The sequence below is a fragment of the Kitasatospora sp. NPDC015121 genome (genome assembly GCF_055562955.1).
The window spans coordinates 1-113,027 of record NZ_JBVHEH010000002.1 but is presented as its reverse complement, the minus strand read 5'-3'; the positions used below and the strand labels follow the sequence as shown (position 1 = coordinate 113,027).

Here is a 113,027-nt window from a genome sequence, read left to right as displayed (position 1 = left end):
GGGGCCATCGACCCGTTGCTGCTCGCCGAGGCGCCGCCGAAGGACGGGGCACCGGACGAACCGCCGAAGGAGGAACCGCCGAAGGACTGGTTCCCGCCGAAGGACGGGGTGGAGCCGAAGGACGGCGCCGGGGAGGACATCGCACTGGCACCGGCGGGGGCCATCGACGACGCGGCCGGCGGCAGCGACGCGGTGGCGGGGATCCGCGGCGGGGCGAGCGAGTCGTCCGCCTGCGACTCCAGCTGGCGCAGCTGGGTCTCCAGGTAGGACTTCAGCCGCGTGCGGTACTCGCGCTCGAAGGCGCGCAGGTCCTCGACCTTACGCTCCAGGGTGGCGCGGGCGGACTCCAGCGAGCCCATCGCGACGCGGTGCTTCTCCTGGGCGTCCCGCTCCAGGGCGTCGGCCTTGGCGCGGGCGTCCCGCTCCAGGCCCTCGGCGCGGCTGCGGGCCTCGCCGACGATCTTGTTGGCCTCGGAGCGGGCCTCGGAGATGGCCTGGTCCGCGGTCTGCTGGGCGAGCGCCAGGACACGGGCGGCGCTGTCGCCACCGGGGCCCTGCTGCTGCTGCATCGGGTTGCCCATCGGGCCGCCCATCGGCTGGAGCTGGCCGCCCATCGGCTGCAGCTGCTGGCCGCCCATGCCCTGGCCCATCTGCTGCTGCATCGGGTTGCCCATCGGCTGCAGCATCTGGCCGCCCATCGGCTGGACCAGCTGCTGCTGGCCGCCCATGGTCTGGCCCATCTGCTGCTGCATCGGGTTGCCCATCGGACCGCCCATGCCCTGCTGGTTGCCCATGCCCTGCTGGTTGCCCATGCCCTGCTGCGGGCCGGCGGGCAGCTGCGGGGCACCGGACGGCAGACCGAGCGGCTGGTTGCCCATCTGCTGGTTGCCCATGCCCTGCTGGTTGCCCATGCCCTGCTGCGGGCCGCCCAGCTGCTGCGGGCCGGGGCCCTGCTGGCCGGGGACCGGCGGGCCGGATATGGCGGCGGGAACGGGGGCGCCGGGGCGGCCGCCGTCCTGCGGGGCCTGCTCCTTGCGCATGTTGGCCTGGTTCTGCGCGGCGGCACGGGTGGCGGCGGCCAGCTTGGCCCGCAGGTCCTCGTTCTCGCGCAGCAGGCGGGTCAGCTCGGCTTCGACCTCGTCGAGGAAGGCATCGACCTCGTCCTCGTCATAGCCTTCGCGCAGCCGGACGGTCGTGAACTGCTTGTTCCGAACGTCCTCGGGGGTCAATGGCATCTCTTCACCTCAACGTGATCGTCGGACCGGCATCCTGTCGCATCGTTCAGAACGACAGGCGCTGCACGAGCGAGATCAGGACATACACAATGATCATCAGTACGAAGAAGGACAGGTCGAGCGCCACGCCCCCGAGACGCAACGGCGGGATGAAACGCCGAAGAAGCTTGAGTGGCGGATCCGTGACAGTGTACGTGGCCTCCAGCACCACGACCATGGTCTTCCCCGGACGCCATGAGCGGGCGAATTGGAAAACCCAGTCCATGACGAGCCGGAAGAGCAGGATCAGCAGGAACACGGTCAGCACCCAGTAGAGCACCGAACCGAAGATCCCCATCGCGTCTCCCTCTCCCTGTCCGACGTTCCGTCAGTGACGCTCTGTCAACAGACCCACACGTGTGGTCGTGGGTTCGGGTCAGCTCTGGTTGAAGAACCCACCCTCGGCGATCCGAGCCTTGTCCTCCGCCGTTACATCGACGTTAGCAGGCGACAGCAGGAACACCTTCTGTGTCACGCGCTCGATACTGCCGTGCAGACCGAAGACCAGTCCAGCGGCGAAGTCTACGAGCCGCTTGGCGTCCGTGTCGTCCATCTCGGTCAAATTCATGATCACGGGAGTGCCGCCGCGGAACTGTTCGCCGATCGTGCGGGCCTCGTTGTAGGTGCGGGGGTGCAGCGTGGTGATGCGGTAGGGCTCTCGTTCGTTGACGACCTTGGGCATGATCACCGGGGTGCTCTTCTCCAGGTTGCGGTGACGCTCGGATGTGATGGACGACACGGGGGCCATCCGCGGCTGCTCCTGCCGGATCGGGACCGCGGCGGGCACCGGCTGGGGCGCGATGTGGGCCACGGGCGCCGGCTGCGGGGCGGGTGCGGCGGGAGCGGGGGCGGCGGCCGCGGACCGGAGGTCCTCGGTCCGGCCGGTGCGGATCGGCTCCGGGTCCGCGTCGTAGTCGTCGTCGGGGTCGTACCCCTGGCTGTCGTAGGTCTCGTCCTCGACCAGACCGAGATAGACCGCCATCTTGCGCATCGCGCCGGCCATGCTGCTGTCTCCTCCGCTCATGCGCTCACCGTGTCGCCTGCGGATGCCGTGGTCCTCTTACGACCTGTCAGGCCGACGGTCCGTCAGACCGCGGAGTGTGCGCTCGGATGCGATCCACGGTTTACCAGCAGACTGATCATCTGCTAGGTTCTGTCCTATTTTGTCCTGCAGTCTGATCTACTTACTCGGTGACGTTACCCGAGCGGTGACCGCACTCCGAGTACCGCCGTACCGACGCGTACATGTGTCGCTCCGGCGGCGATGGCCTGCTCCAAGTCCCCGCTCATGCCTGCGGAGACCATGGTGGCAGCCGGATGGGCCGCGCGTACGTCGCTTGCGATTTCCGCCAGCCGCGCGAAGGCCCGCGCCGGATCGCCCGCGAGCGGCCCGGCGAGCGGTGCGACGGTCATCACACCGTCCAGTCGCAGCCCGGGCGTGTCGGCGATCCGCCCGGCCAGCGCGAGCACCTCGGCCGGGGCGACGCCCGCGCGGTGCTCCCCCTCCCCGGCCTCCTTGTCGAGGGCGACCTGCACCAGGCAGCCCAGCGGCGGGCGTTCGGCCGCGCGGACGGCGGCGGCCAGCGCGTCGACCAGCCGGGCCCGGTCCACCGAGTGCACGACGTCGGAGTAGCGGACCACAGAGCGGGCCTTGTTGGTCTGCAGCTGGCCGACGAAGTGCCAGGTCAGCGGGAGTTCGACGCAGCGCTCCGCCTTGGGGGCGGCGTCCTGGTCGCGGTTCTCGGCGACGTCGGTGACGCCGAGCCCGGCGAGCAGCGCGGTGTCCTCGGCCGGATAGGTCTTGGTCACCACGACCAGGGTGACGTCCGCGCGCGGCCGGCCGGCCGCGGCGCAGGCGTCGGCGATCCGGCGCTCGACCACGTCGAGGTTGGCGCCGAGCTGCTCGTAGCGGGCCCGCTGCCCCTCGGTCAGCGCCGCGGAGAACTCGGAACGGCCCGGGAACGGACCGTAGATGTCGTTCGTCATGAGTGTGAGGGCCCCAGCCAGACGTAGCTCGCGAGCCGGCCGGTCCGCTGCTCCCGGCGGTAGGAGTAGTGGTCGGGCGATTCGAGCGTGCAGACGGATGATCGCACCACATCCTGCACGCCCGCCTCGGCGAGCTGTGCGGCGACCCCCGCGGGGACGTCCAGCGCGGGGGTGCCCCAGGAGGTCTCGGCGCGCGCGGCCGGGACGAGTGCGGCGACCTCCGCGCGCAGGGCGGCCGGCACCTCGTAGCAGCGGCCGCAGACCGCGGGGCCGAGCACGGCCCGGATCCGCTCGGGGCGGGCGCCGAGCCCGCGCATCGCGGCGACCGCGGCGGGGACGACCCCGGCGGCCAGGCCCGGACGCCCGGCGTGCGCCGCGCCGACCACCCCGGCGACCGGGTCGGCCAGCAGGACGGGCGTGCAGTCGGCGGTGAGCACGGCGAGGGCCAGCGGGCGGTCGGTGACCACCGCGTCCACGGTCGGGGCGGTGCCGTCGGGCTGGCGCCCGGTCACCACCTCGACCTCGGCGCCGTGCACCTGGTTCATCCAGACCACGTCGGCCGGATCCAGCCCCAGCTCCCGGGCCGCGCGGAAACGGTTCTGCTTGACGGCTTCGGGCGAATCGCCCACCGCACCGCCGAGGTTGAACTCCCCGTACGGCGAGGTGCTCACCCCGCCCCACCGGGTGGTGGAGGCGAAGTGAGCACCGTCGCGGAAGACCCTTCGGATCACTTGAGGAAGTCCGGCACGTCCAGCTCCTCGGCGGGGCTCTCGACGTACGGCTTCAGGACCGGCTGCACCTGCGGCGGCACCGGCGGGGCGGTGGCCGTCACCGGGGCCGGGGCCGGGGCCTCGGCGGGGCGGGCCGGCTCCTCGGAGCGGGTGACCGAGCCGATCGAGCCGTAGGACGGCCGGCCGGCCGGGCGGTCGGCTGCCGGGGCGGCAGCGGCGGAGGACGTGGTGGAGGTGGACTTCACCACCGGCTCGCGGACGATGGCCGGCGGTTGCCCGCCGTCGAACCCGGCGGCGATCACGGTGACCCGGACCTCGTCGCCGAGCGCGTCGTCGATGACCGCGCCGAAGATGATGTTGGCCTCCGGGTGGGCGGCCTCGCTGACCAGCTGGGCGGCCTCGTTGATCTCGAACAGGCCGAGGTCGGAGCCGCCGGAGATGGAGAGCAGCACGCCGCGGGCGCCGTCGATGGACGCCTCCAGCAGCGGCGAGGAGATCGCCATCACGGCGGCGGCCTTGGCGCGGTCCTCGCCGCGGGCCGAGCCGATGCCCATCAGCGCCGAGCCGGCGTCCGACATGACCGACTTGACGTCGGCGAAGTCGAGGTTGATCAGGCCGGGGGTGGTGATCAGGTCGGTGATGCCCTGGACGCCGGAGAGCAGCACCTGGTCGGCGGAGCGGAACGCGTCCAGCACCGAGACCTGGCGGTCGGAGATCGACAGCAGCCGGTCGTTCGGGATGACGATCAGGGTGTCGACCTGCTCGCGCAGGCTGGCGATGCCGTCCTCGGCCTGGTTGGCGCGGCGGCGGCCCTCGAAGGTGAACGGGCGGGTGACCACGCCGATGGTCAGCGCGCCGAGCGAGCGGGCGATGTTGGCCACCACGGGCGCGCCGCCGGTGCCGGTGCCGCCGCCCTCGCCGGCCGTCACGAAGACCATGTCGGCCCCCTTGAGGACCTCCTCGATCTCCTCGCGGTGGTCCTCGGCGGCCTTCCGGCCGACCTCGGGGTTGGCGCCGGCGCCGAGGCCGCGGGTGAGCTCGCGGCCGACGTCGAGCTTCACGTCGGCGTCGCTCATCAGCAGCGCCTGGGCGTCGGTGTTGATCGCGATGAACTCGACGCCCTTGAGCCCGACCTCGATCATCCGGTTGATGGCGTTGACTCCGCCGCCGCCGATGCCGACGACCTTGATGACCGCGAGGTAATTCTGGGGTGCTGCCACGTCGGGGCCTCTCGCCTCGAATTTCCGGGTCGGCTCCCCTGGATTGTGAAGGCCGACGGATGTCGATGGGTGGGAAGCACGTGGTTCCAACCCGAACCCTAAACTTGAGGTTGAGGGTTATGGCTGTGCCGGTGTCACCTCGGTGCCGAGCACAGCTCGTTGACACAGGACAGTAGGTCGCAACCGGCGCGCGTTTCAACGAACACGCCGAGCTTCCCTTTTTCTTTTGAGCCTATGTGATCATCGACCCCGCGGTGAAACCGGGGTGACCACCAAGGGTCGGACCGGAGCCGTGGCCCCGTCAATACCGCCCCCGGACACAGAACTTACCGGATCAACCCGACACCGCCGGGGCATCCGGCGCACTCACGTCGTAATTCGACGCCTTCCGGCCGAGCAGTGCGGTCAGCACCTTCGCCTTCCGATCGGTCTGCTCCGCGCTCCCCCACCGGACGGTCGCGCCCGAGGAGAGCCGCAGCCGGATGTCGTCGTAGGAGTAGACCGTGAGCGAACCGGCCTGCTTCGCCACCTCCGGCGGCAGTCCGGCGGCCACCGTGATCGCCGCCCGGACCAGGGTCGGCCGGTCGATCACCCCCACCGCGTCCTGGGCCGGCTGGCTCAGTTCGAGGCCCACCACCGGCACGCCGGGCGGGGCCTCGGGCTCCGTGGCGAACTCCACACCCCCGGCGTCGACCTGGACGAAGCCGTCCCCGCCGTCGTGCCGGATCGCCGCCACCGGGCGACGCTCGGTGACCTTCACCCGCAGGGTGTGCGGCCAGCCGCGCCAGACCTCGACCGAGGCGACCCGGGGCAGCCCGGCCACCCGGCTCCTGGCCCCGTCCAGGTCGACCCGGGCCAGCGGGCCGGCGGCCGTGCCGCCGAGCGCCCGCTCGACGTCCTGCTGGGTCAGCTTCCCGGAGTCCAGGCCCTGCACCGCCACCCCGCGGACGTCCAGCGCGGCGGAGAAGAACACCGTCCAGCCGAGGCCGCCGACCACCAGCGCGCCCAGCGCGACCAGCACCCCGACGCCCCGGCGGGAGAGTCGGAGCCGGGGCGGACGGGCCGTCTCGCCGTCCTCCCCCAGCTCCTCCTCGTACTCCTCGTCAGCCACGGCGGCGGCCGCCGCGGGCGGCCTCGATCGCCTCGTAGACCATCTGCACCAGCAGGTCGTCGGCGTCCCGGCGGCCGAACTCGGCGGCGGAGCGCGACATCTCCCAGAGCTTGGCCGGATCGGTGAGCACCGGCAGGACGTTCTTCAGCACCCAGTCCGGGGTCAGCTCGGCGTCGTCGACCAGCAGGCCGCCGCCCGCCTTCACCATCGGCTGGGCGTTCAGCCGCTGCTCGCCGTTGCCGATCGGCAGCGGCACGAACGCGGCCGGCAGGCCCACCGCGGCCAGCTCGGCCACCGTCATCGCGCCGGCCCGGCAGAGCATCATGTCGGCGGCCGCGTAGGCCAGGTCCATCCGGTCCAGGTAGGGCAGCACCCGGTAGGGCGGCATGCCCGGGATGTCGTCGATGGTCGGCAGCTCGTTCTTCGGGCCGACCGCGTGCAGGATCTGCACGCCGTACTGCTGGAGCCGGGGCGCGATCGCCTGCACCGTCTCGTTCAGCCGGCGGGCGCCCTGCGAGCCGCCGGAGACCAGCAGGGTGGGCAGCCGCTGGTCGAGGCCGAAGTAGTGCCGGGCCTCCGGGCGGACGGTGCCGCGGTCCAGGGTGGCGATGGTGCGGCGCAGCGGGATGCCGATGTACCGGGAGTCGCGCAGCTTGGAGTCGGGGGTGGAGACCGCCACGAAGTCGCTGTAGCGGGCGCCGATCTTGTTGGCCAGGCCGGGGCGGGCGTTGGCCTCGTGCACCACGATCGGCACCCCGGCCCGCTTGGCCGCCAGGTAGGCGGGCATCGCCACGTAGCCGCCGAAGCCGACCACGGCGTCCGCCTTGACCCGCTCGATGACCTCCTGGGCGGCGCGCACGGTGCCGCGCAGCCGGCCCGGGACGGTGATCAGCTCCGGGGTGGGCTTGCGGGGCAGCGGCACGGCCGGGATCAGCGCCAGCTCGTAGCCGCGCTCCGGGACGAGCCTGGTCTCCAGGCCGCGCTCGGTGCCGAGGGCGGTGATCCCGATCGACGGGTCGTGCCTGCGCAGCGCGTCCGCGAGCGCCATGGCCGGCTCGATGTGACCGGCGGTCCCGCCGCCGGCGAGTACGACATGCACCGAAATTCACCGCTCCCTGCGCGGCGGCCGGGCGGCCTTGCGCGCTGTGGTTTTCCTACCTGGCAGCACCCGGCCCAGGACGGGCCCGAACCGGGAGTTGGCCCCCTTCCGCCACCTGCGGGGCCGGGCAGCCAGCGCTGCCTTCGCCGCCGGGGTGCTGCGTGCGAAGCAGAGCAGCAGCCCGATGGCGCACATGGCCGACAGCATCGCGGAGCCGCCGTACGAGAACAGCGGCAGCGGGACGCCCGCGATGGGCAGGAGTCCCAGCGCCGACCCCAGGTTGACCACGGCCTGAGCCATGATCCACGTGGTGGCGGCGCCCGCCGCGTACCGCACGAACGGGTCCGTGGTGCCGAGGGCCACTCGGATACCCGCGTAGCCTAGTGCCGCGAAGAGCGCGAGCACCGACAGCGTCCCCACCAGTCCGAGTTCCTCGCCGGTCGCGGCGAAGATGAAGTCGGTGTGGGCCTCCGGCAGTTGCCCCCACTTCTCCACCCCCGCGCCCAGTCCGGACCCGAACGGGCCGCCGGCGGCCAGGGCGTACAGGCCGTGCAGGGCCTGGAAGCAGTCCAGGTTGGGGTCGGGCCTGGTGACGCCGACGCAGGCGAGCCGGCCGAGCCGGTGCGGCACCGTGATGATCAGCGCGGTGCAGGCGACCACCGCGATGCCCAGGGTGGCGGCGAACAGCCGCAGCGGGGCGCCGACCATCCAGAGCAGGCCGAACAGCATGGCGATCAGCACCATGGTGGTGCCCATGTCGCCGCCGATCATGATCAGCATCATCAGCACGACGGTGCCGGGCACCAGCGGGATCAGCAGGTGCTTCCACTGGTCGAGGGTGTGGGTGCGCTGCTTGCGGGCCAGCAGGTCGGCGGCCCACAGCAGCAGGGCGAGCTTGGCGAACTCGGAGGGCTGGATCTGGAAGAAGCCCAGGCTGATCCAGTTCCGGTTGCCGTTGATCCGCACGCCGACGCCGGGGATCGCCACCAGCACCAGCGCGCCGACCACGCCGAACAGCAGCGGGTAGGCGGCGGTGCGCAGCGCCCGCACCGGGGCCCGGGTCAGCAGCACGGCGATCGCGCCGCCCAGCAGCAGGGCGACCAGCTGCTTGCGGAAGAAGAACGTCATCGGCAGGCCGTACTCCACCACCACGCTCTGCGAGGCGGAGAACACCATCACCAGGCCGAGCACCACCAGCAGCAGGGCCGCGCCGAGAATCAGGTAGTACGGGGTGAGCGGGCGGGCCATCAGGTAGCCGAACCGCTCGCGGGCGGCCCGGAAGCGGGCGATCGGGCCAGCCGACTTGAAGGTGGTCGTGGTGGCCGAGATCAACTGGAGGCCCTGCGGCGGCTCCTTCTCCCTGGTCGGCACCACGGCTCCTCTCGGTTCGGCTCACGGGCTACGGGCGGCGCCGGGGCCGTCCGACGGCGAGGCCGCGCCCGGCGGTGTGCCGCCGGCGGGCGCGGCCTCGTGGTGCGTGCTTCAGGGCCGCAGGGCCCGGACGGCGGCGGCGAACGCGTCGCCGCGCTCACCGTAGTTGGTGAACATGTCCATCGACGCGCAGGCGGGTGCCAGCAGGACGGTGTCGCCCTTCTCGGCGGCGGCGGCCGCGGCCGCGACGATCGCGGTCATCGCCTCGGCGCCAGTCTGGCCCGGGGCGGGCTCGAAGACCGGGACGTCCGGGGCGTGTCGCTCCAGCGCCTCCCGGATCAGCGCGCGGTCCTGGCCGATCAGCACGGCGGCCCGCAGCCGGGGCGCCGCGTCGGCGACCAGCCCGTCGAAGGTGGCGCCCTTGGCGAGGCCGCCGGCGATCCAGACCACCGGCCGGTACGCGGCCAGCGAGGCGGCGGCGGCGTGGGTGTTGGTGGCCTTGGAGTCGTCGACGTAGGTCACGCCGTCGACCTCGGCGACGTGCGCGATCCGGTGCGCGTCGGGGGTGAAGGCGCGCAGCCCGTCGCGGACGGCCTTGGCGTCGACGCCGTAGGCGCGGGCCAGGGCGGCGGCGGCCAGCGCGTTGGCGACGTTGTGCGGGGCCGGCGGGTTGACGTCGGCGACGGCGCCGAGTTCGGCGGCGGAGTTGGCCCGGTCGGCGACGAAGGCCCGGTCGACCAGCAGTCCGTCGACCACGCCGAGGTTGGAGACGCTGGGCGCGTCCAGGCCGAAGCCGACCGCCCGGCAGCCCTCCTCGACGTCGGCCTCGCGGACCAGCGCCTCGGTGGCCGGGTCGGCCAGGTTGTAGACGCAGGCGACCTGGTTGCCTTCGTAGATCCGGCCCTTGTCGGCGGCGTACGCCTCCATCGAGCCGTGCCAGTCGAGGTGGTCGGGCGCCAGGTTGAGCACCGCGCCGGAGTGCACCCGCAGCGAGGGCGCCCAGTGCAGCTGGTAGCTGGAGAGCTCGACGGCGAGCACGTCGTACGGCTCCTCGGCGAGCACCGCGTCCAGCACGGAGACGCCGACGTTGCCGACGGCGGCGGTGCGCCGGCCGGCGGCGGTGAGGATGGACGCCAGCATCTGGACGGTGGTGGTCTTGCCGTTGGTGCCGGTGACGGCCAGCCAGGGGGCCGGCTCGCCGGTGGCGGGGTGCGGGGCGCGCAGCCGCCAGGCGAGTTCGACGTCGCCCCAGACCGGGACGCCGGCCGCGGCGGCCGCGCCGAACAGCGGGCTGTCGGGGGCCCAGCCGGGCGAGGTGACGACCAGTTCGGTGCCCTCCGGCAGGGTGGCGCCGTCGCCGAGGCGGACGGTGACGCCCTGTTCGGCGAGCGGGGCGGCCTTGGCCGCGAGGCCCGGCCCGTCCCCGCCGTCGACCACGGTGACGCGCGCGCCGAGCCCGTGCAGGACGCGGGCGGCGCTGATCCCGGAGAGGCCGAGTCCCGCCACGACGACCGGCAGCCCGGCCCACTCCGGGTTGTTCACTTGGTCACCCATCCCGCGTAGAAGAGTCCGAGTCCGACGGCCACGCACAGGCCCTGGATGATCCAGAACCGGACCACGATCAGGACTTCGCTCCAGCCCTTGAGCTCGAAGTGGTGCTGGAGCGGTGCCATCTTGAAAACGCGCTTGCCGGTCATCCGGAACGAGCCGACCTGGATGATCACCGAAAGGGTGATGATCACGAACAGGCCGCCGAGGATGGCGAGCAGCAGCTCGGTGCGGGAGACGATGGCGAGGCCGGCCAGCGCGCCGCCGAGGGCGAGCGAGCCGGTGTCGCCCATGAAGATCTTGGCGGGCGAGGTGTTCCACCACAGGAAGCCGAAGCAGGAGCCCATCAGCGCGGCGGCGACCACCGCGAGGTCCAGCGGGTCGCGGACGTCGTAGCAGGACGCGGTGGCCTTGATCGCGTAGGCGCAGTTCTGGCTGTGCTCCCACAGGCCGATGAAGGTGTACGCGCCGAACACCATCACCGAGGCGCCGGTGGCCAGGCCGTCCAGACCGTCCGTCAGGTTCACGCCGTTGGACATCGCGGCGATCAGGAAGTACGCCCAGATGACGAACAGCACCGGGCCGATCGCCCACTTGAAGTCCTGCACGAAGGACAGCTTGTCGGAGGCCGGGGTCAGGCCGCGGCTGTCGCTGAACTGCATGGCCAGGACGGCGAAGGCGAGGGCGACGAAGGACTGGCCGAGCAGCTTCGCCTTGGCCCGCAGGCCCAGCGAGCGGCGCTTGACCACCTTGATGTAGTCGTCCAGGAAACCGACCAGGCCGAGGCCGGTGGTCAGGAACAGCACCAGCAGGCCGGAGGCGGTGGGCGACTCGCCCGTTATCGCCTTGGTCGCGAAGTAGGCGATCAGGGTGGCCAGGATGAAGGCGATGCCGCCCATCGTGGGCGTGCCCTTCTTGCTGTGGTGCGCCTTGGGGCCGTCGTCGCGGATGTACTGGCCGTAGCCGTGCCGGGCGAGCAGCTTGATCAGGGCGGGGGTGCCGAGCAGGGTCAGCACCAGGCCGATCATGCCGGAGAAGAGGATCTGCTTCACTTCGCGGCACCGTCCGCGAGCAGCGCCTCGGCGACCTTCTCCAGACCCACCGAACGGGAGGCCTTCACCAGGACCACGTCCCCCGGCCGCACCTGACTGCGCAGCAGCTCGATCGCCGCGTCCGCGTCGGACACCAGCACCGACTCCTCACCCCACGAACCTTCGTTCCTCGCGCCCAGTTCCATCCGGGCCGCCTCGCGTCCGCCGACCGCCACCAGCTTGGTGATGTCCAGCCGCACCGCGAGCCTTCCGATGGTGTCGTGCTCGTCGAGGCTGTCCTCGCCGAGCTCCCGCATCTCGCCGAGCACCGCCCAGGTGCGGCGGCGCTCCGGGCCGGTGCCCGCCATCGTCGCGAGGGTCCGCAGCGCGGCCCGCATCGATTCCGGGTTCGCGTTGTAGGCGTCGTTGACGACGGTGAGGCCATCGGCCCGGTCGACCACTTCCATGCGCCAGCGGGACAGCGCACCCGCCTCGCTGAGTGCTTCGGCGACGCGGTCGACGGGCATCCCGAGCTCCACCGCCACCGCTGCGGCGGCGAGGGCGTTCGAGACGTGGTGCTCACCGTACAGGCGCAGCTGCACGGGTGCGGAACCGGCCGGGGTGCTGAGCGTGAACCGCGGCCGCCCGGTGGCGTCCAGGCGGACGTCGGTGGCCCGGACGTGGGCGTCCGGCGACTCGCCGAACAGCACGACCTTCGCCCTGGTCCGGGTGCTCATCGCGCGCACCAGCCGGTCGTCGGCGTTGAGGACGGCGACGCCCTCGGGCGAAAGGGCCTCCACCATCTCGCCCTTGGCCTCGGCGATGCCCTCGCGGGAGCCGAACTCGCCGAGGTGGGCGGAGCCGATGTTGAGGACGAGTCCGACGGTGGGCGGAGTGATGCCGGTCAGGTACTCGATGTCGCCCTTGTGCCGGGCGCCCATCTCCATCACCAGGTGACGGGTCGTCGGGGTGATCCGCAGCGCGGTCAGCGGGTGGCCGATCTCGTTGTTGTTCGAACCGGCGGGGAAGACCGTCTCGCCGTGCCCGGACAGCACCTGGGCGATCAGGTCCTTGGTGGAGGTCTTGCCGGAGGAACCGGTCAGGCCGACGATCCGCACGTCGGCGGAGCGGGCCACCACGGCGCGGGCCAGCCGGCCGAGGGCGACCACCACGTCGTCCACCAGGATCGCGGGGACGCCGACCGGCCGGGTGGCGAGCACCGCGACCGCGCCGTCGGCGACCGCCTTCGCGGCGAAGTCGTGGCCGTCGACGCGCTCGCCGAGCACGCAGACGAACAGCCCGCCGGGCTCGATCGCCCGGTTGTCGGTGACCACCGCGCCGGTGATCGACGCCCGGGGGTCCGGCACCGCGTCGAGCGCGCCGCCCACGGCCTGCGCGGCCTCCGCCAGAGTCAGGGCAATCACCGTTCGGCCTCCATCGACTGCTCAATCGCGACCCGCAGCACCTGGCGGTCGTCGAACGGGCGGACCTCGCCCTTCACGTACTGGCCCAGCTCGTGGCCCTTGCCCGCCACCAGCACGGTGTCGCCGCTGTGCGCGCGGGCCACCGCGAGGGCGATCGCCTCGCCGCGGTCGGGGACGGCGAGCACCTCGCCGCGCTCCTCCTCGGGCACCTCGGCGGCGCCGGAGAGCATGGTGGCGAGGATCGCCAGCGCGTCCTCGGAGCGCGGGTTGTCGCTGGTGAGGACGGCGGTGTCGGCGAGCCGGGCGGCGATCGCGCCCATCGGCCCGCGCTTGTACGGGTCGCGGTCGCCGCCGCAGCCGACGACGACGTGCAGCCGGCCCTTGGTGACCTCGCGGAGCGAGGCGAGCACCGAGCTGAGCGCGTCCGGCTTATGCGCGTAGTCGACCACGGCGACGTAGTCCTGCCCCGCGTCGACCTCCTCCAGCCGGCCGGGCACGCCGGGGACGGCGGCCACCCCGGCGACCGCGTCGGCCAGTTCGACGCCGGCGGTGACCAGCGCGGTGATCGCGCCGAGCGCGTTGGAGACGTTGAACAGGCCGGGCAGCGGCACCGAGGCGTCGGCCCGCTCGCCGTTCGGGCCGAGCACCCGGAAGGTCGAGCCGGACGGGCCGGGCTGGACGTCGACGGCGCGCCAGTCGGCGGCCGGGTCGCCGGCCGCCGAGAAGGTGGTCATCGGGATCCGGGCCTCGCCGGCCAGCCGGCGCCCGTAGGAGTCGTCCCGGTTGGCGACGCCCCGGCGGGACTTGCCCTCGTGGAAGAGCCGGGCCTTGGCCCGGTAGTAGTCCTCCATGTCGGGGTGGAAGTCGAGGTGCTCGGGCGTCAGGTTGTTGAACAGCGCGACGTCGTAGACCACGCCGTCGGTGCGGCCGTACACCAGCGCGTGGCTGGAGACCTCCATCACCACCGCGTCCGCGCCGGCCTCGTGCATCACGGCGAGCACGGCGTGCAGTTCGGTGGCCTCGGGGGTGGTGCGCTCGGACTTGATCCGCTCCTCGCCGACCCGCATCTCGACGGTGCCGATCACGCCGGGCCGCCGGCCGGCCCCGCGCAGGCCGCCCTCCACCAGGTAGGAGGTGGTGGTCTTGCCGTTGGTGCCGGTCAGGCCGATCATCAGCATCCGCTCGCTGGGCGCCCCGTAGACGGCGGCGGCCAGCGGGCCCATCGCCTCGCGCGGGCTGTCGACCACCAGCAGCGGGACGCCGGCGTCGGCGGCGAGCTCGGCCCCGGCGGCGTCGGTGAGCACCGCGACCGCGCCCGAGGCGGCGGCCCCGGCGGCGAACGCCGCGCCGTGGTGGTTGGCGCCGGGGAAGGCCACGTACACGTCGCCGGGCCGCACCGCCCGGGAGTCGTGGGTGACGCCGGTGACCTCGGGTCCCTCGACGCCGGCCAGCCCGAGCAGCCGGGCCGCCTCGGCGAGCGGCAGCGCCGCGGTGCGGTCGGGTCGGGGCGGGCTCGCGGAGATTTGATCGGATTTCGGCACGGCCGGAAGGCTATCGGCCCCGCGCCCCCCGGGGCCAAACCGGGCCTGCCGGGCCGTGACCTTGCTCACAGTGCGCTCCGCGCGCCGGGGGGTGTCGCTCATCTCAGGGTTTCCAGTCGACGGGCAGGTTCGGCGCCTCGCTGCCGCTCGGCGGGACCTGGAGGGTCTTGAGGGTGAACTCCATCACCTGCTTGAAGACGGGCCCGCACAGCTGCCCGCCGAAGTGCCCGTTGACCGGGTCCTGGATGACGCAGGAGACCGTCACCCGGGGCTGGTCGGCGGGCGCGAAGCCGATGAAGGAGGCGGTGTACCCGGAGTACTTGCCGGTCTTCGGGTCCACCCGGTTGGCGGTGCCGGTCTTGCCGGCCACCCGGTAGCCGGGGATCTTCGCGGTGGTGCCGGTGCCCTGCTCGTCGGTGACGACGGACTCCAGCATCTCGGTCAGGGTCCTGGCGGTCTGCTCCGACACCACCCGGTTCTGCGCGCCGGCCGGCGCGGGCGTGAACTTCCCGTCCGGCCCGGTGGTCCCGGCCAGCAGGCTGGGGGCGGTCCGCACGCCGCCGTTGGCGATGGTGGAGAACACCGAGGTGGCCTGCAGGGCGTTCACCGACAGGCCCTGGCCGAACGGGATCGTGTACTGCTGCGAGCCGTTCCAGTCCTCGGGCTTGGCCAGGATGCCGCGGGTCTCGCCGGGGAAGCCCAGGCCGCTGGGCTTGCCGATGCCGAACCGGTCCAGGTAGTCGGCGAGCACCTTGTTGGACTCGGCCTGGGTGGCGCCCAGGTGCTCGGCGGCCTCGATGGTGCCGATGTTGGACGACTTGGCGAGCACGCCCGCCAGGGTCAGGTACCAGGTCTCGTGGTCGATGTCGTCGTGGAACACCCGGTCGGCCCGCTGGAGCGTGTTGGGCACCTCCACGTGGGTGTCCCAGTTCGCCTTGCCGGTGTCCAGCACCGCCGCCATGGTCATCAGCTTCGCGGTCGACCCGGGCTCGTACGCGTCCTGCAGGGCGGCGTTGCCGAGCTGCTCGGGGCGGGCCGAGGAGAGGTCGTTCGGGTCGAAGCCGGGCGAGGTCGCCATCGCCAGCACCTGGCCGTTCCGCACGTCCTGGACGATCACGTAGCCCTTCTCCGCCCCGGCGTTGGCGACCTGGTCGGTGATGGCGCGCTGGGCCGCCCACTGGATGTCCGGGTCGACGGTCAGCCGCAGGTCGGTGCCGGGCACCGGGTCCTGCCGGGCACCGCCCGCGGTGGCCACCCGGCGGCCGCCCGACGCGGCGTACGTGGAGTGGCCGTCCTGCCCGGCCAGCAGCTGCTGGTACTGCAGCTCCAGGCCGCCGGTGCCGGTGCCCTCCGCGTTGACGAAGCCGACCAGGTTGGCGCCGAGGCCGCCGGCCGGGTAGCTGCGCCGGGTCGACTGCTCCCAGAACATCCCGGCCAGCGGGTTGACGCAGGCCGGGTCCAGGAACTGCCGGCCGCCCTTGTCGGCGGGCTTCTTGAGCAGCTGGACCTGGGCGCGGCAGGCCGCGGTGTCGGTCTGCTTGGTCAGCGCGGCCTTCAGGTCGGCGATCCGGTTCTTCGTCTCCGGGGTCTGCCGGGCCATCAGCAGCGCGTACTGGCTCTTCGGGTTCTTGCTGTTCGGGTGCAGCTTCTCGGCCAGCTTCTCCTTCGGCTGCCCGAGGATCGGCGCCAGCAGCGCCGCGGCCTGCTCCGGGGCGTCCGGCAGGTGGGCGGACTCCGGGGTGAACATGGTCGGGTCGGCGGTGATGTCGTACGCGTCGACCGAGGTGGCCAGCACGGTGCCGTCGGCGGCGGTGATCGAACCGCGCTCGGCGGGCAGCGCCACCCGGACGTACTTGTTGGCGCCCGCGGCGGCGGCCAGCGCGTCGGAGTCCAGCAGCTGCAGCTGCACCAGCCGGCCCGCGAAGATCGCGAACACCAGCAGCAGGCAGACCGTCACCAGCCGCAGCCGGCGGCGCGGGTCGGCCAGCTTGATGGTCCGCGGGCCGGACGGGGCGGGGCGGCGCGGCGGCGCCGGGCGGCGGGCCGGGCGGGCGCTGGGGCGCGGCGGGGCGACCTCGCGGTGCCCGGCGGAGGCGGCGCGCGGGCGGGCCGGGCGTCCGGCGCCGCCGTCGGCGCGACGCGGTTCGCCGACCCGGCGGCGCGGCGGCTCGCCGGAGCGGCCGCCCGAGCCGGAGCGGCCGCCGGCGGCCGGGCGTCCGGAGCCGGACCGGCCGGAGCCGGCCGGCGGGGTGCGGCGCGGGCGCGGGGCGTCCCCGGGCGGGCGGCTCACCGCTGCGCCCCGGCGGACGGGCTGCCGGACGGGCCGGACGGGGTGCCGACCGGCGGGGCCGGGGCGAGGTCGATGCCGGGATCGGCCGGGCTGCCGCTCGCCCCGGGCGAGGCCGGGCCGGAGGCGGCGGCGGTCGCGGAGGCGGTCGCGGACGGGTCGGCGGCGCTGGGGCGCGGCACCGGCGGCTTGTCCTCGGCGGGCTTGGCCTTGCCGGTGACCGAGCCGTCCGGGTTGAGGAAGGCCGGGTCGTTGCCGGGGACCATGCCGAGCTCGCGGGCCCGCCGCTCCAGCGCGTCGGGCGCGGACTGCTCGGCGATCTGCTGCTGCAGGGTCTGCTGCTGGTCGGTGGCCTCGGTGGTCTGCCTGCGCAGCTTGGTGAGGGTGAACGAGCCCTCGTTCAGGGCGGTGTTGAGCATCAGCAGGCCGAGCAGCCCGGCCGACAGCAGGGCGACCACCAGCACCGCGAAGGGGGTGCGCCCCCGCATCGAGCGCGCTCCGGGGCGGACGGTGATCCGCGCCCCGCCCCCCTGCCCGGGGACGTTCCCCCGGGTCCGCTCGCCGGCCACCGGCACCGCTCCACTCCCCTTCGCTGCGCTGCTCCCGGCGGCTGGCTACCTCCGGGTCCGTCTGATCCTCTCCGCCACGCGCAGCCGTACGGGCGCGGCGCGCCGGTTCTCCTCGATCTCCTCCTCGGTGGCCAGTTCGGCACCGCGGGTGAGCAGTTTCAGCCAGGGCTGGAGCTCCTCGGGGATCACCGGCAGGCCCGGCGGGGCGGCGGAGGTGGCACCGGCCTGAAAGTACTGCTTGACGAGGCGGTCCTCCAACGACTGGTAGGACATCACGACGATCCGACCGCCCACCGCGAGGGCGTCCAGCGCGCCCGGGATGGCCCGGTCGAGCACCTCCAGTTCGCCGTTGACCTCGATCCGCAGCGCCTGGAAGGTCCGCTTGGCCGGGTTGCCGCCGGTGCGCCGGGTGGCCGCCGGGATGGCGTTGCGGACCAACTCGACAAGACGAGCGCTGGTGGTGAACGGTTCCCGCTCGCGCTCGCGGAGCACCGCGGAGGCGATCTTCCCGGCGAACCGCTCCTCGCCGTAGACCTTGAGGATCCGGGCTAGGTCGCCGTGGCTGTAGGTGTTGAGCACCTCGGCCGCGGAGATCCCCCGGGTCTGGTCCATCCGCATGTCCAGCGGGGCGTCCTGGGCGTAGGCGAAGCCGCGGTCGGCCTCGTCCAGCTGCATCGAGGAGACGCCGAGGTCGAAGAGCACGCCGTGCACCTCGGGGACGTCCAACTCGTCCAGCACGCGCGGGATCTCGTCGTACACGGCGTGCACCAGGGTGGCCCGGTCGCCGAAGCGGGCCAGCCGTTCGGCGGAGAGCCGCAGGGCCTGCGGGTCGCGGTCGACGGCGATCAGGCGGACGTCCGGGAAGCGGGTCAGCAGGGCCTCGCTGTGGCCGCCCAGGCCCAGGGTGGCGTCCACCACGACGGCGCCGGGCGCGGAGACCGCCGGGGCGAGGGCGTCCAGGCAGCGCTCCAGCATCACCGGGACGTGCCGGGGGGCGGAGCTGTCGGTACTCATACGGGGGCGGGGCCTTCCTCAGGTGCGGTGTGGCCGGGCCATTCTCGCGCACCGGGCCGGCCGGGACGCACACCGCCCGGGGTCCCCGCCCGCTCGCTCGGGGAAGGTGCGACCGCCCGGCACCGGGGAAGGTGCGCCAGGTGGGCACGGAGCGGGAGGAGGCCGCGGGCTGCGTGCGGGCCGGTCGGCCCGGCGCGGAGGGCGGCCGCGGCCGCCCGGTTGCCGGGTGCCGTCCGCCGTGCTCCACTGCGCCTGCAGCCTATCGCCCGCGCCCCGCCAGTCAACGCTCCGCTCCGGCGCACCACCCGGGCGGCGGTACGGATCGGCGCAGGTCGGACCGGTTCCGGGGGCGCCGCGGGGGCGGGGCGCGGGCCCGGCGGGGTGCGCCGGGCGAAGCGGGGCGAAGCCGTCCGAACGGGCCCGCCGGCCGGGGCGTGGCGGCATTCGGCCCCGCGCCGCGCCCGGGCGGGCTACGGTCGACGCCATGGCTCCCGCCCCCGGCCCCGAGCGGCCCTCCGAGACCGACCGCCTCGTGGTGTCCAACCGCTCCTACGCCGAGACCTTCCGGGACGGCGGGATGGACGCCCGCCCGGTGCGCCGGGTCGCGGTGGTGGCCTGCATGGACGCCCGGCTCGACCTGTTCGCCGCGCTCGGCCTGGAGCAGGGCGACGCGCACATCATCCGCAACGCGGGCGGCGTGGTCACCGACGACGTGATCCGCTCGCTGACGATCAGCCAGCGCGCCCTGGGCACCCGCGCCGTGGTGCTGGTGCACCACACCGGCTGCGGGCTGCTCGGCCTGACCGAGGACTTCCGGCACGAGCTGGAGCGCGAGGTCGGCCAGCGCCCGCAGTGGGCGGTGGAGTCCTTCACCGACCTGGACGCGGACGTCCGGCAGTCCGTCCAGCGGGTGCGCACCTCGCCGTTCCTGCCGCACACCGACGACGTCCGCGGCTTCGTGTTCGACGTGCACACCGGCCTGCTCCGCGAGATCCGCTGAGGCGTCCGCCGCGGCTGCCGCCGGGGGCTCTCCGGGCGTGCGCCCGGCCGCCGGCGAAACCGCCGGGCCCCGCTTCTCGTCCCAAACCGGGACAGCCTTCGCGTGTCGCCCGGGCGGGTGACTTCTGGCCGTGCGACAGGGAAGAATGCGCCAAGTATTCGGGGTGGGCCGGGCTCGAACCAGCCGCCCGGCGACTGTGCAACATGGGAGCTGACGGGTGACGACGATCAACGGACAGGGCGCGGAGCAGCCGGAGCCGGGCCGCTACGACCGGCGGGAGCCGGTCGGTCTGGCGGAGCTGGCGGCGGTGGTCGACCGGGTCCGGGAGTCCGTGGAAAGCGTGATCGAGGGCAAGCCGGAGGCCGTCCGGATCGCCCTGACGGTGCTGCTCGCCGAGGGCCACCTGCTGCTGGAGGACGTGCCGGGCGTCGGCAAGACCATGCTCGCCAAGGCGCTGGCCCGCTCGGTGGACTGCACGGTGCGCCGGATCCAGTTCACCCCGGACCTGCTGCCCTCCGACGTCACCGGCACCAACGTGTTCGACCAGCACCAGCGCGACTTCGAGTTCCGGCCCGGCGCGATCTTCGCGCAGATCGTGGTCGGCGACGAGATCAACCGGGCCTCGCCGAAGACCCAGTCCGCGCTGCTGGAGTCGATGGAGGAGCGCCAGGTCACCATCGACGGCACCACCCACGAGCTGCCCTCGCCGTTCATGGTGATCGCCACCCAGAACCCGGTCGAGATGGAGGGCACCTACGCCCTGCCGGAGGCCCAGCGCGACCGCTTCATGGCCCGGGTCTCGATCGGCTACCCCAGCGCGGACGCCGAGTTCGCGATGCTCGACCTGCACTCCGCGGCCAACCCGCTGGACGACCTGCAGCCGGTCGCGCACGCCGCCGACCTGCTCAAGCTGATCGAGCTGGTGAAGACCGTCTACGTCGCGGACCCGGTCCGCCGCTACGCCGTCGACCTGGTCGCCGCCACCCGCACCACCTCCGAGCTGCGGCTCGGCGCCTCCCCCCGGGCGACCCTGCACCTGGTGCGGGCGGCCCGCGCGCACGCCGCCCTGGACGGCCGCGACTACGTGCTCCCGGACGACATCCAGGCGCTCGCCGTGCCCGTGCTGGCGCACCGCCTGCTGCCGACCTCGGAGACCCAGCTGAGCCGCCGCACGGTCGAGCAGGTCGTGCTCGACCTGGTGGCCCGGCTGCCGATCCCGCGCCCGCAGGGCCGCTGAGGTGGCGCGCCCCGCCCGCGCCTCCGGGGTGCGCACCGCGCTGCGCGGGCTCACCACCCGGGGGCGCTCCTTCCTGGCGGCCGGCGTGACCGCGGCGCTGTGCGCGTTCGTGTTCGGCCAGGCCGCGCTGCTCCAGGTCGGCGTGCTGCTGGCGGCGCTGCCGCTGGCGGCCGCCGGGATGCTGGTGCGCACCCGCTACCGGGTGGCCTCGGGCCGCCGACTCAGCCCGCACCGGGCCGCGGCCGGCCAGGAGGCCCGGGTGCACCTGCGGCTGGACAACGTCTCCCGGGTGCCCACCGGCCTGCTGCTGCTGGAGGACAAGGTCCCGTACGTGCTGGGCCCGCGCCCGCGCTTCGTGCTGGACCGGGTCGAGCCGCGCGGCTTCCGCGAGGTGTCCTACCGGGTCCGCTCCGACCTGCGCGGCCGCTACCCGCTGGGCCCGCTGCAGCTGCGGCTGTCCGACCCGTTCGGGATGTGCGAGCTGACCCGCGCGTTCAGCGCCGCCGACGTGCTGACCGTCGTCCCGCAGGTCCAGGACCTGCCGGCGGTCCGGCTGCCCGGCGAGTCCGGCGGGCAGGGCGACTCCAACACGCACACCCTGGCGCTGGCCGGCGACGACGACGTCATCCCGCGCGAGTACCGGCACGGCGACGACCTGCGCCGGGTGCACTGGAAGTCCACCGCCCGGTACGGCGAGCTGATGGTCCGCCGCGAGGAGCAGCCGCTGCAGGCCCGCGCCACCGTGCTGCTGGACACCCGGGAGACCGCGCATCGCGGCTCGGGGCCGGCCTCCTCGTTCGAGTGGGCGGTGTCCTGCGCCGCCTCGGTCGCGGTCGACCTGGTGCAGCGCGGCTACCGCACCCGGCTGCTCACCGACACCGGCTTCGCGGTGCCCGGGTCGGGCACCGGCGCCGGCGGCACCACCGCGGCCGAGTCGGTCGGCATGCTGCTGGACGCGCTGGCCGTGGTCGAGCACTCCGACGGCGGCACCCTGGCCCGGGCCGAGGAGGTGCTCCGGCTCGGCGGCGAGGGCCTGCTGGTCGCGGTGGTCGGCGAGCTGGACGAGGAGCAGACCGAGCGGCTGTCCCGGCTGCGCCGCCGCACCGGCGGCGCCGTCGTCCTGCTGCTGGACACCGGCAGCTGGGCCGGCCTGCGGCACGTGCTGCCGGACGGCGGCGGCGACGAGCGGGCCGCGGGCCGGGCCGCCCGGCTGCGCGAGTCCGGCTGGACCGTGCTGCCGGTGCGGGCCGGCGACTCGCTGCCCGCGCTGTGGCGGGCCGCGGACCGGACCCAGAACACCACCGTTCCCTACCGAGACGAGGTCGGCGCGTGACCACCCGGGCCAAGTTGACGCTCTGCGCGGCCCTGGCCACCGCCCTGGCGGCGCTGTGCCTGTCCCCGCTGTTCCAGGACTCCTTCGCGCTGGCCCCGCACGGCCTGCTGATGGTCGCCGTCACGGCCGGCGCCGGCGCGGGCCTGCGCGCGCTGCCGCTGCCCCGGGCCCTGGTGCCGCCGCTGCAGCTCCTCGTGGTGCTGTACGCGCTGCTGCTGACCACCGTGCAGTCCGCCCTGAGCTTCGGCCTGCTGCCCGGCCCCGGCGCGCTGGACGCGGTCTCCGCGCTGCTGACCCAGGGCGGCACCGACATCCAGGAGTACGCGATCCCGGCCCCGGCCACCGACGGCCTGCGGCTGATCGTGGTCGGCTCGGTCGCCCTGGTCGCCGTCCTGGTCGACACCCTGGCGGTCACCTACCGCCGGGCCGCCGCCGCGGGCCTGCCGCTGCTGGCCCTGTACTCGGTGGCCGGCGGCCTGATCGACTCGGCCGGCGGCATGTGGCTGTGGTTCCTGTTCGGCTCGGCCGGCTACCTGGCCCTGCTGTACGTCGAGGGCCAGGACCGGCTGACCCGCTGGGGCCGGGTCTTCCACGGCACCGGCCGCTCCGCCGTGGCGCTCTCCAACGGCGGCCGCCGGATCGGCGTGATCGCGCTGGCCGCCGCCGTCCTGCTGCCGGTGTTCGTGCCCGCGGTCGGCCCCGGCCTGTTCGGCGGCGGCGGCCACGGCGGCGGCGGGAGCGGCGACGGGAACGGCACCGCCGACCAGCGCTCGCTCAACCTGGTCGTCGCGCTCACCGCCAACCTGCGCTCCAACGACGACACCCAGCTGCTCTCCTTCTCCACCGACTCGCCCGACCCCGAGCAGCTCTACCTGCGGATCGCCGCGCTCAGCGAGTTCAACGGCCAGGAGTGGCTGCCCGGCCCGCAGGACCCGCAGCCGATGCCCACCACGGTGCCCGCGCCCGAGGGCCTCTCGCCGAACCTGCCGACCGCCTCGGTCCGCACCAACATCACCGTCTCGGACCAGCTGAGCACCGCCTGGCTGCCGATGCCGTACCCGATGTCCTGGGTGCAGCTGCCGAGCAGCTCGGACTGGCGCTTCGACCCGACCGGGCGCACCGTCAGCGGCGTCAACGGCCAGAAGAGCAAGGGCCTGACGTACTCCGTCGGCTCGGTCGCGGTGAACGCCACCGCCACCCAGCTGCGCACCGCGGGACCGGCCCCCGAGGCCCTCGCCAAGCGCTACCTGGGCCTGCCCGCCAACCTGCCGCCCGTGGTCGGCGAGACCGCCCGGGCCGTGACCCGGGGCAGGACCACCCCGTACGAGCAGGCCGTCGCCCTGCAGCAGTACTTCACCGGCGGCGAGTTCACCTACGACACCAAGATCGACGCCCGCACCGGGCCGGACGCCATCGCCAAGTTCCTCCAGGACAAGGAGGGCTTCTGCGTGCACTTCGCCGCCACCATGGCCGCGATGTCCCGCTCGCTGGGCATCCCCGCCCGGGTCGCGATCGGCTTCACCCCGGGCAGCGGCAGCGGCAACAGCCGGGTGGTGCGCAGCTCCAACTACCACGCCTGGCCCGAGCTGTACTTCAACGGCTACGGCTGGATGCGCTTCGAGCCGACCCCGAACCGGGGCAGCACCCCGCTGTACTCCGTCCAGCAGGCCGCGCCCAGCACCGCGCCGAGCACCGCGCCCAGCAGCGCCGCGCCGAGCGAGCAGCCGAGCGCCCAGCCGTCCTCCTCCAGCAGCTGCCCGCCGCAGCAGCACAAGCTGGGCGACTGCGCCGACGAGACCGCGGTGGCCGAGCGGAAGGTCGTCGGGACCCCGTGGTGGCGGTCCTGGACGGTGCTGGTCGGCGTCCTGGGCGGACTGCTGCTGGTGGGGCTGCTGGTCTTCCCGATGCTGTGGCGCACCAGGCTGCGCCGGCGCCGCCTCGGCACCGGCCGCCGCCTGCCCGGCGCGGGCGCCCCGCCGCTCACCGACGAGCAGGTGCTGGCGGCCTGGGCCGAGCTGGTCGACTCCGCGTGGGACCTGGGCATCCCGCCGGACGAGGCCCGCACCCCGCGGCACGCCGCCCGCCGGCTCGCCGAGGACGCCCGCCTGGACGCGGACGCCGCGGCCGCCGCGGGCCGGGTCGCGCTCGCCACCGAGCGGGTCATGTACGCCCGCGAATCGCAGGCGCCCCAGCAGCTGGGCGGCGACGTCCGCGCCACCCGCGAGGCGCTGCTGGTCCGGGCCACCCGTCGGCGCCGGCTGCGCGCCCTGCTGCTGCCGGCCTCCGCGGTCCGGCTGTGGTGGCGGGCCCAGGACCGGGCCGCGGCCCGCCGGGAGCGCACCGCCGAACGGGTGGCGGCGCTCCGCGCGGCGGTCCGCAGGCCGTTCCGGCGCCGGTCCGAGCGGGACAAGCCGGGCGGCTGAGCCGCGCGGGCCGGCCCGGCCGGGCGGCTGGACCGACTGCTCCGGCTGGTCCGGCCCCGGGTGCGGAGGAGAGAAAAAGGATCCGCCCGGCGAGGGGTTCCCTCGCCGGGCGGATCGCGTCTCCGTGGGCGCCGACCCCGTGGGGCGTCGTCCCGGTCGGTGCTACAGGCCGCTCTGCTCGTCGCGGCGGCGCTGCCAGCGCTGTTCCATTCGATCGACGACACCGGCCTTCCGGCGTGGCGCTGCCGCCTGCCGTGGGCCGTGTCCGGCCGGGCCGCGGCGCCACGCGGTGACCGCGAGGACCGCACAGCCAAGCATGACCAGGAACCCCACCACGCTGACCCAGATGACCTGGGCGACCAGGCCCCCCATGAGCAGCGCGATGCCCGCCACGAACCCCGCCCCGGCCAGGTAGACCCGCCGACGGGTGTAGGTGCGCAGGCCGGTTCCCTCGAGCGCTGACGCGAACTTGGGATCTTCGGCGTACAGCGCTCGCTCCATCTGCTCGAGCAGTCGCTGCTCGTGCTCCGAGAGCGGCACGGAGTCCTCCTACTCGTCGGTCGCGGGGCGACCGGTCCGCCACCCCTGGCTCGGGCCTGTGTGGTCCATATGCCCCACCGGTCTGGCCGTCATGCTTACCGGCTTTACCTAGATCATACGGTCCACGGCCGCGGTTCGGCGTGGTCAATCAGGCGTGGCTCGGGCCGCCGCATCGGCGGCCCGCACCCCTGCAACGAGCGGAGGGCCCGCTTGGTGCCCCCACCGGGGGATTCAGCGCACCTCGGCCAGCAGGTGGAGCTGGGTGGCGACGGCGTGGAAGGCGGGCTGCTCGGCGGCCGCGAGCTCCAGCTTGAGCAGGGCGTCGAGGGCACCCGGCTCGGTGTCGACCAGGACGCCGGGGACCAGATCGGCGAAGACCCGGATGCCGTGCACGGAGGTGACCCGCAGCCCGGCGTCGGCGACCAGCGCGTCCAGCTGCTCGCCGGTGAAGCGGCGCGGCATCGGGTCGCCGGAGCCCCAGCGGCCGTCGGGGGCGTCCAGCGCGGTGCGGGCCTCGGTGAACTGGCCGGCCACCGCGCGGGCCAGCACCGCGCCGTTGCGGTTGGCGGCGAGCAGGCTGAGCAGCCCGCCCCCGCCGAGGGTGCCGACCAGGTTGCCGAGCGCCTCGGCCGGGTCGTCGACGACCTCCAGGACGCCGTGGCAGAGCACCGCGTCGACCGATCCGGCCGGGACGAGCTCGGGCAGCGTCTGGGCGTCCCCCTGGACGGCCCGGACCAGCTCGGTGACGCCGGCCTCGGCGGCCCGGCGCTCCAGCGCGAACAGCGCGTCCGGGCTGGGGTCGACCACGGTGACCCGGTGGCCCAGCCTGGCGACGGGCACGGCGAAGTTGCCGGTGCCGCCGCCGGTGTCGACGACCTCCAGCACCGGCCGTCCGAGCTCGGCCGCGCGCCGCTCCAGCGCCGCCCGCACCACCTCCCACACCACGGCGGTACGCAACGCACTGCGGGGACGAGTCGGATACAAGGCGGCACCCCTCTTGGCAGGTCTTCTGACGGGTCTTCCACGGCGGGACGACTCCACCTTATCCGCCGGGGCGGGGGCGGCTGAGGTGCGGCGCAGCGCGGGGCACAGCGACGGGTGCCCGCCGGTGCGGGCCCGCCCGGGGCGCTTGTCGGCGGGACTCAGGGGTGCAGGGCCAGGATCCGCTCCACGATGCGCAGGTACAGGGCGGTGTTGCGGATCAGGTCGTCCGCGTCGCGCTCGCCGGCGGCGCCGGCGATGCCCGCCTCGGCGGCGGCCCGGCGGCGGGCGCCGGCCGCGAAGTAGGCGGCCCACTCGGCGAGTTCGGGAGCGACCTCGGGCAGCAGCTCCCAGGCCGGGCGGATCGCCTGGCGGCGGCGCGGGCTGCGCACCGGGCGGCCGCGGACGGCCAGCACGGCGGCGGTGGCGCGCAGCGCGGCGAGGTGGGCGGTGGCGTACCGCTCCAGTGGGTCCTGCCGGCCGCGGGCGTGCACCAGGGTGCGGTGCGCGTGGCGGAGCAGTTCGAGCGCCGCGGGCGGGGCCGAGCCCCGGCGCAGCACCGGGTGGACGTCGGCGCCTCGGGTGGCCGGCAGGGTGGGTTGATCGACGGCAGGGCGGGCGACAGGCTCAGGACGACTGATGGTCATGGGTCTCCCCCGTTCACTCCGGACCTTGCCCGGACCGGTCGGTCCGCGCATGCATCCATCGTGAACGGGGGGTCTGACAACTCGGGGTCCCCCGCCCCGCGGGCCCCCCGGCCCGGTTCCGTCGTCCCCCGCGGCCGTCCCCGGGTTCCCCCCCCAGGGGGGAGGGGGTCGGGCTCCGCCGCCCCGTGTCGGCGGTGCCCGGCCCCCTCGTCCCGGCCGCTGCTCGCGCTCCGGACGCGGCGTGGTCCGCCGCTCCCCCCCTGGACCGGCGGCCGCCCCGGAGCGCTCCGGGCGGCTCCGCCCTGCGGCGGCCTCCCGGTGCGCCCTACTCTGCCCGCCGGGCGGGGGCGCCGGATATCCGCCCGGGTACTCAACCGGCGGTCTGAGTACGGATACTCAGAGCGCCCGCGGTCCCCGGCGGTCGGTCGGGCCGGGTACGGTGGCCGCGTCCCGTCCGAGGTCCGGGCGGGCGCGCGTCGGGAGGAGGCCGCCGTGGGGGCCGTTCCGCTGATCTTCACCAGCGGCTGGGCGAGCGGCATCAACGCGTACGCCGTGGTCCTGCTGCTGGGCCTGTTCGGCCGCTTCGGCGGTGCCGGGAGCGTGCCGCCGGTGCTGGAGCGCACGGACGTGCTGGTCGCCGCCGGGGTGCTGTTCCTGTGCGAGGCGGTCCTGGACAAGATCCCGTACGTGGACAGCGTCTGGGACGTGGTGCACACCTTCGTCCGCCCGGTCGCCGGCGCGACCGTGGGGGCCCTGCTCGCCGCGCACGACCCCGGCTCGCTCGGCGAGGTCGCGGCCGGCGCGGTCGGCGGCACGACCGCCCTGGTCAGCCACGGCGTCAAGGCGGGCCTGCGGATGGCGGTGAACACCTCCCCCGAACCGGCCTCGAACGTCCTGGTCAGCCTCGCCGAGGACCTCTCGGTCGCGGGCCTGGTCACCCTGGCGCTCTTCCACCCCTGGCTGGCCGCCTCGACGGCGGCGGTCCTGCTGGCCCTGGGCGTCCTGCTGGTGTGGTTCGCGGTCTCCCGGATCCGCCGCTTCTGGCTCCGCCGCCGGGAGCGCCGCGCCCGGCGGCGGGCCGGGACGGCCCCCACCCCGGCCTGACCTGCCGGGCGGGCGGGGAGCGGCGGCGGCATAGGATCTCCTGCCATGGCTCGGATCATCGTCGTCGGCGCAGGCATGGGCGGTCTGGCGGCCGCCTCCCGGTTGGGCACGCTCGGGCACCGGGTGACGGTGCTGGAGGCGACCGGCACGCACGGCGGGCAGCTGGGGGCGTACCGGCGGGAGGGGTTCGGGTTCGACACCGGCCCGGGGCTGCTCGCGCTGCCCGCCGTCTACCGGGACCTGGCGCTGAAGACCGGGCGGGAGCCGCTGGAGGATCTGGTCGGGCTGCGGCCGGTCGATCCGGAGAGCCGGCACCTGTTCCCGGACGGGACGGAGCTGCTGCTGCCGAACGCCTCCCGGGGTGGGGTCGGCCAGGCACTGGACGCCGCGTTCGGGGCGGGCACCGGCGAGCGCTGGGGCGAGCTGCTGAACCGCGGCCGCGCGGTCTGGGAGGCGACCCGGCGGCCGCTGCTGGAGGAGCCGCGTCCGGCGGTCGACCCGGCCGACCCGTACCCGGTGCCGCCGCGCCGGGGCCTGTCCCGGCTGCTGCCGCGCGGGCGGCACACCCTGGGCGACGTGGCCCGCGAGCTGGGCGGCGGGCCCGGCCCGGCGGCGCTGCTCGGCGAGTACGCGCTGCGCTACGGCCTGGACCCGCTGGCCGCGCCCGCCTCGGCGACCGTGCTGCCGTACATGGAGCAGTCGTTCGGCGTCTGGTACGTGGACGGCGGCCTGCGGGCGCTCGCCGACGCGGTGTTCGCGCGCTGCGGCGAACGCGGCGTGGAGTTCCGCTTCGACACCCCCGTGCGGGCCCTGGAGCGGGACGGCGAGCGGGTGGTGGGCGTCCGCACCGACGGGGGCGTGCTGGCGGCGGACGCGGTGCTGTCCGCCGTCCCCGGCCTGGGCGTGGCCGAGACCGCCGCGCCCGCGCCGGGCCGGTTCACCGTGCTGCTCGCCCTGGACGGCGCCCGCCCCGCGGGCACCGCGCACCGCACCGTCGTGCACGCGGCGGACGGCGCGGCCGAGGCCCGCGCGGTCTTCGCCGACGGCGCGCTGCCGGAGCGCCCCACCGTGCAGGTGCTGCGCCCGGACGACCCCGCGCTCGTCCCCGGACCGGACGCGGAGGCCGCCGTGCTGACCGTCACCGTGCCCGGGCGGCTCACCCTCACCACCGCCGAACGGGACGCGTACGCCGAGCGGCTGCTCGCCCACCTGGCCGCCGCCGGCCTCGACCTGCGCCCCCGGCTGCGCTGGCGGGAGACCCGGCTGACCGCCTCCGTCCCGCCGCCCTCGCTGGCCGGCGGCCACCTCGCCCAGGCCAACCGGCCCGGCCCCGAGGGCCTCTACCTGATCGGCGCGCACGCCCACCCGGGCGGCGGACTGGCCCGGGTCGGCATGTCGGCGTCGATCACCGCCGGGCTGCTCGGCCCGGCCTGACGGGACGTCAGTACTGCTGCTGGTAGTACCAGTTCTGGTCCTGCTGCGGCTGCGGCTGCTGCGGGACGTACGGCTGCTGGTACTGCTGCCGGGTGTAGGGGTCCTGGTAGACCGGCTGCCCGTACTGGTCGTAGCCGATCAGCTGCACCTGCGGCTGGGCGTACTGCTGCTGTTGCTGCTGGTAGCCGTGGTCCTGCTGGGCGTAGCCGTAGTGCGGCTGCTGCGGGACCTGGTAGGCGGGCTGCTCCTCGGCGTAGACGCCCGCGTCGAGCTGCTGGAACTCCTCGTACGCGAAGGACTGCTCGTCGAACGGCACCACCGACTCGTCCTCCACCGGCCCGACCTCGCCGACCGGCTCCACCGGCGCCGCCACCACCGCGGCCGCGGCCGCCCCGCCGGTGGCCGCCGCCAGCAGCGGGACCTTCGCCAGCGGCCCGGGCAGCCGTCCGTCCGTCCGGCGCAGCGACCAGCCCACCGGGCGGCCGCGCTTCACCGAACCCGTCACCAGCACCTGACCGAGCCCGAACCCGACGGCGCCCGCCGCTATCACCGGCAGCGAGGACGTCCGCATCCCGACGACGACGCCCAGGAAACCCGCCAGCGCGAGCACCCGCCAGTGCAGCGGCGCCCGGTTCTGCAGCAGCAGCTCGGCGGTCAGCCAGAGTGCGACCAGGGCCAACGCGCCATAGAGGAGCAGGTATCCGATGCCCATCCCGCAACCTCCAGACGCCACCATCACCGCGCGGTTGCGGGCGACTGTACAGCCTCCGGGCGAACACCACCGCATCCCGGACCAGACCTCCCCGAGACCCCCGCACACGCCCGCCCCGACACGCACCGGCAGCCCCCACCGAACACGGAGCACCCCGGACCGAAGCCCGCCGGCCTTCCCCAGACGCGACCCCCGGCCGAAGGCCGCCAGCGGGTGCGGAGGCCCACTCCCACCACCCGGCCGAAGGCCCCCTTGACCCGCCGGGCTTCCCCGGGACGCGAACCCGGGCCGAAGGCCGCCAGCGGCTGTGGGGGCCCACCCCCACCACCCGGCCGAAGGCTCCCTTGGCCCCGCCGGCCTTCCCCGGCGCGGGCCCCGGCCGGAGGCCGTCAGCGGGTGTGGAGGCCCAGGTTCTGGTAGATCTCCAGCGTCGAGGTGGAGTGGTTGAGCGTGATGAAGTGCAGCCCCGGGGCGCCCTCCGCGAGGAGGCGTTCGGCCATCGCGGTGGCGTGCTCCAGGCCGACCGCGCGGACCGCGACCGGGTCGTCGGCGACGGCTTCGAGCCGGCGGCGGAACTCGGGCGGGAAGTCGGAGCCGGAGAGCTCCGGGAAGCGCACCAGTTGGCGGATGTTGGTGACCGGCATGATCTCCGGGATGATCGGCGTCTCGCAGCCGGCCGCGGCGACCCGGTCGCGCAGCCGGAGGTAGTCCTCGACCTCGAAGAACATCTGGGTGATCGCGTAGTCCGCACCGGCCCGGCACTTGGCGACGAAGTGCCGGATGTCCTCGTCCCAGTCGGCCGAGCGCGGGTGCATCTGCGGGAACGCGGCGACGCCGACGCAGAAGTCGCCGATGCCCTTGATCAGTTCGACCAGCTCGGCGGCGTACGTGACGCCTTCGGGGTGGCGCACCCACTCGCCCATCGGGTCGCCGGGCGGGTCGCCGCGCACCGCGAGGACGTTGCGCACGTTCTGGTCGGCGTACTGGCCGATGATGTTGCGCAGCTCGGCGGTCGAGTGGTCGACGGCGGTGAGGTGGGCGACCGGGGTCAGGGTGGTCTCGGTGGCGATCCGGCCGACCAGGTCGACGGTGCGGGCGCGCGAGGAGCCGCCCGCGCCGTACGTCATGCAGACGAAGTTGGGTTCGAGGGACTCGACCCGGCGGATCGCGTCCCAGAGTCTGCGCTCGCCCGTTTCGCCGCGCGGCGGCATGAACTCGAAGGAGAAGGAGCGGTCGCCTGCCGCCAGCAGGTCACGCACGGTCTGCGCGCGGTCGCTTCTGGTGGAGGGAATGCCGAGTGCCATGCAGGCAGGTTAGCCGTCGGCGGCGCGGCCCGGACAAACGACGTCCAGCACCTGAGACGCCACTTGAGATTTCCGGTGCCGCCCGCCCGGGCCGTCCGGCGGGCGGGGGGACGGGGGACCCGACCAGGCGCGTTAATCTGACTGTCAGCCCCCTCGATCCGGAGTCTCAGGTGCCCTCCTCCATCCGCCTTCCCCGCAACCCCGTCGACGCGGAGGACGTGCGCGAGCGCGTGAACCGCACGCTCGGCGAGTTCATGGCCGAGCGGACGGCCCTGCTCTCCGGGATCTCCGACCAGCTCGGTCCGGTCTCCGACGCGCTGCGCGACTTCCTGCTGGACGGCGGCAAGCGGCTGCGCCCGGCGTTCTGCTACTGGGGCTGGCGGGCGGCCGGCGGCGACCCGGACGGGTCCGGCATCGAACGGGCGGCGGCCGCGCTGGAGCTGCTGCAGGCCAGCGCCCTGGTGCACGACGACCTGATGGACCGCAGCGACACCCGCCGCGGCCTGCCCGCCGTCCACCGCCGCTTCGAGAACCTGCACCGGGCGGGCGGCTGGCGCGGCGACCGCGAGCAGTACGGGGCGTCCGCCGCGGTGCTGCTCGGCGACCTGCTGCTGATCTGGTGCGACGAGCTGTTCCAGTGCTCGGGGCTGCCCGTCGGCGCGGTGTCCTCCGCGAAGCCGGTGTTCGACCTGATGCGCACCGAGGTGATGCTCGGCCAGTACCTGGACGTGCTGGAGCCGGTCGCGGGCGACTCCACCGACGCGGACGCGCTCGGCCGGGCCCGGACGGTGCTGCACTACAAGTCGGCGAAGTACACCATCGAGCGGCCGCTGCAGGTCGGCGCGCTGCTCGCGGGCGCCGGACCCGACCTGGTGGACGCGCTCGGCGGCTTCGGCCTGCCGCTCGGCGAGGCGTTCCAGCTCCGCGACGACCTGCTCGGCGTCTTCGGCGACCCGGCGGTCACCGGCAAGCCCGCCGGCGACGACCTCCGCGAGGGCAAGCGCACCCTGCTGGTCGCCCACGCCATGCGCGGCCTCTCCCCCGCCGAAGCCGCCCACCTCGACGCCCGGCTCGGCGCCCCCGGCCTGGACGCCGACGAGATCGCCGGGCTCCGCGACCTGATCACCCTCAGCGGCGCCCCCGCGATCGTCGAGGACCGGATCGAGGCCCTGCTCACCGAGGCCCTCGCCGCCCTCGACGCGGCCCCCGTCGCCGACGGCCCCGCCCGCGAGGTGCTGCGGGCGCTCGCCGACGCCGCGACGGTGCGCAAGTACTGACCGGGCCCGCCTCAGGCCCGCCGCCACCAGCGGCGGGAGGCCAGCGCCGCGAGGGCGGCGCCGCCGGCGTTCAGCAGGACGTCGTCGACCGAGGAGACCCGGTCCAGCCGGAGCACGTACTGGGCGGTCTCCACCAGCACCGAGCCCGCCGCGCCGAGCGCCAGCACCCGCCACACCGAGGCGAGCCCGGCGAACCGCACCGGTGCGAGGAAGCCCAGCGCGGCGAACACCAGCATGTTGCCGCCGATCTGCGCCACGACGGTGGCCGGCGGCCCGGCGGCGACGACCTCGGCGACGTCGTGCAGCGGCACCAGGTTCACCCGGCGGCGCGGGCCGCCCGGGTCGACGCCCGGCAGCAGGATCATCCACACCCACGGGAGCGTCCCGTACACCATCCCGACCTCGGCCAGCGCCGTACGCCGCGCCCGTCCGGCCGCGACCCCGGCCGCCCGGCGGCGGCGGGAGAGCCACCACACCAGCAGGACGGCCACCGGCAGCGCGGCGGCGGCCAGGAACACGATCCCGTTGACCGTCCCCACCCAGCCGTTCCACCCGGCCCGCCGGCCCAGCGGCCGCTGCGCGACGAAACCGACGACGGCCGCGACGAGCAGCGCGGGAACGAGCAGCACGAGCCGGGCGGCCCGGCGGGGCACGAGGGAGGTCATGCCTGCACGGAGTGCGGACCGCACCCCCGCGGTTCCCGGCCCCGCGGTTCCCGGCCCTGCCCCAGGCCCCCGACCGGGGGCGCTAGCGGAGGCGGGCCGCCAGGGCGGCCGCGGCGGCCGCGGGGTCCTCGGCGGCGGTGAGGGCGCGGACGACGACGACGCGGGTGGCGCCGGCGTCGAGGACCTGCTGGAGGTTGTCCTGGTCGATGCCGCCGATGGCGAACCAGGGGCGTTCGGGCCGCCGCGCCGCGGCGTACCGGACCAGGGCGAGGCCGGGGGCGTGGCGGCCGGGCTTGGTGGGGGTGGGCCAGACCGGGCCGGTGCAGAAGTAGTCGACGCCGGGTTCGGCGAGGGCGGTGTCGACCTCGTTCTCGGCGTGGCAGGAGCGGCCGATCAGCACGTCCTCGCCGAGGATGCGGCGGGCGACGGCGACCGGCAGGTCGTCCTGGCCGAGGTGCAGCACGTCGGGGCGGGCCCCGTACGCGACGTCGGCGCGGTCGTTGACGGCGAGCAGCCTGCCGTGGCGGCGGGCGGCGTCGGCGAAGACCTCCAGGTACTCCAGTTCCTGCTTGGCCTCCAGGCCCTTGTCGCGGAGCTGGACGATGTCGACGCCGCCCGCGAGCACCGCGTCCAGGAACTCGGGCAGGTCGCCCTGTTCGCGGCGGGCGTCGGTGCAGAGGTAGAGCCGGGCGTCGGCCAGCCGCTGCCGGGCCGTCACAGGGCCATGGCCTGGGCGCGGCGCTTGACCTCGGTGCCCCGGTTCTCGCGCAGGGCCTGGATCGGGCTGCCGGGCAGGGAGTCGTCCTCGGTGAACATCCACTCGAGGATCTCCTGGTCGGAGAAGCCGCAGTCGCGCAGCACGGTGAGGGTGCCGACCAGGTGCTTGACCGGGCCGTCGTCCTCGATGAAGTCGGCGGGGACCTGCAGGGACTTGTTGGGGCCCCGGCGGACGGCCAGCAGGGTGCGGTTGCGCACCATGTCGCGGACGTCGGTGATCACCACGCCCCACCGCTCCGAGATGTCGGGCAGGTACAGCCAGGCGGGGACCAGGGCGTCAATCTTGGGATCAATCTCGCTCACTCCCCCAGCCTAGGCGCTATCGGGCGGCGGCCTTCAACTGGACGGCCGGGTCGGCGGCCCGGGCCGGGTCGAGCACGGTGCCGCGTTCGATCAGGCGGCGGCCCTGGGCGAGGTCGCGCGGCCGGTCGACGGCGAACAGCGCGGTGAGGGCGCCGTCGCGCAGCCAGAGCACCGTCCAGCCAGGTTCGGACGGGGAGCCCCGCCACAGCAGGTGGTCGGCCCCGGCGTGCCGGCCGGCGTACTGGACCATGCGGTCGAACTGCTCGGACCAGAAGTACGGGACGGGGTCGTAGGGGGTGTCGAGGGTGCCGAGCAGCGAGGCCGCGGCGGCGCCGCCGGAGTGCAGGGCGTGGTCCCAGTGCTGGACGGCGAGCCGGGTGCCGGAGCGGGCGGAGGGGTAGGAGGCGCAGTCGCCGGCGGCGAGGACGCCGGGCAGGGCGGTGCGCAGCCGGTCGTCGACCGGGACCGTGCCGTCGGGGTCGAGGGCGAGCGGGCCGCCGCGCAGCCAGTCGGTGGCGGGGCGGCCGCCGATGCCGACGACGACCTCGTCGGCGGGCAGGTGGGTGCCGTCGGTGAGCAGCACGCCGCCGTCGGCGGCGCCGGCCACGGCGGTGCCGCAGCGCAGTTCGACGCCGGCTTCGGCGTACCAGTCGGCCATCAGGGCGCCGAGTTCGGCGGGCAGGGCGCCGGCCAGCGGGGCGGCGGCGGCTTCCACCACCGTGACGTGGCAGCCGAGCCGGCGGGCGACGGTGGCGGTCTCGGCGCCGATCCAGCCCGCGCCGACCAGCACGATCCGGCGGCCGGGGGTGAGGGCGGCGCGCAGCGCGTGGGCGTCGTCGACGGTGCGCAGGGTGCGGGCGCCGGGCAGGCCGGGGAGGGTGCGCGGGTCGGCGCCGGTGGCGATCACCAGGGCGTCGTACGGGAGTTCGCCGCGGTCGGTGTGCAGGACGCCGTCGGCGAGGCCGGTGGCGCGGCGGCCGGTGAGCAGGTCGACGCCGAGGCCGTGCCAGTCGATCTCGAAGGCGGTGGCGTCGGCCTTGCCGAGCAGCACGTCCTTGGAGAGCGGGGGGCGGTCGTAGGGGAGGTGGAGTTCGGCGCCGACCAGGGCGAGCGGGCCGGTCCAGCCGCCCTGCCGGAGGGTGAGGGCGGTCTGGGCGCCCGCCATGCCCGCGCCGACCACGACCACCCGGTCCGTTTCGCTCAGTTCAGCCACGGCCTCCACCCTACCGAGGCGGTGGCGGGTGTCCACCGTGCGTACGCGCCTTCTGGACGGGGTCGGGGCGGCGTTATGGTGGGAGTGCTCAACAACCTGTGCACTTCATCTGTACTTCATCACGGGAGCCCGGCGCACCGGGCTGAGAGGCGGGCTGTGGCGGCCCGCGACCGTCCGAACCTGATCCGGGTCATGCCGGCGAAGGGAGCATCAGCGGCTGTGGCACCTTTCCACGCGCCCGACGTGCTGGTGGTCGGCGGGGGCGTCATCGGGCTGGGCGTCGCCTGGCGGGCCGCGCAGCGCGGCCTGGCGGTCGCGGTGGCCGACCCGGATCCGGGCGGCGGCGCGGCCCGGGTCGCGGCGGGCATGCTCGCCCCCGTCACCGAACTGCAGTACGGCGAGGAGCCGTTGCTGCGCCTGGGGATGGCGTCGAACGAGCGGTACGCCGCGTTCGCCGCCGAGTTGACCGAACTGACCGGCCTGGACACCGGTTACCGGGCCACCGGCACGCTGGCGGTGGCGCTGGACTCCGACGACCGGGCGGAGCTGCGCGAGCTGCACGCCTTCCACGGCCGGCTGGGCCTGGCGTCCGAGTGGCTGACCGGCCGCGAGTGCCGCCGGCTGGAGCCGATGCTGGCCCCGGGCGTGCGCGGCGGCCTGCACGTCGCCGACGACCACCAGGTGGACGGGCGGCGGCTGGTCGCCGCGCTGGTCGCCGCCTGCGCGCTGGCGGGCGTGGTGTTCCACCGGGCGGAGGCCGCCGAGCTGCTGGTCGAGGACGGCCGGGCGGCGGGCGTCCGGCTGTCGACCGGCGAGCGGGTGGCGGCGGGGCGCACGGTGCTGGCGGCCGGTTCGCGCAGCCACCTGCTGCCGGGCCTGCCGGACGGGGTGCTGCCGGCCGTCCGGCCGGTGAAGGGCCAGGTGCTGCGGCTGCGGATGCCCACCGCGCACGGGCCGTTCCTGTCCCGGAACGTGCGGGCGGTGGTGCGCGGGCAGCACCTGTACCTGGTGCCGCGGGCGGACGGCGAGCTGGTGGTCGGCGCGACCACCGAGGAGCTGGGGCACGACACCACGGTCACCGCGGGCGGCGTCTACGAGCTGCTCCGGGACGCGCACGAACTGGTGCCCGGCATCACCGAGTTGCCGTTGGTGGAGACCTGCGCGGGCCTGCGCCCGGGCTCCCCCGACAACGCGCCGCTGCTCGGCCCGACCGCGCTGGCCGACCTGGCCGCCGCGACCGGGCACTACCGCAACGGCGTGCTGCTCACCCCGGTCACCGCCGACCTGCTCGCCGACTACCTGGCCACCGGCGAACTCCCGGCGCTGGCCGCCGACTTCACCCCTGCCCGCTTCGCTCCCAAGGTCCCCGCATGAACACCATCGCCCTGACCGTCAACGGCGAGCCGCGCACCCTGCCCGCCACCACCACGCTGGACGTGGTGGTGGCCGAGGTGTCGGCCGCCAACTCCGGTGTCGCCGCCGCCGTCAACGAGGCGGTGGTGCCGCGCAGTTCGTGGCCCGCCACGGCCCTCGGCGAGGGCGACCGGGTCGAGATCCTGACCGCCGTCCAGGGAGGCTGAACCATGGCTGACGACGCCCTCGTCATCGCCGGCACCACCTTCGGCTCCCGGCTGATCATGGGCACCGGCGGCGCCCCCAGCCTGGAGGTGCTGGAGCAGGCGCTGAAGGAGTCCGGCACCGAGCTGACCACGGTGGCGATGCGCCGGGTCAACACCGCCACCCAGGGCTCGGTCCTGGAGGTGCTGGCCCGCAACAACATCCGGGTGCTGCCGAACACGGCGGGCTGCTACACGGCGGGCGAGGCGGTGCTGACCGCCCGGCTGGCCCGCGAGGCGCTCGGCACGGACTGGATCAAGGTGGAGGTGATCGCCGACGAGCGGACCCTGCTGCCCGACCCGATCGAGCTGCTGGAAGCCGCCGAGACGCTGGTCGACGACGGCTTCACCGTGCTGCCGTACACCAGCGACGACCCGGTGCTGGCCCGCAAGCTGGAGGACGTCGGCTGCGCGGCGATCATGCCGCTGGGCGCGCCGATCGGCTCCGGCCTGGGCATCCGCAACCCGCACAACTTCCAGCTGATCGTGGAGTCCGCGAACGTGCCGGTGGTGCTGGACGCGGGCGCGGGCACCGCGAGCGACGTCGCGCTGGCGATGGAGCTGGGCTGCTCGGCCGTCATGCTGGCCTCCGCCGTGACCCGCGCCCAGGAACCGCTGCTGATGGCCGGGGCGATGCGCCGGGCGGTCGAGGCCGGCCGCCTCGCCCACCGGGCCGGCCGGATCCCGCGCCGCTACTACGCCGAGGCCTCCTCCCCCACCGCCGGCCTGGCCGACACCCGCGAGCGCCCCGCGTTCTGACCCCGCCGTCCCGACCCCGTCCACCCCGGGCGAACCGGCCGCCGCCGCGGGACGTCCCACCGGGTGCCGGGCGCGCTGCGCCCGACACCCGGCCCCTGCCGGGGCCGGGACCCCTCGCCCCCTACACTCCATCGGGTGGACATGACCCTCGACGATCCCCTGTACGGCGTACTGCTGGACGACCGCTACCGGGTCGAGCAGCGGATCGCGGTCGGCGGCATGGCAACCGTCTACCGGGGCACCGACACCCGGCTGGACCGCACGGTGGCGCTGAAGGTGATGCACCCGTCGCTGGCGGCGGACGACGAGTTCACGGCGCGCTTCATCCGGGAGGCGAAGGCGGTGGCCCGGCTCGCCCACCAGAACGTGGTCAACGTGCTGGACCAGGGCGCCGATCCGCGCGGTGTGTTCATGGCGATGGAGTACGTGCCCGGCCGCACCCTGCGCGACCTGCTGCGCGACCGCGGCGCGCTCTCGGTGCGGGGCGCGCTGGACGTGCTGGAGCCGGTGCTGGCGGCGCTCGGCGCCGCGCACCGGGCCGGGCTGGTGCACCGGGACGTCAAGCCGGAGAACGTGCTGATCACCGACACCGGCCTGGTGAAGGTCGCCGACTTCGGCCTGGTCCGGGTGCTCGCGGGCACCGACCCGACGGCCACCACGGCCACCGGGACCGGCCAACTGCTGGGCACCGTCTCGTACCTGGCGCCGGAGCAGATCCGCCAGGAGGACACCGACCAGCGGGTGGACGTCTACGCGGCGGGCATCCTGCTGTACGAGATGCTGACCGGCGCCAAGCCGCACACCGGGGAGCACGCCGCCCAGGTGATGTACCGGCACCTGCACGAGGACGTCCCGGCGCCGTCCGCCTCCGCGCCCGCGGTGGGCCCGGAGCTGGACGCGATAGTGGCGGCGGCGACCGCGCGCGACCCGCGGGCCCGGCCGTGGGACGCGGTGGAGCTGCTGGCCGCCGTGCAGCGGGCCCGCCGCTCGCTGCCCCCGGACCGGCTGGACGCGGAGCCGCCCGCCTCGTCCCTGCCGACCCCGGTGCACAGCCCGGGCGAGGCCACCGCCGTGATCGAGCGGGTGCCGGCGCTGGACCGCACCAGCGTGCTGGAGGTCCCGCCGGAGCTGCTGCCGCCGGTGCGCCCGGCGGTGGACGACGACCCGCCGCGCGGCCTGGCGGGCCGGGCCCGCCGCTCGGGCTACGGCCGCCGCTCGGGCTACGGCCGCCGCCCGCTGATCTGGTCGGCGGTGCTGGTGGTGGTGCTGCTGGTGGTCGGCGGCATCACGTACACGCTGTCCAACGCGGTGTACGCGACGGTGCCGAGCGTGCTGGGGCAGAGCCGGGAGCAGGCCGCCGCGGCGCTCGACGGGCAGGGCCTGCACGGTGCGTTCAGCGAGCAGTTCAGCGAGTCGGTGCAGGCCGGGCAGGTGATCTCGACCGACCCGGGGGTGGGCGCGAAGGTCCGCAAGAGCGACGCGGTGAAGGTGGTGCTCTCGCGCGGCCCGGAGCGGGTGCGGGTGCCGGACGTGGCCGGCCGCCCGGTGGCGGACGCCCGCAAGGCGCTGGGCGACGCCCGGCTGACCGCGGGCACCAGCGGCGAGGAGTTCAGCGACACCGTGCCGAAGGGCTCGGTGATCTCCACCGCCCCGGCGGCGGGCAGCAGCCTGTCCCCGGACGCGCCGGTGGCGCTGACCGTCTCCAAGGGCATGCACCTCGTCCCGGACGTCGGCGGCAAGAGCAAGGAGGACGCCTCCGCGGCCCTGGAGGCGGCCGGCTTCGTCCCGCAGGTCTCCGGCCTGCTGCCGCTCGGCAAGGTCACCGGCCAGTCCCCCGCGGCCGGCACCCCGGCCCGGCAGGGCAGCACGGTGACGATCGCGGTCAGCCTGTTCTAGGGCCTGCCTTCCGGATCGTGACGGATCGCGTCGGATCGGCGCGCGGCGCCGGGCGCCCGGCACGATCCGAAGGGGAGGGCCCGGGCGTTCCGGGCGGCGGGCTTCAGCGCAGCGGGCCGTCGCCGGGCTGCTCCTGGTACGAGTAGCGCTGCTCCCGCCACGGGTCGGCGAGGTTGTGGTAGCCGCGCTCCTCCCAGAAGCCGCGCCGGTCGGCCCGCATGTACTCGACGGCGCGCACCCACTTCGGGCCCTTCCAGGCGTACAGGTGGGGCACCACCAGCCGGACCGGGAAGCCGTGTTCGAGAGTGAGCGGCCGGCCGTCGTGGTGGGTGGCGAAGACGGTGGCCGGGTCGGCGAAGTCGGCGAGCCGCAGGTTGGCGCTGTAGCCGTACTCGGCCCACACCATCACGTGGGTGACGCCCGGGTCGGGCGGGACGAGGTCGAGGACGGTCTTCGCGGCGACCCCGGCCCACTCGTTGCCGAGCATCGAGAACTTGGTGACGCAGTGGAGGTCGCCGCGGACGGTGGTCTTGGGCAGCGCGTGGAAGGCCGCGAAGTCCCACCTGGCCTTCTCCGCGTCGGCGGTGGCCCCGAACACCTGGAAGTCCCAGCTCTGCGGCTTGAACCGGGGCACCGGCCCGTAGTGCAGGACGGGCCAGCCGCGCTGCTGCCGCTGCCCCGGGGGGAGCCTCGGGTCAGTCGTCGGCCGCTGTTCAGGTTCGTGCTGACCCATGCCCCCATGGTGACAGACGGCGGGCGCCGAATCGCGCGCGCCCCCACCGCACGCCCCGGGGGGAATTCCCGTCCGACGGAGGGGGGCAACACCTGGCGAATCCGCGCGCGCGTTCGAGCGAGATACCACCGAACGGCCTAATCCGTTCCGCGTTCCCGCAGGTCAGCACGGTGCGGGCGGGGCGCGAAAGCCGCCCGGGGGCGCGTCTGTAAGCGTGAACTTACTGGAAGCGCACCCGTTCAGCTGCCACGATGCGGGGCATCCGGAGACCGACCGGAATGCGCACCAGGAAGGCAGGCCATGCAGGGCGACCCCGAGGTCATCGAGTTCCTCAACGAGCAGCTGACCGCCGAACTCACCGCCATCAACCAGTACTTCCTGCACGCCAAGATGCAGGAGAACTTCGGCTGGACCAAGCTCGCCAAGTACACCCGGCACGAGTCCTTCGACGAGATGAAGCACGCCGAGGTGCTGACCGACCGGATCCTCTTCCTGGACGGCCTGCCGAACTACCAGCGGCTGTTCCACGTCCGGATCGGGCAGACCGTCAAGGAGATGTTCGAGGCCGACCGGCAGGTCGAGGTCGAGGCGATCGACCGCCTCAGGCGCGGGATCGTGGTGATGCGCGCCAAGAACGACGTCACCTCGGCGAACATCTTCGAGTCGATCCTGGCGGACGAGGAGCACCACATCGACTACCTGGACACCCAGCTGGAGCTGCTGGACAAGCTCGGCGAGGCGCTCTACATCGCGCAGCTGATCGAGCAGCCGGAGAGCTGAGGGCCGACCGGGGGGCTGCGGCCCTCAGGCGGCCCGCGGGGCGGCCGGGGCGGTGGTGACCGGGTCGGCCGCCAGGCCGAGGCGCTCGGCCAGCCGGGCGGTGGGGCAGGGCCGGGCGCCGTGCTCGCCGAGCAGCGCCTGGATCCGGCGCACGCAGGAGCCGCAGTCGGTCCCGGCCCTGCAGCCCTGGGCTATCTGGCGGGGGGTGCTGGCCCCCTCGTCGATCTTCTGCTTGACCTGGGCCTCGGTGACCGCGTGGCACATGCACACGTACATGTGCGGCCCCTTCCACGATTGGTGCGGTTTGCTGAGGCTTACCTTACCTGGTGCTCCGGGTACGAAAAAGGCCCCTCCGGCTCGGAACGACCGAGAACGGAGGGGCCTTCGTCACACCTACCGGGGGTGCCTCACTGGCCGCGGTACATCTCGGCGACCAGGAACGCCAGGTCCAGCGACTGGCTGCGGTTGAGCCGCGGGTCGCAGGCCGTCTCGTAGCGCTGGTGCAGGTCGTCGACCAGCACCTCGTCGCCGCCGCCGACGCACTCGGTGACGTCGTCACCGGTCAGCTCGACGTGGATGCCGCCCGGGTGGGTGCCGAGCGCGCGGTGCACCTCGAAGAAGCCCCGGACCTCGTCCAGCACGTCGTCGAACTTGCGGGTCTTGTGGCCGCTGGAGGCCTCGAAGGTGTTGCCGTGCATCGGGTCGCTGATCCACACCACCTGGGCGCCGGACGCGGTGACCTTCTCCACCAGGGTGGGCAGGTGGTCGCGGATCTTGCCCGCGCCCATCCGGGTGATGAAGGTGAGCCGCCCGGGCTCGCGCTCCGGGTCGAGGCGGTCGATCAGGGTCAGCGCCTCGTCCACCGTGGTGGTGGGGCCGAGCTTGACGCCGATCGGGTTGCGGATCTTGGACGCGAACTCGATGTGCGCGTGGTCCAGCTGCCGGGTGCGCTCACCGATCCACACCATGTGGCCGGAGACGTCGTACAGGTCGCCGGTGCGCGAGTCGGTGCGGGTCAGCGCCGTCTCGTAGTCCAGGATCAGCGCCTCGTGCGAGGAGAAGAACTCGACCGTCCTGAACTCCTCCGGGGCCACCCCGCAGGCGTTCATGAAGGCCAGCGCCTGGTCGATCTCCCGGGCCAGCTGCTCGTAGCGCTGGCCGGCCGGGGAGTTGCGCACGAAGTCCTGGTTCCAGGCGTGCACCTGGCGCAGGTCGGCGTAGCCGCCGGTGGTGAAGGCGCGCACCAGGTTCAGCGTCGCCGCGGAGGCGTTGTACATCCGCTTCAGGCGCTCCGGGTCCGGGATCCGGGCCTCGGCGGTGAACTCGAAGCCGTTGACCGAGTCCCCGCGGTAGGTCGGCAGGGTCACGCCGTCCCGGGTCTCGGTGCTCTTCGAACGGGGCTTGGAGTACTGGCCGGCGATCCGGCCGACCTTCACCACCGGCACGGAGGCCGCGTAGGTGAGCACCGCCGCCATCTGCAGCAGGGTCTTCAGCTTGTTGCGGATCTGGTCGGCCGACACGGCGTCGAACGCCTCGGCGCAGTCGCCGCCCTGGAGCAGGAACGCCTCACCACGCGCGACGGCCGCGAGCCGGGCGCGCAGCTGGTCGCACTCGCCGGCGAAGACGAGGGGCGGATAGGAGGCGAGCTCCGCAAGGGTCTTGCGCAGAGCCTCTTGGTCCGGCCATTCAGGCTGCTGCGCCGCGGGCAGGGACTGCCAGGAGTGGTTAGTCACGGTCACAGGGCAAGGCTACGGGGTGCGACAACCGATTTGGGGGTGCCGCCCGGTGGGTGAGACGGCGCGTGGACATCCCGGCGTTCCCCCGCCGGGCCGCCCGCCGGTGGGCTAAGGTCTGCTGCGTGACCGCGACGCACACCTTCTCCTGGTGGTGGGCCAGCCCGTTGGGCGGCCCACGGATCGCGCGTCCCTAGCGACGAACGACGGCCGCCCTCCGGGGCGGCCGTCGGCGCGTGTGCGCAGCGTCACGGCCTCCCGGAGGCGGCGGAACCCCCGCGAACCACCTCCCGGAAGGAACACCGCAGTCGTGACCACCACCGCCGCCGAGCTGCTCGCCCGGCTGACCGCCCCCGGCGCCCCGGCCTTCGCCCTGCTGCACCGCCGCGCCCCCAGGCTCGCCCCGGACACCGTCGAGCTGCTGACCGGCACGGTCTCCGACCACGAGGCGCTGGCCGACCTCCCGCTGCCGGACGGCGTCCCGGACGGCGGGCCCCGGCACGACCTGCTGGCCCTCGTCCCGTACGCGCAGATCCGCGAGCGCGGCTTCGCGGCCCGGCAGGACGGCACCCCGCTGCGGGCGCTGTCCGTCACCGGGCAGCACGCGCTGCCGCTGGCCGAGGTGCTGGCGGCGCTGCCCGACGCGCCGGTGGAGCTGCGCGGCGGGGAGTTCGACATCGACGACGAGGAGTACGCGGAGATCGTCCGCCGGGTGATCCGGGACGAGATCGGGCGCGGCGAGGGCGCCAACTTCGTGATCCGGCGCGACTTCCGGGCCGAGCTGGCCGGGTACTCCACCGCCACCGCGCTGACCCTGTTCCGCCGGCTGCTGGAGCACGAGCGCGGCGCGTACTGGACGTTCCTGGTGCACACCGGCGACCGGGTGCTGGTCGGCGCCTCCCCCGAGGTCCACGTCCGGCAGTCCGGCGGGACGGTGGTGATGAACCCGATCTCCGGCACCTACCGCTACCCGGCGGGCGGCCCGACCGCCGGGTCGCTGCTGGAGTTCCTGCGCGACCCCAAGGAGCTGGAGGAGCTCACCATGGTGGTCGACGAGGAGCTGAAGATGATGTGCGCGGTCGGCGACCTCGGCGGGCAGGTGCTCGGCCCGCGGCTGAAGGAGATGTCGCACCTCGCGCACACCGAGTACGAGCTGCGCGGCCGCACCTCGCTGGACGTCCGCGAGGTGCTGCGGGAGACCATGTTCGCGGCCACCGTCACCGGCAGCCCGGTGCAGAACGCCACCCGGGTGATCGACCGGTACGAGCGCGGCGGGCGCGGCTACTACTCCGGCGCGCTGGCGCTGATCGGCCGCTCGGCCAGCGGCGGCCGGCAGCTGGACTCGCCGATCTGCATCCGGGCCGCCGACATCGACCCCGCGGACGGCTCGCTGGTCGTCCGGGTCGGCGCCACCCTGGTCCGGCACTCCGACCCGCGCTCCGAGGTCGCCGAGACGCACGCTAAGGCCGCCGGGGTGCTGACCGCGATCGGCGCCCGCCCGGGCCGCTCCGCCCGGGAGAGCGCCGCCCGGCCCCGGCTCGGCGAGGACCACCGGGTGCAGGCCGCGCTCGACGCCCGCCGGGCCGGACTCGCCCCGTTCTGGCTGCGGATGCAGCAGCCCGCCGAGCCGCTGCCCGGCGCCGACACCCTGGTGGTCGACGGCGAGGACACCTTCACCGCGATGCTCGCCCACCTGCTGCGCTCGCTCGGCCACACCGTCACCGTGCTCCGCTACGACGCCCCCGGCCTGCGCGAGCGGGCCGCCGCGCACCGCGGGCCGCTGCTGCTCGGCCCCGGCCCCGGCGACCCGGCCGACCCCGACGACCCGAAGATGGCGCTGCTGCGGCCGGTCGCCGCCGACGCGCTGGCCGCCGTCCGCTCCGGGGAGCGCACCGCGCCGCTGCTCGCGGTCTGCCTCGGCCACCAGCTGCTGTCCGCCGAGCTCGGGCTCCCGCTGGCCCGCAAGGCGGTGCCGTACCAGGGCGCCCAGGAGCGGATCGACCTGTTCGGCACCCCCCGGACGGTCGGCTTCTACAACACCTTCACCGCTCGCTGCGACGACGCCCTGGCCGCCCGGCTGGCCGGCCAGGGCGTCGAGCTCTCCCGGGACGCCCGCACCGGCGACGTGCACGCGCTGCGCGGGCCCGGTTTCGCCGGGCTGCAGTTCCACCCGGAGTCGGTGCTCACCCGGGACGGCGTGGCCGTCGTCGCCGAGCTGCTGCGCGGCACGGCGGCCGTCCGGAGCTGAGGAGACCGGTGCCGGGCCCGGTGCCGGGGAGGTCTGGCTCCCCTCCCGAAGCGACTGGTATGCATGTGCTGCACAGCCGTCACGAGTGGGGGGACGCATGACGAACACGGCCGCGCCCGGCGCCGGACCGACCGCCCGGCGCGCCGGCCGCCCGGCGGCGTGAGCGCCCCGGGCGGCCACGCCGCCGCCGTCCGGATCACCGACGCCGCCGGCGCCTTCCTCGGCAGCGGCTTCCACCTCGGCGCCGGCCTGCTGGTGAGCTGCGCGCACGTGGTGCACGGCTGCCCCGAGCCGGTCGCCCGGCACGGCGCGGACGCCCACCCGGTGCATGCCGCCCGGCTGTTCCCGCCCGGGCCCGACCCCGACGCGGCCGCCTACCCGCCGCCGGACCTCGCGCTGCTCACCGCGCCCGGCCTGGCCGCCGGGCCGGCCGCGCCGCTCGCCGGGCACGACCCGGCCGACGGCTCGACCCTGCGGGCGTACGGCTTCGCGGCCAACCCGGTGACCGGCGCGGTCGGCCCGGAGTCGGCCCTGCTGACCGTGGCCGGTCCGTCCGGCCTCGGGCTGCGCGTCCAGGGCGGCCAGCTGCCGCGCGGGCTGAGCGGTGCGATGGCGGTCGACGAGCGGGGCCGGGTGGTCGGCGTGGTCAAGGCCAGCGCGAGCTTCAGCGGCCCGGCGGGCGGCTGGCTGACCCCGCTCTCCGCGCTCCTCCCCCTGCTCGGGCCCGTCCCCGCCCCGGCCCCCGCCCCGGCGCCGCGCCGGGAGCCGACGGCGGGCGAGGCCGCCCGGCTGCTCGGCGAACCGTTCCCGTTCCAGGACCCGGCCGTCCGGCTGGGGCTGGTCCGGGCGGTGAGCGACCGCCTCGGCCCCGGGCAGGAGGTCCGCGTCCCCTTCAACGGACTCGCCGCCCTGCACCTGCGCGACGTCGCCGCCGCCTGCCTGGCGCACCCGCGCACCGCCGAGGCCCGCCGGGCGCTGCTCGCCGGGGCCCGCGAACTGTGCGGGCCGCACCGGGCGCTGGACGAGCTGGCCGCACTGCTGGACGTCGGGCCGGAGGGGTGAGCGTGGACCGCCTGGCCCGGGAGACCCGGCACCTGCTGGTGCGGCTGCTCACCGGGTGGGACGGACCCCCGCCGCCGCTGTCGCGCCCGGAGCCGCACCCGGCGCCGGCCGGCGGCCGCCCCGCCCGGTGGCCGGCCGTACCGGAGCGGCCTCCGGTCGAGCGGATCGCGCGGTTCCTGGCCGGGGAGCACCCGGATCCGTCCGCCGCGATCGGCGACCTGCACGGCTGGCTGCGGCACGCCGACGGGCCCGAGTGGCGCGCGCCCGGGGTGGCCCTGCTGGCCCGGGCGCAGGACCCCGCCGGGCTGAGCGTCGAGCAGCGGGCCGACCTGGTGGTGATCGCCGGCGTGCTGTGCTTCCCGCCGGTGGCGCCGGGGCGGCTCGGTGCCCGGCGGCTGGCCGACCTGGTGGAGCGCTCCGGGCCGGCCGGCGGGCCCGAGCCGCTGCTGGCGGAACTCGACCGGTTCGAGCCGAAGTTGGCGCGGATCGCCCGGCAGGCGGTGGCGGTCTCCCGGACCCGGGCACCGGAACCGCCGGACCCCGGACCGGCCGCGCCCGCCCTCGTACTGCCCGCCCCCGCGCCGCCCGCTCCCCCGCCCGTGCGGGGGGCTTCGGCGGGCGAGTGCGCGGACCTGCTCGGCGGGCCGGCCCCGTTGCAGGACCCGGCGGTCCGGGAGGGCCTGATCCGGCTGGTGAACGACCGGCTCGGGGCGGGGCAGGAGATCCGCGTCCCGTTCCAGGCGCTGGCCCACCTGCACCTGCGCGACATCGCCGCCGCCTGCCTGGAGCACCCGCGCACCGCCGAGGCCCGCCGGGCGCTGCTCGCCGAGGCCCGCAAGCTGTGCGGGCCGCACCGGGCGCTGGACGGGCTGGCCGCGCTGCTGGACGTCGACCCGGAGGGGTGAGCCCGGTGCGGGGCGCTACTCGCCCCGGCCCAGTTCCTCGTCCAGGCCCTGCTCGATCGCGTACCGGACGAGTTCGACCCGGTTGTGCAGCTGGAGCTTGCCCAGGGTGTTCTGGACGTGGTTCTGCACGGTGCGGTGCGAGAGCACCAGGCGGTCGGCGATCTGGCGGTAGGACAGGCCCTTGGCGACCAGCCGCAGCACCTCGGTCTCGCGCGGGGTGAGCTGCGGGGCGGCGGGCTCGGCGGGGGTGCCGGGTTCGCTGGCCAGGCGGCGGAACTCGCCGAGGACCAGGCCGGCCAGGCCGGGGGTGAAGACCGGGTCGCCGACGGCGGTGCGGCGCACCGCGTCGAGGAGTTCCTCGCGGCCGGCCGACTTCACCAGGTAGCCGGTGGCGCCGGACTTCACGGCCTCCAGCACGTCGGCGTGCTCACCGCTGGCGGACAGCACCAGCACCCGCACCGCCGGGTCGGCGGCGACCACCTGGCGGCACACCTCGGCGCCGGACAGCGAGGGCAGGTTGAGGTCGAGGACCACCACCTGCGGGGTGCTGGCCCGGGCCCGGCGCACCGCCTCCTCGCCGTCCCCGGCGGTGGCGACCACCGCGAACCCGGCCTCGGCCAGGTCCCGGGCCACCCCGTCGCGCCACATGGGGTGGTCGTCCACCACCATCACGCGCACCGGCTGATCAGTCGTCACGTCCCCTCCTCGGCCACCGCAGTTCCACCTCGACGCCCTCCCCGGGCACCGAGTACAGCTCGGCGCTGCCGCCGAGGTCGAGCATCCGGCCGCGGATCGACTGCGCGACCCCGAGCCGGCCGTCCCGCTGCGCCTCGGCGAGGCGCCCGGCCGGGAAGCCGGGGCCGTCGTCGCGCACCGAGACGGTGACCGCGTCGGGCTCGTCCTCGACCAGGATCCACGCCCTGGCGCCGTCGCCCGCGTGCCGCCGGACGTTGTCGAGCGCGGCGGCGACCGCGGCGGCCAGTTCGGACGCGGCGGCGGCGGGCAGCAGGACGGGCGTGGCGGGCGCGGCGACGGTGATCCGCTCGTCGGCGTGCCCGGAGAGCAGCGGACGCAGGTCCTGTTCGCCGTCCGGCCCGTCCCCGTCCGGCCCGGTGGGCCGTCCGCCGGCCATCAGGGCCCGCAGCGCGCGCTCCTGCTCGCCGGCCAGCCGGCCGAGCTCGGCGGCGTCGCCCTGCTGCCGGTGGACCAGGGCGAGCACCTGCAGCACGCCGTCGTGGATGTCCCGGGAGAGGCGTTCGCGCTCCCGGGTGGCGGCCTCCACCTGGAGCGCCCGGGTGAGCACCGCCTCGCTGGCGCGGGCCAGTTCGATGACGTAGCCGATGGCGCAGCCCGCGAGCAGCAGCAGCACGATGTTGTGCAGGTTGTCGGGGCTGACCCCGCCGTGGCCCAGGATGTTGGCGGTGCCGATCACCGCGCCGGCGAACGCGGCGGCCCGCCAGCCGCCCTTGCCGGCGAAGCCCAGCACGGTGCCGGCCGCCCAGATGGTCGGCAGGGTCGGCGCGCCGGCGTGGATCCGGGCCGGGGTGTCGATCACCCCGCTCATCACGATGCCGGTCACCGCGAACGCCAGGTCGGTGCCGAGCACCGGCCAGGTGCAGCGCGCGGGCCCGGCGAACGCCCGGGTGGAGGCCAGCGTCCACAGGCTCAGCGCGCCCAGGAAGATCCAGCCGGAGACCGGGTGCAGGAACTGGTGGAACGAGGTGAAGTAGCGCAGCACCGCGTAGCCGAGCGCGAGCACCCGGAAGTACCCCATGGCGCGCCACAGCGGCAGCTCCACCGACATCCCGCCGGCGGCCACGGCCGCCGCCACCCCGGCCGGCGCCGCGGGCACCGGCGTGCGGCGCCGCGCGACGGCCGTTGCGTGCTCCTCCACCAGCCCGATCCCCCCTGTGCCGGCCGGGTGCCGGGTCAGGCCCCGGCGTCCTTCCCGTGCGGCGCGTCCGGCGCCTTCTCGTCGGCCGCCTTCTCGTCCGCCGCCTTCGCCGCGTCGGCCTTCTGCTGGGCCTTGCGGTCGGCGTCCGCGGCCTTCTTCTCCTCGGCGAGCTGCCGCTTGGCGGCGGTCGCGTAGATGTCGACGTACTCCTGGCCGGACAGCCGCATGATCTCGTACATCACCTCGTCGGTGACCGAGCGCAGGATGAAGCGGTCGTTCTCCATGCCCTGGTAGCGGGAGAAGTCGAGCGGGCGGCCGATCCGGATGCCGGGCCGGACGCCGAAGTTGGGGACCACCTGGCCGGGCGGCTGCACCTTCTCGGTGTCGATCATCGCGACCGGGATGACCGGGGCGCCGGTGGCCAGCGCGACCCGGGCCAGGCCGCCGACCTTGCCGCGGTACAGCTTGCCGTCGGGCGAGCGGGTGCCCTCCGGGTAGACGCCGAAGATCTCGCCGCGCTCGACCACCGCGATGCCGCTGCGGATCGCCGCCTCGCCGGCGCCCCGGGCGCCCGAGCGGTCCACCGGCAGCTGGCCGACGCCCTTGAAGAACGCGGCGGTGAGCCGGCCTTTGATGCCGGGGGTGGTGAAGTACTCGGCCTTCGCGATGAAGGTCACCCGGCGCTTGAGCAGCGCCGGCAGGAAGAACGAGTCGGAGAACGACAAGTGGTTGCTGGCGAGGATGGCCGGACCCTCGTCCGGAATGTTCTCCTCGCCCTCCATCCACGGCCGGAAGAAGATCCGCAGCAGCGGGGCGACGATCATCTTCATCAGTCGGTAGAACAACCGGGGCCTCCTGTGGTGCGGACCGGACGATCCTAATGCCCCGGCCTCCCGCCCGGTGCACCGGCGAACCGTCCGTCCCCGCACCGGGCCCCTGTACGGGGCATCCCGCCCGTGGGACGATCGGAGGCACCCTCACCCCGCCCGCACCTCCCAGGAGTCCACGCATGCCGCTGTTGCCGGGTGCCGAGCCGTTCCGCCGCGCGGGCGGTCCGGTCGGTGTGCTGCTGGTCCACGGTTTCACCGGTTCCCCGCAGTCCGTGCGCCCCTGGGCCGAGCACCTGGCCGATGCCGGCCTGACGGTCTCCGCCCCGCTGCTGCCGGGCCACGGCACCCGCTGGCAGGACCTCCAGCCGACCCGCTGGGAGGACTGGTACGCGACCGCGGAGGCCGCGTTCGAGGAGCTGGCGGCCGAGTGCGGGCAGGTCTTCGTCTGCGCGCTGTCGATGGGCGGGTCGCTGGCCCTGCGGCTGGCGGCGAAGCACGGCGACCGGGTCTCCGGACTGGTGCTCGTCAACCCCTCGGTGCGTTCCGACAACCCCGCGACGGTGCTTCTTCCGGTGCTGCGCCACCTGGTCCCGTCGCTGTCCGGCGTGGCCGGTGACATCGCCCTGCCGGGCGCGGCCGAGGTCGGCTACGACCGGGTGCCGCTGCACGCCGCCTGGTCGCTGGCCCGGCTGTGGAAGGAGGCCCGGGCGGGAATGCCGTCGGTGACCCAGCCGGTTCTGCTGATGCACAGTCCGCAGGACCACGTCGTCTCGCCGCGCAACTCGGCCATGGTGCTCGCCCGGATATCCTCGACCGATGTGACGGAGCTGCTGCTCGACCGCAGCTTCCACGTGGCCACGCTGGACCACGACGCCGGTCTGATCTTCGAGGCGAGCCTCGACTTCGTCCGGCGACTGGCCCCGGCAGCGGCGGTCGATGCCGGGACCCACCACTCGGGCTGAAAGGCCGAACGTGAACGAGACCAGCAAGGCGAACGACGACGAGGACCTGCCCCGCGAGGACGACGCCCAGGCGGCCCGGGGCGCCGACCCGGTCGAAGCGGCCGCGCCGGCCGCCGCCGAGCCTGCGCCGCGCCGTCCCGCCGCGGGCAGCCAGGCCGAACAGGACGCGATCTTCGCCGCGCTGGTCGCCCAGTTCGACGACCCGGTCGACCTGACCGACCCGGCCTGGCCCGAGGTCGAGAACGTGCGCGCGCAGAACGAGCGCGACGGCCGCGGCGCCGGCCCGGGTGCCGGCTCCGGCGGCGAGCGCGGTCGGCGCGGCCCGACCGCGCCGACCACCACCAACGGCGGCCTGGGCGACTTCACCCCGCGCCCGGTCCCGCGCCCGGGTGACGGCCCGCGCGACTACACGCCCGCCGAGGACCCGGACGAGGACCACTTCGTCCCGCCGGAGCCGCCGCCGCTGCCGTCCGCCGACACCACCACCAAGTTCGCCTGGCTGGCCGTGCTTGGCGGCCCGGCGCTGCTGCTGTTCGACGCCGTGGTCTGGCACGAGGTCTCCGGCTGGCCCGCCTGGGTCGGCCTGCTGTCCTTCCTCGGCGGTTTCGGCACCCTGGTCGCCCGGATGAAGGACCGCGACGAGGACGAGCCGGAGGACCCGACCGGCGGCGCCGTCGTCTGACCGCCCGCACCGCAGCGCGCCGCACCCGGGGCCGACCGCCCCGCCCCGGGCCCGGGGGCGCCGCGGCGCCCGGCCGGTGGCGCTACGGCGCCGGGATCCGCAGCGCGGCCAGCACCGGCAGGTGGTCGGTGGCCGCCCGCAGGTCCGCCTCCGAGACGCCCGGCAGCGGGTACGGCACCCCGCAGCCCAGCACCTCGACGTCCGGGGTGGCGAACACCCCGTCGATCCGCTGGTAGGGCTCCTTCGGCACCGAGGTGTACGTCCCGCCCCAGGGCGCCCGGGCGTGCGCGTCGGTCAGCTCGGCCGCGAGCGAGCGCCAACCCGGCCCGTCCGGCGCCTCGTTGAAGTCACCGGCGATCACCCCCGGCTCGCCCGGCCGCAGTTGGCCCCGCAGCAGGTCGAACTGCCGTAGCCGCTCGGCCGGTTCGAGGCTCAGGTGGCAGCTGGTCACCGAGAACGGGCGGCTCCCGCCGATCCGCAGCAGCGCGCTCGCGAAGCCGCGGGCGTGCAGGCCGCGAGTCTTCGGCAGCAGCACGTCGCGCAGTTCCAGCACGTCCACCCGCAGGTTGCCCAGCAGCAGCGGCCCGGCGGCGACCCGGCCGCCGCCGGCCAGGATCACCAGGCCGGTCCGGTGCGCCAGCCAGGCCGCCGCCTTCTCGGTCTTCCAGTAGCGCGGTGACTCCTGCACGCAGACCACGTCCGGCGCGCAGGCCCGGATCACCCGGGCCAGCGCGGCCCGGTCGTCGCGCAGCGACCGCACGTTGTAGCTCAGCACCCGCACCCGCCGCGCGCCGTCCGGCTCCGCCCCGGACGGCGCCAGCCCGACCTCAGTGTCCGTCATCTGACCGACAGTAACAGGCGCCGGTAGCGGGCGCGCCCGCGCGCGGCGGGCCGGAACGCGGGAAGGCCGCGGTGGGGACGGCGAGTTGCCGTCCCCACCGCGGCCCCGCCGCGGCGCACCGCCGGTGCGTCAGATCCGGGCCAGGTCGGCCGCGCCGGCGATGCCGGCGGCCGAACCCATCGACGCCAGCACCACGTTGGCGCGGGGCCGGGCCGGGCCGCCGGTCAGGTACTTGGCGAAGCCGGCCGCGACCGGGTCGAGCAGCAGGTGGCCGGAGTCGGAGACGCCGCCGCCGAGGACGAAGACGGCCGGGTCGAACAGCGCGGCCAGGTCGGCCATGCCGCGGCCGAGCCAGTCGGCGAGCTCCGCGTAGCAGGACAGCGCCAGCGGGTCGCCCTCCTCGGCGGCCTCGGTGATGTGGATGCCGCGGATGGTCTCGGCGACGCCGTCGTTGAGTTCGAGCATCCGCTTGCCGGCGATCGGGTCGGCGGCGGCCCGCTCGCGGCCGTAGCGGCGCAGCGCCCGGCCGGAGCCGTACTGCTCCCAGCAGCCGTGGCCGCCGCAGCCGCAGTCCAGGCCGTCCGGGACCATGTTCAGGTGGCCGATCTCGCCGGCCACGCCGAAGCGGCCCCGGTGCAGGCGGCCGTCGAGGACGATGCCGCCGCCGATGCCGGTTCCGACGGTGATCAGGACCATGTCCTCGTACGCGGCGGCGGCGCCGAACCGGAACTCGGCCCAGGCGGCGCAGTTGGCGTCGTTCTCGACCACGGTCGGCAGGCCGGTGAGCTCCTCGACGCGCTGCTTGAGGGGCTCGTTCTCCCAGGCGATGTTGGGCGCCATCAGGACGGTGGAGCGGTCCCGGTCGACGAAGCCGGGGGCGCCGACGCCGACGGCGGAGACGTCCGGGTACTGCTCCTTCAACTCCCGTACGCCCTGGGCGATGGCATCGACCGCCCACTGGGGGTCGGCCGGGGTGGGCACCCGGGTCTTGGCCAGAATCTCGCCGGACTCGTCGACGACGCCTGCTGCGATCTTGGTACCGCCGACGTCCACGCCGATGGTCAGAGCCATGTGTCCCTCAGCTATTCACTCGTTCCCGCTCAGCGGAACCGTACCCGCTGAGGGGTACCCACGTATACAGTCCGGCGTACATTATTCGAAGGCAATTCCAGACCAGTTGGTCATGGTGCCTTCAGAAGTCATACCAACGGTGCCGTTCGGTGATCGGTTGTGGGCGCAGCGTGACATGCACGCGCGACCGGATTAACTACTTGTCGGAGGCCTCGGGGGCCTCGTCCAGGTCCACCCGTTCGGCCTCGGCGTGTTGGGGCGCGGACCAGCGCCGCTCGTGCCCGGCGACGGCGGCCCGGTAGGCGGCCAGCAACTCCCCGCCGGCGGCCGCGAGGTGGCCGTACACCTCGGGGTTGGACTCGCGCAGCCGGCCGCCGACCTCCACCGCCTTGCCGCCCAACGCGGCGGCGAACCTGCGGACTTCCTCCACCAGCGGCGCGAACTCCCCCGCGCCGCCGTGCTCCTGGCCCTGCTGTTCCTGCCGGCCCTGCTGTTCCTGCTGTTCGTGCCGGTCCTGCTGTTCCGTGCTCACCGCGCCACTCCTCTCGTCCGGTCCGGTCCCCGCCGGGCTCCCACTAGCCACGCGGCCACAGCGCGGGGTCGGGCGTGAACCGCACCGACAGCACGCCGTCCGCGAGTCCGGCCCCGCTGACCGTGCAACGGCGCAGCGCGGACGGGAGTGCCAGGACCCGCCGGTAACCTCCGACGCCCACCACCAGTTCGTCGCCGCGGCGCAGCAGTTCGAGCTCGCCGCGGTCGGCGCCGGGCAGCGGGAGGTGCCAGACCAGCAGGTCCTCGGCGGCCAGCCGGTCCTCGACCCGGGGGTCGGCGGGCGCGGGCGGGCGCGGGGCGCCCCCGGCGTGGAGCCGGTCGGCGAGTTCCTCCAGGCCGCCGTCCGGCTGCCGGGCGAGCAGCACCGGCACCTCGCCCAGCTGTTCGGCGAGGGCGGCGAGTTGTTCGTCCTGCCGGGCGGCCGCGGCGGCCAGCCAGGGGTCCGGCGAGGCGGCCGCGGCGGCGGGCAGCGCGCCGTGCGCGACGACGGCGTCCAGCGGGAGGCCGTGCAGGGCGAGTCCGGCCCGGATCCGGGCCAGCGCGCGCGGCGCGGGGCGGGCGGCGTCCACCACGAGGCGGACGGTGGTGCCGGGGGCGGTGATCGCGGCGGCGGCCTCGGCGAGCGCGGCGGAGGCGGCGGCCCGGGCCTCGAACAGCCGGTCGGTGGGCATCGGGACGCCGGCCAGGCCCGCCAGCAGCGGGCGCAGCGCGCGGGCGGCCTGGCGCTGCTCGGGCAGCAGCCGGGCGAGGTAGCGCTCCAGCTGGGCGGGGAGCGCGAGGGTGGCGACCAGTTCGGCGGGCGGCGGGGCGGCGACCACCAGCACCTCGGCCTTGGCCCGGGGCAGCGCGCGCAGCAGGGCGAGGGCGCGGGTGCCGGGCAGCGGGGCGAGTTCCTCGGGGTCGAGCGGCTGGGCGCCGAGCAGGTCGAGCGCGGGCGCGAGCCGGTCGCGGTAGCCGTCGAGGGCGGCCCGGAAGGCGGCCCGCTCGTCGATCCGGGCGGCGGTCAGCCGGGGTTCGAGGGCGACGGCCTCGGGGCCGAGCCGGACGCCGAGCAGGTCGTCGACGGCGCGGTGCGGGTCGTCGGCGGCCAGCAGCAGGGTGTCGCTGCCCCGCCGGGCGTGGTGCAGGGCGGTGGCGGCGGCGATCCGGCCGGATTCCGGGCCGCTGACCAGTACGGTGCGGGTGGCCACGAGCCGGGTCAGCCCTCGACGCGCTTCTTCAGGCCGGCCAGGGCCCGGTCGATGATGACCTTCTCGGCCTTGCGCTTGATCATGCCGAGCATCGGGATCTTGACGTCCACGGCCAGCTGGTAGGTGACCTCGGTGCCCTTCCCGGCGGGCGCGAGCGCGTAGGAGCCGTCCAGGGCGCGCAGCATCTGGCTGCTGACCAGGGTCCAGGCGACCTCGCGGTCGCCGTCCCAGGTGTAGGCGAGGGTGTGCTCGTCGCGGATCGCGCCGGCGTCGAGCAGCAGCCGCACCTTGGCGGCGCGGCCGTCGGGGCCGGTCTCCAGGACGTCGATCTCCTTGACCTCGCCGGTCCACTGCGGGTAGGCGGCGAAGTCGGCGATCACCGCCATGACCTCGGCCGGGGTGGCGTCGATGACAATGCTCGACCTGGTGTGCTCCGCCATTGCGGCCTCCGCGATCTCCCTGTGCTGCTGTGCGCCCAGCAGAGGCTATCGCGGGCCGGCCCGCGCGTTTCCCGCGCGGGCACCTACCGGCGGGTCACCTCCGCACTGCCGTAGGGTTCGATTCGGTCCGCCCGCTCTTCCGACCTGCGGTGTGACGATCGGAACACCCGGGCCGACCCCTCTGGTCGAACGTGCCTACCCGGCAGTAACGTCCAGTCGTCCCGCAGCGTCGCAGACGAGGAGCAGTCTTGCTCGACGAGTTCAGCCTTCCGGCCCGCTACCAGGTACCGAGCGACGGCAACCTCGCCGACCTGGTCCACCAGAACGCGGAGCGGCACCCGGGCGTCGCTGTGCTCAGCCGCAAGTCCGCCGGGCAGTGGCAGGACCTCACCGCCGCCCAGTTCCTCGCCGAGGTGCACGCCGTCGCCAAGGGCCTGGTCGCCTCCGGCGTCGGCCCGGGCGACCGGGTCGCCGTGATGTCCCGCACCCGCTACGAGTGGACGCTGCTCGACTTCGCGATCTGGACGGCCGGCGCGATCACCGTCCCGGTGTACGAGACCTCCTCCGCCGAGCAGGTCCGCTGGATCCTCGGCGACTCCGGCTCGCTCGCCGTGGTCACCGAGACCGACGGGCACGCCGCCGTGGTCGAGGAGGTGCGCGCCGGACTGCCGGGGCTGAAGCACGCCTGGCAGATCGAGCGGGGCGGCGTCGCCGCCCTCACCGAGGCCGGCACCGGCGTCGACGACGCGGTGATCGCCGAGCGGCGGCGGCTGGCCGGGCCCGACTCGGTCGCCACCATCGTCTACACCTCCGGCACCACCGGCCGCCCCAAGGGCTGTCGGCTCACCCACGGCAACTTCCTCGCCGAGCTGGGCAACGTCACCGCCCGGATGCCCGAGCTGTTCCGCACCGGCGAGTCCTCCGTCCTGCTGTTCCTGCCGCTCGCCCACGTGCTCGGCCGGATCGCCGAGATCGCCGCCGCCATCGCCCCGGTCCGGCTCGGCCACGTCTCCGACATCAAGAACGTCACCGAGGAGCTCGGCTCCTTCAAGCCGACCCTGATCCTCGGCGTCCCCCGGGTCTTCGAGAAGGTCTACAACACCGCCCGCGCCAAGGCCCAGGCCGACGGCAAGGGGAAGATCTTCGACCGTGCCGCCGACACCGCCGTCGCCTACAGCCGCGCCCTGGACGCCGGCGGGCCCTCGCTCGGCCTGCGGATCCGGCACGCGGTCTTCGACAGGCTGGTCTACGGCAAGCTCCGGGGCGCCCTCGGCGGCCGCTGCCGCTACGCCATCTCCGGCGGCGCCCCGCTCGGCGAACGGCTCGGCCACTTCTACCGCGGCATCGGCTTCGTCGTCCTGGAGGGCTACGGCCTCACCGAGTCCTGCGCCGCCACCGCGTTCAACCCGCACGACAAGCCGAAGATCGGCACCGTCGGCCAGCCGCTGCCCGGCTCGGCGATCCGGATCGCCGAGGACGGCGAGGTCCTGCTCAAGGGCCCGCAGGTCTTCACCGGCTACTGGAACAACCCCGCCGCCACCGCCGACGCCCTCCAGGACGGCTGGTTCGCCACCGGCGACCTCGGCACCCTTGACGACGAGGGCTACCTCACCATCACCGGCCGCAAGAAGGAGATCATCGTCACCGCCGGCGGCAAGAACGTCGCCCCGGCCGTGATCGAGGACCGCATCCGCGCCCACGCGATCATCGGCGAGGTCATGGTGGTCGGCGACCGCAAGCCCTTCATCGCCTGCCTGGTCACCGTCGACGACGAGTTCCTCCCCCGCTGGAAGGCCCTCCACGGCAAGCCCGCCGACGCCACCCTCGAACAGCTCCGCGACGACCCCGACCTGCTCGCCGCCGTCCAGGCCGCGATCGACGACGGCAACCAGGCCGTCTCGCACGCCGAGGCGGTCAAGAAGTTCCACCTCCTCACCACCACCTTCACCGAGGCCGGCGGCCACCTCACGCCCTCCCTCAAGCTCAAGCGCAACGTCGTCCTCAAGGACTTCGCCGCCGAGATCGAGGGCCTCTACACCAAGTAGGCGCGCGCCCCGACGGGGCGCGCGGAACCGCTCGGACCTACCGCCCTTGCAGCAGCCCCGTCAGCCGCTCCGCGAGCATGTCCCAGCGCCAGGCCTCGTGCACCCACTTCCGGCCGGCCTCGCCCATCTCGCGGCGCAGCCCCTCGTCGCCGAGCAGCCGCACCAGCCGCTCCGCGAGGAGCCGTTCGCCGCCGGTGCCCGGCACCACGTAGCCGGTCTCGCCCTCGCGGACGGCGTCCGGCGCGCCGCCGGAGTCGCCGGCGACGACCGGCAGGCCGGTCGCGGAGGCCTCCAGGTAGACGATGCCGAGGCCCTCGACGTCCAGGCCGCCGCGCCGGGTGCGGCAGGGCATCGCGAAGACGTCGCCGGCGCCGTAGTGGGCGGGGAGTTCGGCCCAGGGGACGGCGCCGGTGAAGACCACCGAGGAGCGGACGCCGACGGTGTCGACGAGCTTCTCCAGTTCGGCCCGGTAGGGGCCGCCGCCGACGATCAGCAGCACCGCGTCGGGGTGGACGGCCAGCACCCGCGGCAGGGCCCGCACCAGGGTGTCCTGCCCCTTGCGCGGCACCAGCCGCGACACGCACACCACCACGGGCCGCTCGCTGAGCCCGAGCCGGGCCCGGACCTCGTCGCCGCCGGAGTCCGGCCGGAAGGTCGACTCGTCGACACCGGGCGGCAGTTGCACCATCCGCCGGGCGGCGTCGGGTCCGACCGCGCGGACGATCCGGGAACGGGTGTACTCGCCCAGGTAGGTGAGGACGTCGGTGCCGGCCCCGATCCGGCGCAGCAGCTGTGCGGAGACCGGCAGTTGGGCCCAGGCGGCCTCGTGGCCGTGGGTCATGCCGAGCAGCCGCTCGGCGCCGGCCCGGCGCAGCGCGGGGGCCATCAGGCCGAGCGGGGCGGCGGCGCCGAACCAGACCGAGGTGCAGCCCTCGGCGCGCAGGATCTCGGCGGCCCGCCGGGTCACCCGGGGCGTGGGGAGCATCATCCTGGTCCGGTCGCGGATCACCCGGAAGGGCTGCGCGGCGTCGAACTCGGCGACCTCGCGGCCGTCCTTCCAGGTGGAGGCGTAGACCACGACGGACCCGGCGGGCTGCCGGACGGCCATGTTGTGGACGAACGCCTGGATGCCGCCGGGCCTGGGCGGGAAGTCGTTGGTGACGATGAGGGTCTTGTGCATGCCGCGGCTCGCTCGGTCGGGGGGTGCTCGGAGTACCTGTGAGTGGTCCGTACGATAGGTCACCGTGCCCGTTCTCCGGGAACGCGGCCCGCACCGCCGACCGGAGCGGGACCGGGGCGGGTCCACCCGTCCGCCGGGGCGGGTGGGACACGGTTCGGTGAAGGTCGGGGCGCCGTCGCAACCGTTCGGGCGGAGCACCGGTCTCTCAACGGGGGCCCCGGTCCGTCCGGTGTTCCGGCGTGCACGCGACGACCCGAAGGAGCGCAGTGGAGTCAGCCCAGGCCGAGAAGGCCGGTGGCGCGGAGCCGTCGGCGCCGTCGCCCCAGGCCGCCGTACCGAGCCGCCGCCCGCTGTGGGCGCTGGCGGGCGGCTGGGTGGCGACCCGGACGCTGATCGTGCTGATGGTCGCGGGCGTGCTGCGGATCGCCGACACCGACGTGACCACCGACATCTCGGTGATCTACCACAGCTGGTACGAGGTGCTGCGCACCGGCACCTTCCCGCTGGACGACGTGACCTGGCAGTACCCGCCGGGCGCGGCGCTGGTGATCCTGCTGCCGGGGCTGCTGCCCTGGTCGTACCTGGTGTCGTTCTACGTGATCTGCGGCGTGGTGGACGCCTTCGCGATGGCGCTGCTGATGCGGGCGGGCGTGCGCCGGGGCCGCAGCTACCTGGGCGGCTGGTTCTGGGTGGCGGGCGTGCCGCTGCTCGGGCCGACGGTGTACTGCCGCTACGACATCATCGTGACGGCGCTGGCGGTCGCGGGCCTGCTGGTGATGCTGCGGCGCCCGGCGGTCAGCGGGGTGCTGCTGGGCCTGGGCGGGCTGGTGAAGGTGTGGCCGCTGCTGGCGCTGATCGGTTCGCCGCGCGGGCGGCGGACCCGGCGGGCCTGGACCTCGGCGGTGGCGTGCGCGGCCGCGCTGGGCTTCCTGCTGACGGCGGGCATGAACGGCGCCTTCGAGTTCCTGAAGTTCCAGTCGGAGCGCGGCATCGAGATCGAGTCGCTGGGCGCGCTGCCGCTGCACTACGCGAAGCTCGCGGGGTCGTGGAACGGCACCGTGACGATGAACTACGGCTCGGTGGAGTTCCTGGGGCCGTGGGTGCCGGTGATCTCGAAGGTGATGGTGGGGCTGTCGGTGGCGGGCTTCGGCTGGCTGCTGGTGTGGCGCCTGCGGGCGGCCCGCTGGACCTCGGCGACCACCTTCGACGCGGCGCTGTGCGCGCTGCTGATCTTCACCACGACCAGCCGGGTGATCTCCCCGCAGTACATGATCTGGGTGGTCGGCCTGACCGCGGTCTGCCTGACGGTGCGCGGCACCAGCCAGCGGCCGGTGGCGGTGCTGGTGCTGGTCACGGCGGTGCTGACCACGCTGGAGTTCCCGGTCATGTTCGGCGCGGTGAACCGCAGCGAGCTGGGCGGCGTGCTGGTGCTGACCGCCCGCAACCTGCTGCTGCTGGTGACCACGGTGCTCTCGGCGTACCGGCTGTGGCGCTCCACCCGGCGCCGGGAGGCGCTGACCACGGTGGTGCTGCCGGCCGAGCAGGTCGTCCCGCAGTACCCGGTGCGTCCGGGCATCGCCTACGAGCAGGACCTGCTGGACGACCTGACCCCGGCCGACCGCGGCTGAACCGACCCGCCCCGGACCCCGTCGCTGCAAGTTTCTGAAAGTCCTTGCAGGGCGGGGTCCGCTGCTGCCACCATCGCGAAATGATCGACTACGACATCCTGATCGCCGGTGGCGTCGGCGTGGACACCATCGTGCGGGTGGACCGGCTGGAGGTCCCGCCGGGCCGCGACTCGCTCGGCGTCCCCCCGGTGCTGGACTACCCGGCGCACACCGGCAACGGCGTGGCGCTGGCCTGCCACGCGCTGGGCCTGCGCACCAAGTTCGCCGACTTCCTCGGCGACGACCCGCAGGGCGCCCTGGTGCTGGCCGAGTACGCCCGCCGCGGCCTGGACTTCAGCCACCTGCCCGCCCCCAACGGCACCCCGCGCAGCGTCAACCTGGTCGACCGGGACGGCCGGCGGTTCTCCTTCTACGACGGCCGGCACCCGGCGGACGCCCGGCTGCCGCGCGAGTTCTGGCTGCCGCTGCTGGAGCGCTCGGCGCACGTCCACCTGTCGATCACCGGCATCAACCGGGACATGTACCCGGACGTCGAACGCCTGGGCCGCACCAGCTCCACCGACCTGCACGCCTGGGACGGCGTCAACGAGCACCACCTGCACTACGCCCTCCGTTCGGACGTGGTCTTCCTCTCCGCCGCCGCCCTGGACAACCGCCCGGAGGCGGCGATGCGCGCGGTGCTGGAGCGGGGCCGGGCCGAACTGGTGGTGGCCACCGCGGGCGCGGACGGCGCCTTCCTGCTGACCCGCGCGGACACCGCGCCCCGGCACTTCCCGACCGTCGACCCGGGCGCGCCGATCGTCGACAGCAACGGCGCGGGCGACGCCTTCGTCTCCGGCTTCCTGCACCGGCGGCTGGCGGGCCGCCCGGTCGAGGAGTGCATGCGGGCGGGCGCGGTCGCGGGGGCGTACACCTGCACCGTCGCGGGCACCCACACCGCGTTCCTGGACGCGCCGGGCCTGGAGCGGGCCCTGGCGGCCTGAGCGGCCCGCCCTACCCGAGCCGGGCCACCTCGGACGTCCAAGCCTTGGTGAACTCCGGCACGCCGACCCCCAGTTGGGCCCGCATCGCCCGGTCGAGGCCGCCCTCGCCGAACGCCCCGACGGTGCGGTAGAGCGCCACCAGCCGGTCCTGCCCGTACGTCCGGGCGATCAGGTCGCAGGCCAGCCAGGCCAGTTCGTAGGCCTGGGCGATGCCCGCCGCCCCGGCCGCGAAGGCCGCGTCGGCGGGCAGCGCGGCCGGCACCCGGCCGGCCCGGACGTCCTTGGCCAGCTCGGGGGCGATCTGCCGGGCGGTGCGCCCGGTGCCGAGGTAGCCGGTGTAGTCGGCGACGCCCTCGGAGAGCCAGAGCGGCGTCCAGGCCCTGGTGTCGGCCCGGGTGGCGACGTGGGTGGCCTCGTGGGTGACCACCACCCGGCGGCCGAGCTCGCTGAGCTGCCGGTACGCGTCGGGGTTGACCACGATCCGGTCGGCGGGGGTGTGCAGGGGGGCGCCGCCGACCGCCAGGGTGACCGCGGCTATGCCCTGGTAGGCCTCCGCGGAGACGTCCATCCGGCGGGCGAACTGCTGCTCGGTGAGCGGCAGTTCGAGCAGCAGCCGGGAGGTGGCCGGGCCCCAGGTCTCCGCCACCGAGGGCACCGCGCGGTCGGCCAGCGCGACCAGCGCGGCCAGCTCGGCCGGGTCGCCGAGGCCGAGCACCAGGCAGTGCCGGCCCTCGGCGACCCGGACGGTGCCCAGGTCCCAGGGCGCGGCCGCGCCGGTCGGCGCCTCGGCGGCCACCCGCCAGCCGGCCGGCTCCCGCACCAGCTCGATCCGCCGCTCCAGCAGCGCCGGGTAGTCGTCCACCCCGGTGAGCCGGTAGGCCAGTTCGGCGCCGACGGTGCACCGGTCCGCGTCGGCGGGCGGCTCGGCGAACACGGTGAGCTTCAGCTCGTAGGCGGCGAAGGCCAGCGCGGCGGTCCGGGTCAGCAGGTCCCGGTCGGTCTCCTCGGCTCCGGCCGCGGAGACCGCCAGCAGCGCCCCGGCGTCCCGTCCGGCCACCGCCCGGGCCCGCTGCCCGAGCAGCCGGACCACCTCCGCGCGCACCCCGGACGGCGCCGGGGCCGGGCCGGCGGCGGCGACGGCGCCCGCGACGGCGGGCCGGCCGGGCGCCGCCCGCGGCGGCGACAGCTGGAGCGCCCCGCCGGCGGCCAGCAGCAGGGCGGCGCGCCGGGACAGCGGAGCACCGGCCCGCCGCGGCCCGGCGGCCGTCGGCAGGTCGGTGACCAGGGGTTCGTCGACGAGGCTCAGACCCGCACCACCGTGTTCACCGGCATCGCGCCCACGCTCTCGTAGCGGACCCGGGCGCCCGGGTAGGGCGCGTGCACGACGACGCCCCCGCCGGCGTACATGCCGACGTGGTGCCTGTCGTTGTAGAAGATCACCAGGTCTCCGGGCCGGGCGTCGGCGAGGCTCACCCGCCGGCCGGCCGAGGCCTGCCCCTGCGAGGTCCGCGGCAGGGTCACTCCGGCCTGCCGCCACGACCAGTACATCAGACCGGAGCAGTCGAACGTACCCGGGCCGGTGGATCCGTAGACGTAGGGCGATCCGATCTTGGAGATCGCGGCGGCCAGCGCGGTGGCGGCCCGGTCGGAGGACGGCGGCTGGTCCCCGAGGTCGATCCGGTCGGTGCCCCGGGTGGCGCGCTGCCGGGCCTCCCGGGCGTCGTCGGCCGCCATCCGGGCCCGCTCGGCGGGGGCCAGCGAGTTCAGCAGCCGCTGCGCCCTGGTCAGCCGCTCGTGGACGTCCTCCTTGGCGGCGGCCAGCCGCTGCCTGGCCTGCTCCAGTTCGGCCAGCTTGCCGCCGGCCTCCCGCCGCCGCTCGTCCAGCCGGCGCTGCCGCTCGGCCAGCTCGCGCAGGCTGTCGCCCTGCCGGGCGGTGGCCTGTTCGAGCGAGCGGGCGCCGGTCAGGTAGCCGGCCGGGTCCTGGTCGAGCATCAGGCGGACGGTCGGGTCGACGCCCTGGGCGCGGTACTGGGCGGCGGCGACGGCGGCCAGGTCGCCGCGCATCCGGTTGAGCTCGTCCTGCCCGGCGGCGACCTGGTCCTGCAGGGTGCCGGCCTCGGCCTGCAGGGCCCTGAGCCGCTCCTGCGCCGCGTTGTACTGCTCCGAAGCCTGCTCGGCCTCCTCGTAGAGCTGGTCGACCCGCTGCTTGACCTCGGTCCGGCTCGGCGGGTCGGCCGGGCTCAGCGGGGCGGCGGCGGCCCCGCCCACGGTCAGGCCGAGCGCGCTGGTGGCGGCGGCGGTGAGCGCCAGGGTCCGGGCGAGGCGCTGGACGCCGGGCAGTGGGGTGCGGCGGGGCACGGACACGCGCGACGGCTCCGTTCTGCGACCGGCCTCCGCCGCCGCCCGCGGTCGGGCGGCCGTCCTCGCGGGGGCCCGGGGGCAGAGGTTAGCGAGTCGGACCGATCCAGTCCAAACCCTGACAGTCCCGAATATTCGGCCGCGAATCGGACATCCGAACGGAGGCGGCCCGGCACCCCGTGGGGGCACCGGGCCGCAGGGCTCCGCGGAGCCGTCAGATCCGGACGATCCTGTTGATCGGCATCGCGGTCGCCGACTCGTAGCGGACCTGCGCGCCGGTGTGCGGGGCGTGGATGATCTGCCCGTTGCCGACGTACATCCCGACGTGGTGCTGGTCGCCGTAGTAGATGATCAGGTCGCCGGGGCGGGCGTTGGCGATGTTGGTGCCCAGGCTGGTGCCGGCCCCCGCCTGCGCCTGCGAGGTGCGCGGGATCGACACGCCGGCCTGCTTGTAGGCCCACTGCATCAGGCCGGAGCAGTCGAAGGTGCTCGGCCCGGCCGCGCCGTACGCGTACCAGCTGCCCAGCTTGGAGGCGGCCGCGCCGACCGCGTTGCCGGAGAAGCTAGAGGGGGCGGGCGCGTCCAGCTCGACCCGGTCGGTGCTCCGGGAGGCGCGCTCCTTCGAGGCGCCGGAGGCGGCGGCCTCGGCCTTCGCCTTGGCGTCCGCGGCGGCCTTGGCCTCGGCGGCGGCGATCTGCTCGCGCTCCTGCTGGGTCAGCGTGTTGAGCAGGTCCTGGGCCTTGGCCAGCTTCGCCTGAACGTCCGCTTTGTCGGCCTGCAGGGCCTTGGTGGTGGTGTCCAGCTCGGCGAGCTTGGTCTCGGCCTCCCTGCGCTGCGCGTCGAGCTTGCTCTGCTCGTCCTTGAAGCTCTTGAGCAGGTCGGCCTGGGTGGAGCCGACCACGTTCAGCGCGCCGGCCTGGCCGAGGAAGGCGTCCGGGGTGGTGGAGAGCATCAGCTGCATGGTCTGCGGCATGTTGCCGGTGCGGTACTGCTCGGCGGCGATCCCGGCCAGGCCCTCCTGGACGGTGGTCACCTGCGCCTGCTGCCGGGCGAGCTGGTCCTGCAGCTGGCCGACCTGCTTCTGCAGGTCATGCTGCTTCTCGACCGAGGCGTTCAGCGCCTCGGTCTTGATCTCCGCCTCTTCGTTGAGCTGGTCGACCTGCTGCTTGACCTGGTCCTTGGTCGGCGCGGGGTCGGCGTGCGCCCCGCCCTGGGCGGAGAGCGCGACGGCGGCGGCGGCGGTGGCAGTGAGAATCGAGACCCGCGCGCGGCCGGCGGGCTTGGGACGGCGATGGGACGCCACGAAGGCGGACTCCTTCTTCCTCGACCGCCTACCGGGTGAGCTGACGGGTTCGGGCCGGAAGAGATTGCCCTACGACGCCTCACCGGCCGCGCGGAGCGGCCGACCCGGCGCCGATTCACCCCGGGGGAACGTGGTTCCCCGGCTCCGTTCGACAGCACCCCCGCAGGGGTATCCCCGTCGGCAGACCCGGTGGTGACGGTCTGCCCGCTGCTTCACGGACTCGGCGGCGACCCCCGCCGTCGCCCCCCTTGGGCGATCGACTCTGCGGTGGTCGAGACATGACCCTAGTAACCGATCCGTGATCCGCTCAAATCCTTGTCGGAAAAAAATCTGATTCTGAATCAAATACCGTGCCGAATATGACGGTTAGTGATCACTTCGTTACACGGAGCGTAGTAATTCTCATGATGTGGTCGAGAAACGCCACACCCGGACGTGTCACGGATCACAGCGGATCCCGACCCGTCCGGGCGTGTCACTATGCGTCAGTTGTCGCCCACTGGGGCGTTTGTCCGATTCGTCGGACCGTCAGGCCGCCCCCGGGCGGACCCGGCCGGGCCCGGTCAGACCCGGCGGATGGTCGAGATCGGCAGGGTGTCGACCTTCATGGTCTTCACCACGTCACCGGTGCGCGGCGCGTGCACCACCAGGCCGTTGCCGATGTACATGCCGACGTGGTGCCGGTCGCCGTAGTAGACGACCAGGTCGCCCGGCTGCGCGTTGTGCCAGTCGGTGCCCACGTTGACGCCGTAGCTGCCCTGCGACTGCGAGGTGCGCGGCAGCGAGACGCCGGCCTGCTTGTAGGCCCACACCATCAGGCCGGAGCAGTCGAAGGTGCTCGACCCGGTGGCGCCCCACACGTACGGCGAACCCTGCTTGCCGAGCGCGGCGCTGACCGCGGTCGCGGCGTAGCCGCTGGCCTGCGGCAGGGTGGACGGGTCGACCCGGGAGGAGCTGCGCGAGGCGGTGCCGCCGTTGTCCCGGAGGATCGCGGCGCGGTCCGCGGCGCTCAGCTTGGCGAGCAGCTTCTGCGCCTCGGCGAGCTTGCCGTTCACCTCGTTCTTGGCGTCGTTGAGCGCCTGGGTCTGGGTGTCCAGCTCGTGCAGGACCTGCGCGGCCTCCTGCTTCTGCTGGTCCAGGCGGCGCTGCTGCTCCTTGAGCGACTTGAGCGTCTCGGCCTGGGTGCTGGCGGCCTGGTCGAAGGAGGCCGCCTGGGTGAGGTACCGGTCCGGGTCGGAGGAGAGCATCAGCTGCATCGACGGGTCGACGCCGCCCTGCCGGTACTGGTCCCCGGCCACCGCCGCGAGGCCGGAGGAGATCTCGGTCAGCTGCTCCTGGCCGCGGGCCACCTGGTCCTGCAGGTCGTCGGCCTGCTTGCGCAGCTGGTCGGCCCGCTCCTTGGCGCCGTTGAACTTCTCGGCGGCCTGCTCCTGCTCCTCCAGCAGCTTGTCGACCTGCGCCTTGACCTCGTCCTTGTTCGGCTGGGCCGGGGCGGCGTGCGCACTGGCCTGGGCCGTCAGGGCGACCGCGGTCGCGGCGGCGGCGGTGAACACGGAGATCCGCGCACGGCTCGGCTGCTTGGGACGCCGGTGGGAGGCCAAGGGGGAGCTCCTTCTTCCTGCTGGACTCACCCCAACGAGTGACAGTCCGGAATATAGGTTTGACGCCAGACCCTAGTGAAGTCCAAGGCCCCGCGTCCACTCCCGGGGGGCTTCCGCTCCCCCCGCCCCGCCCCCCTTCACAAGGCCGTCACACTCCGGCCCCCTCCGGGACCCCTGACCGCCCCTCAGCTGCGGGACAGCCGGTTCAGCAGCAGCACCGAGGCCACCGGCCGCGCCCCGGCCTTGCGCACCCCGTCCGCGACCTCCTTGTCCGCGGAGACCACCACCACCGGCCGGCCCTGCGGCTCGGCCCGCACCAGCCGGCGGATCAGCTCGTCCGCGGTCTCCCCGGTGCGGCTGAACCGCACCCGGACCCCGCGCGGCGGCGCCATGATCACCGGCACGTCCAGGTCCTGGCCGTCGAAGACGCAGGTCACCTCGGCCTGGGTGCGCTGGGCCAGCATCGCCAGGCCGCCCAGCAGCCGCATCCGCTGCTGCTCCAGCGGCAGTTGGGGGTAGCCGGACTTGGTCACGTTGTAGCCGTCCACCACCAGGTGGACCTGCGGGATCGCCAGCAGCTGGTCCAGCAGCGCCGGGTCGTCCTCGGCCAGGCCGCGCCGGGCCACGTCGTGCGGCGAGGCCGAGCCGGGCTCGACCGCCTCCACCAGGTCGGCCGGGCGCAGCGCGGTGACCGGCAGCGCCAGTTCGCGCTGGAGGCCCTGGGCGGACTGCAGCACGGTGTCCAGCAGCAGGCGCAGCCGCATGTCCTCGACGCTGCGGCCCTCCCGGACGGTGCGCCGGCCGCTCTCCACCGCGGCCTCCAGCTCGGCGACCCGGTGCCGCAGCCGCCGGGCCTCGCCCTCGGCCGCGCTGCGCTCGGCGGCCGAGGCGGTCCGGGCGGCCTCCAGCTCCCCGGCCAGCCGGCGGCTCTCGGCCTGCGCCCGGCGGGTGTCGGCCTCCAGCGAGCGGACCTTCTTGCGCAGCGACTCCGCCTCCCTGCGGACGCCCTCGGTCTCGGCCCGCTGCCGGTCCAGCTCGGCCCGGGCGGCCGTCCTGGCCTCGGCCAGCTCCTCCTGGAGCTTCTCGGCCAGCCGGGCGGCCTCGGCGGCGGCGCCCTCGGCGTCGGCCCGCTCGGCCTCCTCGCCGGCCTCCTCGACCAGCCGGGCCCAGCCGGCCGGCCGGACCAGGTAGGCGGCGGCCGCCACGTCCATCGGGTCGGCGGCCGCCGGGACGGTGCCCGACTCCAGCGCCTGCACCAGGTCGGGTTGGCCGAGCCGCAGCCGCTCGGCTATCCGGACCCGGAACGCCGGGTCCGACTCCAGCGCGGCGGCCAGCGCGGTCGCCGCGTACTTGGCCCGCCGGGCCGGGGTGAACTTGGCGTACGGGCGCAGCGAGGCGGGCAGTTCGCCCGGCACGATGCCGCCGAGCGCGTCCGAGGCGATGCCGACCACCCGCCGGCGCACGCCCTCGGGCAGCGGGCGCCCGGCCGTCTCCGCGCCGCCGGCCGACCGCTCGGGGCCGGCCTCGGTGCCGTCCGGCTGCTCGGCGCCGTTCGGCTCCGGGGCCGGGGCGGGCGCGGTCCCGTCCGTGCCCGCGGGCGCGTTCGCTGCCTCCGCCACTGTCCTCGGCTCCGATCCTGGTCCCGGGCGGTTCCCGGCCCGGCGGGTGCCGGGCGGGGCGTTGGTCTCCGCCGCTGCTGCCAATTGTCCCGTCTACCGTGCCGCACCGACAGCACCCCACCGACGAGTCCGCCCCGCGCCCCGTCCGGGCGGACGGGGGCGCGGGGCGGTGGGTGCTGCGTCAGCCCTGCGCGGCGTCGCCCTCCGCGGCCTCCTCGGCACCGGGGCGGGCCACCAGCTCGACCTGGTCGACGGCGTTGCACCAGCGGCAGCGCACCGACTCGATGGTCTCGGACAGCACCTGGGTCTCCTCGACCTTGGACTCACCGGAGAGGTCGAAGTGCAGGAAGTCGGTCACCCGGGACGAACGGGTGACGTCGAAGCGGGTCAGGTTGCCGCACAGGGTGCAGCGCCAGCGGGTCTCGGCGGTCGGCGCGGCAATGCTCATCAGTGGTCCCTCTCGGCTGGTCCCGGTTCCGGGCCTCCAGCCTATTGCCTGCCGGCGGGCCGACGGATCACCGGTCCACAGCCCGGACGCTCACCCGGCCGGAGCAGCGCCCGGTGTCGCGGCCGCGCCCCCGAGGAATGCTGACCGGCATGGTGCTCTCCGCCCCCGCCCGGGCCGGCTCGCCGGCGGCCGAGCGGGCCGTCCGCACCCCGGTCGCCACGTACCTGCTGGTCGCGCTGGCCGCGCTGGTCATGCTGCTCGGCCCGGCCGGCCCGAACCCGGTGCACGGCAGCGGCGACGCCCGGGCCTGCGCGGAGCAGCGCTACGAGCACCGCTGGGGCGCCGTCCCAGCCGAGTTGCTGGGCGGCCGCCCCCTGACGGCCGCCCAGCTGTCGGTGCTCCCCCCGGCGGCACCCGGCTGCGTGCTTCCGGCCACTCCCGGCAAGATCCCCGAACTCTCGGTGCTGACGGCGCTGTTCGTCCACGCGGGCTGGCTGCACCTGATCGGCAACCTGCTGTTCCTGTTCGTCTTCGGCCCGGCCGTGGAGGCCCGGCTCGGCCGGTTCCGCTACCTGGCCGGCTACCTGGCGGTCGGCTGCCTGGCCACCTACGGCTACGCGCTGGCCGAGGCCGGCACCCCCGACGCGGTGCGGGCGCTGGTCGGCGCGTCCGGCGCGATCTCCGGCGTGCTGGGCGCGTTCCTCCGGCTGCACCCGCGGGCCCGGGTGACCACCCTGGTGCCGCTGCTGCTGTTCCTCCCGCTGCGCTTCCCGGCCTGGCTGGTGCTCGGCCTGTGGTTCGCCCTGCAGTTCTGGTCGGTCACCTCCGGCGGGGACGGGGTGGCCTACCTGGTGCACGTGATCGGCTTCGTGGCGGGCTGGCTGCTCGCCTGGGCCGGCCGTCCGGCGGGCGATACCCTGGGCGGACCTTCTCGAACGGGAGTTGCCCAGTGATCACCGCGATCGTCCTCATCAACACCGACGTCGACCGGATCCCCGAGATCGCCGAGGCGATCGCCGCCATCGAGGGCGTCAGCGAGGTCTACTCCGTCACGGGCACCTACGACCTGGTCGCGATGGTCCGGGTGCGGGGCCACGAGGACCTGGCCGAGGTCATCCCCGGCCGCCTCAACAAGGTCCCGGGCGTCACCAACACCGAGACCCACATCGCCTTCCGCACCTACTCCCAGCACGACCTGGAGGCCGCGTTCTCGCTCGGCCTCGACGGCTGAGCTCAGCGCTGCCGGGTGTCGGCGACGCAGCGGCCGCCCTCGCTGCGGTAGGCCCACTTCGCACCGTCGCTGACCAGCTCCCGGACGGCGGTCAGGAACCGGTCCAGGTGCTCGACGGGGGTCCCGGCGCCGAAGCTGACCCGGATCGCGTTCAGGCTGCGCTCGCCGGGCAGCGACGGCTCCGGCGCCCCGCACTCGCTGGGAGCGGCCTCCTCCCCGCCCAGCAGGGTCCGCACCAGCGGGTGCGCGCAGAACAGGCCGTCCCGGACGCCGATGCCGTACTCGGCGGACAGCGCGGCCGAGAAGTGCGAGCTGTTCCAGCCGCGCACCACGAACGACACCACGCCGACCCGGTCCGAGCCCTCGCCGAACAGGTTGAGCACCCGCACCTCGGGGATCCCGGCCAGGCCCTCGGTCAGCTTCGCCACCAGCGCCCGCTCCCGGGCCTCCAGCGCCTCGAAGCCCGCCTCGTCCAGCGCCCGGCAGGCCGAGGCGATCGCGTACGCGCCGATCACGTTCGGCGAACCGGCCTCGTGCCGCGCCGGGCCGGTGTGCCACTCGACCGCGACCGAACCGTCCAGCTCCCGGGCCACCGTCCGGCTCGCCCCGCCGCCGGCCAGGTACGGCTCGGCCGCGTCCAGCCAGTCGGAGCGGCCCGCCAGCACGCCGGCGCCGAACGGCGCGTAGAGCTTGTGGCCGGAGAACGCCACCCAGTCGACGCCCGACTCCCGCACCGAGACCCGGTGGTGGGGCGCCAGCTGGGCCGCGTCCAGCACCACCCGGGCGCCGTACCGGTGCGCGACCTCGGTCAGCTCCTTGACCGGCCACAGCTCGCCGGTGACGTTCGACGCCCCGGTGACGCAGAACAGCTTCGGGCCCTCGGACGCGCCCAGCAGCGCCTCCTCCAGCGCGGCCACCGCCTCGGCGTGCGAACGCGGCGCCCGCAGGTAGCGGACCGTCAGGCCCTCGCGCCGCCACGGCAGCAGCGAGGCATGGTGCTCGGTCTCGAACGCGAACACCTCGGTCCCGGCCGGAACGGCCCCCGCCAGCAGGTTCAGCGAGTCGGTGGTCGCCCGGGTGAACACCACCTGGTCGCCCTCCCGCAGGTCGAGGAAGTCGGCGACGGTCCGCCGGCTCTGCTCGAACAGGTCGGTCGACAGCTGCGAGAGGTAGCCGGCCCCGCGGTGCACCGACCCGTAGTACGGCGCGTACGCCGCCACGTCGTCCCACACCCGCTTCAGCGCCGGGGCGCTCGCCGCGTAGTCCAGCGCCGCGTACCCGACCTTCTCGCCGGAGGCCAGCGGAACCTCGACGTCCGCGCCCAGCACCGCCAGCGGCTCGCAGATCTCGGTGGAAACAGACATGGGTGCACTCCTCCAGGGGTCAGGACCCCGGAAGTGCACCCGCCGGAAGTCCGCGCTTGCCACGCGGACTTGTCGCCGCGCAGCCCGGTCCTCACCCAGGGCACCCCGCCACGGACGGAGGGTTGCCGGACAGCGAGCTGGGGCTTCGCGCTGTCACTCATGACCTGGCGAAAACACTACACGAGACCACCCCGGTCTCAACACCCGTCCACATCCCGAGACCCCCGCCAGGGGCCCGGGGAACGGCGGCCCGTGCTGCTGGGGGCCGGAGCCCACCGGCACGTCCGTGCTGCTGCGTGCCGTTGAAGACAGGAACCCGAAACGACGGAACGCCGCCGGCCCCTGGACCTCCAGCAGCCACGAGCCCGCCGTTCCCCGGGCCCCCGAAGGTGCGACCCGCCCTCAGACCGTCGCCTGGGTGGCTCCGGCCCAGCGCTTCAGCAGCTCCCCCGCCGCCCCCGAGTCGATCGCCGCCGCCGCCCGCACCATCGCCGCCGCGATCTGCTCGGTGAGCGGCGCGTCGCCCAGCTCCAGCGCGACCAGCGCGGCCGCGCCGTTGAGCAGGACGGCGTCCCGCACCGGCCCCGGCTCGCCGTTCAGCACCCGGCGCGCGACGTCCGCGTTGTACTCGGGGTCGGCGCCCCGCAGCGCCTCGATGCCGACCAGCTCGATGCCGACCTCGCGCGGGTCGAAGGCGACCTCCGTCACCTCGCCGCCGCGGATCACCCAGACGTGCGACGTGGTGGTGATCGTCAGCTCGTCGAGGCCGTCGTCGCCCCGGAAGACCAGGCCCTGCGCGCCGCGCCGGGCCAGCACGCCGGCGATCAGCCCGGCCAGCCGGGTGTCGAAGCAGCCGATGGCGTGCGAGGTGACCTTCGCCGGGTTGGTGAGCGGGCCGAGGATGTTGAAGACCGTGGGGACGGCCAGCTCGGCGCGCGCCTGGGCGGTGTGCCGCATCGACGGGTGGAACTTGGCGGCGAAGCAGAAGGTCAGGCCGACCTCCTCGGCGACCTCGGCGACCCGCTCGGCGGAGAGTTCCAGGTTGATGCCGAGCCGTCCGAGCACGTCCGAGGAGCCGGAGGCGGAGGAGGAGGCCCGGTTGCCGTGCTTGACGACCTTCGCGCCGGCCGCGGCCGCGACCACCGCGGACATGGTGGAGATGTTGACGGTCTTGGCGCGGTCGCCGCCGGTGCCGACGATGTCGACGGCCGGGCCGGGGATCTCCAGCGGCAGGGCGTGCGCGTACATCGTCTCGACCAGGCCGGCGATCTCCTCGACCGTCTCGCCCTTGCCGCGCATCGCCACCAGGAAGCCGGCCACCTGCACGGGGCTGGCCTCGCCGCTCATGATCCGGTCCATCGCCCAGGCGGTGTCGGCCTGGCCGAGGTCGTTCCCCGCCAGCAGCGAGCTCAACAGGTCGGGCCAGGTGCGGACCACCTGCGCGGGGTCGCTACCGCCGTTCGCAGGGTGTGCGTTCACCATGGCTGACTCCAGCTCTCGTCTCGTCCCGGGAGGGGTTCGGGCGTCAGCCTATCGAGCGAGCGGGGACGGCCGCCCGGAGTTGCCGTCCCCTTCTCTCCAGGTGAGACGCGCCGGTGAGACGGCGGCCCGGGCTCAGCGCCCGGCGGGGGCGCGCCGGGCCAGCCGGGCCCGCAGCAGCGCGGTCGCGGCGTCGGCCAGCGCGACCGGGTCGACGGGGTGCGAGATCGCGGCGTCGGCCCGGCTCCAGGCGGCGAGCCAGGAGTCCTGCGGGCGGCCGATCACGACCAGGACCGGCGGGCAGCCGTAGATCTCGTCCTTGAGCTGCCGGGTCAGGCCGAGCCCGCCGACGGGGGCGGCCTCGCCGTCCAGCACGCAGAGGTCGACGCCGCCCTTCTCCAGGGCGCGCAGCACCGCGGGCGCGGTGGCGCACTCCAGGTACTCGACGGCGGGGACGTCCGCGGCGGGGCGCCGGCCGAGGGCCAGGGTCACCTGCTCACGGGTGTTGCGGTCGTCGCTGTAGACGAGAACGGTGAGCGTCTCGTCGGAGTGCTGCGCCATGGCCCCTGCTTCCTGGTGCTCGTCCTCTTATATGTGTGCCCATGCCGGGCGGCCCCGACCGAACGGCCCAGTGTGACCCGGGCCACGTCCTTGGACGGATGCTACTCCCGCGCACCCGTCCTGCGGAGGCCCCGACGCGATCTCGCTCAAGCCGCCGCGCCCTGGACTCACCCCACCGGCCCATCGGGGTCACCCGCTCCGAACAACCGTCAGAAAACGGACGGTGCGCGAGGCGGGCATACCTCACGCACCGGACACTCCGAGGGAGACCCCCCGGCGTGAAGACGGAATAAGGGACCGACATAATGTCCGTCGTGGCGACAGCAACAGCAACAGAAACCGGACACGCGCACGGAGCGGTCAACAGGCCGAACCTGGTCAGCGTCGGAACCATTGTCTGGCTGAGCTCGGAGCTGATGTTCTTCGCGGCCCTGTTCGCGATGTACTTCACCCTCCGCTCGGTCAAGGGCACCGAGTTCTGGCACGAGAAGGCCCACGCCCTCAACGTGCCGTTCTCCTCGGTCAACACCACGATCCTGGTGCTCTCCTCGCTCACCTGCCAGCTCGGCGTCTTCGCCGCCGAGCGCGGTGACGTGAAGAAGCTGCGCTCGTGGTTCACGATCACCTTCGTGATGGGCGCCATCTTCATCGGCGGCCAGATCTACGAGTACACCGAGCTGGTCAAGAAGGACGGCCTCTCGCTGTCCTCCGACCCGTACGGCACGGTGTTCTACCTGACCACCGGCTTCCACGGACTCCACGTGACGGGTGGTCTGATCGCCTTCCTGCTGGTCCTCGGACGGACCTACGCGGCGCGGCGCTTCACCCACGAGCAGGCCACCGCGGCGATCGTGGTGTCGTACTACTGGCACTTCGTCGACGTCGTGTGGATCGGCCTGTTCGCGACCATCTACCTGATCAAGTAACAGCCGCCCCGCCCCTGACCCGGCGTCACCTGGACGCGTGGGAGTCGGGGGCAGGCTGCTGCCGACCAGATCCTGACACCGGGGTTATTCCGTGAAAAAGCTCTCCGCACGACGGCGCCACCCACTGGCGGCGGTCGTCGTTCTACTTCTCGCCCTGGCGGCCACCGGGGGGCTGTACGCCGCTTTCGCGCCTGCCGGGAAGGCGCAGGCCGACAGCTCGGCGCAGTCGCTCGCCATCGACGAGGGCAAGAAGCTCTTCGCCGTGGGCTGCTCCTCCTGCCACGGCCTGAACGGCCAGGGCACCTCCGACGGCCCGTCGCTGGTCGGCGTCGGCTCGGCCGCGGTCGACTTCCAGGTCGGCACCGGTCGCATGCCGGCCCAGCAGCCGGGCGCCCAGGTCCCGCGCAAGAAGGTCATCTACACCCAGGCCGAGACCGACCAGCTGGCCGCCTTCGTGGCCTCGCTCGGCCCCGGCCCGGTCACTCCGGACAGCAAGCAGTACGAGCCCTCCAGCGACCCGGTGACCAACGCCGAGCAGGTGGCCAAGGGCGGCGAGCTGTTCCGCACGAACTGCGCCCAGTGCCACAACTTCAACGGCAAGGGCGGCGCGCTGACCAACGGCAAGTACGCCCCGTCGCTGGAGGGCGTGGACTCGAAGCACATCTACGAGGCCATGCAGACCGGCCCGCAGAACATGCCGTCCTTCCCCGACACCACCATGCCGGAGGAGCAGAAGCGCGAGATCGTCGCGTTCGTCCGCAGCACGAACGAGGAGCCCAACCCCGGTGGTCTCACCCTGGGCAGCCTCGGTCCGGTGACCGAGGGCCTGTTCGGCTGGATCTTCGGTCTCGGCACGCTGATCCTGGTCGCGATCTGGGTCGCCGCCCACACCACCAAGGCCAAGAAGTCATGAGCCACGACATGTCAGAGAACCTGCCGGAGGCGCACGGCGCCTCCTACGGCACGGCCGTCGCCGCCCACGGCGACCCGTTCGCCGACCCGGGCCTGCCGGCCCACGAACCGCGTCGGACCGACATCGACGAGCGGGCCGCCAAGCGGGCCGAGCGCCAGGTGTCGCTGATGTTCGTGGTGTCGATGCTGGCGACCGTCGGTTTCATCGCGTCCTACGCGGCGATCGATGCCGACAAGATCGTCTACATCTTCCCGCTGGGCCACGTCAGCGCCCTCAACTTCGCCCTGGGCATGACCCTCGGCGTGGCGCTGTTCTGCATCGGCGCGGGCGCGGTCCACTGGGCCCGCACCCTGATGTCGGACCACGAGCTGCCGGCCGAGCGCCACGCGATCGAGGCCGACGACGAGGTCCGCAACGACGTCATCGAGCAGTTCAGGACCGGCGCCGCGGAGTCCGGCTTCGGCCGTCGCAAGCTGATCCGCAACACCCTGTTCGGCTCGCTGGCCCTGGTGCCGCTGTCCGGCGTGGTGCTGCTGCGCGACCTCGGTCCGCTGCCGGAGAAGAAGCTCCTGCACACCGGCTGGGTCGAGGCCGAGCCGACCAAGCCGATCCGCCTGGTCAACATGAACACCGACCAGCCGATGAAGGCCGAGGACATCGTCCAGGGCTCGCTCACCTTCGCGAAGCCCGAGGGCCTGGAGGAGTCCGACGAGGACTTCCAGCAGCAGATCGCCAAGGACGCCCTGATGCTGGTCCGGATCGCGCCGGAGAACATCAAGGACGCCGCGTCCCGGGACAAGGGCTTCGAGGGCATCCTCGCCTACTCGAAGATCTGCACCCACGTCGGCTGCCCGATCTCGCTGTACGAGCAGCAGACCCACCACGCGCTCTGCCCCTGCCACCAGTCGACCTTCGACCTGGCGGACGGCGCTCGCGTCATCTTCGGCCCGGCCGGCCACCCGCTGCCGCAGCTGAAGATCACCACCGATGAGCAGGGCTTCCTGGTCGCCACCGGCGACTTCGACGAGCCCGTCGGCCCGAGCTACTGGGAGCGTCCGCGATGAGTTCCGCAAGCGGCACCAACAGTGCCCCCAAGCCGGCCAGCACCCGTGCGAAGCCGGCCAACAAGGCCGAGGCGGCGGCCGACTGGGTCGACGGCCGGCTGGGGATCTACTCGTTGGCCAAGGCCAACCTGCGCAAGATCTTCCCGGACCACTGGTCCTTCATGCTCGGCGAGATCTGCCTCTACAGCTTCATCATCATCATCCTCACGGGTGTGTACCTGACGCTGTTCTTCACCCCGAGCATGGGCGAGACCGTCTACCACGGTTCGTACCTGCCGCTGAACGGCATCCGGATGTCGGAGGCCTACGCCTCGACGCTGAACATCAGCTTCGAGATCCGCGGCGGCCTGCTGATCCGCCAGATCCACCACTGGGCCGCGCTGGTCTTCGTCGCCGCGATGCTCGTGCACATGATGCGCGTGTTCTTCACCGGCGCGTTCCGCAAGCCCCGTGAGATCAACTGGGTCTTCGGCTTCCTGCTGCTGGTGCTGGGCATGTTCGACGGCTTCTTCGGCTACTCGCTGCCGGACGACCTGCTGTCGGGCACCGGCATCCGCTTCATGGAGGGCGCGATCCTGGCGGTGCCGATCGTCGGCACCTACATCCAGATGTTCCTGTTCGGCGGCGAGTTCCCCGGGCACGACATCATCCCGCGCTTCTTCACCATCCACGTGCTGCTCATCCCGGGCATCATGCTGGGCCTGCTGGTCGCGCACCTGATCCTGGTCTTCTATCACAAGCACACCCAGTGGGCGGGCCCGGGCAAGACCGAGAAGAACGTCGTCGGCATGCCGCTGATGCCGGTCTACATGGCCAAGGCCGGTGGCTTCTTCTTCCTGGTCTTCGGCATCATCGCCGCGATCTCCGCGATCGCGACGATCAACCCGATCTGGTCGGTCGGCCCGTACCGTCCGGACCAGGTGTCCACCGACGCCCAGCCCGACTGGTACATGGGCTTCTCCGAGGGCCTGATCCGCATCATGCCGGGCTGGGAGATCTCGGTCTGGGGCGGTCACACGCTGAACCTCGGCGTGATGGTCCCGCTGGCGGTCTTCCCGCTGGTCCTGGTCGCGATCGCGGTCTGGCCGTTCATCGAGTCCTGGGTCACCGGCGACAAGCGCGAGCACCACATCCTGGACCGCCCGCGCAACGCCCCGGTCCGCACCGCGTTCGGCGCGGCCTGGATCTCGCTGTACCTGATCCTGCTGGTCGGTGGTGGCAACGACCTGTTCGCCACCCACCTGCACCTGTCGATCAACACGATCACCTACGCGGTCCGCGTCGGCTTCTTCGTGGTGCCGGTCCTCACCTTCATCGTCACCAAGCGCTGGTGCCTCGGCCTCCAGCGCCGCGACAAGGACAAGGTGCTGCACGGGCGCGAGTCCGGCATCATCAAGCGCCTGCCGCACGGCGAGTTCATCGAGGTCCACACCCCGCTGGCGCAGAAGGACCTGCACACCCTCACCGCCCACGAGCAGCCCCAGCCGCTGGAGCTGCCCGCCGAGACGGACGAGAACGGCGTGGCCCGCAAGGCCGGCGTGGTCGCCAAGACCCGGGTGAAGCTCTCCGAGGGCTTCTACGGCGAGGGCAACCAGATCGCCAAGCCGACCACCGAGGAGTACCACGAGATCACCAGCGGCCACGGCCACCACTGATCCCGTGTAGCTGTCACGCCACGTCAGAACCCCCCACCGGCTCCGGCCGGTGGGGGGTTCTGGCTTTCCCGGCGGGGCCGGGTGCTGACGCCCTGTTATGTTGGCCGAGTGCACGTGGCGATCGATCACCAGTCCCCCACCCCGCCCTACGAGCAGGTCCGCTCGCAGATCGCGGCCCTGGCCCGTACGGGTGAACTCCCGGTCGGCCTGAAGCTCCCCACCGTCCGCGCCCTGGCCGAGCGGCTGGGCCTGGCCGCGAACACGGTGGCCCGGGCCTACCGCGAGCTGGAGGCCGACGGGGTGGTGGAGACCCGCGGCCGGGCCGGGACGACCGTGGCCCCGACCGGCGACACCGCGCACCGCCTCGCCGCCGGCGCGGCCGCCGAGTACGCGGAGCGGGCCGTCCGGCTGGGCCTGTCCCACGACGAGGCGCTGGCCGCCGTCGCCACCGCGCTCCGGACCGCGTACCCCGGCTGAGACGGCGCGACGACCGGCCCCCGCCGGGCGGGGGCCGGTCGTCGCGGGCCGGTCGTCGCGGGCCGGGGGTCAGACCGCCCGGTGGGTGACCTCGCCGTCGAGCACCGTCAGCAGCACGGGCAGCCGGGCCAGTTCGGTGTCGGGAGTGGTCAGCGGGTCCCCGGCCAGCACCGTCAGGTCGGCCCGCCGGCCGACCGCGAGCCGGCCTGCGGTGGCCTCCTCGCCCGCCGCCCAGGCCGGGGCGAGGGTGTAGCCGGCCAGCGCCTGCAACGGAGTGAGGGCCTGGCCGGGCAGGTGCGGGGGCTGGGCGAGGTCGCGGCTGGGGCGGCGGTGCCGGGCCCCGGCCATCACGCCGAGCGGTTCGAACGGGGCGATCGGCCAGTCCGAACCGAGCACCACCCGGGCGCCGGCCTCGACCAGGTCGCGGCAGCGGAAGGCCCGGTTGGCGCGCTCCTCGCCGAGCCGGCGGGACCAGTTGTCGGTGTGGTCGGCCCGGGTGTAGTCGGTGCAGTGGGTGGGCTGCATCGAGGCGGTGACGCCCAGCGCGGCGAACCGGGCGACGGTGTCGTCGGGGACCGTCTCGACGTGCTCGACCCGGTGCCGGGCGCCCGGGCCGTGCGCGGCGACGGCCGCGGCGACCGCGTCCAGCACGTGCCGGACGGCGGCGTCGCCGATCGCGTGGGTGGCGGTGGGCACCCCGGCCCGGTGCAGTTCGGCGATCACCCGGGTGTACGCGGCGGGGTCGGGCCAGAACGCGCCGGTGGACTCGCCGTGCCGGTCGGGGTGCTCCAGCCAGGCGGTGCCGTTGTCGACGGTGCCGTCCATGAACAGCTTGGCCCCGGCGACCCGCCAGCGCCGCCCGCCCTCGCCCTGCCGCCGGACCAGTTCGGCCAGCTCGGCCGGGCCCGCGCCGGGCTGCACCCAGGGGGCGATCCGCAGCCGCAGCGGGAGCTGTCCGCGCTCCTCCAGGGCGGCGTACACGGCCAGGCTGTCGCCGTTGGCGTCCATCGCGTGGCCGCCGGTGAGGCCCGCCGCGGCCATCCGCCGCAGCACCCCGGCGACGGCCCGGCAGAGTTCCTCGAAGCCCGGCCGGGGGGCGACCGCCTCGACGAGTTCGCAGGCGGCGTCCTCCAGCAGCAGGCCGGTGGGGCGGCCGGCGGCGTCGCAGACCACCTCGGCCGAGCCCTGCTCGAAGCGGCGCGGGCCGTCGATCCCGGCGAGCTCCAGGGCCCGGTGGCTGACCAGCATGGAGTGCGCGTCGAACAGGTCGATCGCGGCGGGGATCCCGTCCAGCACCGGGCCGAGGGCGGCCGCGGTGACCGGCTGGTCGCCGAACGCGTTGGGGTCCAGGCCCCAGCCGCGCAGCCACTGCCCGTCCTTCAACCCGCGCCGGGCCGCCGCCAGTTCGGCCCGCAGGCCGGGCAGGTCGGTGCAGCCGGAGAGGTCCGTCCCGGCGGTGCGCTCGGCGCCCGAGACGGGGTGCAGGTGGCCGTCCACCAGGCCGGGGACGACCACCGCGCCGTCCAGGTCGAGCACCTCGGCGCCGCTCCCCCGTCCGGCGTCCGGCCCGAGCCCGGTGATCCGGCCGCCGCTCAGCGCGAGCGCGTCGTGCGGCAGGAAGGCCCCGCTGCCGGGGTCGAGCAGCCGGGCGTTGGTCAGGACGAGGTCGGGGTGCACGGGGGGCTCCTCAGCGGTGGTGCGGTGGGTGCGGGGTGCCGAGCGCCCCGGCCGGGAGGCCGAGTTCGCGTTCGGCGAGGGCGTGCGCCATCCCGGTGACCGCCCCGGGTCGGCCGGTGCGGTCGGTGTTGGCGTGCGCCCCCAGGCCGTCCAGGACGACCAGGAGCTGGATCGCGGTGACGTGCGGGTCGGGGGTGCGGAACTCCCCGGACGCGACGCCGGCCTCCAGCAGTGCCGTCAGCCCGTCCCGCCAGCGCTCCTCCTGCCGGCCGACCCGCTCCCGCAGGGCGGGCCGGAACCGGCTGAGGTGGCGGGCGTTCAGCCACAGCCGGCTCAGCTCGTCGTAGCGCGGCCCCTCGGTGCGTCCGAGGAAGCGGGCCAGGCGCCGGACCGCCGGGAGGGCGGCGTCGGCGTCGGGCAGCAGCTCGGCGAGCTCGCCGGACGCGGCGGCGCCGAAGGCCTCGGCGACCAGTTCCTCGGCGACCGGGAAGTAGTGGCTGATCAGTCCGGGGCGGACGGCCAGCTCCTCGGCGACCCGCCGCATCGTGATGCACTCCAGGCCCTCGGCGAGGGCGATCCGGGCCGCGGTGGCCACGATCTCCGCCCGCCTGGCCTCGGGGTTCTTGCGCACCCGTTTCGGCTGGACGCTTGACGACATGCCCCGCACGCTATTGGATGTGCGACCAATAGACAAGCCGCCTGCCGCGCCTGCCGCTCCCGCACCGCCGGCCGCACCGGCACCCGCACTCGAAACCTCGGAGGACTCCATGGAATCCACGATTCCAGACCCCCACACGGAGCTCCCCACGCACCCGCCCGCGGCCCCCGACCGGGCCGGCCGGATCGAGGCCCACGGCATCGACCACATCCCCGACGCCGAGCGCCACGGCCGCCCCCGCGACCTGTTCGCCGTCTGGGCCGCCCCCAACGTCAGCTACCTCAACCTGGTGGTCGGCGGCACCCTGGTGCTGATCGGCCTCGACCTGTGGCAGTCGCTGGCCGTCATCGTGGCCGGCAACCTGTTCTGGGCCGGCGTCGGCCTGCTCGCCGTCAGCGGCCCGGCCGCGGGCGCCCCCAGCGAGGTCATCATGCGGGCCATGTTCGGCGTCCGCGGCAACCGGGTGAACGTCGCCGTCACCGGCTGGCTGGTCTCGGTCTGCTACCTCGCCCTCAACTGGGCCGCCGCCTCGCTCGCCGCGTTCGGCCTCGCCGAACGGGCCGGCCTCACCCCCGGCACCCCGCTGAAGGTCCTGGTCATCGTGCTGGTCGCGGCCGCCACCCTGGCCATCTCGGTGTACGGCCACGCCACCATCGTCCGCCTGTACGGGCCGTTCACCCTGGTCCTGACGGCGGTCTTCCTGCTGCTCGCCGGCTACCTGCTGACCGGCGGCCACACCGACTGGCACTACCGGCCCGCCGAGCCGCTGCACGGCACCGCGCTGCTGGCCGCGCTGGCCGGCGGCACCGCGCTGATCGCCTCCGCCCCGCTCTCCTACTCCACCAGCGCCGACTTCTCCCGCTACCTGCCGCGCACCGCCTCCCCGCGCGCGGTGGCCGGCTGGACCGCCCTCGGCGCCTTCGTCCCCAGCGTGCTGTTCACCGCGCTGGGCACCCTCGCCGCCACCACCCTCGACATGACGGACCCGCAGTCCGCCCTCACCGCCGTGCTGCCCGGCTGGCTGCGCCCGCTGTTCCTGCTCGCCGTCGTGCTCAGCGCGGTCGCCAACAACGCCATGACCGCGTACTCCTCCGGCCTCGCCCTGCAGGCCGTCGGCCTGCGGGTCCGCCGCTCCCGCAGCGTCGCCCTGGACGGCGCGCTGGGCGTCGCGCTCACCCTGTACGCGCTGCTGGTCTCCGACTTCCTCGGCACCGTCAACAACGTGCTGGAGCTGATGGTCGCCCTGACCGGACCGGTGATGGCCGTGTACGCCACCGACATCCTGCTGCGCCACAACCGCTACCACGGCCCCGGCCTGACCGACGAGACCCCCGCCTCCCCCTACTGGTACCGCCGGGGCGTCAACCCGGCCGGGGCGGCCGCCCTCGTCCTCGGCACCGCCGCCGCGACGCTCTGCCTGGCCACCCCGGTCTTCACCGGCGCCCTGGCCCGCCTCGCGGGCGGCACCGACCTGTCCCTCCCGGCCGGCATGCTCACCGCCGCCGCGACGTACGCGCTGCTGACCCGCCGCCGGCGCCCCGCGTAGCCGGACGGCCGGGACCCCGCGCCCCCGGTCGGGGGTGCGGGGTCCTCGGACGCCACCGGCGCGGGCGTCACCGGCTCGGGCTCGGGCCCGGGCCCGTGTTCACCGACGGGCTGGGCGTCGCCTCCACCAGCGCCGTGCTGACCGGCTTGCCCAGCGCGCTGTGCTTCACGTACTCGTCGAAGCCGACGTTCCAGTCGCCGAAGCCGTTGCCGAACGGCTCCATCTCGTGGCCCTTGCTGTTGACCACCTGGACGATGTCGCCGACCCGGGTGTTGTCGAAGAACCACTTCGCCTCGTCGGTGCTCATGCCGGTGCAGCCGTGGCTGACGTTCTCCCTGCCCTGCGCCCACACCGACCAGGGCGCCGCGTGCACGTACTCGCCGCTCCAGGTGACCCGGGTCGCCCACTTCACGTCCAGGTCGTAGGCCTCGCTGCTGCCGGCCGCGATGCCGATCGTCTCGCTGCTCATCCGGACGTCGGACTCCTGGCCGAGCACCACCTTGACGCCGTTGCGGGTGTCGAAGCCGGGCTTGCCGGTGGTGACCGGGATGGTCCGCACCACCTCGCCGTTGCGCTTGTACGTCAGCTGGTCGCTGCCCGCGTCGACCACCGCCTCGATCCGGTCGCCGGTCCGCAGCGCCAGGCTGCGCTGCTCGCCGCCGTAGACGCCGTCGGAGATCCGGACGCCCGGCAGGTCGTAGGCGAGCTTGACGGTGGTGTTGGCGGGCCAGTACTCCTGCGGCCGGAAGTGCAGGTTCTCGTCGTCGACCCAGTACCAGGCGCCGGTGACGGCGGGCTGCGAGGTGACGGTCAGGCCGCGTTCGACCTGCTGCCGGGCCGCCGGGTCGGTGACCGCCTCGGAGAGCTTGACGGTGAGCGGCTGGCCGACACCGTAGACGCCGCTGCCCGAGCTGTCGGGGCCGAGTTCGGCGGTGACGACGTGCTGCGCGTCGGCGGTGCTGAACGCCGACTCGGTCTCGCCGTGGCCGCCCTCGCCGTCCTCGGCCGCGATCCTGACGGTGTACGCGGCGCCGGCCCGGAGCGGGTCGGTGGTCTGCCAGTGCTGTCCGTCGGCGGCCAGCTCGCCGGCCACCGTCTGCCCGTCGGGGCCGGTCACGGTGACGGCGGCGAGCCGGTTGGCCCCGCCGGTGCTGACGCTGAACGCCTTCGCCGGGTCGGCCTTCTCCCCGGCGGCCGAGGTGTGCACCAGCGGCGCCACGTCGATCTGGCGGGACGCTTCCCGCTCCGACCCGCCGCCACCGCCGGAGCAGGCCGCGGCGGGGGCCAGGAGCAGTATCGCGGCCAGTGCGGTCCGGCTACTGCCGGCTATCCGAGAGCCCTTCAACGGAACCTCCCAGGGGTGTGAACCTGCCTCAGAGCGTAGGAAGGCGTCACCCGGGCGGCACTCCGGGTAACCCGGTCGGGTGTTTCCGCCCGCCCGGTCACCCGGGAACGACGGCGGGCCGGGCACCCCCCGAGGGGGTGCCCGGCCCGCCGTGCGGCCCGCGCTCCGGAACCTACTGGTTCTGGTTCTCGCCGCGGTAGAACTCGAAGACCCAGCCGAACAGGCCGATCAGGATGATCGGGATCGACCAGTACAGCAGCCACCAGCCGAAGATGACGCCCAGGAAGGCGAGCGCGCCACCGATGGCCAGCGAGAGCGGCTGCCAGCTGTGCGGGGCGAAGAAGCCCACCTCGCCGGCGTCGTCCGAGACCTGGGCCTCGGGGTTGTCACCCGCGCCGGTGTCCACCCGCTTGGCGGTGAACGCCAGGTAGAAGCCGATGAAGGCGCACAGGCCGAAGGCCAGGAACAGCGCGGTGGTGCCGGCGGCCTCCAGGCCGTGGTCCGACTTCATGGTCCACACCATGTAGGTGATGGCGATCGCCAGCACGAACACGGAGAGACCGGCGAAGATCTTGCCCTGTTCCTTCATCGGGCGTCACCCTCCTTCTTGCCCTTGCCCAGCGACGGACGGTCGTACTGCGCGGGGGTCACGCCCTCGAAGTGCTTGGCCGGCTCACCGTGGTTCTCCAGGTAGTCCAGCGCGGCGATCTCCGGGTGGTGCAGGTCGAACGCCGGGGACTCGGAGCGGATCCGCGGCAGGGTGGTGAAGTTGTGCCGCGGCGGCGGGCAGGAGGTCGCCCACTCCAGCGAGCGGCCGTAGCCCCACGGGTCGTCGACCTCGACCTTCTCGCCGTACTTCGCCGTCTTCCAGACGTTGTACAGGAACGGCAGGATCGACAGGCCGAGCAGGAACGAGCCGATGGTCGAGACGGTGTTCAGCGTGGTGAAGCCGTCCGAGGCCAGGTAGTCGGCGTAGCGGCGCGGCATGCCCTCGGCGCCCAGCCAGTGCTGGACCAGGAAGGTGGTGTGGAAGCCGACGAACAGCGTCCAGAAGGTGATCTTGCCGAGGCGCTCGTCCAGCATCTTGCCGGTCATCTTCGGCCACCAGAAGTGGAAGCCGGCGAACATCGCGAACACGACGGTGCCGAACACCACGTAGTGGAAGTGGGCGACGACGAAGTACGAGTCCGAGACGTGGAAGTCGATCGGCGGGGAGGCCAGCAGCACGCCGGTCAGACCGCCGAACAGGAAGGTGACCAGGAAGCCGACCGTCCAGAGCATCGGGGTCTCGAAGCTCAGCGAGCCCTTCCACATGGTGCCGACCCAGTTGAAGAACTTCACACCGGTGGGGACCGCGATCAGGAAGGTCATGAACGAGAAGAACGGGAGGAGTACTTGTCCCGTCACGTACATGTGGTGCGCCCAGACCGTCACCGAGAGGCCGGCGATGGCGATGGTCGCGGCGATCAGGCCGGAGTAGCCGAACATCGGCTTGCGGCTGAAGACCGGGATGATCTCCGAGACGATGCCGAAGAACGGCAGCGCGATGATGTAGACCTCGGGGTGGCCGAAGAACCAGAACAGGTGCTGCCAGAGCAGCGCCCCGCCGTTCGTCGGGTCGAAGACGTGCGCCCCGAACTTGCGGTCCGCCTCCAGGGCGAACAGCGCGGCCGCGAGGACCGGGAAGGCCAGCAGGACCAGCACGGCGGTCAGCAGGACGTTCCAGACGAAGATCGACATCCGGAACATCGTCATGCCGGGCGCGCGCATGCAGATGATCGTGGTGATGAAGTTGACCGCGCCGAGGATGGTGCCGAAGCCGGAGAAGGCCAGGCCCATGATCCACATGTCGGCGCCGATGCCCGGCGAGCGGACCGCGTCCGACAGCGGCGAGTAGGCGAACCAGCCGAAGTCGGCGGCACCCTGCGGGGTGACGAAGCCGGCCACCGCGATGACCGAGCCGAACAGGTACAGCCAGTAGGCGAACATGTTCAGCCGCGGGAAGGCGACGTCGGGGGCGCCGATCTGGAGCGGCATGATCCAGTTGGCGAAGCCGGCGAACAGCGGGGTGGCGAACATCAGCAGCATGATCGTGCCGTGCATGGTGAACGCCTGGTTGAACTGCTCGTTCGACAGGATCTGGGTACCCGGGCGGGCGAGCTCGGCACGCATGACCAGGGCGAGCACGCCACCGATCAGGAAGAAGGCGAACGAGGTCGCCAGGTACATCGTGCCGATCGTCTTGTGGTCAGTGGTGGTGAGCCACTTGATGATCGCGTTGCCCGGCTTGCGCACCCGCGGAGTCCCCGAGGTGACGGCCCCGGCTCCCCCACCGGCCGCGGCGGGCTCGTTGAGGATGGTCACTTCTCTTCACTACTTCCCGTGGGGAGGATGCCTGCGGGAACCGCACCGGCCTTGCCCTGGTCGCGGAGGTCCTTGAGGTGCTGCTGGTACTCGGCGGCCGTGACGACCTTGACGTTGAACAGCATCCGCGAGTGGTCGACACCGCAGAGCTCGGCGCACTTGCCGCGGTAGGTGCCGAGCGCGGTCGGGGTGACCTGGAACTCGTTGACCACGCCGGGCACGACGTCCATCTTCATCATGAAGTTGACGGGCCAGAAGTCGTGGATGACGTCGTTGGAGGTCAGCCGGAACTTCACGGTCTCGTTGATCGGCAGGTAGAGCGTCGGGGGCTCCTTGGTGCTGCCGACGTCGTACGCGGCGGTGGTGCTCGCCGGGTCCGGGATCTCGGAGTTCTCGTAGTTGAACGCCCAACTCCACTGGAAGCCCACCACGTTGATGGTGTGCTGGGGCTTCTCGTCGACCTTCGTCAGGGCCGACTCGTCGCGGGCGACGAAGTAGAACAGCACCGAGACGATGACGAGCGGGACCGCGGTGTAGAGCGCCTCGATGGGCACGTTGTACCGGGTCTGAGCAGGGACCTCCACCTTGGTGCGGCCGCGCCGGTGGAAGATCACGCTCCAGAGGATCAGACCCCACATCAGTGCGCCAACAATCAGAGCCGCGATCCACGAGCCCTGCCACATGTGAAGGACCAGCGGCCCTTCCTTGGTGACGGGACTGGGGAGGCCAAGCCTGGGCAGGTCGTTGGCCGAGCAGCCGGTGGCGGTCGCGATGACGAGGCCCAGTGCCAGCGCCTGAGGCAGCTTCCGCCGCATCGTGCGCCGCGGCGAGCGGTCGGAGCCGTTGGGACTCACGTAGCGCCTTCCCGAAGTCTCGCCCGCGAACGCACCACCGGGAGGAGCCTGTTGTCAGGTCTCCTCGGCGGTCCGGCCACGGGCACGGTTTGAATGCTTATGCGGGCCAAACGCTACTCCATCCTTATGCGGCACTCACGGGCAGCCCCCGGTAACGCGCCGCCCGGCTACCCGATCAGCCCCCGGGGGGTGAACCGCCCCCGTGGGACGGATGGAGTCGCAGGTCATGGCGGACATCCGAGCCTCCCACGGCCGAACGGGCGACCGTACTGCGACACGCGGGTGACGGGCCGTCGGACGGCTGACGGGCCGGGAGGAATCACCCCGTAAGGGGCGGTGCCCGGGGTCGTCTACGGTGGCCGGGTGCCCTACTTCGACGCCGCCTCCACCGCCCCGCTCCACCCCGTGGCCCGGCAGGCCCTGCTCGCCGCCCTCGACGAGGGCTGGGCCGACCCCGCCCGGCTGCACCGCTCCGGCCGGCAGGCGAGGATGCTGCTGGACGCCGCCCGGGAGACCGCCGCCGAGGCGCTCGGGGCCCGGGCCGACGAGGTCTCCTTCACCTCCTCCGGCACCCAGGCCCTGCACCTGGGCCTGCTCGGCGCCCTGCGCGGCCACCGCCGCCGGGGCTCCCACCTGCTGCACTCCGCCGTCGAGCACTCCGCCGTCCTGCACACCGCCGAACGCTGGGAGGCCGACGGCGGCAGCGCCACCGCCGTCCCCGTCGACCGCCACGGCCGGGTCTCCGCCGAGGAGTTCGCCGCCTCGGTGCGGCCGGACACCGCGCTCGCCGTGCTGCAGTCCGCCAACCACGAGGTCGGCACCCTGCAGCCGGTCACCGAGACCGCCGCGCTGCTCGGCGACGTCCCGCTGCTGGTCGACGCCGCGCAGAGCGCCGGACGGCTGCCCGTCCCGGCCGGCTGGTCGCTGCTCACCGCCAGCGCCCACAAGTGGGGCGGCCCGGCCGGCGTCGGCGTGCTCGCCGTCCGCAAGGGCGTGCGCTTCTCCTCCGCGCTGCCCGCCGACGAGCGGGAGGGCGGGCGGGTGCCCGGGTACCCGAACGTCCCCGCGATCGTCGCCGCGGCGGCCTCGCTGCGGGCCGTCCGGGCCGAGGCCGAGGCCGAGAACGCGCGGCTGCGCGCGCTGGTCGACCTGGTCCGGCGGCGCGTCCCGGAGCTGGTGCCCGCCGTCGAGGTGGTCGGCCACCCCGAGCTGCGCCTCCCCCACCTGGTGACCTTCTCCTGCCTGTACGTCGACGGCGAGGTGCTGCTCACCGGACTCGACCGGGCCGGCTTCGCGGCCAGCTCCGGCTCCTCCTGCACCTCCAGCACCCTGACGCCCAGCCACGTGCTGGCCGCGATGGGCGTCCTCACCGAGGGCAACCTCCGGATCTCGCTGCCCGCCGGCACCACCCGCGCCGAGGTCGACGCCTTCCTCGACGTGCTCCCCCGGGTCGTCGCCGAGGTCCGCGCCCCGCTCGGCCTCGACCTGGCCCTCCCCGCGACCGGCTCCGCCGCGGCCCTGGTCATCGACACCCTGGGCAAGCGCTGCCCGATCCCGGTCATCGAACTCGCCAAGCACGTCGGCGAGGTCGCCCCCGGCGGCCGCGTCGCCGTCCTCTCCGACGACGAGGCGGCCCGCCACGACGTCCCCGCCTGGTGCGAGATGTGCGGCCACACCTACGCGGGCGAGGCCCCCGCCACGGAGTACGGCGGGAGCCACGGCACGGCGTACCTGGTCACGGTGGGCTGATCAGGGGCGGGCTCGCGCCCCGCAGGGCCCCAGCCCGCCCCCGGGCCGTCCGTTCAGAGGCTGAGCCGGGCTCGCAGCCCGGCCGCGGCCTCCGGCCCGTACGCGGTCTCGAAGCGGTCCAGGAAGCGGCCGCCGCGCAGGTCGTACTCCTGGGTCCCGACGGTCTCGATGACCAGGGTGGCGAGCATGCAGCCGATCTGGGCGGCGCGTTCGAGGCCGAGGTCCCAGGAGACGCCGGCCAGGAAGCCCGCGCGGAAGGCGTCGCCGACGCCGGTGGGGTCGGCCTTGCGCTCCTCGGCGGCGCAGCCGACCACGATGTCGGGCTCGCCCCGGCGCTGGATCCGGACGCCCTTGGGGCCGAGGGTGGTGACCCGGGTGCCGACCCGGGTCAGGATCTCGTCCGCGGACCAGCCGGTCTTGGACTCGATCAGCGCGGCCTCGTACTCGTTGGTGAAGAGGTACGCGGCACCGTCGACGATCTCCCGGATGTCGTCGCCCTCCAGGCGGGCGAGCTGCTGGGAGGGGTCGGCGGCGAAGGCGTAGCCGCGGCTGCGGCACTCCTGGGTGTGGCGGACCATCGCGGCGGGGTCGTCCGCGCCGATCAGGACCAGGTCGAGGCCGCCGATCCGGTCGGCGATCGGCTTGAGCTCGATGTTGCGGGCCTCGGCCATCGCGCCGGTGTAGAAGGACGCGATCTGGTTGTGGTCCTGGTCGGTGGTGCACATGAAGCGGGCGGTGTGCCGGGTCTCCGAGATGTGCACGGACCGGGTGTCGACGCCGTGCCGGTCGAGCCAGCTGCGGTACTCGGCGAAGTCGGCGCCGGCCGCGCCGACCAGGACGGGGTTCAGGCCGAGCAGGCCCATGCCGAAGGCGATGTTCGGGCCGACGCCGCCCCGGCGGATGTCCAGGGTGTCGACCAGGAAGGAGAGCGAGACCGTGTGCAGCTGCTCGGGCACCAGCTGGTCGGCGAACCGCCCGGGGAAGGTCGTCAGGTGGTCGGTGGCGATCGAGCCGGCGACGGCGATGCGCACGGGGTCTCCTCTGGCGGCCGGGCGGTGGCCTGGGCTGGGGGCAACAACCCGCCTACGGTACCCGGCCCGACGGGGTACTACCGAGCGGTAGGGCTGTCTTCCGGGGACGGCCCGTCCTAGGGTCGCGAGTGGGGGACCCGCGCGGCCCCCGTCCAGTCCGCGGCACCGTGGCCGCGGCACGGCGATCGGAGCTGGGTACCGCATGGTGATCGATCACTCCTCCGGGTGGCTCGCGGGCCGACGCGGCGAGGACGCCGAGACCGGGACGCTGGCCGAACTGCTGGACTCCTCGCGCCGCCTGGGCCGGTTCTGGCCGGTCGCCGGGCCGCTCCCGGCGGTCGCCGCACCGGTCGCGCCGGTGGTCCGGGTGCCGGTGGCGGCGCGCCGGGTGGTGGCGGGCATGCCGGAGTACGGCGGCTGAGTCCACGGCGGTGGAACCGCTTTCCTCCGGGACACGTCACATCGGCGCGGTACCGCTTCCGGCGGCACCGCACGACCCTCGGGAGGAACGCAGATCATGGACGACAGCACCGCAGCCGTCTCCGCCAAGGCCCCGTACGCCCGCCGGGCGGCCGCCGCGCTGGCCTGCGCGGCGCTCGCCGCCGGCCTGCTGACCGCGTGCGGCAGCTCGGGCGCGCCCACCGTCGCCGCCGGCACGTCGAGCGCGAGCGCGGGCGCGAGCAGCCCCGCGGGCTCGCCGTCGCCCTCGGACCCGGCCTCGCCCTCGGCTCCGGCCGCCGCGTCGAGCCCGGCGCCGGAGGCGAGCCCGCAGCCCTCGGCGCAGCCGACCACGCCCGGGATAGCCGTCGGCGAGCGCCCGCCGACGGCGGTGAAGATCCCGGCGTCCGGTTACCGGCAGGACGGGCCGACCCAGTTGACGGTGTTCTTCACCGCCGGGATCTGCGACAAGTACGGAGTCCGGGTCGAGGAGGACACCCCGCCGGTGGTGAAGCTCCGGGTGGTGATCACCCAGACCGCGGAGCCGGGCAAGGCCTGCCCGCAGGTGGTCAAGGAGCAGCAGGCGACCGTCAAGCTGTCGCGGCCGATGACCGGCGGCGGCGTGGTGGACACCGCGACGGGCGAGCAGGTGCCGGTGCAGAGCGGCGTCGCGGGCGGCGACCCGCGCTGACCGCGCCGACCGCGCCCCTGCGGAGGCCGCGAACGCCGCGAGGGCGGCCCCCCGGTGCTGGGGGGCCGCCCTCGGCGGTGACGCTCGGGGCCTAGCTGAACGAGTCGCCGCAGGCGCAGGAGCCGGTGGCGTTCGGGTTGTCGATCGTGAAGCCCTGCTTCTCGATGGTGTCGACGAAGTCGACGGTGGCGCCGCCCAGGTAGGGGGCGCTCATCCGGTCGGTGACGACCTTGACGCCGCCGAAGTCCTTGACGACGTCGCCGTCCAGCGAACGCTCGTCGAAGAAGAGCTGGTAACGCAGGCCCGAGCAGCCGCCGGGCTGCACGGCGACGCGCAGCGAGAGGTCGTCGCGACCCTCCTGCTCCAGCAGGCCCTTGACCTTGGCCGCGGCGGCGTCGGTGAGGAGGATGCCACTTTCGACGGTGGTCTCGTCCTGGACGGTCATGCTTACTCCCGGTCTGTGACGACTGTGATCCGCCAGTGCCAACCAGCGGCCTCCCGGATTCATTTCCGGGGGGTGGTGCGTTCGGGGGACTTTTTTCGTCGCCCACTCCCCCACGTACTCCATGCTCGCACACCGCGCCGGGCGGGTCACCGCCCACTTCGGCAAACCGCTACCGTCCGCGCACCGGGGGCAGCAGGATGTGTCGGGTGATCATTCGTCAGCTCAGGGACACCGCGGAGGACGCCGAGGCCGTGGACCGGATCGCCCGGACGGCCTTCCGCGACCTCGACGGCCGGCCGCAGGACGACGCGCGGACCCCGGCGGACGTCCGCCGCGGGATCCGCGGCCGGGCCCGCGCCCGGCACCTGGCGGTCACCGACCCGGAGGGGTGCTGGATCGCCGAGCAGGACGGCGAGGCCCTCGGGGCGGCGCTGTCGCTGCGCCGCGAGGGGGTGTGGGTGCTGCCGCTGTTCGTGGTGCTGCCCGCCGCGCAGGGGCGGGGGGTGGGCCGGCTGCTGCTGGAGCGGGCCACCGCGTACGGGCGGGGCTGCCTGCGCGGCATGCTGTGCGCCTCGCCGTCCCCGGCGGCGGCCCGACGCTACCGGCGGGCCGGGTTCACGCTGCACCCGACGATGCGGCTGACCGGGCCGGTCGACCGGGAGCGGCTGCCCGACCCGGGCGGGATCCCGGTGCACGCGGGCAGCGCGACGCACCTGCACCTGCTCGACTCGGTGGACCGGCGGCTGCGCGGCGCGGCACACGGCCCGGACCACCGGTTCATGCTGGCGCACTACGAGGAGCTGCTGGTCGCGGACACCCTGGCCGGGTCGGGCTACTGCTACCGGGACGGCGGCGAGGTCGAGCTGGTCGCGGCCACCTCCAAGCGGATCGCGGTCCGGCTGCTGCGCGAGGCGCTGGCCCGCGTCCCGGTCGGGACGGAGGCCGGCGTCTCCTTCCTCACCGCCGAACAGGAGTGGGCCGTGGACGTCGGCCTCGACCTGGGCCTGTCCCTGTCCACCCGCGGCTACCTGGGGCTGCGCGGGATGCGGCCGCCGGCGCCGTATATCCCGAACGGGGGCTACCTGTGACGCCGGGGGCCCTGCTCACTCCATGGTGGCGAGGATCTCCTCGACCATCTCCATGGTCGTGCCCGGGTGCAGGAAGGCGAAGCGGGCGACGGTCTCGCCGTCCCAGCCGGTGGGGGTGACGAAGCCGATCTGGTCGGCGAGCAGGCGGCGGGACCAGCGGTAGTAGTCGTCGTGGGTCCAGCCCTTGCGGCGGAAGCAGACGGCGGAGAGCTGCGGGTCGTGGAGGAGTTCGAGGTGCTCGCTGTCGCGGATGAGCCGGGCGGTGTCGCGGGCGAGGCGGAGGCCGGCTTCGATCGCGTCGGTGTAGGCCTGGACGCCGTGGACGGCGAGGGAGAACCAGAGCGGCAGGCCGCGGGCCCGGCGGGTGAGGTGGTAGGCGTAGTCGGTGGGGTTCCACTCGTCGCCCTCGGTGTGCAGGACGTCGAGGTAGGAGGCGTCCTGGGTGTGGACGGCGCGGGCCAGCCGCGGTTCGCGGTAGAGCAGGGCGGCGCAGTCGAAGGGGGCGAACAGCCACTTGTGCGGGTCGACGACGAAGCTGTCGGCGTGCTCGATGCCGTCGTAGCGGTGGCGGACGGAGGGGGCGAAGAGGCCGGCTCCGCCGTACGCGCCGTCGACGTGGAACCAGAGGCCGTACTCGCGGGCGACCTCGGCGATGCCGGCGAGGTCGTCGACGATGCCCTCGTTGGTGGTGCCGGCGGTGCCGACGACGGCGACGACCGTCTCGGGGTGGGGGTCGGCGGCGAGGGCGGCGCGCAGGGCGGCGCCGGTGAGGCGGCGGTCGACGGCGGGGACGGGGAAGGCCTCGACGCCGATGATGTTGAAGGTGTTCTTGACCGAGGAGTGCACCTGGTCGGCGACGGCGATCCGCAGCCGGGCCTCCGGGCCGCCGTGCCCGTTCTCCCCGGCGAGGCGGCGGCGGGCGGTGTCGCGGGCGACGACGAGGGCGGAGAGGTTGCCGGCCGAGCCGCCGGAGACGAAGGTGCCGCCGGCGCTCGCGGGGAGGCTGGCCCGGTCCGCTATCAGGCGCAGGACCTGGTTCTCGGCGGCGATCGCGCCGGCCGCCTCCAGCCAGGAGATGCCCTGCAGGGAGGCGCAGGAGACCACCATGTCGAAGAGCAGGGCGGCCTTGGTGGGGGCGCACGGGATGAAGGAGAGGTAGCGGGGGCTGTCGGCGGAGATGACGGCGCGGGAGAGCTCGTGGTCGTAGAGCTTGAGCACGTCGGCGGGGTTGTTGCCGTGGTCGTTCAGCAGTCCGGCGAGGGCTTCGCGCAGGTGGGCGCCGTCGCCGGGGTGGTCGAGCGGGACGGGGTCGTACTGCAGGCGTTCGCGCATGTAGTCGAAGACGAGGTCGACCAGCTCGTTGTCCGGCTTGTGCATGCGGTCGGGGGCTGCGTACACGGGTGTCCTCTTCGCTGCGGGCGGTGCTGGGGGCGAGATCAGCGTAGGCAGCGGGGGTGGGCGGGCGCGCGTCGGAACGCGGCCGTCCGGGGCCGGTTTCCTGCGTGTTCGGGCGGGGGCGCGCAGGAAAGCTGCGCCGGGTGGGTCAGATGAGCTGGGAGAGGACCACCGAGGAACGGCTGCGCTGGACGCCGGGCTCCTTGCGGATGCGCTCGATGACGGCTTCGAGGTGGCGGGTGTCGGCGGCGCGCAGGTGGACGAGGGCGTCGGGGTCGCCGGTGACCGTCCAGGCGGCGGCGACCTCGGGGAACTGGCGCAGCGAGGCGAGCAGTTCCTCGGGCGAGGTGCGGGCGCGGCAGTAGACCTCGACGAACGCCTCGGTGCGCCAGCCGAGCAGCGCGGGGTCGAGGACGACGGTGAAGCCGCGCACGACGCCGCGCGCCCGCAGCCGGTCGATCCGGCGGCGGACGGCGGTGGCGGAGAGGTTGGTGAGCAGTCCGATCTCGGCGTAGGAGGCGCGGCCGTCGCGGCTGAGGTGTTCGATCAGCAGGCGGTCGGTGTCGTCGAGGTCCGGCCGGACGGGCCCGAGGTCGGGCGGCCGGTGGGTGCTCATGCGTCCCGCCTCGCTTCGCTCGGCGAGCGCTTCGCACATGCGCACCTCTCGACGACGCGCTCGCTGCGCTCGCTCATGGCAGGGCTCCACGTGTGCTGGGGGTGAGGGTGGTCGGGCCGGTGAGGGGACCGACCGCGCGGAGCCCATTGTCGCGGACGGCCGGGTCCGGTCAGTCCACCAGGAGGACGATCTTGCCGCGGGTGCGGCCCTCGGCGTTGAGGGCCTGGGCGGAGGCGGCCTGGGCGAGCGGGAAGGTGGAGGCGACCGGGACGGTCAGCAGGCCGTCCTCGGCGAGCCGGGCGACGGCGGCGAGGTCCTCGGGGTCGGGGCGGGTGAAGACGTAGCGGCCACCGCGGGCGGTGACGGTGTAGTCGACCACCGAGGCGATCCGGGCCGGTTCCTTGAGCAGGCCGGCGGAGGTCTCGACGGCGTCGCCGCCGATCAGGTCGAGCACGGCGTCGACTCCGTCGGGGGCCAGGGCGCGGACCCGTTCGGCGAGGCCGGGGCCGTACGCGACGGGTTCGACGCCCAGGCCGCGCAGGAAGGTGTGGTTGTGCTCGCCCGCGGTGCCGATCACCCGGGCGCCGAGGGCGGTGGCGACCTGGCAGGCGATCGAGCCGACGCCGCCGGCCGCGGCGTGGATCAGCACGGTCTCGCCGCGGCTCAGCCCGAGCGCGTGGACCAGGGTCTGCCGGGCGGTGAGCCCGGCGAGGGGTAGGCCGCCGGCCTCCGCCCAGTCGAGGGCGGCGGGTTTGCGGGCCAGGGTGCGGACGGGGGCGGCGACCAGTTCGGCGTAGGTGCCGTGCTCGACGACGTCCTTGCGGACGTAGCCGATGACCTCGTCGCCGGGGGCGTACTCGGTGACGGCGCCGCCGACGGCCTGGACGACGCCGGCCAGGTCGAAGCCCATGACCAGGGGGAAGTGGGTGTCGAGGACGCCGTCGAGGTGGCCTTCCCGGATCTTCCAGTCGACGGGGTTGACGCCGACGGCCCGGGTGCGGACGAGTACGGTGTCGGGGCCGACCTTCGGGTCGGGGAGCTCGGTGTACTCGACCACGTCGGGGCCGCCGTAGCGGTTGATCACGATTGCCTTCATGGCACCAGCCAACCCGACGGTGCGGCGGGTCCTCGCGTCGGAAGCATCCATCCCGGTGAGCGGTTCTCGTCACATCGACAGGACGGCCATCGTCAGGCTGACGACAACCGGTTATCATAGATAGCGTCAGATAGACGAGAAGGCTGGTGTCAATCCGGCCGCACCTGGAGGGCAGCCGCCCGTGACCACCACCACCGAGACCTACGGCACGGACCCCGCGCCCTCGCCGCTCGCCCTGCTGCTGCTCGGCCGGGAGGCCGACCCGAACAGCGAGCGCGGCGTGGAGTGCCCCGGCGACCTGCCCGCCGCCTCCGACCCCGACCTGGTGGCGCGCGCCCGCGCCGCGAAGGAGGAGCTCGGCGACCGGGTCTTCATCCTGGGCCACCACTACCAGCGCGACGAGGTCATCGAGTTCGCCGACGTCACGGGCGACTCGTTCAAGCTGGCCCGGGACGCCGCGGCCCGCCCCGAGGCCGAGTACATCGTGTTCTGCGGCGTGCACTTCATGGCCGAGTCCGCGGACATCCTCACCTCCGAGCGCCAGCGGGTCGTCCTGCCGGACCTGGCGGCCGGCTGCTCGATGGCCGACATGGCCACCGCCGAGCAGGTCGCCGAGTGCTGGGACGTGCTGACCGACGCGGGCGTGGCGGACGCCGTCGTGCCGGTGTCGTACATGAACTCCTCGGCCGACATCAAGGCGTTCACCGGCAAGCACGGCGGCACCATCTGCACCTCGTCCAACGCCAAGCGGGCCCTGGAGTGGGCCTTCCAGCAGGGCGAGAAGGTGCTGTTCCTGCCGGACCAGCACCTAGGGCGCAACACCGCGGTGCTGGAGATGGGCATCCCCCTGGACGAGTGCGTGCTCTACAACCCGCACAAGCCGAACGGCGGCCTGACCGCCGAGCAGCTGCGGAACGCGAAGATGATCCTGTGGCGCGGGCACTGCTCGGTGCACGGCCGGTTCAGCGTGGAGTCGGTGAACGAGGTCCGCGAGCGGATCCCGGGCGTGACCGTGCTGGTGCACCCGGAGTGCCGGCACGAGGTGGTCACCGCCGCCGACATGGTGGGCTCGACCGAGTACATCATCAAGGCGCTGGACGCCGCCGAGCCCGGCTCGAAGTGGGCGATCGGCACCGAGCTGAACCTGGTCCGCCGGCTGGCCAAGGCGCACCCGGACAAGGAGGTCGTCTTCCTCGACCGCACGGTGTGCTTCTGCTCGACCATGAACCGGATCGACCTGCCGCACCTGGTGTGGGCGCTGGAGTCGCTGGTCGAGGGCCGCGTCCCCAACGTGATCACGGTGGACGCCGAGACCGAGAAGCACGCCAAGGCGGCGCTGGACCGGATGCTGGCCCTGCCGTAGCGGTCCGGCGGGAGGACGGGAGGAGGGCGGGCACCCCGGTGGGGGTGCCCGCCCTCGTGTCACGTGTGGCGCCCGAACTACTCCGGGAGGCCGGGGATCAGTCCGTCGCCCTCGTCCCGCAGGAGGTCGCGGACCTGCTCCAGGGACGCCTCGGCGTCCGGCAGGATGAGGTCCGACGGCTCCAGCGACTCCGGCGGCAGCGGCGTGCCGACCTCGCGGACGGCGGCGAGCAGGCTGCCCAGCGCCGCCGTGAAGGCCGCCTCGTCGCCCGCCTCGACGGCCCGGAGCAGCTCGTCGTCCAGCTGGTTCAGCCGGTTCAGGTCGCCCTCGGCGACCTCGAACTGCCCCTCGCCCAAGACCCGCATGATCATGCTGGTGCTTCTCCCCTGCTCCCGGCGCTTACTTCTGGTAGTTGACGGTGGGCGGCGGCGGGGTGTCGTTCTTCCCCTGCTCGATCGCCTGCGGCTGGGAGGCGGGGCCGCCGCCGGTCAGCTCGGCCTTCATCCGGGCCAGCTCCAGCTCGACGTCGCTGCCGCCGGCCACCCGCTCCAGCTCGGCCTCGATGTCGTCCTTGCGGCCGAGGCCGCTGGCGTCGTCGAGCGCGCCGGAGGCCAGCAGCTCGTCGATCGCGCCCGCGCGGGCCTGCATCTGCGCGGTCTTGTCCTCCGCGCGCTGGATCGCCAGGCCGACGTCGCCCATCTCCTCGGAGATGCCGGAGAAGGACTCGGCGATCCGGGTCTGCGCCTGGGCGGCGGTGTAGGTGGCCTTGATGGTCTCCTTCTTGGTGCGGAAGGCGTCCACCTTGGCCTGGAGGCGCTGGGAGGCGAGCGTGAGCTTCTCCTCCTCGGCCTGCAGGGCCTGGTACTGCGTCTCCAGGTCGGTGATCTGGGACTGCAGGTTGGCCTTGCGGGTGAGCGCCTCGCGGGCGAGGTCCTCCCGGCCGAGCGAGAGCGCCTTGCGGCCCTGGTCCTCGTACTTGGCGGACTGCTGCTGCAACTGGGTCAGCTGGAGCTCCAGGCGCTTGCGGGAGGTGGCCACGTCGGCGACGCCCCTGCGCACCTTCTGCAGCAGTTCCAGCTGCTTCTGGTAGGAGTAGTCGAGCGTTTCGCGCGGGTCCTCCGCCCGGTCCAAGGCCTTGTTCGCCTTGGAGCGGAAGATCAGCCCCATACGCTTCATGATTCCGTCGCTCATGGGCCTCGATAGCCCCCTTCATTCGGGCCTGGGTTTGCGTCTCGTGACAGGTCGAGTGTATGCGCGGTGCGGGCACCGGCGCAGTCCACCAGCCTGCAACAATGCTGCTACAGCGGACGGCCGTTCGGCATCGTCCTCACGATCGATATCGGTTCGCGTCCGGGGGCGCGCCGGAAAGCCGCCGGTCAACCCGTACGCTGGGAGTGTGTTTCGACGCCGCTCTGATGAATCCGCCGCCTCCTCCTCCACCGTCACCCTGACGAAGGAGGACGAGAAGCAGGCCCGCGACCCGCAGGCTCCCAAGGGTCGGCCCACGCCCAAGCGCAGTGAGGCCGAGGCCAACCGGAAGACCCGGGTCACCGTCCCCAAGGACCGCAAGGAGGCCGCCAAGCAGGCCCGCGAGCGGATGCGCGCGGAGCGCGAGAAGCAGCGCACCGCGCTGCTGGAGGGCGACGAGCGCGCCCTGCCGCCGCGCGACAAGGGCCCGGTGCGGCGCTACGTCCGCGACTTCGTCGACTCCCGGTGGGCCGCGGCCGAGTTCTTCCTGCCGTACGCGGTCGTGGTGCTGGTGCTCAGCATCACCAAGGTCAACTACCTGCAGCTGCTCTCCACGCTGCTGTTCATGGTCTTCTTCGTGGTCGTCATCCTGGACTTCGTCCGGATCGGCTTCAAGCTGCGCAGGACCCTGGCCGAGCGCTTCCCGAACCAGGACACCCGCGGCGCGGTGATGTACGGCCTGATGCGCACCCTGCAGATGCGCCGGCTGCGGCTGCCCAAGCCGATGGTCAAGCGGGGCGAGCGGCCCTGACCGCGGAAGCCGTTCCGCCGTACTGGGCCCCGCCGGCGCAGCAGCCGGTCGGGGCCTTCGGCGCCGGCATCCCCGCGCAGCAGGGCTTCCACCCGCAGCAGGGCCCCCACCCGCAGCAGCAGGGCTTCGCGCCGCGGGGGCGGCACGGGCGGCTGCCGGCCCGCGGCGGGCCGTACCACAGCGGGGCCGGGGAGTGGCTGGAGCGGCACGGCGGGCTGCACAACCTGGTCCGCCAGGAGCTGGTCACCCGGCAGCTGGCCGAGCAGCTGACCCGCGGCATCGCGCTGCGGGTGCTGGACGTGGGCTGCGCCGAGGGCGTCCAGGCGCTGCGGCTGGCCCGCGCGGGCCACTTCGTCACCGGCATCGACCCGGACCCGGCCACCCTGGGCGTCGCGCACCAGGCGCTGGCCGCCGAGCCGCCGGAGGTCCGCGAGCGGGTCCAGCTGCTGACCGGGGACGGCCACCAGGTGGGCCGCTGGTTCGGGCCGCGCAGCTTCGACCTGGTGCTCTGCCACGGCACCCTGATGTCCCTGCCGGACCCGGAGCCGATGCTCGCCTCGGTGGCGCGCATCCTGGCCCCGGCCGGACTGCTCTCGCTGCTGGTCCGCAACGGCGACGCGCTGGCCATGCGGGCCGGGCTGACCGGCGACTGGCGGGCCTGCCAGGAGGCCTTCGACTCCACCCGGTACACCAACCGCCTCGGCCTGCCCGCCCGCGCCGACCGCCTCGCCGAACTCGCCGGCACGCTGGCCGGCTTCGCCGTCCCCGTCCGCCACTGGTACGGCGTGCGGGTCTTCACCGACACCATGCCGGACGAGGCGGCGCCGGTCGACGGCCGGCAGCTCGCCCAACTGCTGGACGCCGAGGAGCGGGCCGGCAAGCAGGACCCGTACCGGCAGGTCGCCGCGCTGCTGCACGTGGTCGCCGAGAAGTGACGGCCACCGGGGCCGGTCAGGCCTCGTGCAGGCTCATCGGGTAGACGTCCCGACCGTCCTCGACCAGGACGACCCGGTCCACCCCCTCGTCCAGCAGGGTCTTCCACTCCTCGCCGATCCAGGACTCGGCGTCGCCCTGGCTGGAGAACTCCTCGACGCCGTCGGCCGGCTCCACCACCGTGCCGTCGTTCTTCTCGTACCGCCAGATCCACACCATGCCGGGCTCCTCCGCGAATCGTGCCACTGGGACCGTGACGGTAGCGTGCCCACCCGGTGCGGGGGCGAAGCTCCGTCCGGCAGGATGATCGCATGGCACTCCCCCGCACCCTGCTGCTCGGCGGCGCGCGCTCCGGCAAGTCCACCCACGCCGAGCGGCTGCTCGCCGACCGCCCCGACGTGCTGTACGTGGCCACCTCCGGGCAGCGGGACGGCGACCCCGACTGGGCCCGCCGGGTCGACCTGCACCGGTCGCGGCGGCCGGACTCCTGGCGGACCGCCGAGACCTGCGCGCTGGAGGCGGTGCTCGCGGACGCCGCCGACCCGGCGCCGGTGCTGATCGACTGCCTGGCGCTGTGGCTGACCGCCGTGATGGACGAGTGCGGGGCCTGGGACGACGGGACCTGGCTCGACGGCGGGCAGGAGGCGGTCGAGGCCCGCTGCGCGGCGCTGGCCGCGGCCTGGGCCGGGACGGCCCGCGAAGCGGTCGCGGTCTCCAACGAGGTCGGGATGGGCGTGGTGCCCGCCACCGCCGCCGGACGGCGCTTCCGGGACACCCTGGGACGGCTCAACATGGCGGTGGCCGACGCCTCCGAACAGGTGCTGCTGGTGGTCGCCGGACAGGTGCTGACCATCAAAGGGGTGTCCGTGTAGATTGCCGAGCGATGGACACCACCGTGGATCTCGACACTTTCTCCTCGCTCGTCGAACGGCCCGACGAGGGCGCGCGGCGCGGCGCCGAGGAGCGCTGGCAGCAGCTCGCCATGCCGCGCGGCGGCCTGGGCCGGCTCCAGGAGCTGGGGGCCTGGCTGGCGTCCACCCGGGGCGAGGAGCAGCTCCGCCCGCTGACCGGCAGCCGGGTGCTGCTGTTCGCCGCCGACCACGGCGTCGCCTCGCTCGGCGTCTCCACCCTGGAGCCCCGGGGCGGCACCGCCGACCGGGTCCGGGCCGTGCTGGACGGCACCGCGCCGGTCGCCGTGCTGGCCCGCCGCTACGGCGCGGACGTCCGGGTCGTCGACGTCGCCGTGGACGCCGACCCGGACGAGTTCCCGGAGGAGGTCGTCCGGCACCGGGTCCGCCGCGGCTCCGGCCGGATCGACGTCGAGGACGCGCTCACCCCGGACGAGGCCGCCCGGGCCTTCCGGGCCGGCATGGCGATCGCCGACGAGGAGGCCGACGCGGGCACCGACCTGGTGCTGCTCGGCGACCTCGGGGTCGGCGCCACCACGGTCGCCGCCGTGCTGATCGGCGCGCTCTGCGGCACCGACGCCGCCGCCGTCACCGGCCGCGGCTCGGGCGTCGACGACCGCACCTGGATGGTCAAGTGCGCCACCGTCCGCGACGCGCTGCGCCGGGCCCGCCCGGTGCTCGGCGACCAGCTCGCGCTGCTCGCCACCAGCGGCGGCGCCGACTTCGCCGCGATCACCGGCTTCCTGCTGCAGGCCGCCGTCCGCAAGCTGCCCGTCGTCCTGGACGGCGTGGTCTCCGCGGCCTGCGCGCTGGTCGCCCAGCGGATCGCCTTCCGCGCCCCCGAGTGGTGGCGGGCCGCCGCGCTCACCGGCGAACCCGCCCAGGCCAAGGCCTACGACCGGCTGACCCTGACGCCCCTGCACGAGACCGGCGTCACCATGGGCGAGGGCGTCAGCGCGGTGCTGGCCCTCCCCCTGCTCCAGGCCGCCGGCGACGCCCTCGCCGAACCGGCCGCCGTCCCCAGCGCGAAGCCGCTCCCGCCGCGGGCGCCGGCCAAGCTGCCGACGGCGGCGGACCTGCTCGACCGCTACTGACTCCGTCGGGGCACGGGATGAACGGCGAACCGGCACGGCCGGAGGCGGGGATGACGGAGGGTCGCGCGGTGCGGGGCCTGGCGCCGACGGACGACGGGCGGGGACGGCCCCAGGCGGAGGGTTTCGTGGCGGCTCCTCCGGAGGCCGGGCCGGGCTCCGCGCGCCGGGCGGCGGACGGGGTGCGGTTCGCGTTCGGGACGTTGACGGTGCTGCGGGTGCGGGTGCGGCGCTGGGACCGGGTGGCGGGCGGGGCCGCGATGCTGTGGGCGCCGGTGGTGGGCGTGCTGGTCGGCGGGGTGGCGGGGCTGGCGGGGGCGTTGGTGGCGTGGCGGGGCGGGGGGCTGCTGGGCGGGGTGGCGGTGGTGGCGGTGGGGGCGCTGCTGACCCGGGGGTTGCACCTGGACGGGGTGGCGGACGTCGCGGACGGCCTGGGCAGCGGGAAGCCGGCCGAGGACGCGCTGCGGATCATGAAGCAGTCGGACATCGGCCCGTTCGGCGTGCTGACGCTGGTGCTGCTGATGCTGGCCCAGGTCGCGGCGCTGGCCGGGGAGTTCGCGGTGTCGCCGGCGCGCGGGGCACTGGCGGCGGCGGTGGCGGCGGTGGCGGGGCGGGCGGCGCTGGCGTGGGGGTGCCTGCGGTCGGTGCCGGCGGCCCGGCCGGGCGGGCTGGGGGCGGTGGTGGCGGCCACCGTGCGGCCGCGGGCGGCGCTGCTGGTGACGGTGCTGGTGGCGGGCGCGGCGGCGGCGGTGCGCTGGCAGTCGGGGGTCGCGGCGCTGGTCGGGGTGCTGGCGGCCGGGGTGCTGCTGCGGCGGTGCGTCCGCCGGTTCGGGGGCGTGACCGGGGACGTGCTGGGGGCGTTGGTGGAGACGTCGGCGACGGCGGCCCTGGTGGCGGCCGCGCTGCTCTGAGCGCGCGTCCGGTCCGTGCTCGTGCACGAACTCACGCACCGTCACGGACTGCGGCTGTTCGTGCACGGGGGTAGGCGGGGCGGCGCGATCCCAGTATGCGGACTACCATGCGGTGAGCACCCTGGCCTCGCGCCCCGTCTCGCCGCGGAGTCTGCCTGGGTTTCGCCGGTCGGCAACGGAGCCGTCACCGGCTGTGGACCGCGAAAGAACAGGACGCATTTGTCGTGACTGCACTGTCTGTGAGCACCTCCTCCGCCGTGAGCCTGCGGGCGGACGCCCTGGTGGTCGGTGTGGCGAAGGGCCCCAAGGGCCTGGTCGTCGCTCCGGGCGCCGAAGCCGTCGTCGAGGCCTTCGAGGGCAAGCTGGCCGAGGTCCTCACCACCCTGGGCGCCACCGGCGCCGAGGGTGAGGCGGTCAAGCTTCCGGCGCCGGCCGGGGTCAAGGCCCCGCTGGTGCTGGCCGCCGGCCTGGGCGCCGCCGCCGAGGGCGCGTTCGGCGCCGAGGAGCTGCGCAGGGCCGCCGGTGTGGCGGCCCGCACGCTGGCCGGTTCGAAGAAGGTCGCGCTGGCGCTGCCGGCGGTCTCCGCCGACGAGGTGGAGGCGGTCGCGCTCGGCGGGCTGCTCGGCGCGTACTCCTTCGGCAGCTACAAGGGCGAGGTGGCCAAGGCCCCGGTCGCCGAGCTGGTGCTGCTGGTGGAGCGCAAGGCCTCGAAGGACGCCAAGGCCGCCGCGGAGCGCGCCGCCGCGGTCGGCGAGGAGATGAACCGGGCCCGCGACCTGGTCAACACCGCCCCGAACGACCTGAACCCGAAGTCCTTCGCCGCCCTCGCGCAGACGGTCGGCAAGGAGCACGGCCTCAAGGTCGAGGTGCTGGACGAGAAGGCGCTGCTGAAGGGCGGCTTCGGCGGCATCCTGGGCGTCGGCGTGGGCTCTACCAACCCGCCGCGGCTGGTGAAGGTGGCGTACACCCACCCGAAGGCGAAGGCCTCGCTGGCGTTCGTCGGCAAGGGCATCACCTACGACTCGGGCGGCATCTCGCTGAAGCCGGCCGGCCACAACGAGACCATGAAGTGCGACATGGCGGGCGCCGCCGCGGTGTTCGCCGCCGTGGTCGCCGCCAAGCGGCTCGGCCTGCAGGTCAACGTGACGGCGTGGCTGGCGCTGGCGGAGAACATGCCGTCCGGCTCGGCCACCCGCCCGGGCGACGTGCTGCGGATGTACGGCGGCAAGACCGTCGAGGTGCTGAACACCGACGCCGAGGGCCGGCTGGTGCTGGCCGACGCGATCGTGAGGGCCGGCGAGGAGCAGCCGGACGTGATCGTCGACGTGGCGACCCTGACCGGCGCGATGGTGCTGGCGCTGGGCACCCGCACCTTCGGCGTGATGGCCAACGACGAGGCGCTGCGCACCCGCCTGCACGAGACTGCGGGCGCGGTGGGCGAGGCGTCCTGGCCGATGCCGCTCCCGGCCGACCTGCGCAAGGGCATGGTCGAGTCGACCGTCGCGGACCTGGCGAACATGGGCGAGCGGATGGGCGGCGGCCTGGTGGCCGGCCTGTTCCTGCAGGAGTTCGTCACCGAGGGCACCGCCTGGGCGCACCTGGACATCGCCGGTCCGGCGTTCAACGAGGGCGGCCCGTACGGCTACACCCCGAAGGGCGGCACCGCGAGCGCGGTGCGCACCCTGGTCCGCTTCGCGGAGGAGACCGCCGCGGGCAAGTGACCCGTCCACGCGTGGGGCCCGGCACCGGTGGGTGCCGGGCCCCACGTGCATTACCAGCCGGTAGCCGTCCGGGCCAATTCGATGCCGTGTTCGCCTCCGGCGAAAATTGATTCCGCAGGGCGGAACCAGGCAGGCGAAGCCCCCCGGACGGAGTACCTCCGCTTGCCGTTTTCCCGGCTGTGAGCTGCGACGATACCTCCGAGAACGGGTCATACCGCCGCCGCGCGGGTCGGGTCGGGGACGCCTCGGGCCACCCTCCGACGCCACCTGCCGCCAACAAGTGCAAAGATGTATTTCCGGCACGACTGGGCGCTCTTACAAGGGCACTCACCCACCGGACCGCGACCGGCCCGGCGATCCGCACCTTTTGCATGGAGGACGTGACGTGGCGAACGACGCCAGCACCGTTTTCGACGTAGTCATTCTCGGAGGCGGAAGCGGCGGTTACGCCGCGGCGCTCCGTGGCGCCCAGCTCGGCCTGAGCGTCGCGCTGATCGAGAAGGGCGAGCTGGGCGGCACCTGCCTCCACCGCGGCTGCATCCCGACCAAGGCGCTGCTGCACGCCGCCGAGGTCGCCGACGAGACCCGGGAGGCCGCCGAGTTCGGCGTGCTCGCCACCTTCCAGGGCATCGACATCAACGGCGTCCACAAGTACAAGGACGACGTCGTCGCCGGCCTGTACAAGGGCCTGCAGGGCCTGGTCGCCTCGCGCAAGGTCACCTTCATCCAGGGCGAGGGCAAGCTCTCCTCGCAGACCTCGGTGGACGTGAACGGCCAGCGCGTCGAGGGCCGCCACATCGTCCTCGCCACCGGCTCGGTGCCGCGCTCGATCCCGGGCCTGGACATCGACGGCAACCGGATCATCTCCTCGGACCACGCGCTCAAGCTGGACCACATCCCGAAGTCGGCGATCATCCTCGGCGGCGGCGTGATCGGCTGCGAGTTCGCCTCGGTCTGGAAGTCCTTCGGCGTCGACGTCACCATCGTCGAGGGCCTGCCGCACCTGGTGCCGCTGGAGGACGAGAACTCCTCCAAGCTGCTGGAGCGCGCCTTCCGCAAGCGCGGCATCAAGTTCGAGCTGAAGTCCCGCTTCTCCGGCGTCGAGTACACCGAGAACGGCGTCCGGGTCAGCACCGAGAACGGCAAGTCGATCGAGGCCGACCTGCTGCTCGTCGCGATCGGCCGCGGCCCGGTCTCGGCCGGCCTGGGCTACGAGGAGCAGGGCGTCGCGATGGACCGCGGCTACGTCCTGGTCGACGAGTACCTGCGCACCAACGTGCCGACCATCTCCGCCGTCGGCGACCTGGTCCCGACCCTGCAGCTGGCCCACGTCGGCTTCGCCGAGGGCATCCTGGTGGCCGAGCGGATCGCCGGCCTCAAGGTCGTCCCGATCGACTACGACGGCATCCCGCGGGTGACCTACTCCAACCCGGAGGTCGCCTCCGTCGGCCTGACCGAGGCCAAGGCCGTCGAGCAGTACGGCAAGGAGAAGGTCGTCACCCTCAAGTACAACCTGGCCGGCAACGGCAAGAGCAAGATCCTCAAGACCGCCGGCGAGATCAAGCTGGTCCAGGTCAAGGACGGCGCCGTCGTGGGTGTCCACATGGTCGGCGCCCGCATGGGCGAGCAGGTCGGCGAAGCCCAGCTGATCTACAACTGGGAAGCCCTGCCCGCCGAGGTCGCGCAGCTCATCCACGCGCACCCGAGCCAGTCCGAGGCCCTCGGCGAGGCCCACCTCGCGCTGGCCGGCAAGCCGCTGCACGCGCACGACTGATCGCGCCCCCGTCCCCGTTCATTCCTGTACGCAAGACTTGATAGGAGTCGCTGGAACCATGGCGGTCTCAGTAACACTGCCCGCGCTGGGCGAGAGCGTGACCGAAGGCACCGTCACCCGCTGGCTGAAGGCCGAGGGTGAGCGCGTGGAGATCGACGAGCCGCTGCTCGAGGTCTCCACCGACAAGGTCGACACCGAGATCCCGGCGCCGGCCTCCGGCATCCTGGCCTCGATCAAGGTCGGCGAGGACGAGACCGTCGAGGTCGGCGCCGAGCTGGCGATCATCGACGACGGCTCCGGCGCCCCCGCCGCCGCTCCGGCCCCCGCGGCCGAGGCCGCGCCGGCTCCGGCCGCCGCCCCGGCCGAGGAGGCCCCCGCGGCTCCCGCTCCGGCCGCCGAGGCCCCGGCGGCCGAGGCTCCGGCCGCCGCCGCTCCGGCCGCCGAGGCTCCGGCGGGCGACGCCACCCCGGTGCTGCTGCCCGCGCTGGGCGAGTCGGTCACCGAGGGCACCGTCACCCGCTGGCTGAAGGCCGAGGGTGACAGCGTCGAGGTCGACGAGCCGCTGCTGGAGGTCTCCACCGACAAGGTCGACACCGAGATCCCCTCCCCCGTGGCGGGCACCCTGGTGAAGATCCTGGTCGGCGAGGACGAGACCGCCGAGGTCGGCGCCCAGCTCGCGCTGATCGGCGCCGCGGGCGCGGCCGCCGCCGCCCCGGCCCCGGCCGCCGCTCCGGCCCCGGCTGCTGCTCCGGCTGCTGCTCCGGCTCCGGCTGCCCCGGCTCCGGCCGCTGCTGCCCCGGCCGCCCCGGCTCCGGCCGCTGCCGCTCCGGCTCCGGCCGCTGCTCCGGCCCCGGCTCCGGTTGCCGCTCCGGCCCCGGCCGCTCCCGCCGCCCCGGCTCCCGCCGCCCCGGCTCCCGCTGCTCCGGCTCCCGCTGCTCCGGCTCCGGCCGCCGCCGCCCCGGTCGCCGCCGCTCCGGCCGCGGACGCCGGTGACGCCTACGTCACCCCGCTGGTGCGCAAGCTCGCCGCCGAGCACGGTGTCGCGCTCGCCTCCGTCGCCGGCACCGGCGTCGGCGGTCGCATCCGCAAGCAGGACGTGCTCGCCGCCGCCGAGGCCGCCAAGGCCGCGCCGGCCCCGGCCGCCGCCGCCCCCGCTGCCGCCGCCCCGGCGAAGGCCGCCGCCGCGCCGTCCGCGCTGCGCGGTCAGACCGTCAAGATGACCCGGATGCGCAAGGTCATCGGCGACAACATGCTGAAGGCCCTGCACGAGCAGGCCCAGCTGACCAGCGTGGTCGAGGTGGACGTCACCCGGATCATGTCGCTGCGCGCGAAGGCGAAGGACTCCTTCCTGGCCCGCGAGGGCGTGAAGCTGTCCCCGATGCCGTTCTTCGTGAAGGCCGCCGCCCAGGCGCTGAAGGCCCACGCGGTCATCAACGCCCGGATCAACGAGGCCGAGGGCACCATCACCTACTTCGACACCGAGAACATCGGCATCGCGGTGGACTCCGAGAAGGGTCTGATGACCCCGGTCATCAAGGGTGCGGGCGACCTCAACATCGCCGGCATCTCGAAGAAGACCTCGGAGCTGGCCTCGAAGGTCCGCGGCAACAAGATCACCCCGGACGAGCTGTCCGGCGCGAGCTTCACCATCTCCAACACCGGTTCGCGCGGTGCGCTGTTCGACACCGTCATCGTCCCGCCGAACCAGGTCGCGATCCTGGGCATCGGCGCGACCGTGAAGCGCCCGGTGGTCATCGAGTCCGACGGCGGCACCGCCATCGGCATCCGCGACATGACCTACCTGTCGCTCTCCTACGACCACCGCCTGGTGGACGGCGCCGACGCCGCCCGCTACCTGGTCGCGGTCAAGGAGATCCTGGAGGCCGGCGAGTTCGAGGTCGAGCTCGGCCTGTAAGGCCCGCAGGGCAGTCGATCGGAGCCCCGCCTACCCGTCCCCGGACGGGGTAGGCGGGGCTCCGGCGTCCCCGGGGCGCGTCCGGACGCGTGCCGACGGGTGGAGACCACCGCCCGACCGGGTGCGGGCGGCGCGGCGATCGTGGAGGCTGGAGCGGTGATGGACGAGACGGGATTCTGGCAGCTGGTCGACGAGGCCCGGGACGCGGCCGCGGGCGACCCCGACGAGCAGGCCGAGGCGCTGGTCGAACGGCTGCTGCGGCTCACCCCGGACGAGGTGGTGGACTTCGCCCGGCAGTTCGAGGCGCGCTTCCAGCGGGCCTACACGGTCGAGCTGTGGGGCGCGGCGCACCTGCTGCTCGGCGGGGCCTCGGAGGACGCCTTCGACTACTTCCGGTGCTGGCTGATCGGCCAGGGGCGGGACGTCTTCGAGGGCGCCGTGCACCAGCCGGACGCGCTGGCCGAGCTGGTGCCGGACTTCGACGAGGACGAGGACGGCGACGGCGAGGAGCTGGGCTACGCCGCCGACGAGGCGTACGAGCGGCTGACCGGGCTGCCGCTGCCCGACCTCGGGGTGCGGCAGCCGCCGGTCGCCGACGGCCCGTCCTTCGACTTCGCGGACGGGACGGTGATGGCCGCCCGCTACCCGCGGCTGTGGGAGCTGTACGGGGACTGACCGGGTGGCGGCCGTCCGGGTGGGGGCGGCGCGACGGCCCGGGCGACCGCTCAGGCGACGACGACGCCCTGGATGATGTCCTCCACGACGGAGACGTCCGGGGCCTTGGGGTCGTCGTCCACGCCGCCGCGCATGATCACGTAGCCGGTGCCGTGCGGGTCGGGGACGGCGGCGACCACCACGTAGCCGGAGGCGCCGTCCTTCGGCTCGACGTACCAGCGGATCGCCCAGGCCTGGCTGCCCGCGACCGTGAGGGTGCCGGCCGACTCCTCGCGGTGGGAGCGCAGCTCGCCGAAGACGGTGGGGGCGTAGACGGCGATCTCCCGTTCGGCGGCGCTCTTCGCGTCGGCGGCGCTGACGCTCTCCGATTCGATCGCGAACTGGCCGCGCAGGCACAGCGATTCGGACTGCGCGCAGGCGTACTGGCCGGAGATCTCGACCACCGTGGTCTGCTCGCCGGCGGGCTGGGCGGTCCAACCGTCGGGCAGCGGGACGCCCCAGCCGTGCGTCTTGTCGGCCAGGGTCAGCCCGGGGGCGGGGGTGGTGGGGGCGCTGTCGTCGTCGCTGGTGCTCCCGGTCCGCTTCGGGGACGGGGACGGGGACCGGGACGAGGACGAGGAGGAGGCGGCCGGGCTGGAGACCGCGACGGTGAGGGTCGGGGTCGGACCGGCCTTCTCCGGGCCGTCGGGCCGCAGCGCCCACACCGCGGCGCCGACCGCGCCGACCAGCAGCAGGCCGGCGGCGACCGCGGCGACGACCACCGGCCCCCGGCGGCGGGGCGGCGGACCGGGCGGCCGGGCGGGCGGCGGGCCGGGGGCGAGCTGCCAGGCCTGGGTGGGGGCGTCGTTGACCAGGCCGGCCGGGCGGTGGGAGTCCGTCCAGGCGGTGCCGTCCCACCAGCGCTCCTGCCCGGTGCCGGGGACGGGGTACCAGCCGGGCGGCGTCGGGGTGCTCACGGCGGCTACCGTACCGTCCGGCCGCCGCCCCCGGGAGGCACCGGACGGTCACGAATCGGTCGGCGCGGGCGGTGTGTTGACGAACCGCCAGGATCCCGGCGGTCAGTCCAGCGCCCGGCCCATCCAGACGTCGTCCGCGTAGCCGCCCTCCAGCAGGAAGTGCTCGGGCAGCACGCCGAGCACCTGGAAGCCGCCCCGCTCGTACAGCCGGCGGGCCGGGGTGTTGTGGGAGAGCACCCGGAGGGTGATCCGGCGGGCGCCGTCGGCGCGGGCGGCCTCGCAGACGGCGGTCAGCAGGGCGTCGCCGATGCCGCGGCCCCGGGCCTCGGGGAGCACGCCCAGGCCCTGGATCTGGCGGACGTGCGCGTTGGAGGGCAACGGGATCTCCCGCACCTGGCGGACGTAGCCGACCACCCGGCCGTCGAGTTCGGCCAGCAGGTACTGGTCGGGGGTGTGCGACCGGTCGAACACCGGGGCGTCCTCCCGGCTGCGCGGGGCGACCTCGCTGACCGGGGACCAGATGGCGTGGTCGACGGCGCGGATCGCGCGCTCGTCCTCGTCCCGCGCCGGGCGGATGATCACATCGTTGCTGGGCATGGCGGTCATGCTAGAGCGCACCCTCCCTCCGGGTCTCCGGGGTTTCTGAGCGGGTGGACCGCGGCGGACTGGGAAGATGGCGGGCATGCGAATCGCGGTGACAGGCTCCACGGGGTTGATCGGGTCCGCGCTGGTGGACTCCCTGCTGGCGGACGGGCACGAGGTGCTGCGGCTGGTGCGGCGGCGCTCGCGCACCGGCCCGCAGCCGGACGGGACGGTCGGGGTCGGCTGGAACCCGCTGCTGATGCAGATCGACGCGGCCGCGCTGGAGGGCGTCGACGCCGCCGTGCACCTGGCCGGGGCGGGCGTCGGCGACCGGCGCTGGACGGACGCCTACCGGCGCGAGATCCGGGACAGCCGGGTGCTCGGCACCGAGACGCTGGCCGCCGCGCTGTCCCGCCTGAAGCGGCCGCCGCGGGTGCTGGTGAGCGCCTCCGCGATCGGCTACTACGGGCAGACCGGCGACCAGGTGATCGACGAGGGCGCGCCGGCCGGGACCGACTTCCTGGCCGAGGTGTGCACGGCCTGGGAGCAGGCCGCGCGGCCCGCCGCGGACGCCGGGATCCGGGTGGTGCACCCGCGCACCGGGCTGGTGCTCGACGCCGCGGGCGGCGCCGGGGCGCGGCTGCTGCCGCTGTTCCGGCTCGGCCTGGGCGGGCGGCTGGGGAGCGGCGGGCAGTACTGGTCGCTGATCTCGCTGGCCGACGAGGTGGCCGCGCTGCGCTTCCTGGTCGACCGGGAGGAGCTGTCCGGCCCGGTCAACCTGACCGGGCCCGCGCCCGTCACCAACCGCGCGCTGACCGAGGAGCTGGCCCGGCAGCTGGAGCGTCCGGCGGTGTTCGCGGTGCCGGAGTGGGCGCTGCGGACGGCGCTCGGGGAGATGGCCGTCGAAGTGGTGGGCAGCCACCGGGTGGTGCCGAAGGCGTTGACGGACGCGGGGTTCGCGTTCCGCGACCCGGACGCGGCGGCGATCGTCGCGGCGGCGCTCGGCGAGCGGTAGCGGCGGCGGCAGCGAGGGCGGCAGTCGCGGCGGCAGCGGGGCCCGGCGGGCGGTGGCAGCGGGCCCGGGCGGGTTCCTGACGGGGCGCCAGCGGGGGGCGCACGGGTGCAGTGGGGCGGCGCGCGGGGCGCGGGCGGTGACGGTGCGCGCCCGTTCCCGTTCCGCGCGCCCCGTTCGACGCACGGTGGGTGACCGCGCGGAGCCGCTGGGTGATCGACCCGGTGCACGGAGCCGATTGGGCGTCACCCGGTTGTCTGGAGCGGCGGATGACGGGGCATCACCAGTGCGGACCACGTCCCGGCCCCCCGCTGCCCGCCCCGGCACCCGTCCGCTCGCTGGCCCCTGCGCCCGCGGGCGCTGCCGCGCGCGACGGCCAGTCGCGGGGGGCTCCGCCAGGGAGGGAGCACCCACTCGTGCCCGCACAGGACTTCATCGGCCGCGCCCGCCGCGGCCCGTCCGGCGACCCCGACGCGATCGTCGTCGGCGCCGGCGTCGCCGGACTGACCACCGCCAGTGCACTGGCCGCCCAGGGCCTGGACGTCCAGGTGCTGGAGGCCACCGAACGCGTCGGGGGCCGGATGGCCACCCGCGAACTCGACGGCTTCCGACTCGACCACGGCAGCCACCTGCTGAACACCGACTACCCCGAGCTGGGCCGACGGCTCGACCTCGACCGGCTGGAGCTGCGTCCGCTCTCCCCCGGCGTCCTGGTGCACAGCGGCGGCCGCGGCTACCGGGTCGGCGACCCGCAGCTCGCCCCCGCCCGGCAGGCCGCCGCCCGCGGTCCGCTCGGCACCCCGCTCGACAAGGCGCGGCTGGCCGCGACGCTCTCCCGGCTCGCCGCGACGCCGCCCGCGCGGGTGCTGGCCCGCCCGGAGACCACCGCCGCCCGGGCGCTGGCCGACCGCGGGCTGCCCGCCCGCACCGTCGACGGCTTCCTGCGCCCGCTGCTGGGCGCGCTGCTGTCCGACCCGGCGCTCGGCACCTCCAGCCGGGTCGCCGACCTGGTGCTGCGGGCGTACGCGCGCGGCCGGCTGTGCGTGCCGGCGGCGGGCATCGGGGCCGTCCCCGCGCAGCTCGCGCGGCGGCTCCCGGAGGGCGCGCTGCGGCTCGGCGTCGAGGTCACCTCGGTCGGCACGGACGGCGTGACGACCGCCGCGCACGGCCGGATCCGGGCCCGCGCGGTGGTCGTCGCCACCGACGCGTCCACCGCGGCCGGCCTGCTGCCGGGCCTGCGGCAGCCCGGCTTCCACCCCGTCACCACCTACTACCACGCGGCGGAGCGCTCGCCGCTGGGCGAGGCCGTCCTGCTGCTGGACGCCGAGCGCTCCGGCCTCTCGCACTCGCTGGTGCTCAGCGACGCCGACCCCTCGTACGCCGCGGACGGCCGCGCGCTGATCGCCACCACGGTGCTGGGCCGCCGCGCCTTCGACTCCGGCGGCCCGGCCGGCGACGAGCCGGCGGTGCGGCGGCGGCTGGCCGAGCTGTACGGCACCGCCACCGGGGCGTGGGAGTTCCTGACCGTGCGGCACGTCGCCGACGCGGTCGTCTCGATGCCGCCGCCGCACCACTTCCGCCGCTCGGTCCGGCTGCTCGCCGGGCTGTACGTGTGCGGCGACCACCGGGACACCGGGACGGTGCAGGGCGCGCTGGTCTCCGGCCGGCGGGCCGCGGCGGCGGTGCTGCGCGACCTCGGCGTCCGGGCCGAACCGGAGCTCGCGGAGGAGGAGGCGGCGGCGTAGCGGGACGGGGAGCGGCGGGCGGCGGCCCGGGCCCGCCGCTCCCCGGGCCCGGGCCGGGGCCCTCCGGCAGGGCTAGACGAGTAGTTCCGAAGTCGGTCAGTGGTCGTAGGCGATGAGTGAGCGGGTGACGGGTCGGCCGGTGGTTCGGTTGTGCCAGATCGCGCAGGTCATCGCGAGCAGTCGCTGGCCGACCCGGGCGCCGAGGCCCTCGATGGTGCGGCCGCCGTGCTGTTCGAGTCCGAGTTGGCCCTTGAGGGTGTCGTT

Annotated in this window: 105 protein-coding genes, 2 pseudogenes and 3 riboswitches (1 of these 110 running past the window's edge); of the genes and pseudogenes, 44 read left to right on the top strand and 63 right to left on the bottom strand. The window is 74.3% G+C overall.

Annotation, left to right across the window (positions count from 1 at the left end; genetic code table 11):
• From ACZ3J7_RS02485 to rsmH, 16 genes are all read right to left on the bottom strand, one after another.
• Positions 1-1,235 carry the 5' portion of a DivIVA domain-containing protein gene (locus ACZ3J7_RS02485; RefSeq protein ID WP_465616022.1) on the bottom strand. 112 nt of this gene lie to the left of the window's left edge, so only the first 1,235 of its 1,347 coding nucleotides appear in the window; it begins with the start codon at positions 1,233-1,235; the stop codon falls past the left edge of the window.
• A gap of 46 nt (positions 1,236-1,281) precedes the next feature.
• Positions 1,282-1,572, bottom strand: coding sequence for a YggT family protein (locus tag ACZ3J7_RS02480; RefSeq protein WP_014135258.1), 291 nt, complete (start codon positions 1,570-1,572; stop codon positions 1,282-1,284).
• Positions 1,573-1,650: 78 nt separating this feature from the next.
• Positions 1,651-2,277, bottom strand: coding sequence for a cell division protein SepF (locus ACZ3J7_RS02475; RefSeq protein ID WP_014135259.1), 627 nt, complete (start codon positions 2,275-2,277; stop codon positions 1,651-1,653).
• A 194-nt stretch (positions 2,278-2,471) separates the two neighbouring features.
• Positions 2,472-3,260: a YggS family pyridoxal phosphate-dependent enzyme gene (locus tag ACZ3J7_RS02470; RefSeq protein WP_465616020.1), complete on the bottom strand. Its 789-nt coding sequence runs from the start codon at positions 3,258-3,260 to the stop codon at positions 2,472-2,474.
• Positions 3,257-3,991, bottom strand: coding sequence for a peptidoglycan editing factor PgeF (gene pgeF / locus ACZ3J7_RS02465; RefSeq protein ID WP_465616018.1), 735 nt, complete (start codon positions 3,989-3,991; stop codon positions 3,257-3,259). Before pgeF ends, ACZ3J7_RS02470 begins: the two co-directional genes overlap by 4 nt.
• Entirely contained in the window at positions 3,988-5,211 is a 1,224-nt protein-coding gene (gene ftsZ, locus ACZ3J7_RS02460; RefSeq protein WP_465616016.1) for a cell division protein FtsZ, read from the bottom strand. The genes pgeF and ftsZ overlap by 4 nt, the downstream gene beginning before the upstream one ends.
• A 334-nt stretch (positions 5,212-5,545) precedes the next feature.
• The gene (locus ACZ3J7_RS02455) at positions 5,546-6,322 is read right to left on the bottom strand and encodes a cell division protein FtsQ/DivIB (RefSeq protein ID WP_465616014.1); all 777 of its coding nucleotides are present in this window, start codon (positions 6,320-6,322) and stop codon (positions 5,546-5,548) included.
• On the bottom strand, positions 6,315-7,421 hold the full coding sequence (murG, locus tag ACZ3J7_RS02450) for an undecaprenyldiphospho-muramoylpentapeptide beta-N-acetylglucosaminyltransferase (protein ID WP_465616013.1): 1,107 nt from the start codon (positions 7,419-7,421) through the stop codon (positions 6,315-6,317). Before murG ends, ACZ3J7_RS02455 begins: the two co-directional genes overlap by 8 nt.
• 6 nt (positions 7,422-7,427) lie before the next feature.
• Positions 7,428-8,795, bottom strand: coding sequence for a putative lipid II flippase FtsW (gene ftsW / locus ACZ3J7_RS02445; RefSeq protein WP_465616011.1), 1,368 nt, complete (start codon positions 8,793-8,795; stop codon positions 7,428-7,430).
• 108 nt (positions 8,796-8,903) lie between these two features.
• Positions 8,904-10,346 (bottom strand): UDP-N-acetylmuramoyl-L-alanine--D-glutamate ligase, encoded by a 1,443-nt coding sequence (gene murD / locus ACZ3J7_RS02440; RefSeq protein WP_465616009.1) that lies wholly within the window; start codon positions 10,344-10,346, stop codon positions 8,904-8,906.
• The gene (gene mraY, locus ACZ3J7_RS02435; protein ID WP_465616007.1) at positions 10,331-11,392 is read right to left on the bottom strand and encodes a phospho-N-acetylmuramoyl-pentapeptide-transferase; all 1,062 of its coding nucleotides are present in this window, start codon (positions 11,390-11,392) and stop codon (positions 10,331-10,333) included. Before mraY ends, murD begins: the two co-directional genes overlap by 16 nt.
• Positions 11,389-12,795 (bottom strand): UDP-N-acetylmuramoyl-tripeptide--D-alanyl-D-alanine ligase, encoded by a 1,407-nt coding sequence (locus ACZ3J7_RS02430; RefSeq protein ID WP_465616005.1) that lies wholly within the window; start codon positions 12,793-12,795, stop codon positions 11,389-11,391. The genes mraY and ACZ3J7_RS02430 overlap by 4 nt, the downstream gene beginning before the upstream one ends.
• The gene (locus ACZ3J7_RS02425; RefSeq protein WP_465616003.1) at positions 12,792-14,438 is read right to left on the bottom strand and encodes a UDP-N-acetylmuramoyl-L-alanyl-D-glutamate--2,6-diaminopimelate ligase; all 1,647 of its coding nucleotides are present in this window, start codon (positions 14,436-14,438) and stop codon (positions 12,792-12,794) included. The genes ACZ3J7_RS02430 and ACZ3J7_RS02425 overlap by 4 nt, the downstream gene beginning before the upstream one ends.
• A gap of 1 nt (position 14,439) precedes the next feature.
• Positions 14,440-16,626: a peptidoglycan D,D-transpeptidase FtsI family protein gene (locus ACZ3J7_RS02420; protein WP_465616001.1), complete on the bottom strand. Its 2,187-nt coding sequence runs from the start codon at positions 16,624-16,626 to the stop codon at positions 14,440-14,442.
• Positions 16,623-17,192 carry a cell division protein FtsL gene (gene ftsL, locus ACZ3J7_RS02415; RefSeq protein ID WP_465615999.1) on the bottom strand — a complete coding sequence of 190 codons (570 nt, stop codon included), beginning with the start codon at positions 17,190-17,192 and terminating at the stop codon, positions 16,623-16,625. The genes ACZ3J7_RS02420 and ftsL overlap by 4 nt, the downstream gene beginning before the upstream one ends.
• A 45-nt stretch (positions 17,193-17,237) precedes the next feature.
• The gene (gene rsmH / locus ACZ3J7_RS02410; protein WP_465615997.1) at positions 17,238-18,206 is read right to left on the bottom strand and encodes a 16S rRNA (cytosine(1402)-N(4))-methyltransferase RsmH; all 969 of its coding nucleotides are present in this window, start codon (positions 18,204-18,206) and stop codon (positions 17,238-17,240) included.
• 484 nt (positions 18,207-18,690) lie between these two features.
• Between rsmH and ACZ3J7_RS02405 the strand changes: the two genes are divergently transcribed.
• The 4 genes from ACZ3J7_RS02405 to ACZ3J7_RS02390 all read left to right on the top strand — a co-directional run bounded on the left by ACZ3J7_RS02405 (position 18,691) and on the right by ACZ3J7_RS02390 (position 24,199).
• A complete protein-coding gene (locus tag ACZ3J7_RS02405) occupies positions 18,691-19,206 on the top strand; it encodes a beta-class carbonic anhydrase (RefSeq protein ID WP_465615995.1) in 516 nt (171 codons plus the stop codon).
• Positions 19,207-19,495: 289 nt separating this feature from the next.
• Positions 19,496-20,443, top strand: coding sequence for an AAA family ATPase (locus ACZ3J7_RS02400; protein ID WP_465616555.1), 948 nt, complete (start codon positions 19,496-19,498; stop codon positions 20,441-20,443).
• 1 nt (position 20,444) lies between these two features.
• Positions 20,445-21,776, top strand: coding sequence for a DUF58 domain-containing protein (locus ACZ3J7_RS02395; protein ID WP_465615993.1), 1,332 nt, complete (start codon positions 20,445-20,447; stop codon positions 21,774-21,776).
• Entirely contained in the window at positions 21,773-24,199 is a 2,427-nt protein-coding gene (locus tag ACZ3J7_RS02390) for a transglutaminase TgpA family protein (RefSeq protein WP_465615991.1), read from the top strand. Before ACZ3J7_RS02395 ends, ACZ3J7_RS02390 begins: the two co-directional genes overlap by 4 nt.
• Positions 24,200-24,361: 162 nt before the next feature.
• Here ACZ3J7_RS02390 and ACZ3J7_RS02385 read toward each other — a convergent pair whose 3' ends face one another.
• The 3 genes from ACZ3J7_RS02385 to ACZ3J7_RS02375 all read right to left on the bottom strand — a co-directional run bounded on the left by ACZ3J7_RS02385 (position 24,362) and on the right by ACZ3J7_RS02375 (position 26,367).
• Positions 24,362-24,739 (bottom strand): DUF3040 domain-containing protein, encoded by a 378-nt coding sequence (locus ACZ3J7_RS02385; protein ID WP_465615989.1) that lies wholly within the window; start codon positions 24,737-24,739, stop codon positions 24,362-24,364.
• Between the two features lie 231 nt (positions 24,740-24,970).
• Positions 24,971-25,723 (bottom strand): methyltransferase domain-containing protein, encoded by a 753-nt coding sequence (locus ACZ3J7_RS02380; RefSeq protein ID WP_465615988.1) that lies wholly within the window; start codon positions 25,721-25,723, stop codon positions 24,971-24,973.
• Positions 25,724-25,881: 158 nt separating this feature from the next.
• Positions 25,882-26,367 carry an SAV_6107 family HEPN domain-containing protein gene (locus ACZ3J7_RS02375; RefSeq protein ID WP_465615986.1) on the bottom strand — a complete coding sequence of 162 codons (486 nt, stop codon included), beginning with the start codon at positions 26,365-26,367 and terminating at the stop codon, positions 25,882-25,884.
• A 492-nt stretch (positions 26,368-26,859) separates the two neighbouring features.
• On the opposite strand from ACZ3J7_RS02375, the gene ACZ3J7_RS02370 reads away from it, so the two are divergent.
• Entirely contained in the window at positions 26,860-27,471 is a 612-nt protein-coding gene (locus ACZ3J7_RS02370) for a DUF4126 domain-containing protein (protein ID WP_465615985.1), read from the top strand.
• A gap of 45 nt (positions 27,472-27,516) precedes the next feature.
• Entirely contained in the window at positions 27,517-28,905 is a 1,389-nt protein-coding gene (locus ACZ3J7_RS02365) for a phytoene desaturase family protein (protein WP_465615983.1), read from the top strand.
• Positions 28,906-28,912: 7 nt separating this feature from the next.
• Here the strand turns inward: ACZ3J7_RS02365 and ACZ3J7_RS02360 are convergent, their stop codons facing one another.
• Both ACZ3J7_RS02360 and metF read right to left on the bottom strand, forming a co-directional pair.
• Positions 28,913-29,617, bottom strand: coding sequence for a hypothetical protein (locus ACZ3J7_RS02360; protein ID WP_465615981.1), 705 nt, complete (start codon positions 29,615-29,617; stop codon positions 28,913-28,915).
• A gap of 389 nt (positions 29,618-30,006) precedes the next feature.
• On the bottom strand, positions 30,007-30,921 hold the full coding sequence (metF, locus tag ACZ3J7_RS02355; RefSeq protein WP_465615979.1) for a methylenetetrahydrofolate reductase [NAD(P)H]: 915 nt from the start codon (positions 30,919-30,921) through the stop codon (positions 30,007-30,009).
• Positions 30,922-31,091: 170 nt separating this feature from the next.
• On the opposite strand from metF, the gene ACZ3J7_RS02350 reads away from it, so the two are divergent.
• Positions 31,092-32,198 carry a polyprenyl synthetase family protein gene (locus ACZ3J7_RS02350; RefSeq protein WP_465615977.1) on the top strand — a complete coding sequence of 369 codons (1,107 nt, stop codon included), beginning with the start codon at positions 31,092-31,094 and terminating at the stop codon, positions 32,196-32,198.
• 11 nt (positions 32,199-32,209) lie between these two features.
• On the opposite strand, the gene ACZ3J7_RS02345 is transcribed toward ACZ3J7_RS02350, so the two are convergent.
• The 4 genes from ACZ3J7_RS02345 to ACZ3J7_RS02330 form a co-directional block, all read right to left on the bottom strand.
• The gene (locus ACZ3J7_RS02345; RefSeq protein ID WP_465615975.1) at positions 32,210-32,863 is read right to left on the bottom strand and encodes a VanZ family protein; all 654 of its coding nucleotides are present in this window, start codon (positions 32,861-32,863) and stop codon (positions 32,210-32,212) included.
• Positions 32,864-32,945: 82 nt separating this feature from the next.
• Positions 32,946-33,581 carry a thiamine phosphate synthase gene (gene thiE, locus ACZ3J7_RS02340; protein WP_465615973.1) on the bottom strand — a complete coding sequence of 212 codons (636 nt, stop codon included), beginning with the start codon at positions 33,579-33,581 and terminating at the stop codon, positions 32,946-32,948.
• Positions 33,578-33,943, bottom strand: coding sequence for an Rv2175c family DNA-binding protein (locus ACZ3J7_RS02335; protein WP_465615971.1), 366 nt, complete (start codon positions 33,941-33,943; stop codon positions 33,578-33,580). Before ACZ3J7_RS02335 ends, thiE begins: the two co-directional genes overlap by 4 nt.
• A 16-nt stretch (positions 33,944-33,959) precedes the next feature.
• On the bottom strand, positions 33,960-35,165 hold the full coding sequence (locus ACZ3J7_RS02330) for an NAD(P)/FAD-dependent oxidoreductase (protein ID WP_465615969.1): 1,206 nt from the start codon (positions 35,163-35,165) through the stop codon (positions 33,960-33,962).
• 102 nt (positions 35,166-35,267) lie between these two features.
• Positions 35,268-35,381: riboswitch (TPP riboswitch) on the top strand.
• Here ACZ3J7_RS02330 and thiO point away from each other — a divergent pair.
• The 4 genes from thiO to pknB all read left to right on the top strand — a co-directional run bounded on the left by thiO (position 35,376) and on the right by pknB (position 39,427).
• Entirely contained in the window at positions 35,376-36,530 is a 1,155-nt protein-coding gene (gene thiO / locus ACZ3J7_RS02325; protein WP_465615967.1) for a glycine oxidase ThiO, read from the top strand. (Overlaps the previous riboswitch by 6 nt.)
• Complete coding sequence (gene thiS / locus ACZ3J7_RS02320; RefSeq protein WP_465615965.1) at positions 36,527-36,736, top strand: sulfur carrier protein ThiS; 210 nt, start codon at positions 36,527-36,529, stop codon at positions 36,734-36,736. Before thiO ends, thiS begins: the two co-directional genes overlap by 4 nt.
• A 3-nt stretch (positions 36,737-36,739) precedes the next feature.
• The gene (locus tag ACZ3J7_RS02315) at positions 36,740-37,531 is read left to right on the top strand and encodes a thiazole synthase (RefSeq protein WP_465615963.1); all 792 of its coding nucleotides are present in this window, start codon (positions 36,740-36,742) and stop codon (positions 37,529-37,531) included.
• Between the two features lie 141 nt (positions 37,532-37,672).
• Complete coding sequence (pknB, locus tag ACZ3J7_RS02310) at positions 37,673-39,427, top strand: Stk1 family PASTA domain-containing Ser/Thr kinase (RefSeq protein ID WP_465616554.1); 1,755 nt, start codon at positions 37,673-37,675, stop codon at positions 39,425-39,427.
• A 103-nt stretch (positions 39,428-39,530) separates the two neighbouring features.
• Here the strand turns inward: pknB and ACZ3J7_RS02305 are convergent, their stop codons facing one another.
• On the bottom strand, positions 39,531-40,160 hold the full coding sequence (locus tag ACZ3J7_RS02305; RefSeq protein ID WP_465615961.1) for a sulfite oxidase-like oxidoreductase: 630 nt from the start codon (positions 40,158-40,160) through the stop codon (positions 39,531-39,533).
• A gap of 300 nt (positions 40,161-40,460) precedes the next feature.
• Between ACZ3J7_RS02305 and bfr the strand changes: the two genes are divergently transcribed.
• Positions 40,461-40,940 (top strand): bacterioferritin, encoded by a 480-nt coding sequence (gene bfr / locus ACZ3J7_RS02300; protein WP_465615959.1) that lies wholly within the window; start codon positions 40,461-40,463, stop codon positions 40,938-40,940.
• A 24-nt stretch (positions 40,941-40,964) separates the two neighbouring features.
• On the opposite strand, the gene ACZ3J7_RS02295 is transcribed toward bfr, so the two are convergent.
• Both ACZ3J7_RS02295 and ACZ3J7_RS02290 read right to left on the bottom strand, forming a co-directional pair.
• Positions 40,965-41,216, bottom strand: coding sequence for a (2Fe-2S)-binding protein (locus ACZ3J7_RS02295; protein WP_465615957.1), 252 nt, complete (start codon positions 41,214-41,216; stop codon positions 40,965-40,967).
• Between the two features lie 131 nt (positions 41,217-41,347).
• Positions 41,348-42,679, bottom strand: coding sequence for a class II 3-deoxy-7-phosphoheptulonate synthase (locus ACZ3J7_RS02290; protein ID WP_465615955.1), 1,332 nt, complete (start codon positions 42,677-42,679; stop codon positions 41,348-41,350).
• Between the two features lie 304 nt (positions 42,680-42,983).
• Between ACZ3J7_RS02290 and ACZ3J7_RS02285 the strand changes: the two genes are divergently transcribed.
• The 3 genes from ACZ3J7_RS02285 to ACZ3J7_RS02275 all read left to right on the top strand — a co-directional run bounded on the left by ACZ3J7_RS02285 (position 42,984) and on the right by ACZ3J7_RS02275 (position 46,888).
• Positions 42,984-44,921, top strand: a complete 1,938-nt coding sequence (locus ACZ3J7_RS02285; RefSeq protein ID WP_465615953.1) for a chorismate-binding protein — start codon at positions 42,984-42,986, stop codon at positions 44,919-44,921.
• A 159-nt stretch (positions 44,922-45,080) separates the two neighbouring features.
• Positions 45,081-45,983, top strand: a complete 903-nt coding sequence (locus tag ACZ3J7_RS02280) for a trypsin-like peptidase domain-containing protein (RefSeq protein ID WP_465615951.1) — start codon at positions 45,081-45,083, stop codon at positions 45,981-45,983.
• Positions 45,980-46,888, top strand: coding sequence for a hypothetical protein (locus tag ACZ3J7_RS02275; RefSeq protein WP_465615949.1), 909 nt, complete (start codon positions 45,980-45,982; stop codon positions 46,886-46,888). The genes ACZ3J7_RS02280 and ACZ3J7_RS02275 overlap by 4 nt, the downstream gene beginning before the upstream one ends.
• Positions 46,889-46,903: 15 nt before the next feature.
• Here ACZ3J7_RS02275 and ACZ3J7_RS02270 read toward each other — a convergent pair whose 3' ends face one another.
• From ACZ3J7_RS02270 to ACZ3J7_RS02260, 3 genes are all read right to left on the bottom strand, one after another.
• A complete protein-coding gene (locus ACZ3J7_RS02270; RefSeq protein WP_465616552.1) occupies positions 46,904-47,557 on the bottom strand; it encodes a response regulator in 654 nt (217 codons plus the stop codon).
• A gap of 16 nt (positions 47,558-47,573) precedes the next feature.
• Positions 47,574-48,692, bottom strand: a complete 1,119-nt coding sequence (gene macS, locus ACZ3J7_RS02265) for a MacS family sensor histidine kinase (protein WP_465616550.1) — start codon at positions 48,690-48,692, stop codon at positions 47,574-47,576.
• Between the two features lie 125 nt (positions 48,693-48,817).
• On the bottom strand, positions 48,818-49,612 hold the full coding sequence (locus ACZ3J7_RS02260; protein ID WP_465616548.1) for a lysophospholipid acyltransferase family protein: 795 nt from the start codon (positions 49,610-49,612) through the stop codon (positions 48,818-48,820).
• A gap of 179 nt (positions 49,613-49,791) precedes the next feature.
• Between ACZ3J7_RS02260 and ACZ3J7_RS02255 the strand changes: the two genes are divergently transcribed.
• Complete coding sequence (locus ACZ3J7_RS02255) at positions 49,792-50,574, top strand: alpha/beta hydrolase (protein WP_465615948.1); 783 nt, start codon at positions 49,792-49,794, stop codon at positions 50,572-50,574.
• Positions 50,575-50,584: 10 nt separating this feature from the next.
• Complete coding sequence (locus ACZ3J7_RS02250; protein ID WP_465615946.1) at positions 50,585-51,256, top strand: hypothetical protein; 672 nt, start codon at positions 50,585-50,587, stop codon at positions 51,254-51,256.
• 82 nt (positions 51,257-51,338) lie between these two features.
• Here ACZ3J7_RS02250 and ACZ3J7_RS02245 read toward each other — a convergent pair whose 3' ends face one another.
• The 5 genes from ACZ3J7_RS02245 to ACZ3J7_RS02225 form a co-directional block, all read right to left on the bottom strand.
• The gene (locus tag ACZ3J7_RS02245; RefSeq protein ID WP_465615944.1) at positions 51,339-52,097 is read right to left on the bottom strand and encodes an endonuclease/exonuclease/phosphatase family protein; all 759 of its coding nucleotides are present in this window, start codon (positions 52,095-52,097) and stop codon (positions 51,339-51,341) included.
• A 129-nt stretch (positions 52,098-52,226) separates the two neighbouring features.
• Positions 52,227-53,168 (bottom strand): ROK family glucokinase, encoded by a 942-nt coding sequence (locus ACZ3J7_RS02240; protein WP_465615943.1) that lies wholly within the window; start codon positions 53,166-53,168, stop codon positions 52,227-52,229.
• Between the two features lie 196 nt (positions 53,169-53,364).
• Positions 53,365-53,700, bottom strand: a complete 336-nt coding sequence (locus ACZ3J7_RS02235; RefSeq protein WP_465615941.1) for a DUF5304 family protein — start codon at positions 53,698-53,700, stop codon at positions 53,365-53,367.
• A gap of 43 nt (positions 53,701-53,743) precedes the next feature.
• Positions 53,744-54,910 (bottom strand): ArsA family ATPase, encoded by a 1,167-nt coding sequence (locus ACZ3J7_RS02230; RefSeq protein ID WP_465615939.1) that lies wholly within the window; start codon positions 54,908-54,910, stop codon positions 53,744-53,746.
• Positions 54,911-54,918: 8 nt separating this feature from the next.
• Positions 54,919-55,350 (bottom strand): SRPBCC family protein, encoded by a 432-nt coding sequence (locus tag ACZ3J7_RS02225; RefSeq protein WP_465615937.1) that lies wholly within the window; start codon positions 55,348-55,350, stop codon positions 54,919-54,921.
• A gap of 248 nt (positions 55,351-55,598) precedes the next feature.
• Between ACZ3J7_RS02225 and ACZ3J7_RS02220 the strand changes: the two genes are divergently transcribed.
• Positions 55,599-57,395, top strand: coding sequence for an AMP-dependent synthetase/ligase (locus ACZ3J7_RS02220; RefSeq protein WP_465615936.1), 1,797 nt, complete (start codon positions 55,599-55,601; stop codon positions 57,393-57,395).
• A 37-nt stretch (positions 57,396-57,432) separates the two neighbouring features.
• Here ACZ3J7_RS02220 and ACZ3J7_RS02215 read toward each other — a convergent pair whose 3' ends face one another.
• The gene (locus ACZ3J7_RS02215) at positions 57,433-58,575 is read right to left on the bottom strand and encodes a glycosyltransferase family 4 protein (protein WP_465615934.1); all 1,143 of its coding nucleotides are present in this window, start codon (positions 58,573-58,575) and stop codon (positions 57,433-57,435) included.
• A 266-nt stretch (positions 58,576-58,841) separates the two neighbouring features.
• Here ACZ3J7_RS02215 and ACZ3J7_RS02210 point away from each other — a divergent pair, with 266 nt between their 5' ends.
• Together ACZ3J7_RS02210 and ACZ3J7_RS02205 are read left to right on the top strand one after the other, a co-directional pair.
• Positions 58,842-60,203 (top strand): glycosyltransferase 87 family protein, encoded by a 1,362-nt coding sequence (locus tag ACZ3J7_RS02210; RefSeq protein WP_465615932.1) that lies wholly within the window; start codon positions 58,842-58,844, stop codon positions 60,201-60,203.
• Positions 60,204-60,283: 80 nt separating this feature from the next.
• Positions 60,284-61,186 (top strand): carbohydrate kinase family protein, encoded by a 903-nt coding sequence (locus ACZ3J7_RS02205; RefSeq protein ID WP_465615930.1) that lies wholly within the window; start codon positions 60,284-60,286, stop codon positions 61,184-61,186.
• Positions 61,187-61,196: 10 nt separating this feature from the next.
• Here ACZ3J7_RS02205 and ACZ3J7_RS02200 read toward each other — a convergent pair whose 3' ends face one another.
• The 6 genes from ACZ3J7_RS02200 to ACZ3J7_RS02175 form a co-directional block, all read right to left on the bottom strand.
• Entirely contained in the window at positions 61,197-62,288 is a 1,092-nt protein-coding gene (locus ACZ3J7_RS02200) for a gluzincin family metallopeptidase (RefSeq protein WP_465615928.1), read from the bottom strand.
• 200 nt (positions 62,289-62,488) lie between these two features.
• On the bottom strand, positions 62,489-63,550 hold the full coding sequence (locus tag ACZ3J7_RS02195; protein WP_465615926.1) for a C40 family peptidase: 1,062 nt from the start codon (positions 63,548-63,550) through the stop codon (positions 62,489-62,491).
• A 208-nt stretch (positions 63,551-63,758) separates the two neighbouring features.
• Positions 63,759-64,847: a C40 family peptidase gene (locus ACZ3J7_RS02190; protein WP_465615924.1), complete on the bottom strand. Its 1,089-nt coding sequence runs from the start codon at positions 64,845-64,847 to the stop codon at positions 63,759-63,761.
• A gap of 10 nt (positions 64,848-64,857) precedes the next feature.
• Positions 64,858-65,014, bottom strand: a riboswitch (cyclic di-AMP (ydaO/yuaA leader).
• A 396-nt stretch (positions 65,015-65,410) separates the two neighbouring features.
• The gene (locus ACZ3J7_RS02185) at positions 65,411-66,448 is read right to left on the bottom strand and encodes a C40 family peptidase (protein ID WP_465615922.1); all 1,038 of its coding nucleotides are present in this window, start codon (positions 66,446-66,448) and stop codon (positions 65,411-65,413) included.
• Positions 66,449-66,633: 185 nt separating this feature from the next.
• Positions 66,634-68,067, bottom strand: a complete 1,434-nt coding sequence (locus ACZ3J7_RS02180; RefSeq protein ID WP_465615920.1) for an NYN domain-containing protein — start codon at positions 68,065-68,067, stop codon at positions 66,634-66,636.
• A gap of 181 nt (positions 68,068-68,248) precedes the next feature.
• Positions 68,249-68,515, bottom strand: coding sequence for a hypothetical protein (locus ACZ3J7_RS02175; protein ID WP_465615918.1), 267 nt, complete (start codon positions 68,513-68,515; stop codon positions 68,249-68,251).
• Between the two features lie 149 nt (positions 68,516-68,664).
• Here ACZ3J7_RS02175 and ACZ3J7_RS02170 point away from each other — a divergent pair, with 149 nt between their 5' ends.
• Complete coding sequence (locus tag ACZ3J7_RS02170; protein ID WP_465615916.1) at positions 68,665-69,468, top strand: rhomboid family intramembrane serine protease; 804 nt, start codon at positions 68,665-68,667, stop codon at positions 69,466-69,468.
• Positions 69,465-69,746, top strand: coding sequence for an Lrp/AsnC ligand binding domain-containing protein (locus tag ACZ3J7_RS02165; RefSeq protein ID WP_176187285.1), 282 nt, complete (start codon positions 69,465-69,467; stop codon positions 69,744-69,746). Before ACZ3J7_RS02170 ends, ACZ3J7_RS02165 begins: the two co-directional genes overlap by 4 nt.
• Before the next feature lie 2 nt (positions 69,747-69,748).
• On the opposite strand, the gene ACZ3J7_RS02160 is transcribed toward ACZ3J7_RS02165, so the two are convergent.
• The 3 genes from ACZ3J7_RS02160 to ACZ3J7_RS02150 all read right to left on the bottom strand — a co-directional run bounded on the left by ACZ3J7_RS02160 (position 69,749) and on the right by ACZ3J7_RS02150 (position 73,150).
• Entirely contained in the window at positions 69,749-71,110 is a 1,362-nt protein-coding gene (locus tag ACZ3J7_RS02160) for an aminotransferase class V-fold PLP-dependent enzyme (RefSeq protein ID WP_465615914.1), read from the bottom strand.
• 47 nt (positions 71,111-71,157) lie between these two features.
• Positions 71,158-71,275, bottom strand: a riboswitch (SAM riboswitch).
• A gap of 237 nt (positions 71,276-71,512) precedes the next feature.
• Positions 71,513-72,592 carry an anthranilate phosphoribosyltransferase gene (gene trpD / locus ACZ3J7_RS02155; RefSeq protein ID WP_465615912.1) on the bottom strand — a complete coding sequence of 360 codons (1,080 nt, stop codon included), beginning with the start codon at positions 72,590-72,592 and terminating at the stop codon, positions 71,513-71,515.
• A 132-nt stretch (positions 72,593-72,724) separates the two neighbouring features.
• Entirely contained in the window at positions 72,725-73,150 is a 426-nt protein-coding gene (locus ACZ3J7_RS02150) for a response regulator (protein WP_465615910.1), read from the bottom strand.
• Positions 73,151-73,455: 305 nt separating this feature from the next.
• Here ACZ3J7_RS02150 and ctaE point away from each other — a divergent pair, with 305 nt between their 5' ends.
• The 5 genes from ctaE to ACZ3J7_RS02125 all read left to right on the top strand — a co-directional run bounded on the left by ctaE (position 73,456) and on the right by ACZ3J7_RS02125 (position 78,185).
• Positions 73,456-74,076 (top strand): aa3-type cytochrome oxidase subunit III, encoded by a 621-nt coding sequence (ctaE, locus tag ACZ3J7_RS02145; RefSeq protein WP_465615908.1) that lies wholly within the window; start codon positions 73,456-73,458, stop codon positions 74,074-74,076.
• A gap of 91 nt (positions 74,077-74,167) precedes the next feature.
• Positions 74,168-74,989, top strand: coding sequence for a cytochrome bc1 complex diheme cytochrome c subunit (gene qcrC / locus ACZ3J7_RS02140; protein ID WP_465615906.1), 822 nt, complete (start codon positions 74,168-74,170; stop codon positions 74,987-74,989).
• Between the two features lie 8 nt (positions 74,990-74,997).
• Entirely contained in the window at positions 74,998-76,053 is a 1,056-nt protein-coding gene (gene qcrA / locus ACZ3J7_RS02135; protein ID WP_465615904.1) for a cytochrome bc1 complex Rieske iron-sulfur subunit, read from the top strand.
• Complete coding sequence (qcrB, locus tag ACZ3J7_RS02130; RefSeq protein ID WP_465615902.1) at positions 76,050-77,708, top strand: cytochrome bc1 complex cytochrome b subunit; 1,659 nt, start codon at positions 76,050-76,052, stop codon at positions 77,706-77,708. Before qcrA ends, qcrB begins: the two co-directional genes overlap by 4 nt.
• Before the next feature lie 108 nt (positions 77,709-77,816).
• Entirely contained in the window at positions 77,817-78,185 is a 369-nt protein-coding gene (locus ACZ3J7_RS02125) for a GntR family transcriptional regulator (RefSeq protein WP_465615900.1), read from the top strand.
• Positions 78,186-78,254: 69 nt separating this feature from the next.
• Here the strand turns inward: ACZ3J7_RS02125 and ACZ3J7_RS02120 are convergent, their stop codons facing one another.
• Together ACZ3J7_RS02120 and ACZ3J7_RS02115 are read right to left on the bottom strand one after the other, a co-directional pair.
• Entirely contained in the window at positions 78,255-79,862 is a 1,608-nt protein-coding gene (locus ACZ3J7_RS02120; RefSeq protein WP_465615898.1) for an amidohydrolase, read from the bottom strand.
• 10 nt (positions 79,863-79,872) lie between these two features.
• On the bottom strand, positions 79,873-80,520 hold the full coding sequence (locus ACZ3J7_RS02115; protein ID WP_465615896.1) for a TetR/AcrR family transcriptional regulator: 648 nt from the start codon (positions 80,518-80,520) through the stop codon (positions 79,873-79,875).
• Between the two features lie 109 nt (positions 80,521-80,629).
• Here ACZ3J7_RS02115 and ACZ3J7_RS02110 point away from each other — a divergent pair, with 109 nt between their 5' ends.
• A complete protein-coding gene (locus tag ACZ3J7_RS02110; RefSeq protein WP_465615894.1) occupies positions 80,630-82,066 on the top strand; it encodes a purine-cytosine permease family protein in 1,437 nt (478 codons plus the stop codon).
• Positions 82,067-82,133: 67 nt separating this feature from the next.
• Here ACZ3J7_RS02110 and ACZ3J7_RS02105 read toward each other — a convergent pair whose 3' ends face one another.
• The 4 genes from ACZ3J7_RS02105 to ctaC all read right to left on the bottom strand — a co-directional run bounded on the left by ACZ3J7_RS02105 (position 82,134) and on the right by ctaC (position 86,629).
• A complete protein-coding gene (locus ACZ3J7_RS02105) occupies positions 82,134-83,411 on the bottom strand; it encodes a L,D-transpeptidase (RefSeq protein WP_465615892.1) in 1,278 nt (425 codons plus the stop codon).
• A 172-nt stretch (positions 83,412-83,583) separates the two neighbouring features.
• The gene (locus tag ACZ3J7_RS02100) at positions 83,584-84,000 is read right to left on the bottom strand and encodes a cytochrome c oxidase subunit 4 (RefSeq protein WP_465615890.1); all 417 of its coding nucleotides are present in this window, start codon (positions 83,998-84,000) and stop codon (positions 83,584-83,586) included.
• Positions 83,997-85,775, bottom strand: a complete 1,779-nt coding sequence (gene ctaD, locus ACZ3J7_RS02095; protein WP_465615888.1) for an aa3-type cytochrome oxidase subunit I — start codon at positions 85,773-85,775, stop codon at positions 83,997-83,999. The genes ACZ3J7_RS02100 and ctaD overlap by 4 nt, the downstream gene beginning before the upstream one ends.
• The gene (ctaC, locus tag ACZ3J7_RS02090; RefSeq protein WP_465615886.1) at positions 85,772-86,629 is read right to left on the bottom strand and encodes an aa3-type cytochrome oxidase subunit II; all 858 of its coding nucleotides are present in this window, start codon (positions 86,627-86,629) and stop codon (positions 85,772-85,774) included. Before ctaC ends, ctaD begins: the two co-directional genes overlap by 4 nt.
• A gap of 363 nt (positions 86,630-86,992) precedes the next feature.
• On the opposite strand from ctaC, the gene ACZ3J7_RS02085 reads away from it, so the two are divergent.
• Positions 86,993-88,378, top strand: a complete 1,386-nt coding sequence (locus ACZ3J7_RS02085; RefSeq protein WP_465615885.1) for an aminotransferase class V-fold PLP-dependent enzyme — start codon at positions 86,993-86,995, stop codon at positions 88,376-88,378.
• Between the two features lie 53 nt (positions 88,379-88,431).
• Here the strand turns inward: ACZ3J7_RS02085 and ACZ3J7_RS02080 are convergent, their stop codons facing one another.
• The gene (locus ACZ3J7_RS02080) at positions 88,432-89,409 is read right to left on the bottom strand and encodes a carbohydrate kinase family protein (RefSeq protein WP_465615884.1); all 978 of its coding nucleotides are present in this window, start codon (positions 89,407-89,409) and stop codon (positions 88,432-88,434) included.
• 202 nt (positions 89,410-89,611) lie between these two features.
• On the opposite strand from ACZ3J7_RS02080, the gene ACZ3J7_RS02075 reads away from it, so the two are divergent.
• Entirely contained in the window at positions 89,612-89,830 is a 219-nt protein-coding gene (locus ACZ3J7_RS02075; protein ID WP_465615883.1) for a hypothetical protein, read from the top strand.
• Between the two features lie 96 nt (positions 89,831-89,926).
• Positions 89,927-90,538: a hypothetical protein gene (locus ACZ3J7_RS02070; RefSeq protein WP_465615881.1), complete on the top strand. Its 612-nt coding sequence runs from the start codon at positions 89,927-89,929 to the stop codon at positions 90,536-90,538.
• 91 nt (positions 90,539-90,629) lie between these two features.
• Here the strand turns inward: ACZ3J7_RS02070 and ACZ3J7_RS02065 are convergent, their stop codons facing one another.
• Positions 90,630-90,983 carry a HesB/IscA family protein gene (locus ACZ3J7_RS02065; RefSeq protein ID WP_465615879.1) on the bottom strand — a complete coding sequence of 118 codons (354 nt, stop codon included), beginning with the start codon at positions 90,981-90,983 and terminating at the stop codon, positions 90,630-90,632.
• Between the two features lie 197 nt (positions 90,984-91,180).
• Between ACZ3J7_RS02065 and ACZ3J7_RS02060 the strand changes: the two genes are divergently transcribed.
• Positions 91,181-92,071, top strand: coding sequence for a GNAT family N-acetyltransferase (locus ACZ3J7_RS02060; RefSeq protein ID WP_465615877.1), 891 nt, complete (start codon positions 91,181-91,183; stop codon positions 92,069-92,071).
• Positions 92,072-92,086: 15 nt separating this feature from the next.
• On the opposite strand, the gene ACZ3J7_RS02055 is transcribed toward ACZ3J7_RS02060, so the two are convergent.
• The 3 genes from ACZ3J7_RS02055 to ACZ3J7_RS02045 form a co-directional block, all read right to left on the bottom strand.
• Positions 92,087-93,469, bottom strand: coding sequence for a pyridoxal phosphate-dependent decarboxylase family protein (locus tag ACZ3J7_RS02055; RefSeq protein WP_465615875.1), 1,383 nt, complete (start codon positions 93,467-93,469; stop codon positions 92,087-92,089).
• Between the two features lie 145 nt (positions 93,470-93,614).
• On the bottom strand, positions 93,615-94,082 hold the full coding sequence (locus tag ACZ3J7_RS02050; RefSeq protein WP_465615874.1) for an Lrp/AsnC family transcriptional regulator: 468 nt from the start codon (positions 94,080-94,082) through the stop codon (positions 93,615-93,617).
• Positions 94,083-94,251: 169 nt separating this feature from the next.
• The gene (locus ACZ3J7_RS02045; RefSeq protein ID WP_465615872.1) at positions 94,252-95,178 is read right to left on the bottom strand and encodes an NADP-dependent oxidoreductase; all 927 of its coding nucleotides are present in this window, start codon (positions 95,176-95,178) and stop codon (positions 94,252-94,254) included.
• Between the two features lie 181 nt (positions 95,179-95,359).
• Here ACZ3J7_RS02045 and nadA point away from each other — a divergent pair, with 181 nt between their 5' ends.
• Positions 95,360-96,541 (top strand): quinolinate synthase NadA, encoded by a 1,182-nt coding sequence (gene nadA, locus ACZ3J7_RS02040; protein ID WP_465615870.1) that lies wholly within the window; start codon positions 95,360-95,362, stop codon positions 96,539-96,541.
• A 77-nt stretch (positions 96,542-96,618) separates the two neighbouring features.
• Here the strand turns inward: nadA and pspAA are convergent, their stop codons facing one another.
• Complete coding sequence (gene pspAA / locus ACZ3J7_RS02035) at positions 96,619-96,912, bottom strand: PspA-associated protein PspAA (RefSeq protein WP_465615868.1); 294 nt, start codon at positions 96,910-96,912, stop codon at positions 96,619-96,621.
• A 28-nt stretch (positions 96,913-96,940) separates the two neighbouring features.
• The gene (locus ACZ3J7_RS02030) at positions 96,941-97,732 is read right to left on the bottom strand and encodes a PspA/IM30 family protein (protein ID WP_465615866.1); all 792 of its coding nucleotides are present in this window, start codon (positions 97,730-97,732) and stop codon (positions 96,941-96,943) included.
• A 205-nt stretch (positions 97,733-97,937) separates the two neighbouring features.
• Here ACZ3J7_RS02030 and ACZ3J7_RS02025 point away from each other — a divergent pair, with 205 nt between their 5' ends.
• Both ACZ3J7_RS02025 and ACZ3J7_RS02020 read left to right on the top strand, forming a co-directional pair.
• A complete protein-coding gene (locus ACZ3J7_RS02025) occupies positions 97,938-98,540 on the top strand; it encodes a DUF3043 domain-containing protein (protein WP_465615864.1) in 603 nt (200 codons plus the stop codon).
• 224 nt (positions 98,541-98,764) lie between these two features.
• Complete coding sequence (locus ACZ3J7_RS02020) at positions 98,765-99,475, top strand: class I SAM-dependent methyltransferase (RefSeq protein ID WP_465616546.1); 711 nt, start codon at positions 98,765-98,767, stop codon at positions 99,473-99,475.
• A 16-nt stretch (positions 99,476-99,491) separates the two neighbouring features.
• On the opposite strand, the gene ACZ3J7_RS02015 is transcribed toward ACZ3J7_RS02020, so the two are convergent.
• A complete protein-coding gene (locus ACZ3J7_RS02015; RefSeq protein ID WP_465615862.1) occupies positions 99,492-99,692 on the bottom strand; it encodes a hypothetical protein in 201 nt (66 codons plus the stop codon).
• A gap of 104 nt (positions 99,693-99,796) precedes the next feature.
• Between ACZ3J7_RS02015 and cobU the strand changes: the two are divergent.
• From cobU to ACZ3J7_RS01980, 7 genes and pseudogenes are all read left to right on the top strand, one after another.
• Positions 99,797-100,345 (top strand): annotated as a pseudogene (gene cobU, locus ACZ3J7_RS02010) (bifunctional adenosylcobinamide kinase/adenosylcobinamide-phosphate guanylyltransferase); the annotation flags it as partial.
• Positions 100,346-100,356: 11 nt separating this feature from the next.
• Entirely contained in the window at positions 100,357-101,475 is a 1,119-nt protein-coding gene (locus tag ACZ3J7_RS02005; RefSeq protein WP_465615861.1) for a nicotinate-nucleotide--dimethylbenzimidazole phosphoribosyltransferase, read from the top strand.
• Between the two features lie 125 nt (positions 101,476-101,600).
• Positions 101,601-102,383 carry an adenosylcobinamide-GDP ribazoletransferase gene (locus ACZ3J7_RS02000; RefSeq protein ID WP_465615859.1) on the top strand — a complete coding sequence of 261 codons (783 nt, stop codon included), beginning with the start codon at positions 101,601-101,603 and terminating at the stop codon, positions 102,381-102,383.
• A 224-nt stretch (positions 102,384-102,607) separates the two neighbouring features.
• Positions 102,608-104,104 carry a leucyl aminopeptidase gene (locus tag ACZ3J7_RS01995; protein ID WP_465615857.1) on the top strand — a complete coding sequence of 499 codons (1,497 nt, stop codon included), beginning with the start codon at positions 102,608-102,610 and terminating at the stop codon, positions 104,102-104,104.
• A gap of 367 nt (positions 104,105-104,471) precedes the next feature.
• A complete protein-coding gene (gene lpdA / locus ACZ3J7_RS01990; protein ID WP_465615856.1) occupies positions 104,472-105,878 on the top strand; it encodes a dihydrolipoyl dehydrogenase in 1,407 nt (468 codons plus the stop codon).
• 58 nt (positions 105,879-105,936) lie between these two features.
• On the top strand, positions 105,937-107,793 hold the full coding sequence (gene sucB / locus ACZ3J7_RS01985; protein ID WP_465615854.1) for a 2-oxoglutarate dehydrogenase, E2 component, dihydrolipoamide succinyltransferase: 1,857 nt from the start codon (positions 105,937-105,939) through the stop codon (positions 107,791-107,793).
• Positions 107,794-107,952: 159 nt separating this feature from the next.
• Positions 107,953-108,468 (top strand): DUF4240 domain-containing protein, encoded by a 516-nt coding sequence (locus tag ACZ3J7_RS01980; protein WP_465615852.1) that lies wholly within the window; start codon positions 107,953-107,955, stop codon positions 108,466-108,468.
• Positions 108,469-108,518: 50 nt separating this feature from the next.
• Here the strand turns inward: ACZ3J7_RS01980 and ACZ3J7_RS01975 are convergent, their stop codons facing one another.
• On the bottom strand, positions 108,519-109,424 hold the full coding sequence (locus ACZ3J7_RS01975) for a DUF2510 domain-containing protein (RefSeq protein ID WP_465615850.1): 906 nt from the start codon (positions 109,422-109,424) through the stop codon (positions 108,519-108,521).
• Positions 109,425-109,526: 102 nt separating this feature from the next.
• Positions 109,527-110,030: a GNAT family N-acetyltransferase gene (locus ACZ3J7_RS01970; RefSeq protein WP_465615848.1), complete on the bottom strand. Its 504-nt coding sequence runs from the start codon at positions 110,028-110,030 to the stop codon at positions 109,527-109,529.
• A gap of 67 nt (positions 110,031-110,097) precedes the next feature.
• On the opposite strand from ACZ3J7_RS01970, the gene ACZ3J7_RS01965 reads away from it, so the two are divergent.
• Complete coding sequence (locus ACZ3J7_RS01965) at positions 110,098-111,021, top strand: TIGR01777 family oxidoreductase (RefSeq protein WP_465615847.1); 924 nt, start codon at positions 110,098-110,100, stop codon at positions 111,019-111,021.
• A gap of 413 nt (positions 111,022-111,434) precedes the next feature.
• Positions 111,435-112,763 carry an NAD(P)/FAD-dependent oxidoreductase gene (locus ACZ3J7_RS01960; RefSeq protein WP_465615845.1) on the top strand — a complete coding sequence of 443 codons (1,329 nt, stop codon included), beginning with the start codon at positions 111,435-111,437 and terminating at the stop codon, positions 112,761-112,763.
• Between the two features lie 96 nt (positions 112,764-112,859).
• On the opposite strand, the pseudogene ACZ3J7_RS01955 reads toward ACZ3J7_RS01960, so the two are convergent.
• A pseudogene (locus ACZ3J7_RS01955) lies at positions 112,860-113,027 on the bottom strand (IS982 family transposase); the annotation flags it as partial.

Bases quoted from the DNA above. Each gene is read 5' to 3' on its own strand.
- ACZ3J7_RS01970 (WP_465615848.1), bottom strand. From the start codon at position 110,030: ATGACCGCCATGCCCAGCAACGATGTGATCATCCGCCCGGCGCGGGAC.
- ACZ3J7_RS02360 (WP_465615981.1), bottom strand. From the start codon at position 29,617: ATGGGCATCGGATACCTGCTCCTCTATGGCGCGTTGGCCCTGGTCGCA.
- trpD (WP_465615912.1), bottom strand. From the start codon at position 72,592: ATGGTGAACGCACACCCTGCGAACGGCGGTAGCGACCCCGCGCAGGTG.
- ACZ3J7_RS02205 (WP_465615930.1), top strand. From the start codon at position 60,284: ATGATCGACTACGACATCCTGATCGCCGGTGGCGTCGGCGTGGACACC.
- murD (WP_465616009.1), bottom strand. From the start codon at position 10,346: ATGGGTGACCAAGTGAACAACCCGGAGTGGGCCGGGCTGCCGGTCGTC.
- ACZ3J7_RS02405 (WP_465615995.1), top strand. From the start codon at position 18,691: ATGGCTCCCGCCCCCGGCCCCGAGCGGCCCTCCGAGACCGACCGCCTC.
- pspAA (WP_465615868.1), bottom strand. From the start codon at position 96,912: ATGATCATGCGGGTCTTGGGCGAGGGGCAGTTCGAGGTCGCCGAGGGC.
- ACZ3J7_RS02075 (WP_465615883.1), top strand. From the start codon at position 89,612: ATGGTGATCGATCACTCCTCCGGGTGGCTCGCGGGCCGACGCGGCGAG.
- ACZ3J7_RS02110 (WP_465615894.1), top strand. From the start codon at position 80,630: ATGGAATCCACGATTCCAGACCCCCACACGGAGCTCCCCACGCACCCG.
- ACZ3J7_RS02345 (WP_465615975.1), bottom strand. From the start codon at position 32,863: ATGACCTCCCTCGTGCCCCGCCGGGCCGCCCGGCTCGTGCTGCTCGTT.
- ACZ3J7_RS02065 (WP_465615879.1), bottom strand. From the start codon at position 90,983: ATGACCGTCCAGGACGAGACCACCGTCGAAAGTGGCATCCTCCTCACC.
- ACZ3J7_RS02175 (WP_465615918.1), bottom strand. From the start codon at position 68,515: ATGAGCATTGCCGCGCCGACCGCCGAGACCCGCTGGCGCTGCACCCTG.
- bfr (WP_465615959.1), top strand. From the start codon at position 40,461: ATGCAGGGCGACCCCGAGGTCATCGAGTTCCTCAACGAGCAGCTGACC.
- ACZ3J7_RS02475 (WP_014135259.1), bottom strand. From the start codon at position 2,277: ATGGCCGGCGCGATGCGCAAGATGGCGGTCTATCTCGGTCTGGTCGAG.
- ACZ3J7_RS02260 (WP_465616548.1), bottom strand. From the start codon at position 49,612: ATGAAGATGATCGTCGCCCCGCTGCTGCGGATCTTCTTCCGGCCGTGG.
- ACZ3J7_RS02100 (WP_465615890.1), bottom strand. From the start codon at position 84,000: ATGAAGGAACAGGGCAAGATCTTCGCCGGTCTCTCCGTGTTCGTGCTG.
- ACZ3J7_RS02015 (WP_465615862.1), bottom strand. From the start codon at position 99,692: ATGGTGTGGATCTGGCGGTACGAGAAGAACGACGGCACGGTGGTGGAG.
- ACZ3J7_RS01980 (WP_465615852.1), top strand. From the start codon at position 107,953: ATGGACGAGACGGGATTCTGGCAGCTGGTCGACGAGGCCCGGGACGCG.
- qcrB (WP_465615902.1), top strand. From the start codon at position 76,050: ATGAGTTCCGCAAGCGGCACCAACAGTGCCCCCAAGCCGGCCAGCACC.
- ACZ3J7_RS02150 (WP_465615910.1), bottom strand. From the start codon at position 73,150: ATGGCGCAGCACTCCGACGAGACGCTCACCGTTCTCGTCTACAGCGAC.
- sucB (WP_465615854.1), top strand. From the start codon at position 105,937: ATGGCGGTCTCAGTAACACTGCCCGCGCTGGGCGAGAGCGTGACCGAA.
- ACZ3J7_RS01965 (WP_465615847.1), top strand. From the start codon at position 110,098: ATGGCGGGCATGCGAATCGCGGTGACAGGCTCCACGGGGTTGATCGGG.
- ACZ3J7_RS02365 (WP_465615983.1), top strand. From the start codon at position 27,517: ATGGCTCGGATCATCGTCGTCGGCGCAGGCATGGGCGGTCTGGCGGCC.
- pknB (WP_465616554.1), top strand. From the start codon at position 37,673: ATGACCCTCGACGATCCCCTGTACGGCGTACTGCTGGACGACCGCTAC.
- thiS (WP_465615965.1), top strand. From the start codon at position 36,527: ATGAACACCATCGCCCTGACCGTCAACGGCGAGCCGCGCACCCTGCCC.
- ACZ3J7_RS02255 (WP_465615948.1), top strand. From the start codon at position 49,792: ATGCCGCTGTTGCCGGGTGCCGAGCCGTTCCGCCGCGCGGGCGGTCCG.
- macS (WP_465616550.1), bottom strand. From the start codon at position 48,692: ATGTCGGTGGAGCTGCCGCTGTGGCGCGCCATGGGGTACTTCCGGGTG.
- ACZ3J7_RS02305 (WP_465615961.1), bottom strand. From the start codon at position 40,160: ATGGGTCAGCACGAACCTGAACAGCGGCCGACGACTGACCCGAGGCTC.
- rsmH (WP_465615997.1), bottom strand. From the start codon at position 18,206: ATGAGTACCGACAGCTCCGCCCCCCGGCACGTCCCGGTGATGCTGGAG.
- ACZ3J7_RS02295 (WP_465615957.1), bottom strand. From the start codon at position 41,216: ATGTACGTGTGCATGTGCCACGCGGTCACCGAGGCCCAGGTCAAGCAG.
- ACZ3J7_RS02070 (WP_465615881.1), top strand. From the start codon at position 89,927: ATGGACGACAGCACCGCAGCCGTCTCCGCCAAGGCCCCGTACGCCCGC.
- ACZ3J7_RS02170 (WP_465615916.1), top strand. From the start codon at position 68,665: ATGGTGCTCTCCGCCCCCGCCCGGGCCGGCTCGCCGGCGGCCGAGCGG.
- ACZ3J7_RS02470 (WP_465616020.1), bottom strand. From the start codon at position 3,260: ATGACGAACGACATCTACGGTCCGTTCCCGGGCCGTTCCGAGTTCTCC.
- metF (WP_465615979.1), bottom strand. From the start codon at position 30,921: ATGGCACTCGGCATTCCCTCCACCAGAAGCGACCGCGCGCAGACCGTG.
- ACZ3J7_RS02160 (WP_465615914.1), bottom strand. From the start codon at position 71,110: ATGTCTGTTTCCACCGAGATCTGCGAGCCGCTGGCGGTGCTGGGCGCG.
- ACZ3J7_RS02270 (WP_465616552.1), bottom strand. From the start codon at position 47,557: ATGGTGGTGGACGACCACCCCATGTGGCGCGACGGGGTGGCCCGGGAC.
- ACZ3J7_RS02375 (WP_465615986.1), bottom strand. From the start codon at position 26,367: ATGACCATCAGTCGTCCTGAGCCTGTCGCCCGCCCTGCCGTCGATCAA.
- ACZ3J7_RS02030 (WP_465615866.1), bottom strand. From the start codon at position 97,732: ATGAGCGACGGAATCATGAAGCGTATGGGGCTGATCTTCCGCTCCAAG.
- ACZ3J7_RS02060 (WP_465615877.1), top strand. From the start codon at position 91,181: ATGTGTCGGGTGATCATTCGTCAGCTCAGGGACACCGCGGAGGACGCC.
- ACZ3J7_RS02215 (WP_465615934.1), bottom strand. From the start codon at position 58,575: ATGCACAAGACCCTCATCGTCACCAACGACTTCCCGCCCAGGCCCGGC.
- qcrA (WP_465615904.1), top strand. From the start codon at position 74,998: ATGTCAGAGAACCTGCCGGAGGCGCACGGCGCCTCCTACGGCACGGCC.
- ACZ3J7_RS02240 (WP_465615943.1), bottom strand. From the start codon at position 53,168: ATGGCTCTGACCATCGGCGTGGACGTCGGCGGTACCAAGATCGCAGCA.
- ACZ3J7_RS02480 (WP_014135258.1), bottom strand. From the start codon at position 1,572: ATGGGGATCTTCGGTTCGGTGCTCTACTGGGTGCTGACCGTGTTCCTG.
- ACZ3J7_RS02315 (WP_465615963.1), top strand. From the start codon at position 36,740: ATGGCTGACGACGCCCTCGTCATCGCCGGCACCACCTTCGGCTCCCGG.
- ACZ3J7_RS02050 (WP_465615874.1), bottom strand. From the start codon at position 94,082: ATGAGCACCCACCGGCCGCCCGACCTCGGGCCCGTCCGGCCGGACCTC.
- ACZ3J7_RS02245 (WP_465615944.1), bottom strand. From the start codon at position 52,097: ATGACGGACACTGAGGTCGGGCTGGCGCCGTCCGGGGCGGAGCCGGAC.
- ctaE (WP_465615908.1), top strand. From the start codon at position 73,456: ATGTCCGTCGTGGCGACAGCAACAGCAACAGAAACCGGACACGCGCAC.
- ACZ3J7_RS02115 (WP_465615896.1), bottom strand. From the start codon at position 80,520: ATGTCGTCAAGCGTCCAGCCGAAACGGGTGCGCAAGAACCCCGAGGCC.
- ACZ3J7_RS02425 (WP_465616003.1), bottom strand. From the start codon at position 14,438: ATGAGCGACACCCCCCGGCGCGCGGAGCGCACTGTGAGCAAGGTCACG.
- ACZ3J7_RS02045 (WP_465615872.1), bottom strand. From the start codon at position 95,178: ATGAAGGCAATCGTGATCAACCGCTACGGCGGCCCCGACGTGGTCGAG.
- ACZ3J7_RS02225 (WP_465615937.1), bottom strand. From the start codon at position 55,350: ATGGCGGAGCACACCAGGTCGAGCATTGTCATCGACGCCACCCCGGCC.
- ACZ3J7_RS02005 (WP_465615861.1), top strand. From the start codon at position 100,357: ATGGACACCACCGTGGATCTCGACACTTTCTCCTCGCTCGTCGAACGG.